Origin of the sequence: Streptomonospora mangrovi (assembly GCF_027604915.1) — a bacterium.
Taxonomy (GTDB): domain Bacteria; phylum Actinomycetota; class Actinomycetes; order Streptosporangiales; family Streptosporangiaceae; genus Streptomonospora; species Streptomonospora mangrovi.
The window spans coordinates 161680-271015 of sequence record NZ_JAJAQC010000004.1; the positions used below are offsets into that span (position 1 = coordinate 161680).

Sequence of the window (109336 nt, forward strand, 5' to 3'; positions counted from 1 at the left end):
GGCGGCCTGAGCGGAGGGGCGGGTGGGGAACAGGATGAGGCTGAGCAGGTGGGGACGGCGGCGGGGGTCCTCGGGGGCGCGAACGGTGCGCTGGGCGTGGCGGGTCAGCACGGCGCGCAGGTCGGCGGCGAGGTCGGCGGCCTCTTCCGGGGTGAGCGACAGGACGGCCTGGCGATAGCCGACGGAGTCGGCGAGGGGGTCGGCCCGGCCGGTGTCGAGGTAGGCGGAGAACTCGGCGAGCAGGGCGGCCATGGCGGCGGTGAAGCCGCGCCGGTGGTCTTCGGTGGTCATGCCGGCGGCGTCGTCGGCGTCGATGGCGGCGCGCTCGGGGCGCAGCCGGTAGGTGCGCTCGACCGCGCCGCGTACGCGCTGCTCGCCGGCCACCTCCAGCAGGCCGGCCTCGGCCAGGAGGGCGACGTGGCGGTAGACGGTGGTCTTGGGGACGTCGGGCAGGGCGGCGCTGATCTGGGCGGTGGTGCGGGTGCGGCCGACCGGCAGGGCGTGCACGATGCGCAGCCGGACGGGGTGCAGGAGGAGGTCGGTGGCGTCCACACCCCAACGTTCCCACATCTGGTACCGTTCCCAAAATTGGAACCAATGAAAGGACGCCCCGTGGACACCACCTCCTCCCCCCTCTCCCCCGCCGCACCGGCCGCGCTGAGCCCGCGCGCCGTGCGGCCGCTGCGCACCCTGGACCTGGACCCCGACGACTCCTTCGCCGACCTGGAGTGGCTGGGCGACGTGGTCGGCGGCGCGCGCGTGCTGGCCCTGGGCGAGACCGCCCACTACAACCGCGAGTCCTTCCAGTTGCGCCGGCGGCTGCTGGCCTACCTGGTGCGCCGCCACGGGTTCACCGCCTACGCCATGGAGACCGGGTTCGCGGAGTCGGCCCGCGCCGACGCCTGGGTGCGCGGCGGCGCCGAGCCGCCGGCGCGGGTGCAGGCCGACGGGCTGACCTCGCTGATGGGGCTGTGGCGGCCGATGCGGGCGCACCTGGAGTGGATGCGCGCCCACAACGCCGGCGCGGCGCGCCCGGTGGGCTTCTACGGCATCGACCTGCCCGGCTCCCACGTCTCGCTCGTGCCGGGGTTGGCGGCCGTGGACGCCTACCTGGCCGAGGCCGATCCCGGGGCGGGTGTGGAGGCGGCCCTGCGGGCGGGCGCCGAAGCGGTGGCGGCGGCCTCCCCCTTCTCCGCGCCCGCCGCCATGGCCGCCTGGGCGCGACTGCCGGGCGCCGAGCGCGAGGCGCTGGTGGCGGGTGCGGCCGGGGTCGCGGAGCGGCTGCGCACGGGCCGCGAACGCTATGTCGGGCGCACGGGTGCGGCGGCCTTCGACCGGGCGCTGCGCGCCGCCGAGTCCACGGCCGCGCTGGCGCGGATGACGGCGGCGATGGCCGGCGGCGACCTGAACGCGGTGATGGAGGTGCGGGAGGAGGCGCTGGCCGCCACGGTGGAGTGGGTGCTGGAGCGCGAGGAGCGCGTGGTGGTGGCCGCCCACAACGGGCACGTGGGGCGCTGGCCGTGCGCGGTGCCCGGTGCCGCCCCCACCGACTCCATGGGGATGCGCCTGGCGCGGGCGCTGGGCACCGACTACCGGGTGGTGGGCGCCACCGCCGGGGCCGGGCACATGCTCAACGTCGGCGCCGACTTCGGTGAGGGCGTGCTCTTCGCGGGCATGGCCCCGCCCGCGCCGGGGAGTCTGGACGCGCTGATGGCCGCCTCGTGCGGCGGTTGGCCCGCCGGGGTGGACGTGCGGCGCCTGGAGGGGGCGGACGCCCAGGCGCTGGCGGCGGCGGCCGGGCAGCGTGCGGGCAACGGCGAGGAGTACACCGACGTGGCCGCTGCCGTGGCCTTCGACGCGCTGGTGCACCTGCCGCGGCTGAGCCCGGCCCAGGTTGACGCCGAGGCGCTGGCGTGGGTGCCGGAGGAGGTGCGGGTGCCGTTCACCCGGTGGCGCGAAAGTGTGGTTTCCACGAAATAGCGGCCTTTACGGCGTAGATTCACAAATCGGTCACACCGGACCGCGCGCGTCCGCGCCCGGGCGGATCAGGCCCGAGTCATAGGCCGCCACCACCGCCTGGGTGCGGTCGCGCACCCCCAGCTTGGCCAGGACGTTGGAGACGTGCGTCTTGACCGTCTCCACCCCCACCACCAGCGCCGCCGCGATCTCGGCGTTGGACATCCCCCGCGCCATCAGCCGCAGCGTGGCGCTCTCCCGCTCGGTCAGCGCCGGCACCCGGCCCGCCGGCCCCTCCCCCGCGCCCGGATCGGGCGCCAGCGCCTCGGCCAGCCGGCGGATGGCCGCCGGGAACAGCACCGAGTCGCCGCGGGCCACCAGCCGCACCGCGTCCAGGATGTCCTCGGGCCGGCTGCGCTTGAGCAGGAACCCGCTGGCCCCCGCCCGCAGCGCCCCGTACACGTAGTCGTCGTTCTCGAAGGTGGTCAGCACCACCACCGTGGGCGGGTCGTCCAACCGGCGCAGCAGCGCGCGGGTGGCCTCGATCCCGTCCAGGCCGGGCATGCGCACGTCCATCAGCACCACGTCGGGGCGGTGGCGCCGGGCCATGTCCACCACCCCCGCGCCGTCGGCCTCCTCGGCCACCACCTCCAGGTCGGGCTCGGCGGTGATGAGCGCGCGCAGCCCGGCGCGGACGAGGTCCTCGTCGTCGACCAGTGCGACCCGGATCATGCGGTGTCCTTCCAGGTGACGGCGGCGCGCAGCCGCCAGTGTCCGTCGGGCTCGGGACCGGCCGCCAGGGTGCCCCCCAGCAGCCGCAGCCGTTCGCGGGCGCCGCGCAGCCCCCGCCCGCCGCCCCGGCGCGGGGCGCGCGCACGCGGCGGCGCGGGGTTGGCGACCTCGGCCTCCAGGGCGCCCGGTGCCACGCGCAGCCGCAGGATGATGGGGCCGCCGACGCCACCGTGGCGCAGCGCGTTGGTGAGGGCCTCCTGGCAGACGCGGAACGCCTCGCGGGAGACGACGCCGGGCACCCGGGCCACCTCGCCCTCCACGGACGCCTCCAGGCGGGCGCCGGTGGCGCGGGTGGCCGCCAGCAGGCCCTCCAGGTCGCCCAGGTCGCGCTGGGGGGCGGTGCCGGCGCGCTCCTCGCGCAGCAGCCCCAGGACGTGGTCGAGGTCGGCGGTGGCGGTGCGGGCCTGGTCGGCGATGGCCTCCAGGGCCGAGCGGGCGAAGGCGGGGTCGGCGTCGATGACGCGGGCGGCGGCCCCGGCCTGGAGGGCCACCACCGACAGCGCGTGGCCGATGGAGTCGTGCAGCTCGCGGGCCAGCCGGTTGCGTTCGGCCAGGGCCTCCACGCGCTCCTGGGCGGCGGCCAGCCGCTCGGCGGGCGAGGGGCCCAGCAGCACCGGCGCCAGGCGCGCCATGCCCGCCCCCACCAGCGCCACCGCGTAGACAACCCCCGCCAGCAGCAGGGCGCCCACCAGCGGGGCCGCCAGCAGGCGCAGGCCGTGCACCGGGGGGCCGCCCAGCAGCCACACGGCCATGGGCATCACCTGCTCGGGGCGGGCGGCCAGCGGGGCCAGCGCCAGCCCGGCGGCCTCGGTGAGCCCGACCATGGTGCCCAGGCACACCGCGAAGCCGACGGTGAGGTGGGCCGCCAGCCACAGGCCGGTGCGCATGCGGGTGCGCCAGGTGGCGGGCTCGCCGGCCCGGTGGTCGGCCATGGGTCCGCCCAGCAGGGCGCGCGCCAGGTGGCCCTCCATCGTGCGCACCCCGGGGATCCAGGCGGTGGCCACCACGCCCGCCAGCGCCAGGGGGACGCCGCCCACCAGGGAGGGCGCGGCGGCCTCCTGGGCGTCCAGCAGCGCGGTGCCGCCGGTGAGCACCAGGGAGACCAGCACGGCGGCGGCCACCAGGTAGGGCAGCAGCACCACCCCGCCCAGGACGAGGTGGGCCCAGCGCGCGTAGGTCGCCGTGCTCAACAGGGGCGCGGCGATGCGCCGCAGCAGGTCCACGTCCTGATCCTGCCACGGCGGCGCGGCCGGCGGCCTCCCCCGGCCGGGGGAGGCCCGCTCCCCCGCCGCTCGCACCCGCGCGGTCGCGCCCGCACGCGCTTGTGCGGGTGCGGGTCGGCACCAGGAGTGGGGAGCCGATACCCTCGGTGGCCGTGACCGCCGAGCAGACACCCGCCCCCGCGCCCACCCGCACCGCCGGACTCGCCCACACGCTGCGCCGACGCCACATGGCGATGATCGCCATCGGCGGATCGGTGGGCGCCGGGCTGTTCATCGGATCGGGCGCGGTCATCAACGCCGCCGGACCCGCCGCGATCCTGTCCTACGCCCTCGCCGGAGCCCTGGTGCTGCTGACGCTGCGCGCCCTGGGCGAGATGGTGGTGGCCCGCCCCGCGGCCGGCTCCTTCTCCGACTACGCGCGCATGGCCCTGGGCCCGCGCGCCGGGTTCTGCATCGGGTGGCTGTACTGGTGGATGTACAGCGTGCTGGTGGCCGCCGAGGCGGTGGCCGGGGCCGCCACCCTGGCCGGGTGGGTGCCGCTGCCCGGCTGGCTGCTGTCGCTGGTGCTGCTGCTGGTGATGACCGGGGCCAACCTGGTCTCGGCGCGGGTCTTCGGGGAGACCGAGTCGGTGTTCTCGCTGATCAAGGTCGCCACCATCGTGGCCTTCCTGATCATGGGCGGGCTGTTCGCGCTGGGCCTGTGGCCCGGGGCGGGCGGGGCCACCGTGGACAACCTGTGGGTTCACGGCGGGTTCGCCCCCCACGGCTGGGGCGCGGTGCTGGCCGCCACCGTGGTGGTGCTGTTCTCCTTCGGCGGGGTGGAGATCGTGACGATCGCCGCCGGGGAGAGCGACGAGCCCGAGCGCAACGTCGCCCGCGCCGCCACCAACGTCCTGTGGCGCATCGCCCTGTTCTACGTGGCCTCCATCCTGGTGGTGGTGGCCGTGCTGCCCTGGAACGACGCCGAGGTGCTGGAGAGCCCGTTCGTGTCGGTGATGGAGCGGGTGGGGGTGCCCGGCGCGGCGCTGATCATGGAGATCGTGGTGTTCGTGGCCGTGCTCAGCGTCCTCAACGCCGCCCTCTACACGTCCTCGCGGATGCTGCACGTGCTCACCCGCCAGGGCGACGCCCCGCGCGGGCTGTCCTCGGTGGGCCGGCGCGGCGTGCCCACGCGGGCGATCCTGCTGGGCACCGCCGTGGGCTACGCCTCGGTCATCGGCAACTACCTGTGGCCCACCACCGTGTTCCCGTTCCTGGTGGCCTCCATCGGCGCGATCCTGCTGGTGCTGTTCATCACCATCGTGGCCTCCCAACTGGTGCTGGGGCGGCGGCTGCGCCGCCAGGAGCCCGAGCGGCTGACCTTCCGCATGTGGGGGTTCCCCTATGTGAGCTGGGCGGTGCTGGCCGGGCTGGTCTCGGTGATGGCGGCCATGGCCTACCTGCCCGAGCAGCGGCTGCCGCTGGCCGCCACCCTGGGGGCGCTGGCGGTGACGCTGGTGGCCTACGAGCTGCGCCGCCGCCTGGGCCGCACCCCGGTCACCCGCGAGCCGCTGGGCACCGGGGCGGCTCCCGACCGGGACGGCTCAACCGGAGGCGGTCCGGGCGGTCCCGCCCCGGCCGCCGGAGCCTGAGGCACCGGCGTCGGGCCCCGCAGCCGGGGCGGGCACGGCCCGCTGGGCGACGAACGCCCCGGCCACCACGATGACCGCCCCCAGCGCCTGTGGCGGGGTGAGCGCCTCGCCCAGCAGCAGCCAGGCCAGCACGATCGCGGTCACCACCTCCAGGTAGGCCACCGCGCCGGCCACCATCGGCGTCAGCCGGCGGATCGCCCCGACCCCGGTGGCGTAGGCCAGCGCGGTGGTCACCAGCGCCAGCCACACCACGCACGCCGCCGCCGGGACCTCGGCTCCGGCCACCTGCACGCCGCCCGCCAGGCGCTGCCAGGGCAGCGTCCAGGGCGCGGCGACGGCGCTGATGAGGACCGCGCCGATGAGCGCGCCGTAGGCCACCACCGCCATGGGGTCGACGTCGTCGCCGGCGGCGTCGCCCAGCAGGAAGTAGGCGGCCTGGCAGACCATCGCGCCCAGGGCCAGCAGCAGGCCCACCGCGTCCAGGCGCACCCCCGCCCACACCTCCAGCAGGCAGGACAGGCCGCCCACCGCCAGCACCACCCCGACCACGGCGGCGCGCGAGACGGGGCGGCGCCGCACGAACCGCACCCAGGCCAGCACCAGCACCGGCCCCAGGAACTCGATGAGCAGCGCCACCCCCACCGGGATGCGGTTGATGGCGGCGAAGTAGAACGCCTGCACCCCGGCCATGGGCAGGGCGCCGAAGGCCAGCAGCAGCGCGGGGTGGGTGCGCAGGACGCGGCGGTGGCGCACGGCCAGCGGCGCCAGCAGCACGGCGGCGCCGGCCACCCGCAGCCAGGTGACGTGGAGGGGGTCCAGGCCGGCCTCCAGCAGGGGGCGGGCCACCGGGCCCGAGCCGCCGAAGCACAGGGCGGAGGCCACCGCCAGGGCCAGGCCCGAGGCGCGGCGGCGCGGGTGCGCCTCACCCATGGCGGCGAGGGGACAGGACCGATGATCCGACCGGTGCGCCGGCCGGCGGGGGGAGCGGGGACATGGCCGAGAGCATAACGGCGGGGCGCTGGGCGCTTCCACGGCGGCCCGGGGTGCCCGCCTTGGGCGGGTGGGCGGTAGATTCAGCGGGCGTGCGACCTCGCGTTGAATGCGGCCCCCACCCTCCCGGGGTCGTCCCCATCCCCGACGACGGCCGGCGCCACCTGGGCCGGATGGAGACCGTGCTGCACCGCCAGTGGGCGGCCGGCACCCGACCCCACCCCACCGTCATCGGCCACATCGACGCCCTGGCCAACCTGCCCTTCCACATCGCCGACCGGGTGATCGACGAGGTGGAGGGCATCTACGTGGGCGAGGGCTCGGTGGTGGACCTGGACGGTTTGGGGCACCTGCGGGGGCGCCCCACCGACCCCGACGACCCCGCCTCGCGCACCTTCGACCGCTTCACCGGCATCTACCGCTACGGCGTGGTGGCCATCGGCGGGCGGCCCCACCAGTCGGTGTCGCTGGTGCTGCACGAGGTGGGCCACGTGCTGGACGTGGCCGACCGCATGATGTCGGAGACGCGGGAGTGGCGCGACCTGCACCGGGCGTGCCTGCCGCTGCTCAAGGCGGCCTACTGGCACAAGCGCGACGAGTGGTGGGCCGAGGCGTTCGCGCTGACCGCCGCGCACAAGGAGCACCTGCTGGTCTCGCACCTGGCCGGAGACGTCTCTCTGGCCTACGCTGTGATGGAGTACTTCGAGTACAACTACGGGGTGACACAGTGAGCGGCGTCTACGCCATCCGCTACCCGGACGGCACCATCCACGTCCCCGCGGCCTTCGCCGACCCCGCCGGCCCGGTGATCGCCTGCGGCATGGACGTGCTGTCCCCGGGCGATGCCGGCTACGACTTCTACGCCGCCCACGCCGTCTCGGCCGAGGAGTACGAGGAGCACCGCCGCGACGACCCCGCCGAGTCGGCGCGGCTGCGCGCGGAGTTCCGCAAGTGGTACGAGGCCCGGCACGGCCGCCGATCTGCCTGACGCGGCGAGTCGTCCCGTCCTTGCCCTCTCCCCCAGCCGGTCGCCCCGTTCCCGGGCGCCCGCAGCCGAGCGCAACCGGGCGAGCGCGGCCAGGGGTAGGCCTGTGGGGGGGCGGCGGCGGGCGAGTGGCACCCCAGGCGTTGCACCGCCCCGGGCACCCCGGCCGGTCGCCTCGCGCGCCGCGCCGTGCGGTGCGTAGGGTCGCGTCCATGGCCGACCACGCTGACACCAAGACCACCACCGGCATCGGGACGGGACAGGGCGCGGACGCGGCCCACGCCGAGCGCGAGCGCGCCTTCTACGACTCCCTGCCGCGCACCCGCAACGCCGCCGGGGCGCTGCTGACCACCGGCGAGGGCCGGGTGCTGCTGGTCAAGCCCACCTACAAGCCCGGGTGGTCGCTGCCGGGCGGGGTGGTGGAGCAGCAGGAGTCGCCGCTGGCGGCCTGCCGCCGCGAGTGCGCCGAGGAGCTGGGGTTCGTCCCCGCGCTGCGGGGACTGGTGTGCCTGGACTGGCTGCCGGGCGCGGGCCACCCCGACGGGCGGCCCGCGCTGATCCACGTCTTCGCCGGAGGGGTGGACGAGGCGGCGTTCGCGCGGGTGCGGCTGCCCGCCGAGGAACTGAGCGCGGTCATCCTGGCCGCCCCCGCCGAACTGCCCGACCTGCTGCCGCCGGGCCGCCTGCGCCGCGTGGAGGCCGCCCTGGCGGCCGGCGCCGCCGGAACCACCGCCTACCTGGAGGGCGGCCGGCCCGTTAGCTGGGGCTAGGACTCCGGGCGAAAGCGGGCTCGGCGGGTCAGGCGGGCGCCGCCGCGCCGCCCGGCGTCAACTGAGCGCCCATTCCTGCTGTGGGCGCCCCTCGGCGCACGTGGCCTGGACCACCTGGGCGCCGTTGGCGACGTCGGCGTTGAGGACCTCCAGACACTTGCCGCTGTGGCGGGCCACCAAGGCGAAGTAGCCGTTGGGGCGTTGGGCGAGCCGCCACTGCTGATTCATCCGGAAGCGGCCGGGCTGCTCCTCCACGCATTCCCACTGGTGGACGATGCCGCCTTCGGCGGTGCTGGCCTCCGCGACGTCCAGGCACTTGCCGCTGTGGCGGGCGCGGACGGTGTAGTAGCCGTCGGTTGTGGAGATGAAGTCCCACTCCTGGTTGGTCCGGTCGCTGTAGCAGTCCCACTGCTGCACCATGGCGCCGTTGTCCGGGCTCGCCGCCGCCACGTCCAGGCACTTGGCGGTGTGGTGGGTCGTGAGCCTGGCGTCGGTGAAGGGGGCGCGCAGCGGGGTGGTGGCGGCGTCTGCCTGAGCCGGGGCCGCCGACACAGCGGCCACCAACGCTCCGCCGAGGGCCAGAGCGCTGAGTGACGCGACGGCTTTTCGCCCTGATGTTTTCACGGGGGTTCTCCTCTGCCGTGCCGCCCCTGCTTGGTGGGGCGGCCCTGAGGAGATCCTTACTCGGAGTGCCGGATCTTGAACCGTCCGTGTCCATAGTTGGCCACAGAGGGTAATCGCGCCCCATGCCCGTTTTGCGTTGGAACGGTGGTCGTGCCTGGTCGGGGCGCTGGTGGGCGCGGGGCCCGCAACCGGCGGCGGATACGGCGCACTCCGGCCGTGGTTTTGGGGCGGGCTGGGTGAGGTCCAAGCCGCCGGCTGCTGCCGCACGGTGTCCGGCGCGGTGCTTCGCGGACGCGCGACACCGGCGGCGGCCGCGTCAGGGCGCGGCCGGGCCCTGCTCCTCGAAGCGGCGCAGATGGTGCTCCTTGTTGAACATCCGCGCGGCCTCCAGGGCCGAGGGCGTGCCCGCGTTCGGGTCGGCGCCGTGGTCGAGCAGGACCTCGACCACCGCGTCCTCGCCCTTGAACACCGCGCCCGCCAGCGGCGACTGCCCCCGGTCGTTGAGGCGGTCGACGTCGGCGCCGCGCTCGCACAACGCCGCCACGGCGGCCGCGTGGCCGTGGTAGGCGGCGAGCATGACCAGGGTGTCGCCCTTGTCGTTGGTCAGGTTGGGCGGCACGCCGGCGTCGAGGTAGGCGGCCAGCGCTTCGGTGTCGCCGCGGCGGGCCATGTCGAAGACGCGGGTGGCCAGTTCCACGACCTCGGGGTCCTCGGCCGGATCGGTGGGTGGTTGTGCTTCGCTCACGCCCTCCACCCTAGGGCGGGCGGGGCGCGGCACGCGCGGTGACGCACGGTAGGCGCCGCGCGGATGCGCCAACCGGGTGTGTCCGGCCCCGGCGGGTCCGCGACGGGCGGAGGTGGCGGTGCGCCGCGACGCCGCCACGGTGCGATACGTCACCCAGCGTGCCCGCTTTGCCCATTTGGCGACGAATGTCGCTATGGTGCTTCCTCAGTTCCGACCGGAGTGGCGATCCCGGGGAGACCCCGCGCGGGGCGGCCCCGCGCCGACCGGTCCCCGCGCTCGCGCGCGGCAGGGCCGGAACCGCGCGCCGCCGACTCCGCCGACACTGAGGAGAAGTTCGTGCGACATCTCGTGGGATTCCTCGTCGGCCTGATCCTGGCCCCGGTGGTCGCGCTGGGGACGGGCTGGGTCCTGCCCCGCTTCATCGACCTCGACGCCGACGGGCGGACCTTCGCCACCGCCGGCGGCCTGGTGGCGGTGGGCACGCTGGCGGTGGTGGCGCTGCTGGTGGGCCTGGCGCTGGCGCTGCCCCGGCTCACCCCGCTGCTGCCCGGCGTGGCCGGGCTCACCCTGGCCGGGCTGACCACCGCTCACCACCTGCGCCCCGACCTGGTGGAGCGGGTGCCCGCGCTGCCGGGACTGGAGGGGGCGGTGACGCTCCTGGAGCTGGGCGCCTACCTGCCGCTGGGACTGGCGCTGTTTTTGCCGATGCTGATCCCCTCGCGCTGGGCGGGCCGCGAGCGCCGCCCGGAGGTCACCGAGGAGGAGTACTTCGACGGCCTCTACGACGAGGACTACGAGGACCCCCAGCGCCCCCGGTGGGGTACCGCCCCCGACGCCGGCGGCCACCACCGGCGCGGCGCCGACGCCGGCTGAGGCGCGAGCGCGCCGCGCCGCCGATTTTCCCGCGCACCTTGGAATTGCGGGCGCGCGCCCCGGCCGCTTTTCCCGGGATTTTCCCGATGCCTTTCGTCGAACAATCCGACACGCGGCACCGGGCGTTTCCCCGGCATTTTTCCCGGAAGGCGTCCGCGGTTCGCGAAAAAAGGAGGGTTCCGCCGAGAATAGGCGCCGCACCCGTGGTTTGGCGCACATGGGCGCGGTAGGCGGCGATGCGCGCGGGTTGGGCCGCATTTCGCCGCCCGCCCGTGGGAGCGGGCGAGGACGGCCGTGGCGGCCGGGGCCCGGCCCGGACCAGCGGGCAGGGACGGGGTTTCGGCCACCCGCCGCCGAGGGCGTTCCCCTCCCCCCGCGCGGGACCCGCCGGCCCGGTCAGTGGCGGGGCCGCCGCCGCTCAGCGCGACCCGCCTGTTCCCCCAGTCCGGCCCCCCGAGACACCGGCCGCGCCGCACCGCCGCGTGAGCGGCGAGACTTCAGCGACTCCGGCGCGTCGTCCTCCAGCACGCCACCTCCGGCGGGCCGGGCGTGGCCAGCCGCACTACAGCCAGGTGGGGCCCCAGCCGCGGTTGTCCGACACCCCGGGGGGCAGGGGCGGGAGCAGGCCCGCGCCCGGCGGGCCGTCAGCGGAGGGGGTGCTCTCGGGGGCCGTGCTCGACTCTCCGGGGTCGGTCTGAGCGCCCGCAGCGGGCTGCTGGGCGGCCTGGGCCGCCAAGTCCGCCCCCGAGGTCGGGGCGGGCCGCTCCGGGCCGGTGCCGGCGTCCTCAGCCGCCTCGGCGCGCTCGGCGTCCTCGCGCCCCTCCTGGCCGCCGGTCCAGTCCTCGTGGGCGCCCGGCCACGGGGCCGGGCGGGCCACGGCCCGCGCCTGCGCCTCGGCCGGCGGCGCCTCCTCGGTGTGGGCCGCGCTCCCCCACGGGCGGGGGCCGGGCTCGCGCTGTTCGTGCCCGTCGGGCTCGGCGGCGGCGCGCGCCTCCCCCGCGTTGGAGCCTCCGCCCGGCCATTCGCCCCACTCGCCCCAGGCGAGGGGGGCGCCCTGGGCACCACCGGGCTCCTCGGCGGCGCGCGGCCCGGGGGCGGCGGCCTCGGCGCCGGACTCCCCCGGCCCGCTCAGCACGTCCCGGCCCTGGCCCTGGGCCTGCGACTGGTGCACCTGGTCCTGCCCCTGGTCCTCGCCGCGCTCGGGCGGCGGCCAGGCGCCGGCGAACGGGTTGGCGGCGGGCTCAGGCTCCGCGCGCTCGGCCGCGCCCGCCTCTCCCACTCCGCCCGCCTCGCCCGCCTCACGCCCAGGCGCGAGCGGGGCGCCCGCAGGTCCGGGATCGGCCCCGGGCGCGGAGGTCTGGCCGAAGGAGTCGGGGCCGGGCGCCCCGGCCGCCTCGGCGCCGCCGGGCGGCGTGGTCGGCGCGAACAGCCCGGCCCCCTCCGAAGCCACGTCGCCCTCGTCGTCCTTGTCGTCCTCGGCGGACATGGCCGCCTCCATCGACTGCCCCGGCACCGCGCGGCCCCACCAGCGCGCCGCCTCCTCGGCCGAGACCTCCTCCTCGACCTCCAGCCACCCGCGCACGTGGGGGTGGCGCCGCCCGGCGGTCCAGGAGCGCTCGTAGGGCTGGGGCTCCAGCACCAGCACGCGCTCGCCCTCCACGGTGGGGATGTCAGCGGGCACGCCCTCGTTCCACACCCACGATCCGTCCAGCGCCACCAGGTTCCACCAGCCCCGGACGACACGCGCCTCGGGGTCGGGCGCGGAGTCGCGGAAGGAGGCGGTCCAGCGGGGGTCGGGCCGCCGTCCGGGCAGGCCGCGCCCCTCGGGGCCGATCAGGGCGTCGGCCAGCAGGGTGTGCAGTTGGAAGTTGTCGCCGATGCCGTCGAAGAGCACGCGAAAGCCCCGGCCGGTGGCGCGGTCCAGCACCAGGGCCGAGGTCGCCTCGGACATGCGCAGCAGTTCGCGCACCTCGTCGAACTCCGGCAGGGCCGAGCGCAACTGGTTGGCGATGGCCACCAGTTCGGCGCGCAGGCCGGGGTCGGCGCGCACGGCGTTGCGCACCGACGCCTCGCTGAGCATGGTCTTGGCGGCCAGGCCGTGGCGGCGGATGGTCCACCAGCACAGCGTGGCCGTGGGGGCGGACTCCCCCAGCTCGGCGCTGACGCGCTCCTCGGCGGCCGAGGTGACCTCGTCGGGCTCGGGCGGGGGACCCGAGCCGGTGCGCTCCCAGGCGTAGAGGAAGACGGCGGCGCCCTGGCCCATGCTGCGCAGCAGCCGCACGACCTCGATGCCGCAGGAGCCGGGGTCGGTGCCCATCTCCACCAGCGCCCCGGCGACCACGGCCAGGTCGGCGGTGACCCCGGGGACGGTCTGGCCGCCGCCCAGGAAGGGGCCCAGCGCCTCCAGCGCCAGCTCGCGCTCCTCGGCCGGGACCTGGGAGGCCAGGTGGTAGACCTGGTGGACCGCTGCGGGGAACCGCTGCGGGTCGGTCGCGACCGAGGCGTCGATCAGCTCCTGGAACGCGGCGCGAAACTCATCGATCACGCACGCATCTTGACATATATCGGGCGTCGGCGCGTCACAGGCCCAACCGGGTCACCGCGTTGTCCTCCAGGGGGTTGGCGGTGCGGATGTAGCCGTGCACGGTCTGGGCGTTGCTCCAGCGGCCCTGGCGCATGATCTCGCGGTCGCCGGCGCCGCCCAGGGCGGCCTGGGTGGCGAACCCGGCGCGCAGGGAGTGGCCGCCGAAGTCGTCGGGGTCCAGGCCGGCGCGGCGGGCGTAGCGCTTGACGAGTTCGGCCACGGCCCGGCCCGACAGGGCGGTGTCCTTGAGGTGGCCGTGGCGGTCGACGGCGACGAACAGGGGGCGGGCGCCGCCGTCGGCCAGGTCGGTGCCGGTGTAGGTGTGGCAGCGGTGCAGGCCGGGTTCGCGGGCGGGGGCCGCCAGCAGGGCGCGCACGCCGGGGGTGCCGGCGTCGCGGTGGGCCTCGCGCACGTCGGCCCAGTCGGCGAAGGCGCACAGCGGGCAGGTGTGGGGGCGGCGCCCGCGCGGCAGGGCGACCCGGTCGGCGCGGCGCCCCTCCTGGTCGGTCTTGGTGGCGCCCAGGCGCACCAGCAGCAGCGGCTCGCCGGTTCGGTAGTCGGTCTCCAGGGTGACGTCGTCGTAGGTGAGGGCGGCCACCTCGCTGCGGCGCAGCGCTCCGGCGAACCCGGTGAGCAGGAGCGCGGCGTCGCGGCGCCGGGCGGCGCCGTGGGGATGCTCGGCGGCGGGCAGGTGGGCCAGCAGCTCCTCCAGGGTGGCCAGGAGCAGGGGGCGCTTGCGGCGGGGGGCGGCGCGGCGGCTGCGGCGGATGCCGCGCAGCGTCATGCGCACCACGTCGGAGCGGGTGGGCGAGGCCAGGCCCTGGGCGCCGTGGACGGCGGCGATGGCGGCGGCCTTGCGTTCCAGGGTGGAGGGGGCCAGCGCCCAGCGGCCGGGGTCGCGTGGGTGCACGGTCTCGGCGGCGGCGGCGAGGTAGACGGCGACGTCGACGGGGTCGGCGGGCAGGGCGCGGCGGCCCTCGGCGGCGCACCAGGCGCTGAAGGCGATCCAGTCGGAGCGGTAGGCGCGCAGCGTGTTGGCCGACTGGGCGGCGGAGAGGTAGCGGCCCAGGGCGGCGGCCTGGGTGTCGTCGAAGCGGCGGCGGACGTCGGCCAGCGCGCGCTCGTCGATGAGGACGCTGTGGGGGCCGGCGGCCAGGCGCCGCAGCACGGGGGCGGGGACGGCGGCGACCTCCCCGCCCGCCTCGCCCGCGTCACCGTCGGCATCGGCGGCATCGGCGGCGAAGGCCGCCACAGCGGCGGCCGGCGCGGCGCCGTCGCCACCCCCTGCGCCGTCAACGGCGTCGTCGGGGGCGCCGGGCGGGGCGCCCGCCGCCCGCGCGGCGGGCGCGGGGCCGCTGGGGGCCGGGGTGTCCTCATGGGTGCTCGGGGTCTCCACGGGCACCCATGATGGCCCATCGCGGCTCGCGGCCGTGGGCGGCGCGGCGCTACCGCCCGCCGGAGGGCGGCTCGGCGGTCAGCCCGGTGCGGACGGCGTCGAACAGTTCGGCCGGGGAGGCCAGCAGGAACAGCGGCACCGCCGAGACCACCAGGGCCGCTCCGAACAGCAGGGCCGCGATGCGGCGGCGCATCAGCACGGCGGCCGCCGCCCCCGCCAGGGGCACCCCCAGCGCGCACACCAGCAGCCCCAGCAGGTACCAGGCGGTGGCGCGCATGCCGGCGCCCGCGGCGGGTTCGCCCACCAGCGCGAACCCCTCGGCCAGGAAGAACACCAGGAACAGCGGGGACCCCAGCAGCCACACCGCCGCCAGGACGATCCACACCGCCACGGGCCAGCGGCGGCGGTCGTCCAGGACCACCGGGGTGCGGCTGACGCGGCGGCGCGGGGCGGCGGCGCCGTCCTCGGCCGGCGGCGCGGCCGGGGCCGCGCTGTCGGGGTCGCGGTCCTGGGTGGCGGCGGCCGGCGCGCCGGCCCGCGCCGGGGCGCGGCCGGCGGGGCGGCGCTTCCTCTTCTTGGGCGACACGGGTCCTCCGTGGGGCGGGTGATCGGGCTGGCCCCAACGTAGCGGCCGCGCGGAGGTGGCCGGGACTAACCGATGGCCAGGTGGATGGCGGCGACGTAGACGACCGGCCAGCCCAGCAGCGCCAGCGACCACAGGGCGGCGCGGCGGTCACCGGCGACGGTGGTGATGGCGGCGGCCAGCAGCGGCAGGCCCACCGAGACGCTGAAGCCCAGGGTGTACCACTCGGCCGCCGACTCGCTGCCGGCCGAGATGGCCCTGAGGTAGCCGACGGGCCCCAGCACCAGGCACAGGACGCCCAGCAGGCCGGCGGTGATCCGGACCCCCAGCGGGTGGCGGGTGTTGCGCGCCGATCGGTCTCCGTTCTCTATAGGCGTCAACGGGGGATCCTTCTCCCAACAGGACGGCCGCCGCCGGGGCGGCGGGCGGTGCGGACGGGGGGCGGGCACGTGGCGCCCCCGCGGGGCGCGGGCGGGCCGCGGTGCCTCCGCTCCGATTGTCGGGCATGTCGGGAGTGGTCGGCGCGGCCTCGGTGCCCTACCGACATCCAACTCCGCCCGCGCCCGATGATCAAGGGTTTGCCCGGGCGGGGCGGAGCGGTGTGGCGGGGATGACCCGCGCCGGCGGCCGGCGGGCGGCCGCGCCGGCCTCAGCGGTGGGCGGCGTGCTCGGCGGGCAGGGTGCCCGGGGCGGCCGGGAAGGTGTCGCGGCGCGGCAGGGTCAGCGCGCACACCGCCATCAGCGCGGGCAGGACCAGCGCCCACATGAACGCCGCGCCGTAGCCGCCGGCGGCCACGGCCACCGTGTTGAGCAGGGCCAGGCCGATCGCGCCGCCCAGTTGGGAGGAGGTGTTCTGCATGCCCCCGGCCAGGCCCTGCTCGTCGCGGGGCACCCCGGTGGTGGCGGCGATCAGGGAGGGCGCGTAGCTGAGGCCGCCGCTGACGCCCATGAGGACCACGCCGGGCAGCACATGGGTCCAGTAGGAGCCGCCCTCGGTGATGAACATGAGGGCGGCCAGGGAGCAGGCGGTGGCCGCGGCGGCGGCCAGGAACATGGTGCGCACGCCGACCTTGGCGGCCATGGCGCCCGAGCGGGTGGACAGCAGCACGATGACGGCGCTGGCCGGGATCAGCCCCAGCCCGGCCTGGGTGGCGCTCATGCCCAGTTCGTTTTGCATGTAGAAGCTGCTGAACCAGTTGACGGCGTGGACGGTGGGCACGCCCAGCACGGTGAACAGGTTGGCCACGCGCACGTAGGGGTTGGCCAGCAGGCCCAGGCGCACGATGGGCTGGCGCACGCGGCGCTCGACCACGACGAAGGCGGCGATGAGGCCGGCGCCGGCCACGGCGAAGAGCATGACGGTGAGGTCCACGCCGTCCTCGGCGGTGACGGCGGCGGTGACGATGGAGACCGCGCCGCAGGTCAGCAGCAGGGCGCCGCCGATGTCGATGCGGCCGGGGGCGCGGGCGGGGTCGCGCGGCAGCAGCCAGACCACCGCGACCAGCAGCACGATGGCGGCGGGGACGTTGATGAGGAACACCCAGCGCCACCCGGCGAGGTCGGCGACGACGCCGCCCAGCGCGCTGCCGGCCAGGGTGCCGGCGGTGCCCACCGCGCTCCAGATGCTCAACGCGCGGTTGCGGGCCAGGCCCTCGGGGTAGCGCGTGGTGACCATCGCGAAGGCGGCCGGGGAGGCGAAGGCGGCGCCCAGGCCCTGGGCGGCGCGGCCGGCGAAGAGCAGCGCGGGGGTGTCGGCCAGGCCGCACAGCAGCGAGGCGGCGGTAAATAGGGATAGGCCGGCAATGAGGGTGATGCGGTGACCGAAAAGGTCTCCGGTGCGGCCGCCGACCACCAGGAAGCCGCCGAAGGCCACCAAGTAGGCCGCACCCACCCACGGCAGATTCGCTTCGTCGACGCGCAAATCCGCGGCGATTGCGGGCAGGGCCGTGACCACGATCGCGTCGATCATGAGCAGGACTTGGACGAGGCAGAGCAGAGGCAAGAAGAAAAGGCGGCTCATGTTTCCGATAGTGCCGTCAATTGTTTCCAGGCGTCCAACACCATTCTTGGCACCATTCACGCGGTTGCGTTGTTAATCTCGGCACGTGTACTCCGACATTCATCCACGCCTGCTACGGACATTCGTCGCCGTTGCGGAGGAATTGCATTTCGGCCGGGCGGCCGGGCGCCTCTACGCGGCGCAGCAGTCCGTCAGCCGCGACATCAGACGCCTGGAGCGCGACCTGGGCGTGCACCTGTTCACCCGCAGCACCCGGGCGGTGGGGCTGACACCGGCCGGGGAGCGGCTGCTGCCGCGCGCCCGCCGGCTGCTGGCCCTGCACGACGAACTGGTGGCCGACGCCAGCGCCCAGCGCCGCCCGCTGCTGGTGGACATCAACAACCCGGGCGCCACCGCCGGCACGGTGCTCAACGAGGCCCGCCGCATGGCGCCCGAGGCCGAACTGATGGCGCGCTTCCACGGCGGGCTGACCGCCAGCGCCGAGGAGATCCTGGCCCACCGGCTGGATGTGGCCTTCGGCCGGGTCGCCGGGTTGGAGCCCCGCGTGCGCACCTGGCTGCGCCAGGTGCCGGTGCGCCTGGAGCCGCTGGGGCTGATGCTGGTGGAGGACCACCCGCTGGCCGGCTGCGAGCGCATCGCGCTGCCCGCCCTGGCCGGGCGCCACCGCGTCGACGCCATGATGGGCAGCCCCGAGACCGCCGAGTGGACCGACCTGGGCCGGCGGCTGCTGGCCGAGCGCGGCATCACCATGGCCCCGCCGCGCACCCGGCCCACCGGCGCCGAGGAGATGGCGCTGTACATCCGGCGCCACCGCGACCCGGTTCTGGTGAGCATGCAGCTACCGCCGGCGGCCGGCACGGTGGTACGCCCGCTGGTGGACCCGGTGCCGCTGAGCCTGGTCAGCATGGTCTTCGACAGCGCGCTGCGCCACCCGGGCCTGGACGCGCTGCTGCGGGCCGCCGAGAAGCTGGCCGCCGCCGAGGACTGGATGCGCCGCCCCGCCGGTGCCTGGCTGCCCGCCGAGGACGCCGCGCTGCTGCCCGAGTGAGGCCGCGCGCCTTTCGCCGCGCCCCCCTGAGCCCCCACCAGGGCCGCCGCAGCCCCACACGCCGTCCCCGTTCCGGTGGCGTGGCAGCGGCGCGCACGGCCCGCGCGGCGCCGTTTCCGTCAGCGCGGCCGCGGCCAGGGCCGCGCCCGCTCGCACAGGCCGGCGAACCCGGCCAGCACCCGCAGCTCGGCCACCGAGCGCGGCGCCGAGGCCGCCAGGTGGGGGGAGTACACCAGCACCGCCACGGTCTGGGCGCGCGAGAGCGCCACGTTGAGCCGGTTGCGCGAGAGCACGAAGTCCAGCCCCCGGGGGGCGTCCAGGGCGCTGGAGACGGTCATCGAGCAGATGACGGCCGGGGCCTCCTGGCCCTGGAAGCGGTCGACCGTGCCCACCCGCACCTCGCCCAGCCCGGCCGCCTCCAGCGCCTGGCGCAGCGCCCGCACCTGGAGGTTGTAGGGCGCCACCACCAGGATGTCCTCGCCGGTGATCTCGCGCGGGGCGGTGGCGCCGGGTTCGCGGTAGGAGCGGCCCACCAGGCCGGCGGCGGCGCCCACCACGGCGGCGACCTCCTCGGGGCTGTGGGTGGCGCGCCCGGTGTGGGCCACCGGCAGCGCGTAGAGGCCGGGCTCCACCCCCGACATGGCGCGTTCGGCGGCCACCGGGTGGGCGGTGAGGCGGCCCCGGTAGGACAGGTGGGACACCGGCGCGCACACCGCCGGGTGCATGCGGCGGGTCTGGTCCAGGAAGTAGCCCAGGGAGGGGTCGATGATCTCGGCGCCGCCGACCAGGTGCTCCAGCGCCGAGGAGGCCGCGCCGGGGGCGTGGGCGCCCTGCACCACCTGCGGGAGCTGCTGGGGGTCGCCCAGCAGCACCAAATCGCGGGCGGCGGCCGAGACGGCGAGGGTGTCGGCCAGCGCGAACTGCCCGGCCTCGTCGATGATGAGGACGTCCAGGGGGTCGGCGGTCATCGCCTCGTTGGCGAAGTTCCAGGCGGTGCCGCCCACGAGGTGGCCCCCGGGGCGGCCGGCGCGCCAGGCCGCCAGCTCCTTGGGGCTCTTGGGCTGGTCCCAGGGGGCCTTGGGGTCGGGCTTCTTGGCCGGGCGCTTGGCGCAGGGCAGGTCCCGGCCGGCGATGCGGGCCGCCTGCACGGCCGAGGCCAGCACGTTCTCCACGGCCTTGTGGCTGGTGGAGCACACGCCCACGGTGCGGCCGGCGGCCACCAGGTGGGTGATCAGCCGCGCGGCCAGGTAGGTCTTGCCCGCGCCGGGCGGCCCCTGCACCGCCAGGTAGGAGCCGTCCAGGGCGTCGACGGCGGCGATGGCGGCGGCCACCAGGTCGCCGCCGTGGTCGGCGGGGTCGGGCAGGGGCGCGCCGGTGCGGGTGCGCGGCGGGGTGCGGCGCAGCACGTCGATGCCGGCGGAGGCGGGCAGGTGGGGCAGGTCGGCCAGCGCGGCCTCGGCCAGCCCCCACAGGGCGGTGTCCTTGGGCGAGGAGCGCACGGGGGCGCCCGGCAGCACCGCCGCCGGCGCCCGCGCGTAGGTCTGGCCGGGCGCGGAGGTCTCGACCAGGGTGAGGCGGTCGGCGGAGGCGGTCTCGACCACGGCGTCGACGGTGTCGGCCTCCTGGCCGGGCGCGCCGGGGTAGAGCAGGCGCACGCCGTCGCCGGTGGTGAAGGGGTGGGGGCGGGCGGGGTCGGCGCGCAGCTCGATCTCGCGGCGCAGCTTGCGCTGGCGCCCGGTGGGCTCCTGCCAGTCGCCCACGCGCGCCCGCACCGGCACCAGGCAGTCGTTGTCGGCCTCCAACTCCTCCATGGGCGCCGAGACGCGGCGGAAGTAGTCCCACCAGGAGGGGTTCTCCTCGCGGCGGTAGTAGCCGGCCAGGGCCGCCAGCAGCGCGCGGGCCCGCTGGTCGGGGGTGCGCTCGGCGGGGTCCTCGGGCACGCCGGCCAGCAGCGGCTCGGTGAGGGCGCGCAGCCGCGCCTCCTGCTCCTCGCGGCGGCGCCGCCGCTCGGCGGCGGCCTCGTCGGCGTCCTCGGCGCTCAGCTCGCCCTGGGCGGCGGGGCGGGCGGTGATGCCGTGCTCGGTGCGCAGGCCCTCCAGCCAGGCGCGCAGCCGGGCGGTGGAGACGCAGTCGTCGCGGTTGTAGTCGGCGATGGCGCGCAGCACCTTGTCGGCGCGCTCGGACTCCCCGGCCTCGGCGGCCGACAGGTAGTCGGCGTAGGCGTCGATGCTGGAGGTGGCGGTGGTGACCTCGCCGGAGCGGCCGCCGCCCAGGTAGAGGGGTTCGAGGTACTTGATGGAGTAGGAGCGCTGGGAGACCCGCAGGCTCTTCTTGACGGCGGTGAACAGGTCGACCAGGCGGCGGTGGCGCAGGAGTTCGTCGACCTCGCTCTCACGGGTGGCGAAGGCGGCGGCCAGCAGCTTGAGCCGGTCGGCCTCATAGGAGGCGTAGTGGTAGACGTGGGCGCCGGGGTCGGCGTCGACGCGGGCGCACACGAAGTCCACGAACTCCTCGAAGGCGCGCTTCTCGGCGGCGCGGTCGTGGGCCCAGAAGGCGTGGAACTCCTCGGCGCCACCGTCGCCGTCGAGGGTGACCGCGCCGAACAGGTACTCCAGGCCGCGGCCGTCGGCGCCGTCGAAGTAGGGGTAGCCCTCCATGTCGAAGAACACGTCGCCGGGGCTGGGGGCGGGCAGCCCGGCCAGTCCTTCGGGGGCGTAGACCTCGGCGATGACGGTGCCCTGGGGGTCGGCGGCGGTGCGGGTGGCGTCCTGGCGCACCTGGAGCGCGGCCTGGTCGCGCAGCCGCCGGAAGGAGTGGCGCGGCATGGCGGGCGGGCGGTCGTCCTCGTCGGCGCAGGCCAGGGCGTCGATGGTGGCGATCCCCGACTCCGCCAGGCGGCGGGCCTGGTCGGTGCGCAGGCCGGCGACCAGGGACAGGTGGCGGGCCTCGGCGCGCCCGGCGGCGCACTGGGCGGCGTAGCCGCAGCCCTCGCAGGCCGGGCGGGGCTCGCCCCACAGGGGGTCGGGCAGGCGGGCCGGGTGGCGCAGCCGCTCCAGCAGGCGGGCGCGGACCCCGGCCAGGACGGGGGCGAACTCGGCGACGCGGTGGGTGTGGACGGCGCGGTCGCCGGTGAGCAGGTGCATGTGCTCGGGGGGTTCGGGGGCCAGGCGGGAGAGCGCGTCGGCGTAGGCGGTCAACTGGAGCACGGCCGAGGGGCCGGGGCGGCGGGCGAGCTTGGTGTCCCAGGGCTCGTATCCGGCGGGACCGGGGGTGCGGCGGGCGCCGGTGGCGGGGTCCACGGCGGTGCTGATGAGGAAGTCGGCGCGGCCGTGGAAGGAGATCCCCTCCTCCAGCGGCTCGTAGAAGCAGCCCTGGTAGACGACGGCGGCGCCGGCGCGCATGGCCTCGGCGGTGGCGCGGGCGGCTGCGCGCATGGCGTCGTGGGTGGGGGCGGGGTCGGGCACGGCCACGACGTCGTCGCCGAACAGGCCGCGCAGCCGCTCCAGTTCGGCCTGCTCGTGGGCGGCGCCGTGCTGGGCGATCAGGGGGTCGAGTTCGCTGGGCGCGGGCGCGCCGGGGAGGTCGCAGGCCAGGGCGTGGCGCAGGGCGCTGCGGTGCTCGCACTCCATGGAGTCCACGAGGTCGGTGGGCGAGACCACCAGTCCCGTCTCGTTGCGAAACACCCGCCTCACCTCTCCCCTGGGCCGACCTTCGCGCATTCTGCCACGCCCGACCCACAAGAAAGCCCGAGTCGCGCCCCGCGCGTCGCGGCGGCGCGCGGAGGGAGGGGTGAAGCGAAGGGAAAGGGAGGGGTGCGCGCGGCCGTGGCCCCCCCGGGCGGGCCCCGGCGGGGCCCGCGGTCTCGCTAGGGGAATGGGGGGGGGGCCGGGGGCGGGCCCCGCCGGGGCGGCCCCGGGGGGGCCCCGGCGGCCCGGTCGGAAGGGGGCCAGGGGCCGGCGGGCGGCCAGCAGGGCGGGGACCGGGGCTGTTCGGAGGCCGGGTCCGGGCGGTCACCGCCCCGTGCCACCGGTGAGGCCGAACGCCGTCGCCTAGCCGACGACCTGCCACTCGACGTCGACCACCCCGGCGCTGGCCGAGGCGATCTGCTCGAAGGAGGCGGTGGACAGGTCCAGGCAGCGGCCCTCGATGTAGGGGCCGCGGTCGTTGATGCGCACGGTCACCGACTTGCCGTTGGCGGGGTTGGTGACCTGGACCATGGTGTCCATCGGCAGGGTCTTGTGCGCGGCGGTCATGGCGCTGGGGTCGAACTGCTCGCCGCTGGCCGTGGGCTGGGGCTCGCTGTACATGGACGCCTCGCACGCGCCGCCCTCGCCGGTGGGGGTCAGCCCGGAGGTGCCGCCGCCGGAGTCGGCGGCGTCCTCGGCGGGCTCCTCCTCCTGCTGCTCCTGGCGGGGCTCGGTGGCGGTGCCGCTGAGGGGGCGCACGGCGTCCTGGGCCGCCTCCTCCCAGACCTGGGCGCGCCGGCGGCGCTCGTCGGCGGTGTCGGCGGCGTCGGAGGGCCGCGCGTCGGCGGTCTGGGCGGGCGGGGGTGTGGCGGCGCCGGCGGCGGTGCCGGTGTCGGATCCGGCGGCGAGCGCGGCGCCGGCCGTGGCGGCGGCGAGGAGTCCCGCGCCGGCGGCGGCGGTGACGAGGACGGTCCGGGTGCGTCGGGCGCGGGCGCGAACGGCCCGGCGTGAGGGCTGGGTGTGGCCCACTGGTGGCGGTCCTTTGAACGGGGACGGAGGGAGGCCGTGCCGGTGGCCGTCGGGGGGCGCGGCGGACGGCCGCGGGGGTGGGCACGGCGGGTGCCGCCCGGGGTGCCGGGGGCGGGGCGCCGGCCGGGGAGTGTGGGGGTGAGCCGCGGGTCGGCTCGCCGGCGCTGGATTGAGGCTAATCATCACGGCGGGGTCACGGAACCTCACGCCCGGGTTTTGTGCCATTTGTCACCCACCGGTGCGCGTGGCGCCACAGGCCGCCGCTCCGGTGCCCCGGCGGGGCGGGTTCCCGTTCCCGCCGGGGCACCGGAGCGGGTGGTCAGGCGCGGTGGTGGCGGCGCGGCGGGAGCCCCTCGGGGAACAGTTCGGCGGCCACGTCGTCCAGGTGGACCCCGCACAGGGCGGCCACCGTGGCCGACAGTTCGGGGTTGTTCAGGTGGCCCTCGACGGCGCGGATGACGCGCGGCAGCGCCTCGCGCACGTCGGCGCCCCGGCCGCGCACGGCGTAGAGCGCGGCGACGGCCGGGGTGCGCGACTGCCCGGCGGCGCAGTGCAGCAGCACCCGCTTGCCCTCGGCGCGCAGCGCCGCCACCGCCGCGGCGGCCTCCTCCAGCACGAAGGGCAGGTTGGGGTTGGCGCCGGGGTGGTCGGCCAGCCACACCTCGACGCGGTCGCGGGCGGGCAGGCCGGTGTGGGCGTCGCCGGGGCCGATGCGGTTGAGGGTCACCACGGCGTCGACGTCGGGGCGGGAGCGCAGGTAGGTGAGGTTGCCCAGGATGACGCCGGGGTCGTGGGGGTGGGGCGTGTGGAAGGGCAGGTAGATCGACTTGGACTCGCCGGTCTGGTAGCCGGAGTTCTCCGGCCAGAGGGCGGGGTCGCTGCCGCGCGCCATCACCACGCCCCGCACGACCAGGTCGTGGGGGGCGACGATGTCGGCCAGGCGGCGCTGGGCCTCCAGCGGCACACCCGAGGCGCCCCAACGGGCGCCCGCCAGCGCACCGGCGTACAGCGCGGCGACGTCGCCGCCCAGGGCGGCGGCGCGCCACACGGCGTCCACGAAGTGGCGGCAGGGGAAGGCGGCGGCGCGCAGGTCGAGGTCGGGCACGGGGGTCTCGGCCACCGCCCGCAGGGCGGCGCCCCGGGGGTCGCCGGGAACCGGTGCGGCGCTGTCCGGGGAGGGCGGCCGCCCCTGGGCGCAGGCCTCGCGCACAGCCCGCGCGAACGCGCGGTCGCGGGGGTCGGCCAGGGCGGTGCCGAGGTCGGCGGGGGCGTCGAGGCGGGTGATGGCCGCCCGGATCAGCCCGGCCAGGCGCGCGGCGCCGGAGTCGGTGGCGGCCCCGGCGGCGGGTCCGGGGCCGGCGGCAGCCGCGTCGGCGGCCGAGGCGTCGACCAGTTCGGTGACCAGCGCGGCCGGGGCGCCCACCAGGCACCCGGCCGCGCCCGCGCCGACCCACGCCCCGGCCGCGCGGTCGTGCCGGGGGTCGTCCTGGTGCCATGAAGAGGGGGGAAAGGACGGGACGGGCGGATGGGACGGGGTGTACGCGGCGGAGTCGCCAGAGGGTACGGACAGGGCGTCAGAGGGCATGCCACTCCCCATGTCGGGCGATAGCCGTCGGCCCGAGTATGCCTCCCGCCGCCATGATGAACCAGCGCCGCCCCCCGTAACGAAAGAGGCGCGGACCATGGCGTGGGGAGCCTGCCACCGCCCAGCCAGCCCAGTGGCGCGGGCGGCGGCGGGCACCGAGGGCAGGGGGCGGCTTCGGTCGGGCGGCCATCGGGGCCGACGCCCGGGGCTCGGCAGGCGGTCAACGTTCGCCTGCCTGCCCGATCGCGGCTGGATACGCGTCCGGGCGGGCCGGTGGGCGAGAACCGCGGTTTCGTCTGCTCACACGCGGTCGCCACGGGGGCGGCGGGGCGCCGGGTGCCGGGCGGAGTAGGCGGCCGGTGCGGGGCCGGATGGGCGTCCTCCCGCTCCCGCCTCCTCAGACGGCTACGCCGGCTATACGGCGGTGTGGACGCCGGCGTGGTACCTGGCGGCGCGGCCGGTGCGGGGCCGGATGGGCGTCCTCCCGCTCCCGCCTCCTCAGACGGCTACGCCGGCTATACGGCGGTGTGGACGCCGGCGTGGTACCTGGCGGCGACGATGTCGACCACCGCCGGGTCGGGGCACAGCGGAGCCGCCACGGTGTCGGCTCCGGCGTCCGACAGGCGCTGGTGGAACAGCCCGGGCGCCAGCAGCCAGGCGGCGACGGCGACGCGGGCGGCACCCTCGGCGCGCAGCCGCGCGACCGCCTCGGGGACCGAGGGGCGGGCCGTGGCGACGTAGGCCGCCGCCACCGGGGTGTCCAGGTGAGCGGCCAGCCGCGCGGCCGCCTCGGCGACCTCGGCGCGGGCGGCGGGGTCGGAGGAGCCGGCGGCGGCCAGCACCACCGCGTCGCCGGGCCGCCGACCCGACTGGCGCAGGCGGCGCGCGGCGGCGGTGATCAGCCGGTCGTCCCCGCCCAGGGCGGGGGTGAGGGGGGCGCCGGCACGGCCGACGCGCGCCAGTTGGCCGGGGATGTCCACGCGCACGTGGTAACCGGCCGCCAGGAACGCCGGGACGACGACGAGGGGGCCGTCCACGGCGGCGGCCGCCTCGCCCACGTCGGGGGCCAGTACGTCGGCGAACCCCAGCCGCACCGGTGCGCCGGTGCGGCGCGCGACGGCGCGCGCCAGGGCGCGTGCGGCGGCGGTGCCGCGCGGGTCGCGGGTGCCGTGCACGGCCAGCAGCAGCGTGGGCGCCGTACCGGCGCCGCCGGGGCCGGGTGCGGGCGCGGCCGCCGACGCGCCCACCCGCCGGGCGGCGGTCTGCGCCTCCGGCGGTGGCGGGACGCTCTGCGCGCCGGATGCCAGGAGCGCGGCGTGCGCCCCCGCCCTCGAAGCCGCCCCCGGCGGCAGCACAGCGGCCCCGGCCCCCGAGGGCCGGACGGCGGTGGCCGGGGCTCCCGGCCGACCGGCCCCCGCGTCCGCCGGGTGGGCGGCGGGCCTCGGCCCGGCACCCGCCGCTGCGGCGGTCTCGGTGCGGACCTCGGTGGGGATTTCGGTAGGGGTCCCGGTGCCGGCCTCGGTGCGGGGCCGGGTGCGCTGGGCGGTGGCGGCCATCAGTCTCCTTCGGGCGGGCAGTCGCCGCTGTCCAGGGCCAGGCGGTAGCCGCGCTTGACGACCGTCTGGATGATCTTGGGGTCGCCCAGCGCGGTGCGCAGCCGGGCCACGGCGGTCTCCACCGCGTGGGCGTCGGCGTCGCCGCCCAGCGAGGCCAGCAGGTCGGCGCGGTCGCGGACCTGGCCGGGCCGCCGCGCCAGTTCGCGCAGCACCCGCATCAGCGCGGGCGAGACCGGGCGCACCGCGCCGTCCACCAGGACGGCGTGGCCGCGCAGCCGCAGCCGGTGCCCGGCCACCGGCAGGCTGGGGAAGCGCCCGGGCAGCTCCTCGGCCAGCCGCTTGACCAGCGCGCCGATGCGGGCGCGCCCCGGCCACACGGTGGGCACGTCGTGGGCCATCAGCGGGCGCGCGGTGACCGGCCCCACGCACATGGCCAGGGCGTCGCGGGTCAGCGCCCGCACCAGCGCCTCGCGCACCCCGATCGCCTCGGCGCGGTCCAGCAGCCCGGCGGCGGCCGGGGCGCTGGTGAAGGTGACCGCGTCCACGCCGCCGCCGGTGATGTCGTCGATGAGCCGGTCCAGCGCCGCGACGTCGTCGGGCAGCGTCCACCGGTAGACGGGGACCTCCACGACCTCCGCGCCCGCCAGGCGCAGCGCCGCGCAGAAGTCGGGCAGCGGCTCGCCGTGCAACTGCACCGCCACGCGCAGCCCCTCCACCCCGGTGGCCAGCAGGTAGTCCAAAACCTCGGCGGAGGACTCCGAGGGCGGCGACCACTCCTCGGTGAGCCCGGCGGCGCGGATGGCGCCCTTGGCCTTGGGCCCGCGCGCCAGCAGGCGGGAGCCGTGCATGGCCGCCAGCAGCGGTTCGGCCGTGCCCCACGTCTCGCACGCCTCCACCCACCCGCGGAACCCGATGCCGGTGGTGGCCACCACCACGTCGGCGGGCCGGCGGATCAGCTCGCGCGAGGCGGCGGCCAGGCGCTGGTCGTCGCTGAGCGGCACGATGCGCAGCGCCGGCGCGCACACCACCTCCGCCCCCTTGCGGCGCAGCATGGCGGCGAGTTCGTCGGCGCGGCGGGCGGCGGTGACGGCCACGGTGAAGCCGGCCAGCGGGGCGACCGTGGCGGCGGGCTCGCCGCGGGTGTCGGGCCGCGCCGGGGCCGGCACGGCGCGCTGGGCGCCGCCGCCGGCCGCGGACAGGGTCGAAGGCGTCGCGCTCATGTGGTGGCCTCATCCGGTTGGGTGCTGACGTCGATGACGCCGTCGCGCACGCGCACGGCGTAGGTGGGCAGCCGCACGGCCCCATCGTCCAGGCAGTGCCCGGTGCGCAGGGAGAACACCTGCTTGAGCATGGGTGAGGCGACGGTGGGCTCCCCGGCCCGGTCGCCGACGATGCCGCGGGAGATCACCGCGGCGCCGCTGAAGGGGTCGATGTTGCCCACGGCGTAGAGCACGTCGTCGTGCGTGCGGAACACGGCGACCTGTCCTCCGTCGGGCAGCAGGACGGCGATTCCGCGCTCCGGGGTGAGCCTATCCCAGCGGCATGCGGCGACCCACGGCAGCGCGGTGCGGACGGGCAGGGTTGGGGTGCTCATGGCGGGCGACCTCCGGGTTCGACGGTTTCGCGGCGCGCGGTGCGCCGGTGATCGGGAGTCGGCGGCGGCGGGTCAGCGCGGTCCGGAGCCCGCCGGGGCGGGCATGCCCAGCGGCACGGGGCCGGCGGGCACCGGCTGCTCGCGCTCGACCGCGAAGGAGATGGTGGGGTCGGGCGCCTCGGGCGCGTTGGCGAAGGACACGAACCGGGCGAGCTTGTCGGGGTCCTCCAGCACGCCGCGCCACTCGTCGGCGTAGCCGGCGACGTGGCGGGCCATGGCCGCCTCCAGCTCCTCGGCGACGCCCAGGCTGTCCTCGACCACCACGGCGCGCAGGTGGTCCAGTCCGCCCTCCAGGTTCTCGATCCAGGTGGAGGTGCGCTGGAGGCGGTCGGCGGTGCGGATGTAGAACATCAGGAACCGGTCGATGTAGCGGATGAGGGTGTCGTCGTCGAGGTCGGAGGCCAGCAGTTCGGCGTGGCGGGGGGTGAACCCGCCGTTGCCGCCGACGTAGAGGTTCCAGCCGTGCTCGGTGGCGATGACGCCGAAGTCCTTGCCGCGCGCCTCGGCGCACTCGCGGGCGCAGCCCGAGACGGCCGACTTCAGCTTGTGGGGCGAGCGCAGCCCGCGGTAGCGCGTCTCCAGGCGGATGGCCATGCCCACCGAGTCCTGCACGCCGTAGCGGCACCAGGTGCTGCCCACGCACGACTTCACGGTGCGCAGCGCCTTGCCGTAGGCGTGGCCGGACTCGAACCCGGCCTCCACCAGGCGCGCCCAGATGGCGGGCAACTGCTCCACGCGGGCGCCCAGCAGGTCGATGCGCTGGGCGCCGGTGATCTTGGTGTAGAGGCCGAACTCCCGGGCGACCTCGCCGATGACGATGAGCTTTTCGGGGGTGATCTCGCCGCCGGGTACCCGCGGCACCACCGAGTAGGTGCCGTTGCGCTGGATGTTGGCGAGGAAGTGGTCGTTGGTGTCCTGGAGGGCGGCCTGCTCGCCGTCGAGGATGTGGCCGCCGCCCAGGGAGGCCAGGATGGAGGCCACGGCGGGCTTGCAGATGTCGCAGCCGCGGCCGCTGCCGTGGCGGGCGACCAGCTCGGAGAAGGTGGCGATCCCGGTGGCCAGGACGATCTCCACCAGTTCGGCGCGAGAGTGGGCGAAGTGCTCGCACAGCGCGGTGGACTGCTCGATGCCGGAGTCGGCGAGCAGGTTCTTGAGCATGGGCACGCACGAGCCGCAACTGGTGCCGGCGCGGGTGCACGCCTTGATCGCCGGGATGTCGGTGCCGCCCTCGGCGATGGCGGCGCGCACGGCGCCCTTGGTGACGGCGTTGCAGGAGCACACCTGGGCGTCGTCGGGCAGCGCGCCCACGCCGATCCCGCCGCCGGCGCCGCGCTCGGGGGCGATCAGCTCCAGGGGGTCGCCGGGCAGTTCGCGCCCGACCAGGGGGCGCAGGCCGGCGTAGGCGGAGGCGTCGCCCACCAGCACGCCGCCCAGTAGCGTGGTGGCGTCGTCGGAGACCACGAGCTTGGCGTAGCGGCGGCCGGGGGCGTCGTTGAGGACGACCTCCAGGGCGCCCTCGGTGGTGCCGTGGGCGTCGCCGAAGCTGGCCACGTCCACGCCCAGCAGCTTGAGCTTGGTGGAGGTGTCGGCGCCGGTGAAGGTGGCGGCGCCGCCGGCCAGGCGGTCGGCGACCACCTCGGCCATGGCGTTGCCGGGGGCGATGAGGCCGTAGACGGTGCCGCCGGCGCTGGCGCACTCGCCCACGGCGTAGACGGCGGGGTCGCTGGTGCGGCAGGCGGCGTCGACGGCGACGCCGCCGCGCGGCCCCAGCTCCAGGCCGGCGGCCCGCGCCAGCTCGTCGCGGGGGCGCACGCCCACCGAGAACACCACGACGCCGGCGTCCACGGCACGCTGGTCGGCGCCCTCGCCCAGCAGGACGCGCAGACCCGCCCCGCCGGGGCCGGGTTCGATGGCGGTGAGGGCGGCGGCGGTGTGGGCGGTGACCCCGGTGTCGGCGATGAGGCGGCCCAGCACGGCGCCGCCGCCCTCGTCGACCTGGCGGGGCATCAGCCAGGGCGCCATCTCCACGACGTGGGGGCGCAGGCCCAGCAGGCGCAGCGCGTTGGCGGCCTCCAGGCCCAGCAGGCCGCCGCCGATGACCACGCCGTCGGCGCCGGCGCCTGCGGCGGTGGCGGCGCGGGCGGTGGCGGTGATGTGCTCCAGGTCCTCGATGGTGCGGTAGACGTGGCAGCCGGGCAGGTCGCGGCCGGGCACGGGGGGCACGAAGGCGGTGGAGCCGGTGGCCAGGACCAGGGCGTCGTAGCCGATGACGGCGCCCGAGGCGGTGGTGACGGCGCGGGCGGCGCGGTCCAGGGCGGTGGCGGGCTCGCCCAGCCGCAGCTCCACGCCGGGGTGGGCGCTCAGGTCGGGCAGGCGCAGGTCCTCCTCGCCGGCGCCGTCGAAGTAGGAGGACAGCGCGACCCGGTCGTAGGCCGGGCGGGGCTCCTCCCCCAGCACGACGATGTGCCACTCGCCGGCGGTGTCGCGGCTGCGGACGGCCTCCACGAGGCGGTGGCCGACCATGCCGTTTCCGATGACCACGAGCTGTCTCATGCCGGGTGCCTCTCCTCGCTCACGTGCGGGGCGCCAAGCGCCGGCGGCGGGGCCGGGCGGTGCGGGGCACCGCCGGGGCGGCCGCCGACGCGCTTTTCAGGCAACCCGGGACGTGTTTCGCACCCGTCAGCCGTCGGTGAAGGTGGTGTTTCGTTTCCCTGTCATCGCAGGTGAAAGCCGCGTGAGCGGGGGGTTCGGGGGCCGGGCGCGGGTGCGAAACCGCCGGTGGGGCGGGTGGCAGGCGGCGCGGCGGCCGCGCGCAGGGGGCCGAGCCTAGCCGCGCCGGCGCCCCGCGCGGGGCGCGGGCGCGGCGGGTGTGTCAGGTCGGGGGATGGAGGTTGTGCGCGGGCGGCGCCGGGCGCTGCCGTCCGCCGCCGGGCGCACCCCGCGCGCGGCACGCGGGGCGGGTGTGCGGCGGGGTCGGGACGCACCCGCCCCGGCCCCGCCCCGGCCCCGCCGCGCACCCGCCCCGCTCAGGCGCCCCCGGTCGGGGGGCGGTGCCTCCCCCTCAGGCGCCCACCGCGTCCAGGAAGTCGTCCAGCCGCAGCGGGACGCGGCGCACCCGCACCCCGGTGGCGTGGTAGGCGGCGTTGGCCACCGCCGCGGCCGTGCCCACGATCCCGATCTCGCCGATGCCCTTGGCGCCCAGCGGGTTGACCAGGGGGTCGTGCTCGTCGATCCAGTGCGCCTGGATGTCGGCGACGTCGGCGTTGGCCGCGATGTGGTACTCGGCGAAGTCGGCGTTGACGACGTGGCCGAAGCGCGCGTCCAGCACGCTCTCCTCGTGCAGCGCCATCGACAGCCCCATGGTCATGCCGCCGACGAACTGGGAGCGGGCGGTGCGCGCGTTGACGATGCGCCCGGCGGCGAACACGCCCAGCAGGCGCGGCACGCGGATCTCGCCGGTGTCGGTGTTGACGCGGACCTCGGCGAACTGGGCGCCGTAGGCGTGCATGGCGTAGTCGTCGCGGTGGGCCACTTCGGGCAGGTCGGCCGCCGCCTCGGCGCCGGGCGCGGGGTCATCGCCGTGGAGGCGGCGGAAGGCGGTGGCGGCGGCGTGGACGGTGGAGCCCCACGACATCATGCCGGTGGAGCCGCCGGCCAGCGACGCCAGGGGCAGCGCGCTGTCGCCCAGGCGCACCTCCACGTGCTCCAGCGGCACGCCCAGCACGTCGGCGGCGACCTGGGTGAGCGCGGTCCAGGCGCCGGTGCCGATGTCGGCGGCGGCCAGCGACACCACGTAGCGGCCGTCGCCGGCGTGGCGCACCAGCGCGCGCGAGCCGCCCACCGGCGGCACCACCGGGTAGAACGACGCCGCCACCCCGGTGCCCACCAGCCACTCCCCCTCGCGGCGGGCGCCCGGCTCGGCGGGGCGGTCGGCCCAGCCGAAGCGGTCGGCCCCCTCGCGCAGGCAGGCGATGAGGTTGCGGGTGGAGAACGGCTTGCCGGTGGCGGGGTCGCGCTCGGGCTCGTTGCGCACCCGCGCCTCGATGGGGTCCAGCCCGCAGGCGACCGCCAGCTCGTCCATGGCGACCTCGGGGCCGAACATGCCGGGGCACTCCCCCGGCGCGCGCATCCAGGTGGGCACGGGGACGTCCAGGCGGGCGGCGCGGTGGCCCATGCGCCGGTTGGGCGCGGCGTACATCGACTTGGCGGGGCCGGCGGCCTCCTCGATGAAGTCGCCCAGGCGCGCGCTCTGCACGGTGGCCGTGACGTCGATGCCCGACAGCCGCCCCTGGGCGTCGGCGCGCAGCCGCACCCGCTGCACGGTGGGGCTGCGGTAGCCCACCAGGCTGAACATCTGGCGGCGGGTGGCGGCCAGCTTGACCGAGCGGTGCGGCACGGCGCGGGCGCCCAGCACCGCCAGCACGGTGGGGGCGTGCAGGGGGCCCTTGGAGCCGAACCCGCCGCCGACGTAGGGCGCGACGACGCGGACGCGGCCCTGCTCCAGGCCCAGCAGCTCGGCCACGGTCTCGCGGACCATGTGGGCGCCCTGGGTGGACTCGTGCAGGGTGATGGCCTCGCCGTCCCAGCGGGCCATGGTGGAGTGGGGCTCCATGGGGTTGTTGTGCTGCATGGGGGTGGTGTAGGTCTGGTCGACCACCACCTCCCCCTCGGCGGCCTTGACGTCGCCCTGGCGGTGGTCCTCCTTGGGGGTGGCCAGGTCGGTGCGCCCGGCGGAGAACTCCGCGTCGTGGGGCAACTGCTCGTAGGTGAGGGTGACCAGCGCGGCGGCGTGCTGGGCGGCCTCGAAGGTCTCGGCGACCACCGCGGCCACCGGCTGGCCCCGGTAGTGGACCTCCGCCGACTGGAGCACGTGCAGTTCGCCGGGCTGCTGGAGGCCGGGCAGTTCGGCGTCGGTGCGCAGCCGGGGGGCGTTGCCGTGCCACAGCACCGCCAGGACGCCCTCGGCGGCCTCGGCGGCGGCGGTGTCCACGGCGGCCACGCGCCCCCGGGCGATGGTGGCCTGCACGGGCGCCAGGTAGGCGGCGTCGGCGGCGCGGTACTCGTAGGCGTAGGCCGCGGTGCCGGCGACCTTGGCGGGTCCCTCGACGCGGCGGGGGCCGGCGCCGATGGCGCCGGTGCGGGCGGCGGGCCGTTCGCTGGTGGTGCTCACCGCTGCTCCTCTCCGTGGCCGCCGGGTCCGCCGTGTCCGTCGCCGCCGCGCGCCTCGGCGTGGACCTGGCGCAGGGTGGCGGTGATGGCGGAGCGGGCCAGGGCGACCTTGAACGTGTTGCCCGGCAGGGGGCGGGCCTCGGCGAGTTCGGCCCGGGCCGCCGCGGCGAAGCGCTCCTCGGTGGCGGGGCCGTCGCGCAGCGCCTCCTCGGCGCGCAGCGCCCGCCACGGCTTGTGGGCGACCCCGCCCAGGGCGATGCGGACGTCGGAGACGCTGCCGTCGGCGCCCAGCGACATGGCCGCGGCCACCGACACCAGCGCGAAGGCGAAGGAGGCGCGGTCGCGGACCTTGCGGTAGCGGGCGTGGACGGCCATGGGCATGTCGGGCAGTTCCACGGCGGTGATGAGGTCGCCGTGGTTGAGGACGGTGTCGTGCTCGGGCGCCTCGCCGGGCAGGCGGTGCAGCCGGGCGATGGGCACGCGCCGCTCGGTGGCGGCGTCCTGCACCACCACCTGGGCGTCCAGCGCGGTCAGCGCCACCGCCATGTCGGAGGGGTGGACGGCCACGCAGTCGGGTGAGGCGCCCAGGATGGCGTGGTAGCGCTGGTAGCCCTCCAGGGCCGAGCAGCCCGTGCCGGGTTCGCGCTTGTTGCAGGGGGTGCTGGTGTCCTGGAAGTACACGCACCGGGTGCGCTGGAGCAGGTTGCCGGCGGTGGTGGCGAGGTTGCGCAACTGGCCCGAGGCGCCGGAGAGCAGCGCCTGGGACAGCACCGGGTAGCGGCGGCGGATGAGGGGGTGGGCGGCCAGGTCGCTGTTGCGGACGTTGGCGCCGATGCGCACGCCGCCCTCGGGCAGCGCCTCGACCTCGTCCATGGGCAGGTGGGTGATGTCGACCAGCACCTCGGGGGCGGCCACGCCCAGCTTCATGTGGTCGACCAGGTTGGTGCCCCCGCCCAGGAACGCGGCGGCGGGGTTGTCGGCGACCATGGCGGCGGCTCCGGCGGCGTCCTCGGCGCGGCGGTAGTCGAACGGGTTCATCGCCGGCCTCCCTCCCGCGCGGGGCGCGGTATGCCCGAGGCGGCCGCGGCGTGGGTGCGGCGGGCGGCGTCGCCGATGGCCGAGACGATCCCGGCGTAGGCGCCGCAGCGGCACAGGTTGCCGCTCATGCGTTCGCGGATCTCGGTGTCGTCCAGTTCGGCCACGGCGCCCTCGGCGGAGGCGCGCGGCGGGGTGGCGGCGCTGGGCCAGCCGGCGGCTGCCTCGTCGAGCATGCCCACGGCCGAGCAGATCTGGCCGGGGGTGCAGTAGCCGCACTGGAAGGCGTCGTGGTCCATGAACGCCTCCTGCATGGGGTGCAGGTCGCCGCCCTCGGCCAGCCCGGCGGCGGTGACCACCTCGGCGCCGTCGCCGGCCACGGCCAGCACCAGGCAGGTCACGACGCGGCGGCCGTTGAGCAGGACGGTGCAGGATCCGCACTGGCCGTGGTCGCACCCCTTCTTGGGTGCGGTGACGCCCAGGTCCTCCCGCAGCGCGTCGAGCAGGGTGGTGCGGGTGTCCACCCGCAACTGGTGTCTGCGTCCGTCGACGGTCAAGGTGATGTCGGCATGCATGGGCTCTGTCCCGTTTCCGCGCGGCGTGGTCACCGTGGTCCCATGACCGAGCGGCGCGGCGGTAAACGCGCCGCACCGCCGCCGGCGCCGGGAGGGGCGGCGCGGCGGCGGGGTGGTGCGCGGCGGCCCGCGGGGGCGGCGGGCGGGGCGTGCGGCGCGGTGCGGCCGGCTCAGGTGGCGGCGATGGGCTCCCGGCCGTTCCAGCCCGACAGCAGGGTGTCGACGTCGCGGATGCAGCCGCCGCAGCCGGTGGTGGCGCGGGTGGCCCGGGCCATGGCGTCGCGGGTGCGGGCGCCGTCGAGCCAGGCGGCCTCCATGTCGTCGCGGCTGACGGCGTTGCAGCGGCACACCAGCGGCGCGGGGCCGGGCTGCCCGGCGGGCGCCTCGGGCTGGGCGCGGCCCATCAGCAGGGCCAGGCGGTCGCCGGGCACCGGGGTGTCGCCGTCGTAGAGCTGGGCGATGGCCGAGGCGGACTCGGGCAGCCCCAGCAGGACCGCCCCCACCACGCGTTCGGCGCGCACCGACAGCTTGGCGTAGCGGCCGCCGTGGGGGTCGGCGACGGTGACGGTCTCTGCGGTGTCGTCGGCCTCGGGGTCGCCCATGGCGGTCAGCTCGATGCCCTCGGCCTTGAGGCGGGTGACGGGCCGCGCGCCGGTGTAGCGGGCCTCCAGCCGGGTGCCGGTGAGCCGGTCGGCCAGCACGGCGGCCTGCTCCCAGCCCGGCTGCACCAGGCCGCCCCCGCCGCCGGGGTGCTGGGCGCAGTCGCCGATGGCGTGCACGCGGGGGTCGCTGGTGGTGAGCGTGTCGTCGACCAGGACGCCCCGGTCCACCTCGATGCCGGCGGCCTGGGCCAGTTCGGTGTTGGCGCGCACCCCGGCGGTGACCACGAGCGCGTCGCCGGCCAGCAGCCGGCCGTCGTCCAGTTCCAGCCCGGTGCCGGGGATCCAGCGCGCGGCCACCCGCCAGGAGTGCACCGCCACCCCCAGCCGGGTGTAGTGGCGGGCCAGGATCTGGGCGGCGGCCTGGTCGATCTGGCGGCGCATGATCCAGGGGGCCGACTCCACCACCGACACCCGCATGCCGCGCTCGGTCAGCGCGCGGGCGGCCTCCAGCCCCAGCACGCCCCCGCCCAGCACCACGACCGGGCCGCCGGGGCGGGCCAGGGCCGCCAGGCGGCGGCAGTCGGCCAGGTCCCGCAGCGCGGTGACGCCGGCCTCGGGGGCGCCGTCGGGCGCCGACAGGCCGGGGATGGGCGGGAACGCGGCGCGGGCGCCGGTGGCCAGGACCAGTTCGTCGTAGTCCAGGGCGGTGCCGTCGTCCAGGCGCACCCGGCGCCGCCCGGTGTCCAGCCGGACGGCGGCCGCCCCGGTGCGCACGCTGACCGCGCCGGTCTCGGGCACCGGCAGGCGGATGTCCTCGGGCGCGTAGCGCCCGGCCAGCACGCCGGGCAGCAGGACGCGGTTGTAGGCGGGCTCGGTCTCCTCGCCCACGACGCTGACCCGCAGGCGCTCGCCCCGGGGGTCGCGGCGGGCGACCTCCTCGGCGAAGCGGGCCCCGGTCATGCCGTTGCCGATCACCACGACGTGGCGCGCGGTGTCCGTGTCAGTGACCATGGCGTGTCGGCGCGCGGCCGGGCGGTGGTGGTGCCCGGGTGCGCGCGCCGCCTCCCTTCGTTGCCGCTTGCTGCGTTGGGTTGCCTGCTGTGGGGTGCCTGCTGGGGGACGTGGGCGAAGCGCCCGCGCGACTACCGCGGCGGCGCGGGCGCGCGGGTCAGCCGTGCGGGGGCGCCGCGCGGGCCGGCTCGGCTGCGGCGCCCGGGGCGTCCGGGGGCCCGGCGGGTTCCAGCCGCACGGCGCTGACCTTGAACTCGGGCATGCGGCTGGTGGGGTCCAGCGCCGGGTTGGTGAGGTTGTTGGCGGCCTGCTCCCCGGCGAAGTGGAAGGGCAGGAACACGGTGTCGGGGCGGGCGTGCTCGGTGAGGCGCACCCGGGCCAGGGCCGCGCCCCGGCGCGATACCACGCGGGCCAGGGCGCCCTCGGCCAGGCCGCTGCGGGCGCCGGTGTCGGGGTGGACCTCCACGAACGCCTCGGGCTGGGCGCCGGCGAGTTCGCGGATGCGGCGGGTCTGGGCGCCGGACTGGTAGTGGCCCATCACACGCCCGGTGGTGGCCAGCAGCGGGTACTCGGCGTCGACGGCCTCGGCGGGGGGCCGGTGGCCCACGGGGGCGAAGCGGGCGCGCCCGTCGGGGTGGGCGAAGGAGTCCAGGAACAGGCGCGGGGTGGTGGCATGGGCGTCGGGCACCGGCCAGAACACCTCCTCGCCGGCCTCCAGGCGCTCCAGGCTGACCCCGGAGTAGTCGGCGGCGCCGCCGGCCGAGGCCGCGCCCAGTTCGGCCAGCACCCGCGCGGGGTCGGCGGGGAAGCGCTCGGCGGGCTGGCCCAGCCGCCGGGCCAGGCCGCTGATGACCTCCAGGTCGGTGCGCACGCCGGGCGGCGGGGCGAGCAGGGCCCGCCGGCGCAGGAGGCGGCCCTCCAGGTTGGTCATGGTGCCCTCCTCCTCGGCCCACTGGGCGACGGGCAGGACCACGTCGCCCAGGGCGGCGGTTTCGGACAGCACGAAGTCGGCGGTGACCAGCAGGTCCAGGCCGGCCAGCCGGTTTCGGACGCGTTGGGCGTCGGGCGCCGAGACCACCGGGTTGGACCCGAACACCAGCAGCGCGCGCGGCCCGCCGGGGCCGCCGAGCGCGTCGAGGAGCTCGAAGGCGCTGCGGCCGGGGCCGGGCAGGGTGGCGGGGTCCACGCCCCACACGCCGGCCACGTGGGCGCGGGCGGCGGGGTCGTCGATGCGGCGGTAGCCGGGCAGCTGGTCGGCCTTCTGGCCGTGCTCGCGCCCGCCCTGGCCGTTGCCCTGGCCGGTGATGCAGCCGTAGCCCGACCCCTCGCGGCCGGGCAGCCCCAGCGCCAGGGCCAGGTTGATCCACGCCGAGACGGTGTCGGTGCCCTTGGCGTGCTGCTCGGTGCCGCGCCCGGTGAGGACGTAGGCGCCCGAGGCGGCGGCCAGGGCGCGGGCGGCGGCGCGGATATGCTCGGCGGGCACGCCGGTGACCTGCTCGGTCTGCTCGGGCCACCAGGCGGCGGCGTGCCGCCAGGCGTCCTCGAACCCGGTGGTGCGCGCGGCGACGTACTCGGTGTCCACCAGCCCCTGGGCGCGCACGGCGTGCAGCAGGCCCAGGGCCAGCGCCAGGTCGGTGCCCGGGCGCGGCGCCAGGTGCATGCCGCCGTTCTTGAGCGCCTGCTCGGCCGTGGCGGTGCGCCGGGGGTCGACCACGATGAGGCGGGGCGCGGCCAGGTGGCGCATCATCGGCGGCATGGTCTCGGCGGGGTTGGCGCCGGCCAGCAGCACCACCTCGGCCCCGGCCAGGTCGGGCAGCGGGAAGGGCAGGCCCCGGTCCAGGCCGAAGGCGCGGTTGCCGGCGGCGGCCGCCGAGGACATGCAGAACCGGCCGTTGTAGTCGATCTGAGAGGTGCCCAGCGCCACGCGGGCGAACTTGCCCAGCAGGTAGCTCTTCTCGTTGGTCAGCCCGCCGCTGCCGAAGACCGCGACCGCGTCGGGGCCGTGGCGCTCGCGCAGCGCGGTGAGCCGCTGGGCGACGTGGTCCAGCGCGGTGTCCCAGTCGACCTCGGTGAAGTCGCCGCGGCGGGTCCGCAGCAGCGGCGCGGTGAGGCGCTGGGGCGAGGCCAGCAGCTCCGCCGAGGTCCACCCCTTGCGGCACAGGCCCCCGCGGTTGGTGGGGAAGGGCGCGGGCCGGGCGGCCGGCGCCTGGCCGGGCGCGGCCTCCACGAACATCGCGCACTGCAACGCGCAGTAGGGGCAGTGGGTGGCCCGGCTCATGGCGCCACCGGTTCGTCGGCGCCGGCGGCGGCCGCGCGCGGCGCGGCCGGGGCGCGGGCGGCCGGGGCGCGCAGGTAGACCCGGTGGACCACCACCAGGCAGACCAGGTAGAACACCCCGAAGGCGATGTAGGCGGGGGTGGCGCCGCCGAAGCTGAGGAAGGACTGGCGGAACACCAGGTTGATGGCGACCCCGCCCAGGGCGCCCACCGCGCCCACCAGGCCCAGCACGGCGCCGGCCACCCGCTTGGTGTGGGCCAGCACCTCCTCGCGGGGCGCGCCGGCGGCGATGCGGTTCTGCGCCTCGGCGGCGTAGATGGCCGGGATCATCTTGTAGGTGGAGCCGTTGCCGATCCCGGCGAGCACGAACAGCACCGCGAAGGCGACCGTGAACAGCGGCAGCGACTCCCGGAAGCTGGCGAGCACGATCACGGCGATGCCGCCGGCCATGGCCGCGAAGTTCCACAGCGTCACCCGCGCGCCGCCGAACCGGTCGGCCAGGCGCCCGCCCACCGGGCGGATCAGCGAGCCCAGCAGCGGGCCCAGGAAGGTGAGCGCGGCGGCCTCCAGCGGGGTGCGGCCGAACTGGTTCTGGAGCAGCAGGCCGAAGGCGAAGGAGAACCCGATGAAGGAGCCGAAGGTGCCGATGTAGAGGAACGACATGATCCAGAAGTGGCGGTCGCGCGCGGCGGCCACCTGCGCGCCGACGTCGGCGCGCGCCCCCACCAGGTTGTCCATGCGGGTCCAGGCGATCACCGAGGCCAGCAGCAGCAGCGGCACGTACAGCGCGGCCAGCAGGTAGCCCTGGCCGACGCCGAAGGCGGCGATCACGCCCAGGCCGGCCAGTTGGACGACGGCCACGCCGATGTTGCCGCCGCCGGCGTTGAGGCCCAGCGCCCACCCCTTGTGGCGCTCGGGGAAGAACGCGTTGATGTTGGACATGGAGGAGGAGAAGTTGCCGCCGCCCAGCCCGGCGGTGGCGGCCAGCGCCAGGAACAGCCAGAAGGGGGTGTCGGGGCGCTGGATGAGCACGACGGCGATCAGCGTGGGCACCAGCAGCGCCCCCGCTGAGAACAGGGTCCAGTTGCGGCCGCCGAACTTGGGCACGGCCAGGGTGTAGGGCACCCGCAGGACCGCGCCGACCAGGGTGACCACCGACACCAGCAGGAACTTCTGCTCGGGGGTGTAGTCGAACCCGGTCTCGGGCGTCATGAACAGGGTGAGCACCGACCAGATGCTCCACACGGAGAAGCCCAGGTGCTCGGCGAAGATCGACGCCCACAGGTTGCGGTTGGCGATCCTGCGCCCGGAGGCGGCCCAGAAGCCGGTGTCCTCAGGGTCCCAGTCGGCGATCCAGCGTCCGCGGGGGCGGTGCGGTGTCGGCGTGTGCGGTGAGGTCACGACCCGGCCTTCCTCGATCGAGGGCGACTCATGGAACGAACGCCAACGACGTTAGGTAGCCGGGGTTGCCAGAGCGTATCGTGCGGTAACACCCGCGAAACGGAGACCTCACGGCGGCGCCGGGCGCGCGGTGAGGTCCAGGTGGGGGCGGGTGCGGACCAGGGGCGGCGCGGCGGCGGGCCGGGGCGGCGCCGGAGCGGATTCCGCCGCGCGCGGGCGCCGCCGCGGCCGACCTGGTGGCCGGGTCGGGTCCGCAGCGGCGCGGCGGGTCAGCGCGCGGCGGCGGCGCGCCCGGCCGCGCGGCGGCGCGGGAGCACCCCGTGGCGCGGCGCGAACAGGTAGGCCAGGGCGAACACCGCCGCCTGGGCGACCACCACGGTGCCGCCGGTGGCGATGTCGGCGTAGAAGCTGACGTAGGTGCCCACCACCGAGGCGCCCACCGACACCGCCACGGCGATGGCCAGCATCCGCTCGAACCGGTCGGTGAGCAGGTAGGCGGTGGAGCCGGGGATCACCAGCATGGCCACCACCAGGATGATGCCCACGGCCTGGAGCGCGATGACCACGGTGACCGACAGCAGGCCCAGCAGCAGCGCCTCCAGGCGGCGGGGACTGAGCCCGATGGCGTGGGCGTGGACGGGGTCGAAGGCGTAGAGGGTGAGGTCGCGGTGCTTGAGCAGCACCACGGCCGTGGTCAGCGCCGCCATCACCAGCACCTGGGCGATCTCGCCGTCGGAGACCCCCAGCACGTTGCCGAAGAGGATGTGCATCAGGTCGGTCTCGGAGGGGACGCGGGAGATGAGCACCACCCCCACCGCGAACATCGCGGTGAACACGATGCCGATGGCGGCGTCCTCCTTGACGCGGGAGGTGCGGTTGACCACCCCGATGAGGGCCACCGACCCCGCGCCGAAGACGAGCGCGCCCAGGGCGAAGGGCAGCCCCAGCAGGTAGGACAGCACCACGCCGGGCAGCACGGCGTGGGAGACGGCGTCGCCCAGCAGCGACCAGCCGGTCAGCGTCATCCAGCACGACAGCAGCGCGCACACGGCGCCGGCCACGGCGCTGACCAGCAGCGCGCGCACCATGAAGTCGAACTGCAAGGGCACGGTGACCCACTCGATCAGACCGGACACGGCGCGCTCCTCGGGGTCGGGGCGGATGCGGCGGGGGGTGCGGGGGCGGGCGCGCCGCCCGGGACGCAGGGGGCGGCGGGACCGTGCGGTGGGCGGACGCGGGTGCGGGGGCGGACGCGGGTGCGGCGGCTCACGCGGCGCAGCCCTCGTCGGCGGGGGCGGGCGCGGGGCCGGCCCCGAAGGCCGACATCAGCCGCTCGGGCGACAGCACCTCCTGGGGGCTGCCGTGGGCGACCACGCGGCGCTGGAGCAGCACCGCCTCGTCGCACCACCGCGGCACCCCGGCCAGGTCGTGGGTGGAGACCAGCAGGGTGTGGCCCTCGTCGCGCATGGCGGTGAGCACCTCGATGATGGTGGCCTCGGAGGGCCGGTCCACCCCGGCGAAGGGCTCGTCCAGCAGGAACACCTGGGCGCCCTGGGCGATCCCGCGCGCCACGAACGCCCGCTTGCGCTGCCCGCCGGAGAGCGCGCCGATCTGGCGGTGGGCGAGGTCGGCCAGGCCGGTGCGCTCCAGGGCCGCCTCGACGGCCTCGCGGTCGGCGCGGCGCGGCCGGCGCAGCGGACCCATGCGGCCGTAGCGGCCCATCATCACCACGTCGATCACCCGCACCGGGAACGCCCAGTCGACCTGCTCGGACTGGGGCACATAGCCCAGCAGGCCCGCGCGGCGGGCGGCGGCGGGGCCGCGGCCCAGCACGCGCACGGTGCCGCGCGCGGCCGGGTTCAGGCCCAGGACGGTGCGCAGCAGGGTGGACTTGCCCGAGCCGTTGGTGCCCAGCAGGGCGCACAGCCGGCCCTGGGCCAGGGTCAGGTGGACGTCGTCGAGGGCCAGGACGTCGCCGTAGCGCACGGTGGCGCCCTCGACCTCCACGGCCGGCGGCGGGGGCGCGGGCTGCGGGCCCGGCTGCGGTGCGGGGGCGCTGCTCACAGGGTCTCCTCTCGGGTGAGGCCGTCGGTGATGGCCGCGGCGTCGTGGCGCAGCAGGTCCAGGTAGGTGGGCACGGGGCCGTCGGGACCCGACAGGGAGTCGACGTAGAGCGGGCGGCCCAGCCGCGCGCCGGTCTCGGCGGCGACCTGGCGCTGGGCGCCGTCGTTGACGGTGCTCTCGCAGAACACGGCGGGCACGTCGCGGGCGGAGACGAACTCCACCACGGAGGCGATCTGCTGGGGGGTGCCCTCGCTGTCGGCGTTGACCGGCCACAGGTAGCGCTCGCTCAGGCCGGCGTCGCGCGCCAGGTAGGAGAACGCGCCCTCGCAGGTGACCAGCGCCCGCCGCTGGGGCGGCACCCGCTCCAGGTCGGCGCGCAGGTCGGCGCCGATGGCGCGGATCTCCTCCTTGTAGTCGGCGGCGTTGGCGGCGTAGTCGCGGGCGTGGGCGGGGTCGAGGTCGCTGAGGGCGGCCGCGATGTTGTCGACGTAGACGAGGGCGTTGTCGGGCGACATCCAGGCATGGGGGTTGGGCGCGCCCCGGTCGGCGCCGGCGGTGATGGGGATGGTCTCCACGCCCTCGCTCAGGGTGGCGGTGGGGGCCTCGACGCGCTCGCTGAACTGCGCCAGCCAGCCCTCCAGTCCCAGGCCGTTGTCCAGCAGCAGGTCGGCGCCCGCGCCCCGGACGAGGTCGCTGGGGGTGGGCTCGTAGGTGTGGATCTCGGCGCCGGGGCGGGTGACAGACTCCACGCGCACGTGGTCGCCCGCGACGTTGCGTGTCATGTCGGCCAGCACGGTGAAGGTGGTCAGGACGGCGGGGCGGCCGTCGTCGTGGACGCCGTCGGGACCGGCGCAGGCACCCGCCGCCAGGAGGACGGCGACCCCGGCCAGCGCGACGGCGTACCGAGTTGAAGGTCGGCGATCTCTCAAGTTCGGCACGCCTAACTACTACCATAGGCGGACCGATCAACACATGGCGGGACAGTGCGGCCGTACTGTCGTGCCGTCACTGCGGACTCCGCCGCACCCACTGCCCCGCGCCGCGGGCCTCGAACGCGTCCCGCGTCCGGTCTGCGGGCGGACGGCGATCGGACCGCGAGGCGGACGGCCGGCGTGAACGGCGCAGCGGCGCCGGCGGCGCGTGCCCGCCACCCAGGAAACCGGGCATACAAGAGAAAGGGGCGCCGCGCGCAGGGCGGGTCGCAGAGTATGAACAGGGGCGAAACGCAAAAAAGCGCCGCTGCCGGCGCGGACGACATGCGGCTTCCGTTCACCGGCCCCCGCACCGGGCCGTCCTGAGGGCGACGGGACCACGGCCGCCGCCCCGTCGCCACCCCGGCCATGCGCCCCGGGGACCGATGACCGCGTGCCCTGGCCGGCGGCCGCCGGCCAGGGCATGTCACGAGCTTGGGATTGCCACCTTGCGCCCCGGACCGGTCAGGGGGCCTCGCCCTCCACGGCGGCGGCGAGGTCGGCGGTGTAGTCCTCCAGCACCCAGGGCAGGGTGAGCGGGTTGGGGGTGGAGATGGCCATGGCGGTGGCGGGGTCGTCGTAGGCGACGTAGCGGTTCTCGCGCACGGCGTCGATCTGCTGGAACACGGGGTTGTCCTCCAGCCGCTCGCGCTCCTCGGGCGTGTTGTACCACATCACCAGCACGTCGGCGTCGATGTCCTCGGCCTTCTCCATGCTTAGCGTGCCGTAGAACTGGCCGTCCCGGACGTTGATGTCCTCGAGGAAGCCCGCCGACGTGAAGCCGAGCTGCTCCATGAGGACCGAGCGGGCGTCCTGCTCGACGTAGAAGCCGAACTCATTGGAGTCGGGCACCACCGAGCCCACCGCGAAGGTGGCCTCGGCGAACTCCGGGTGCTCGGCGGCGGCGTCCTCGACGCGGGCGGCGGTCTCCTCGGCGAGCTGCTGGGCCTCCTCCTCCATGCCCACGGCCCTGCCGATGGCCAGGGTCTGGTCCTGCCAGTCGGTCATCCAGGGCTGGTCGAGGTAGGGCACGGTGGCGGCGACCTCGGAGAGCTGCTCGTACTCCGACTCCTCCATGCCCGACTGCACGCCCAGGATGAGGTCGGGGGCGAGGTTGGCGACCTGCTCGGCGGAGATGCCGTCGTCGGTGTTGATCAGCTCGGGCTTCTCGGCGTCCAGCTCCTCCAGCTTCTCCAGGTCCCAGGGGAGGTAGCCGTCCTTGTCGCCGGCGTAGGTGGAGGCCGTCATGCCCACGGGGACGATCCCCAGCTCCAGCAGGGTGGCCTCGTCGGACCAGCCGACGGTGACGATGCGCTCGGGCTTCTCCGTGATCTCGGTGGAGCCGTAGGCGTGCTCGATGGTGACCGGGGTCCAGTCGCCGCCGGAGGCGCCGTCCTCGGTGTCGGCGGGGGCGCCGCAGCCGGCGGCGGTGAGCGCCACGGCGGCCGTCAGGGCGAGGCGCGTGGTCAGGGCCGGGGCCCGGAGGGGCGAGCGCATGGGTGGGCGTACCTCTTCTGATCAGGAATGACAACCGCCGCTTCTGCGGCAAGGCAAGGCTACCCTAACCACAGTGGGGCCACGGCGCCACCCCCGCCCCCCCTTCTCCCCTGCCGTTCCCGTGGGCGGTCCCAGCGGCCCGGACGGCCCCGGCGGCCCGGCCCGCCCGCGCGGGTCCGAGCCCGGGGGACGGATGTCCGGGCCTCAGCGCAGCGAGGGGTGGCCGCCGGTGTCGGAGCGCGAGCGGCGCGGCGGGGCGGCCGGCGGGACCGCGCGCGCCACCCGGGCGCAGGCGTCCTCCCAGGCGCGCAGCCGCGCCGGCGCGGTGGTGCCGCAGCCGCGCACGAACGCCAGGACGTTGACCGGGGTGGGCTCGGCCTCGCCCCGCAGCAGGTTGCGCAGGGTGCTGTGGGAGCGCGGGCGGTGCTTGAGGGGGTCGACGCCGGCGGGCGGCGCCGCGCTGAGCCGCTCCATCGCGCGGAAGGAGGGCCGCCCGGCGGAGATCCGCAGCAGCCGCAGCGCCTCGATCAGCTCCTCGCGGGTGCGCACCGCGCGGGGGTCGGCGGCGGGGTAGGCGCCCACGCCGTCCAGCTCCTCCCACTCCTCGCCCTCGGGCGGGGCGGGTTCGCGGGTGCGCTCGCGGCGGGCGCGGCGGCCGCGCCGGCGGGCGTCCTCGGCGGGGGCGTGGCGGGGCGGGCGGCCGGAGGCGGCGGGGTCCTCGCGCCCGGGGGCGAACTCGCCGTGCAGCCCGCCGCTGTAGAGCAGCAGCGCGGCCGCCAGCTCCCAGCCGTGGCCGGTGCGGGCCAGGGCGGTGTCGAGCGCGGCGGCGTCGTCGCCCACCAGCGCCGCCACCACGTCGTCGGGCACGCCCAGGCGCGCGGCGGCCGGGCGCACCTGGTGCTCCTCGACCGAGGAGGTGCCCAGGACGATGAAGACCATGGCCCCCAGCCGCTGCTGGGCGCTGTAGCGCGGCAGCGGATAGACCTGGTCGAGGATCTGGCAGATGACCGTGGGCGATCCGCCCCAGACGTCGCCCGCCATGCGCTACGGCCGCGCGGTGCGGCGGGCGCCGGCGGCGCGGCGGACGGCTCCCCGAATACCGCCGCCCGCGAGGGGCGGGGGCTCCGCAGCGGCGGGGGCCGGGCCGCTGGGGGTCACTCGGGGTCCAGATCGCATCGGGGCTCCATTCGGGTCTTCCAACGTTTTCTCGGACACGCCGAATCGGCGTGCACGAAACCGGGAGCGGGACGGTCCGCCGCCGCCGTGGGGCTGCCGGCCGCCTCGTCGAAGAGCTTGCAGAGCACTATGCCACTTCGGGGGTGCGCGTGACGCCTTCGCTGGGGCCCGAATTGTCACCGCGCGGCCCTCTCGCGAGGCCCGAGCCTCCGACCTGCGGCTTTATGGCCGGTCGAACGCGGGCGAAGGCCCACGGGAAATGTCATTTCGCTGTGGGCTTCATGATTCACGTGCATTTGTGTTTTACGCCGGAGGCGCGGGCCGCGCGGCGGCGCCCTTTCGCGGTCCCGGCCATTGGCGCGCCGCCCGGCAAAGGCGGGGGCCGACACGGGCGCTCGGCCTCTGGCGGCGCCGGCCCGCGCCGTCGGCGGCGGCGCACCGGCTCCCGCAACCGGTCGCGGCGGGCGCGCGCCCGTCGCCCGGCGGCGCGGGCCGGCGCCGCCAACCCCCTACGCGAAAACGCCGCCGGGCCGCCGAATCGCCCCCGCGCCTCCCCGCCGCGCGGCGCTCCGGTGCGATCCGGCCGGTTTACCTGTGCGTTGACCGCAAACGGCCAGTTCACCCCCTTGCCGGGAAATGCTGGAGCCATAAGGCTGCGTTTACCAGAAATTCACAATTGACAAATACGTCACACCAGCAAAAACACCGACATTCAGGACAACGGATCATGATCGAACACTTCGCCTACGGGTGGTCCACCCCCGCGATCTCCTACACCGTCTCCTTCGTCGGCTCGCTGGTGGGCCTCCAGGCCGCCGCCCGGGCCCGGAACGCCGCCGGCGGCTCCCGCCTGGCCTGGGTGGGGCTGGGCGCGGTCTGCCTGGGCGCCGCCGCGATCTGGGCCATGCACTTCATCGCCATGATGGGGTTCTCCGTCCACGCCACCGCGCTGCGCTACGACGTCCCCCTCACCGTCCTCAGCGGGGTCATCGCCATCGCCGTGGTGGCCGCGGGCCTGCTGCTGACCGTGGCGCGCCCCGGCTGGGCCGGCGTGCTCAGCGGCGGCGCCGTGATGGGCGGCGGGGTGGTGGCCATGCACTACGTGGGCATGGCCGCCGTCCAGATGCACGCCGAGACCGCCTACGACCCGCTCTACGTCGCCGCCTCGGCCGTGCTCGCCGTGGCCGCCTCCACCGCGGCGCTGCTGCTGGCCACCCGCCTGCGCGGCACCTGGGCGCTGGTGGGCGCCGCCCTGGTGATGGCCGGCGCGTTCTCCTCGATGCACTACACCGCCATGCTCGGCACCAGCGTGCACCACCTGCCCGAGGACCCCTTCGCCGAGCCGCCCGTGGGCGCCACCATGATGGACTTCTTCCTGCCGATGTTCGTGGGCCTGGGCTTGCTGCTGATGATCGTCTCGCTGATACTGATGCTCTCCCCCGGCGACGGCCCCGAGGACCGCCCCCGGAACCGCCGCGCCGCACCCTCCCCCGCCCCGGACCCGGTGTTCACCAAGAGGACCTGAATGACCCACGCCGCCCTGCGCCGCGCCCTGGACGACGCGGGCGGCGTCAACCCCTTCTTCGCGGTGCCCGACGCCCCCGACCTGCAAGAGTGGGCCCCGCTGCCCGACCTGTGGCGCCGCCCCGACCGCCTGGCCGCCGAGGTCCACGCCGTGCGCGTCCGCCTGGCGGCGGGCCGGCCCCTGGCGGTCGTGGAGGTCCGTGTCGCGGCCTCCCTGCTGTTCCAGAGCCTGGCCTCGCGGCTGCTGTCGCCCGCCGCGGCCACCGCGCTGTCCCACGGCCTGCTGGCCCCGCCCCATGCCCTGCGCTGGCGCCCGGCCCACCCCGCCGGGCTCGCCCTGGCCCTGGATCCCGGCGCCCGGCCCGAGGAGCTGGGCCGGCCCCGCCCGCAGGCCGCCGCCGAGGCGCTGGCCCGCCACGTGGTGGCCGGCGCCCTCGTCCCGGCCGCCGACGCGTTGCGCGCCCAGGTCCGCCTGGCGCCCCGGCTGCTCTACGGCAACGCCGCGTCCTCGCTGGCCGGTACCGTGCTGGCGCTGGCCGGTGCCCGCCCCCGCCTGGCCGGCGACGCCCTCGCGCTGGGCCGCGCCCTGCTGGCCCGCCCGCCGCTGGCCGGCCTGGGCTCCTTCACCGCCACCGCCGCGAGCGCCACCGCGTTCACCCGCACCACCTGCTGCCTGTACTACCGGCTGCCCGGCGGCGGCTACTGCGGCGACTGCGCGGTGGCGGCCCGCCGCTCTTAACCCTTCGCGACCGACCGGTTGCCTATCGCATTAACCCCGGCGGGGTACATGGCGTGCGGGCCGGCGCCCACAGCGCGCCGGCGGCGGCTCCCACGGCGAAAGGGCACGGCAGTGGTGAACGACGACGGCGCCGGTCTGCGGATCGGCCCCGATGACTGGCGCTATCCCACGCTTCGGCGCGGATACAACCCCCGCTGGACGGCCGACCCCCTCTACGTCCGGCTGGTGGCCACCCCCCAGGAGGCGGTGCGGGCGCTGGAGGCCGCCGTCAACGAACCGCCGGTGGGCGAGCGCTCGCGCGTCACCGTGCGCTCGGGCGGCCACTGCTACGAGGACTTCGTGTCCTCGCCCGACGTCCGCGCCATCATCGACGTCGGCCTGATGCACGGGATCTACTGGGACCCCGCCCGCCAGGCGGTGTGCGTGGAGGCCGGGGCCAGCAACGGGGACATCGGCGAGAAGCTCACCAAGAAGCTGGGCTTCCTGCTGCCGGGCGGCTCGTGCGCCACCGTGGGCGTGGGCGGCCACATCACCGGCGGCGGCTACGGCCTGTTCTCCCGCCAGCACGGCCTGACCGTGGACTACCTCGACGCCGTGGAGGTGGCGGTGGTGCGCCGGCGCGCCGCCGACGGCCGGCTGGCGGTCGACCTGGTCACCGCCTCGCGCGCGGACCAGGGGGAGCTGGGCGACCTGTGGTGGGCCCACACCGGCGGCGGGGGCGGCAACTTCGGCATGGTCACCCGCTTCTGGTTCAAGAACCTGCCCCAGGCGCCCTCGGGCGCGCTGCGCCTGGAGGCCGGCTGGGACTGGTCGGCCATGGACTACGCCTCGTTCAAGCGGCTCGTCGACAACTTCGGCGCGTTCTTCCGCGACCACCAGGACGACGAGCGCTACGGCCCGCTGTTCGGCATCCTGCTGCTGACGCCCAACACCTCCCGCCAGATCGGCCTGATCGCCCAGATCGACGCCACCCTGCCCGACGCCCGCGCGCGGCTGCTGGAGTTCGTCCACGCCCTGGACAGCGGCGTCGGCGCCGAGCTGGGCGACCGCGCCGAGGCCCACGGCGAGCACCCGCTGCTCACCGGGTCCAAGGACCCGGTGCACGTGGACATCACCGACCTGACCACCATGCCGCTGCTCAGCAACGACCAGGCGGGCAAGTACAAGTCGTGCTACATGCGCACGCCGCTGACCGAGCACCACATCCACGCGGCCTGGCAGGGGCTGACCCGGCCGCCCGCCGAGGTGCGTGACGCGGTGGTGCAGATCGACTCCTACGGCGGGGCCGTCAACCGGATCGCGCCCGAGGCCACCGCCGTGGCCCAGCGCGACTCCGTCCTCAAGCTCCAGCACCAGGTGTACTGGCCCAGCGGCACCGACCCCGAGCCGCGGCTGAAGTGGATCCGCGAGCTGTACCGGGCCATGTACGGCGACTCCCAGGGGCGGCCGGGGGTGCCGGTGCCCGACGAGGTCACCGACGGCTGCTACATCAGCTACCCCGACGTCGACCTGAGCGACCCGGCGTGGAACCGGTCGAACGTGCCGTGGTCGACGCTGTACTACAAGCAGCACTACGCCCGCCTGCGGCGGGTGAAGCGGACCTGGGACCCGTTCAACGTGTTCCGCCACCGCCAGTCGGTGGAGCCCTAGCCAGGCCACCCGGCGGGCTTCGCCGGCCCGCGCGCGCCGCGGGCGCCCCCCCCCCCCCGCGGGGGGGGGGGGGGGGGGGGGCGGGGGGGGGGGGGGGGGGGGGGGGGAGGCGGTTCTCGCCCAACTCCTCCTCGATGGGGTTGACCGGGCCGGTCTCGCGCGAGGAGGCCGCCGTGCCCCGCGGCGGGTTGCGCTGCTGGTAACGCTCGGTCTCCGAGCGGCGCTGCCCGCCCAGCTCGCCCTGGGGCACCGCGCGCAGCACCTCGTTGGGCTCGTTGTAGTCGGCCGGGGGCATGGCTTGCAGGGCGCTGAGCAGCGACCGGTCGGCGCCCTGGTCCTGGGCGTACTCCACGATCCGGTCCTTGCCCACGGGGAAGTCGAGCCCGGACAGGATCTGGCGGAGTCCCTCGACGTCGTGCAGCACGGCCATGGCATCGCTCCTTTCCACCGCGTGGCCCCGGCGCCGCCGAGCGGTGTCGGCGCTGGTGGGCGCGCGGATCGGCGCCGCCGGGCGTGTGCGAGGGCGACTACCCGGCGCACCGGCGGGCCATGCGCGCCGCGCCCGGCGGGGGCGGCGCGGAGCGGCGCGGGGGTGGTGCGGGCGGCGCGGCCCCGGCCGGCTCCCGCGGTCAGCCGGCCCCGTGGGGCGGGTGGGGCTCGGCGCCCGGGGCGATCCACAGGGCCTCGGCCGCCTGGAGCCCCAGCGCCTGGTCGCGCTGGTCGCCGGGGGCGCCCACGCGCACCATCAGCGACCCGCCGAAGGGCTGGCGGCCCACCAGTTCCACGCGCATCCCGATCCCGATGCGCTCCTCGGCCAGGTAGCGCAGCAGGTCGGGATCGGAGTCGTTGACGCGCACGATGACCCCCACGGTGCCGGGTTCGGCGTCCGACAGCAGCCGGGTCTCGCGCTCGACCACGCGGCCGTCGCGGGTGGGGATGGGGTCGCCGTGGGGGTCGACCACGGGGTCGCCCAGGTAGGCGGCGATGCGGTCGACGAAGCGGTCGGAGACCACGTGCTCCAGGATCTCGGCCTCGTCGTGGACCTCGTCCCAGGAGTAGCCCAGGGCCTCCACCAGGTAGGTCTCCAGCAGCCGGTGGCGGCGCAGCACCGCCAGGGCGGCCTTGTCGCCGGTCTCGGTGAGGCGGACGTCGCCGTAGCGGCGGTGCTCCACCAGCCCCAGTTCGCCCAGCTTGCGCAGCATGCCCGAGACCGAGGAGTTGGACACCGCCAGCCGCTCGGCCATGGCGGAGATGGTCACCCGGCCCGAACCGCGCTCCTGGAGGTCGTAGATGACCTTGACGTAGTCCTCGACCGAGGTGGACGGCCGCTCCCCTGGGTTGCCCATGCCCGCTACGGTATCGCGCCCCACCGGACCCGGGCGCGGGCCGGCGCGGGCGCCCGGCGCCGCGCCCGAAACCACGGGGGTTTGCGGTCGGGGACTCCGGTGACCGAAACCCCCGGCGGTCTTTTACCAGGTCACGGTTTTGCCCGTGATTATGAGTGCGCTAGAATTCGTACAGAAGTTCGATTTCGGCCTGTCTTCCCCGGGGGCGCCGCCCGTGCTCCCTCCGGCCGCGGCATTCGGGGGGAAGCCATGGCCACACCGCTCACCGCCACACCCGCGCGCACCCGGCCCGGCGCCGCCGCGCCGACGGGGGGCCGCACGCGATGACCGCGCCCGCCGACCCCTTCGTCCACCTGGACGTGGTCTCCTCGGCCTCGATGCGCCACGGCGCCAGCCCGCCCGCCGCCCTGGTGGAGCGCGCGGCCGAACTGGGCATGGACATGCTCGCCCTCACCGACCGCGACGGCGTCTACGGCGCCGTCAAGCACGTGCGCGCCTGCCAGGCCGCCGGGATCCGCCCCCTGCTGGGCGCCAGCCTGGCCGTGGCCGCCCCCGAGGGCGGCCGCGTCACCCTGCTGGCCCGGGGCGCCCGCGGCTGGGCCTCCCTGTGCCGCCTGGTCAGCGCCGCCCACGCCCACGGCGAGCGGGGGGTGCCCGCCCTGTCGCGCACCGCCCTGGCCGACCACGCCGAAGGGCTGGTGGTGCTGCTGGGGCCCGACTCCGACGTGGCGCGCGCCGCCGCCCAGGGCCACCTGGAGGGCGCCCGCCGCCGCCTGGAGCGCTGGCGCGAGGTCGCCGAGACCGCCGTCGAACTGGTCGACCACTACGGCCCCGGCCAGCACCGAAACGCCGCCGCCCTGCTGCACCTGGCCACCGAGACCCGCACGCTGGCCGTGCTGGGCAACGCGGTGCGCTACGCCCGCCCCGGGGAGTCGGAGGTGGTGCGCGTGCTGGACGAGGCCCGCCGCTGGCTGCCCGGCGGCGCGCCGCCGACCGCCCCCGACACCGGCGAGGCCCACCTCAAGGGCACCGCCGAGATGGCCGCGGTCGCCGAGCGGATCTGCGGCCCCGACCCGGCCGCCGCGCGCCGGCTGCTGGCCCACACCCGCGCCCTGGCCGCCTCCTGCGCCCTGGACCCCGGCGCCGACCTGGGCATGGACCGCCACCACCTGCCCGAGGTCCCCGGCGCGCGCGACCGGCTGTGGCTGGCCTGCCGGGAGGGCATGGACCGGCTGGGGATGGCGCGCGACGCCCGCGCCCGCTCCCGGCTGGCCCACGAACTCGACATCATCGAGCGCAAGGGGTTCTCCGCCTACTTCCTCACCGTCGCCGACATCGCCCGCCGCATCCGCGCCGCGGGCATCCGCTGCTCCATCCGCGGCTCGGGCGCCGGCAGCCTGGTCAACCACCTCATCGGCATCTCGGCGGTGGACCCCCTGGCCCACGGCCTGCTGATGGAGCGGTTCCTCACCCACAGCCGCACCGGCCTGCCCGACATCGACCTGGACGTGGAGTCGGCGCGCCGCCTGGACGCCTACCAGGTGGTCATGGACGCCTACCCCAACGCCGCGTGCGTGTCGATGATGGAGACCTACCGCGCCCGCAGCGCCATCCGCGACGCCGGCGCGGTGATGGGCGTGCCGCCCCACGAGATCGACGTGCTGGCCAAGGCGTTCCCCCACATCCGCGCCCGCCAGATCCGCACGGCCTGCGCCGACCTGCCCGAACTGCGCTCGATCGGGGTGGGCGGCGCCCAGGTGGAGACGCTGTTCCGGCTGGCCGAGCGGCTGGACGGGCTGCCCCGCCACATCGCCATGCACCCCTGCGGGATCGTGGTGTCGGACTCCTCGCTGCGCGACCGCGCCCCCCTGGAGCCCAGCCGTGTGGGCTTTGACATGGTCCAGTACGACAAGGACGACGTCGAGGAGATGGGCCTGATCAAGCTCGACGTCATCGGGGTACGCATGCAGTCGGCCATGACCCACGCCCTGGCCGAGATCGAGCGGGTGGAGGGCGAGCGCCTCGACCTGGACGCGCTGCCCGCCGACGACCCCGCCACCTACGCCATGATCCGCTCCTCGGCCACCCTGGGCTGCTTCCAGATCGAGTCGCCCGGCCAGCGCGAACTGGTCTCGCGGCTGCGCCCGGCCCACATGGGCGACCTCATCGCCGACATCTCCCTGTTCCGCCCCGGCCCGGTCAACAGCGACATGATCACCCCCTTCATCGCCGCGCGCGGCGGCGGCGACCGCGCCCTGGACCTGCCCACCCCCGTGCTGGCCGAGGTCCTGGACCCCACCGGCGGAGTGGTCATCTTCCACGAGCAGGTCATCGGGGTGCTGCACGCCATGACCGGCTGCGGGCTGGACCAGGCCGAGGCGATGCGCCGCCAACTGGGCACCGAGGAGGGCCGCGAGGAGGTGCGGCGGCGCTTCACCGCCATGGCCGGCGACTGCGGCCACGACGACGCCGTGGTGGAGCGGGTCTGGCAGGTGCTGGCCTCCTTCGGCGCGTTCGGGTTCTGCAAGGCCCACGCCGCGGCCTTCGCGCTGCCCACCTACCAGTCGGCCTGGCTCAAGCGCCACCACCCCGCCGCCTTCTACGCCGGGGTGCTCACCCACGACCCGGGCATGTACCCGCGCCGGGTCGTCATCGGCGACGCCCGCCGCTTCGGCGTGCCGGTGCTGGGCGTGGACGTCAACCGCTCGGCGGCGGGGTGGCGGGTGGAGCCCACCGACCACGGGGTGCTGGGGATCCGCGCCGGGCTGGCCGACGTCAAGGGCATCACCGAGGCCGAGGTGGCGGCGCTGGTGGCCGGGCAGCCCTACGTCTCCCTCAGCGACGCCGCCCGCCGCGCCCGGCCCTCCCGCGACGTGCTGGACCGGCTGGTGCAGGTGGGCGCCTTCGACTCCCTCTACGACATCGGCACCGACCCCGAGGCCCCCACCCGGCGCGACCTGCTGCTGCGGGCGGGCGCGCTGGAGCGGGCGGGGCGGCGCGCGCTGGGCGGGGGGCAGTTGCCCATGGCCCTGGAGGCGGTGGAGGCCCCGCCCGAGGAGGGGCTGGCGGCGATGACGCCGGTGGAGGAGGTGCAGGCCGAACTGGAGGTGCTGGGCTATGACGCCTCCCGCCACCTGCTGGACTGCCACGCCGAACTGGTCGCGGCGCTGGAGGCCGGCTGCGGCGCGGTGCGCGCCCGCGACCTGGCGCGGGTGCCGGCCGGCACCGAGGTGCTGGTGCTGGGGGTGAAGGTGGCCACCCAGACCCCGGCGGTGCGCTCGGGCCAGCGCATCGTCTTCGCCACGCTGGACGACGCCACCGGGCTGGTGGACCTGACGTTCTTCGAGTCGGTGCAGGACCGCTGCGCGGCCACCGTGTTCGGCTCCTGGCTGCTGGCGGTGCGCGGGCGGGTGCGCCGGGCGGGGTCGGGGCTGGCCACCGTCAACGCCACCCACGCCTGGGACCTGGAGGAGCTGGCGCGGACCTACCACGAGGCCGGCCCCGAGGGGGCGGGGGCGCTGCGCCGCCGCCTGGCCGAGGACCCCGCGCGCGCCCGGCTCAGCGGTGTCGGCGGGCGGCGCATCCGCTACGCCAGCGGCTATGAGCTGTCCACCTACGCCGACATCTCCCCGGCCGGCGCCGCGGGCGCCCCGCGCCGGCTCTGGCACGCCAGCCCCGGCAGCGCGGGGCGGTGAGGGCCGGTGGAGGGGCGGCGGGCGGGCGCGGGTTAGAGTGCGCGCTTGGCGGGGCGGCCGGCCCCGGCCCGGCCGCGCGGCCGCCCCCACACGCCAAGGACGGACCGGTTGTTCACTCTGGCCCACATCAGCGACCTGCACGTGGACGGCGGCGAACGCGCCCGCGGGCGGGTGCGCGCCGTCATGTCCTACCTCGACGGGTTCGCCGGCGCCCTGGACGCGGTGGTGGCCACCGGCGACCTCACCGACCACGGCACACCCCAGGAGTTGGCGGAGGTCCGGGGGCTGCTGGCGGGCCGGCTGCCGGTGCTGACCTGCCCGGGCAACCACGACGTGCCCCCGCAGGGCCGCGCCGCCTACCGGCGGGTGCTGGGCGGCGGGGGTGGGGGTCCGGTCGCGCAGGAGGCGGTCGGGGAGGCGCCGCTCAACGCGGTGCACCGCACCGGGCGCGGCACGGTGGTGCTGGTGGACTCCACCCTGCCCGGCGAGGGCGGGGGCCGCCTGGCGCCGGTGACGCTTGCGTGGCTGGAGGCGGTCCTGGCCGAGCAGGCCGAGGGGCCGGTGGTGCTGGCCCTGCATCACCCGCCGGTGCCGCTGCACATGCCCGCCGTGGACGGCATCGGGCTGGCCAACGCCGCCGACCTGGCCGCGCTGGTGGAGCGCCACCCCCGGGTGGCGGCGCTGCTGTGCGGGCACGCACACACCCCGGCGGCCACCATGTTCGCGGGCCGGCCGCTGCTGGCGGCCCCGGCCGCGGTGTGGACGGCGCCGCTGCCCTGGGAGGACGCCGAGCGGGTGTATGGGGCCCACCCGCCGATGGTGGCCTTCCACGTGGTGGGCGACGACGGACGGGTGACCTCGCACTTCCGGGTGGTGCCCGAGCCGGCCCCGGCCGCGGGGTAGGCGCACCGGCCGCGGGGTAGGCGCGCCGGACGGGCGACGGTGCGGCCGCGGGGGTGGGCTCAGCGCTCCAGCAGCTCCTTGAGCGCCGCCAGCCGCTGCCGCCAGTAGGTCTTCATCCGGGCGGCGGCCGCGGAGTCCGCCAGCTTCTCGTGCTGGAGCCCCACGCGGGTGCGGTCGGGGGCCTGGGCGGTGAGGTAGGCGGCCACCAGGGTGCCGTCAGCCGTCCAGTCGGCGCGGAAGGAGGTGGGCGCGGTGGCGGTGCGCACGGCCAGTTCGGCGTCGGGCAGCCAGGCGCCGCGCAGGTCGGGGTCGGCGAAGGCGGCGAAGACGCGTTCGGCGGGGGCGGCCACGGTCTTGGAGGCGCTGGCCGAGAACCGGCCGTCGGCCCGCTGCCCGGGGGCGCGCAGCCCGCGCGCCTGCTGGTAGGCGACGGTGATGTGCTGGGCCCACCAGCCGGGGAGGCCGTGCTCGCCGGTGAGGTGGCGGGCGGTCTCGGTGTGGGTGCACCGGGCGGCGCCCCAGGCGTCCAGCGCGGCGAACCAGTCGGCCAGCGGGCGCCCGGTGCGCCGCAGCACCGATTCCTCGGCCCCCGCGGAGGGGCGCACCGGCGCGGGCGCGCCGGAGGAGTCGGACGGGTCGGCTGGGCCGGAGGCGGGGCCGGGCCCGCCGGGCGGTCGCGCGGCCATGGCGCCTCCCTTGTCACCGCTGGGCCACCCAGGCTAGTGGCGCCGCGCTGACCTGCGCAACGGCGCCGCCGGAGGGGCGGCGGGGGCGCACCCGGCGCCCCGGATGCGCCCTCCTCTAGGCGCCGGTGGCGCGGGCGGTGGCGATGGCGGCGTTGACGGCCTCGGGGGCCAGCACCCGGTCCAGGACCATGGCGGCGGCGCCGCGCAGGCCGGCCTGGTCGCCGGCGGCGTTGGGCACGATGCGCAACTGGCGGGTGGCCAGCGCGGTGGAGCGCTGGAAGACGACCTCGCGCACCCCGGCCACCAGGTGGTCGTAGGCGCCGCCCAGCAGCCCGCCCAGCACCACCACCTCGGGGTTGAGCAGGTTGACCGCGCCCGCCAGGACCTCGCCCAGGCGGCGCCCGGCCCCGCGCACCAGCCGCACCGCCTCGGGGTCGCCGTCCTGGGCCAGCGCGGCGAGGTCGGCCAGGCCTCCCAGCGGCCGCCCGGCGCGCGCCATGGCCCCCAGCAGCGCGTGCCCGCCGGCCACCGCCTCCAGGCAGTCGGTGTTGCCGCAGCGGCAGGGGGTGCCCGCGCCGTCGCGGACGGGGATGTGGCCCAGCTCCCCGGCGGCGCCCAGGGAGCCGCGCAGCAGCGCGCCGCCGGCCACGATGCCGGCGCCGATGCCGGTGGAGACCTTCACGAAGACCAAGTCGTCGACGTCGGCGTGGTGGGTGCGGTGGGCGCCCAGCGCCATCACGTTGACGTCGTTGTCCAGCAGGACGGGGGCGGGGAAGCGCTCGGCCACCAGGGGGCGGATCTCGATGCCGCCCCAGGTGGCCAGCACCGGCGGGGTCTCGGCGCGCCCGGTGGCGAACTCCACGGTGCCGGGCACCCCGACACCGGTGCCGCGCACGTCGGCCGCGCCGCGCCCGCAGGCGGCCAGCAGCTTGGCCCAGGCGTCCAGCAGCCAGGGCAGGGCGGCGTGGGGGCCGTGCTCGACCTCAGGGGAGCCGGAGTCCTGCGCCAGCACGCGCCCGGCCAGGTCGCACACGGCGACCTGGCTGGTGGAGATGCCCAGCGTCGCGGCGAGCACGACCCCGCCGGCGGCGTTGAACTCCAGCCGCCCGGGCGGGCGCCCGCCGCTGGAGGGCGCGGCCTGGCCTTCGGTGACCAGTCCCAAGCGCATCAGCTCGCCCACGCGCAGGGCCACCGCCGGGCGCGACAGGCCGGTGAGGCGGCCGATGTCGGCGCGGGTGGCGGCCCGGCCGTCGCGGACCAGCCGCAGGACGTGGCCGCTGGAGACGGCTGCGGCCGAGGTGGGCTTGGGCATGGCCCATTGAAGCACGTTCGTCGGTAGTGGGGCGCGCGTGGACGGGGCCTGTGCACTGCGGAAGCATCAAAGTCGCGTACTTTTGTCATGAAAAGTTCAGAAGTTACGCTTGTCACGTCGCCGAAGTTCCGGTTATGTTGCCGGAAGCTCACAAACCCCGAGGTCGGACCGCCCCCGCGGCGCCCGGCCTCGGCGCCACCCGGCCCTGACCCCGCCGGACACCGCCGTCCCACCCCCCGCACCCCGCCGCATCCGCCCGCCGCCTCTGGAGTCCGCGCCCATGCCCGCCACCGCGCCGCCCCCGCCGCCGGCGGGCGGGCACCCGGCGCCGCGCGGCGCACCGCCCTCCGCCTTCGGCCGCACCGCCGCACCCCCCACCCGCACCGCAGCCGCCCGCGCGAGCGCCGCAGCGCCCGCGCCCCGCGCCCGGCACCCAGAGGAGCCTTCGCCATGACACCCCACCCCCGCGTCGCCGAGGTCACCCGGCGCATCGCCGACCGCAGCGCCGACACCCGCGCCGCCTACCTGGAGCGCGTCCGCGCCGCGACGGCCCAGGGGCCCGCCCGCGCCGCCCTGGGCTGCACCAACCTCGCCCACGGGTTCGCCGCCTGCTCGGCGGCCGACAAGCGCGACCTGGGCGCCTCGGCCAAGCCCAACATCGCCATCGTCTCGGCCTACAACGACATGCTCTCGGCCCACCAGCCGCTGGAGACCTACCCGGCCCTGCTCAAGCGCGCCGTGGGCCAGGCCGGCGGCGTCGCCCAGTTCGCCGGCGGGGTGCCCGCCATGTGCGACGGCATCACCCAGGGCCGGGCGGGCATGGAACTGTCGCTGTTCAGCCGCGACGTGATCGCCATGGCCACCGCGGTGGCGCTGTCCCACGACATGTTCGACGGCGCGCTCATGCTGGGGGTGTGCGACAAGATCGTGCCCGGCCTGCTCATCGGCGCCCTGTCCTTCGGGCACCTGCCGGTGGCCTTCGTCCCCGCCGGACCCATGCCCTCGGGTCTGCCCAACAACGACAAGGCGCGCATCCGCCAACTCTTCGCCGAGGGCAAGGCCGACCGCACCCAGCTCCTGCAAGCCGAGTCGGCCGCCTACCACGCCCCGGGCACCTGCACCTTCTATGGCACCGCCAACTCCAACCAGATGCTCATGGAGGTCATGGGCCTGCACCTGCCCGGCGCCAGCTTCGAGGCGCCCGGCACCCCGCTGCGCGAGGCGCTGACCGCCGCCGCCGGGCGCACCGTCACCGGGCTCACCGCCCTGGGGGAACACCACACCCCCATCGGCGAGGTCGTCGACGAGCGGGCCGTCACCAACGCGGTGGTGGCGCTGCTGGCCACCGGCGGCTCCACCAACCACACCCTGCACCTGGTGGCCGTCGCCGCCGCCGCGGGCATCGAGCTGACCTGGGACGACTTCGCCGCGCTGTCGGAGGTCGTGCCGCTGCTGACCCGCATGTACCCCAACGGCGCCGCCGACGTGAACCAGTTCCACGCCGCCGGGGGCATGGCCTACCTCATCGGCCAACTCCTGGACAGCGGCCTGCTGCACGAGGACGTCGCCACCGTGGCCGGCCCCGGCCTGGCCCGCTACCGCCGGCGCCCCCGCCTCACCGAGGACGGCCTGGTCTGGGGCGACGAACCCAAGGAGAGCGCCGACACCACCGTGCTGCGCGGCGCCGACGACCCCTTCAGCCCTGACGGCGGGCTGCGGATGGTGGCGGGCAACCTGGGCCGGGCGGTGGTGAAGGTCTCGGCGGTGGCGCCCGAGCGCCACGTCATCGAGGCCCCCGCCCGCGTCTTCGACAGCCAGGCCCAACTCCAGGAGGCGTTCGCCGCCGGCGAACTGGAGGGCGACTTCGTGGCCGTGGTCCGCTTCCAGGGGCCCCGCGCCAACGGCATGCCCGAACTCCACAAGCTCACCCCGCCGCTGGGCGTCCTCCAGGACCGGGGCCACCGCGTCGCCCTGGTCACCGACGGGCGCATGTCGGGGGCATCGGGCAAGGTGCCCGCCGCCATCCACGTCTCCCCCGAAGCCGCCGCCGGCGGCCCCCTGGCCCGGGTGCGCGACGGCGACCCGGTGCGCCTGGACGCCGCCGCCGGCACTTTGGAGGTGCTGGCCGACCTGGACTCCCGCCCGGCCGCCGCGCCGCCCGGCGGCTCCGGCGCCGGCACCGGGCGCGAGCTGTTCGCCGCCTTCCGCGCGGCGGTGGGACCCGCCGAGCAGGGCGCCGGCGTCTTCGGGGCGCTGCGGTGACCGCCGCCCGCCTCGCCCCGCCCTCCCCCGAGCGCCCCTGGCTCGTCGCCGACATCGGCGGCACCAACGCCCGCTTCGGCCTGCTGGAGGCCCCCGGCGCCCGCCCCGCGCGGGTGGCGCGCCTGGAGGGCGCCGACCACCCCGACCTGGCCGCCGCCGCCACCGCCTACCTGACCGGCGCCCGGGCGGCGGGCCCTCCGGCGGCCGCCTGCGTGGCGGTGGCCGGCCCCGTCACCGGCGACCGCGTCAAGCTCACCAACTCCGCCTGGGACTTCTCGGTGGACCACACCCGCCGCCGGCTCGGCATGGACCACCTGGAGGTCGTCAACGACTTCGCCGCGCTGGCCATGGCGCTGCCCCGCCTGGAGGAGGGCGACGTGGTGCCCCTGGGCGGTCCGCCGCCCCGCGCCGAGGACCCCAAGGCCGTGCTGGGGCCGGGCACCGGACTGGGCGTGGCCGGGCTGGTGCCCGTGCCCGGCGGCGGCTGGGTGCCGGTCTCAGGCGAGGGCGGCCACGTCGACGTCCCCGCCGCCACCCCCCGCGAGACGGCGGTGGTGGAGCTGCTGCGCGCCGAGCGGGCGACCGTCACCGCCGAGGACCTGCTGAGCGGGCCGGGCCTGGCCCGGCTGCACGGCGCCCTGGCGCGGCTGCGCGGGCTGCCCGACCCCCGCCGCACCGCCGCCCAGATCTGCGCCGACCGCCGGGACCCGCTGTGCGCGGAGACCCTGGAGGTCTTCTGCGACCTGCTGGGCGGGTTCGCCGGCAACGCCGCCCTGACCCTGGGGGCGACCGGCGGCGTGTACCTGGGCGGTGGCATCCTGCCTCGTATCACCGCGCTGGTGCGGGCGAGCGGGCTGCGCCGCCGCTTCGAGGAGAAGCCGCCGATGACCGACTACCTCAAGGGCATCGCCACCTGCCTGATCGTGGCGCCCGACCCGGCCCTGCTCGGCGCGGCCGCCCGCCTGGAGCAGTGCCTGGACTCAACCGCCAAGGAGACGCCCGATGACCCCGCGCAGCAGTGAGGACCTCTTCGCCCTGGCCCCGGTGATCCCGGTGGTGGTGCTGGAATCGGCGGACGCGGCGGTGCCGCTGGCGCGCGCCCTGGTGGCCGGCGGGCTGGCCGCCATCGAGGTGACGCTGCGCACCGAGGCGGCCCTGGAGGGCATCGAGCGCATCGCGGCCGAGGTGCCCGGGGCCGTGGTGGGCGCCGGCACCGTGACCTCGCCCGAGCAGGTGCGCGCGGCGGCCGAGGCGGGCGCGGCCTTCCTGGTCTCCCCGGGCTGCACCCCGCGCCTGCTGGCGGCCATGCGCGACAGCGGCCTGCCGGCCCTGCCGGGGGTGGCCACCGCGTCTGAGGCGCTGGCGCTGCTGGAGGAGGGGGTGAGCGCGATGAAGTTCTTCCCCGCCGAGGCGGCGGGCGGGCGCGCCTACCTGAAGTCCCTCTCCGGCCCGCTGCCCCAGGTGCGGTTCTGCCCCACGGGCGGTATCACCCCGCAGTCGGCGCCCGACTACCTGGCCCTGCCCAACGTGGGCTGCGTGGGCGGCACCTGGCTCACCCCGCCCGACGCGGTGGCGGGCGGCGACTGGCCCCGCGTGGAGGAGTTGGCCCGGGCGGCGGCCTCCCTGCGCCCGAAGGGCTGAGCCGCCCCCGGGCGGGCGCCCGGGGGCGGTGGCGGGGTGGCGGCGGGGCACCGGGGTGGGCCAGGAGTCCGGGCACGCCACCGCTGCGGGGCCACCGCCCCGCCGTTCCCGCCCGCCCACACCACCGGCGGCCGTCGCCGCCCCGCCCCCCACCGACCACCGGCAGGCGGACCGCCCACCCCACCACTCCCCGCCCGCCCGGCCCACCGGCCACCGGCTGGCAGCCGGCGCCGTCACCGGTTCAGGCAGACTCCGCGGCCGGGGACGGGGACGGGGACGTGGGGGCGGGAGCCAGGGCCGACAGCGGCACGCCCGCCTTCAGCAGCATCTCGGCGTACTCCTCCTCGAGGTCGGAGTCCAGCACGATCGCGCCGCCCGCCCCCGCGGTGAGGCGGCCGCCGTGGCGCACGGCGGTGCGGATGACGACACTGAGGTCGGCCGTGCCCTGGTGGGAGAAGTAGCCCAGCGCGCCGGAGTAGACGCCGCGCGCCGAGCCCTCCAGCGCGTCGATGATCTCCATGGTGCGCTCCTTGGGCGCACCCGTCATCGACCCCGCCGGAAAGCAGGCGCGCACCGCCTCCACCGGGTGGACGCCGCCGCTCAACCGGCCCCGCACGGTGGACACGAGCTGGTGCACGGTGCCGTGGGACTCGGTGTACATGAACGCCGGTACCTCGACGCTGCCCACCCGGCACACCCGCGCCAGGTCGTTGCGCAGCAGGTCGACGATCATCAGGTTCTCGGCGCGGGTCTTGGCGCCGGTGCGCAGCGCTTGGGCCAGGCGGGCGTCGACGGCGGGGTCGGGGTGGCGGGGCGCGGTGCCCTTGATGGGGCGGCTCTCGGCGCGCCCGTCGGGGCCGATGCGCAGGAACCGCTCGGGTGAGGCGCTGAAGACGGCGGTGGCGCCCAGCCGCAGCAGCGCGGCGTAGGGCGCGGGGGCCGAGCGGCGCAGCCGCCGGTAGAAGGCCAGGTCGTCCTCTTGGGGCGCGGGCGCGCGCAGCCGGTTGGTCAGGCAGATCTCATAGCTTTCGCCCAGGGCGAGCAGGTCCAGGCACTCCTTGATGTCGGCCAGGTAGCCACAGTGCCCGCGCTCCAGCAGCGGCTCCCACCGGGCGGCGGGGGCGCCCGCGTGCGGCGCGGGGTGGGGGGCGGGTGGGGGCGCGGGCTCGGCGGGCAGGCGGGCCAGGCGCGCGGCGGTGGCCGCCGCCCACTCCTCGGCGCCCGGACCCGAGGCCACGGCGTAGGTGCGGCCCCCGGTGCGGTCCACGGCGACGAACCGGTCGCAGCGCAGCCACACCGCGTCGGCGGTGTCGGCGCGGTGGGCGGCGCGCCCGCCGCAGTCGGCCTTGACCTCATAACCCAGGTAGCCCACGTAGCCGCCGGTGAAGTCGAAGGGCAGGCCGGAGGCCGGGCGCGGCCGGTCGGGCAGGCGGCGGCGCAGCGCGTCGAAGACGGTGCCCGGTTCGCGCCGCTCGCGGGCGCCGGGGCGGGCCACGCGCACGGCGCCCTCGCCGACGCGGTAGGTCAGCACCTCGCCGCGCGGTCCCCCGGCGTCGCCCAGGAAGGAGAACCGACCGGTGGCGCCCAGCCTGCCGCTGTCCAGCCAGAAGGCGTGGTCGGAGCCGGCGTAGAGGAGGCCGAAGGCGGCTTCGCCGGCCACGGCCCGGGGCAGGGTGCGCACGGCCAGGTCCTCGCCTCCGAGGAGCACGGGGCCGGGCGCGGCGACCGATGCGGGGCCGGGCGCGGCCGGGCGCGCCCAAAGTGCCGAGCGGGCCTCCCCGGCCGTACCGCCCGGCGTCGGACCAGACGGCGGGCCGGGCGCCGGGCCGGAAGGCACCGGCGCGGGCGACGCCGGGCCGATCCTCAGGGGCGGCGCCAGGTCGGGTGTCGGGCCGGGTGCGGCATGGCCGAGCCGGGAGGCGCGCGCCTCCCGCGCCAGGGCGGCGAAGTTGGCGACCAGGTCGCGGCCGTGCTCGGAGGCAACGGACTCGGGGTGGAACTGCACGCCCCAGCGCGGCAGCGCGCGGTGGCGCAGCGCCATCACCACCCCGTCCTCGGCCCAGGCCAGCGCCTCCAGGTGGGCGGGCAGCGGCGCGGCCACGGCGAGAGAGTGGTAGCGCACCGCCGTGAACCCGGGCACCAGCCCGGCGAACAGCCCGGTGCCGGTGTGGGTGACGGTGGTGAGGTGGCCGTGGCGGGGCACCGGCGCGGCCGCCACCACCGCACCGGCCAGGTGGGCGATGGCCTGGTGGCCCAGGCACACCCCCAGCACGGGCAGCCGCGCGCCCGCCAGCAGGCGCGGCAAGGCGCCCAGGTCGCGGGGGTTGTGGGGGCGGCCGGGGCCGGGCGAGACCACCAGGGCGTCGAAGTCCGCCAGGTCCAGGCCGGGCAGCCGCGCGTCGTCGTTGGCGAGCACGCGCGGCGCCTGCCGGGTGACCCCGGCGACGAGGTGGGCCAGGTTGTGGGTGTAGGAGTCGTGGTTGTCGACGAGCAGGACCCGCATCACGGCTCCCTCGGGCGGCGGTGGGGCGCCCCCAAGGCTACGGGCACCGATTGTTCACCGTTCCGAGGGGTTGGCGCACTTGTGGCGGGGGAACACGGTGGGGCGTCGGCGTGTGGCCGCCTGCGGCCATGTCGGCGACGCCGCCTGGCGCGGCCCGGCGCGGGTGCCGCCGCACCCGAACCACCGCCTCCACCTGCGCCGATGTCGGACCGCCGCGCCGCGCTCGACCGGCTCGCCGCCGGCGGAGGCGGACCGCTCGCGGCGCCGCTCCTCCCCCTCCCCCGGGTTTCGGTCGTCCTCAAACGCGGGGCCGAAACCGGTGGAGAACGCGTACCGGCGCGCGACCTGAGACACTGGCCCGGCCGCGCCCCGCCGTCGCTTCGCGCCACGGCAGCCACCATCACCCGGCGCGGCCATCGGAAAGGACCCATGCCCCCGTCCACGCACCTCTTCGGCCACATCATGGCCCTGCTGCACGCGACCCCTGACGCGGTCATCGCCGTCGCCGCCGACGGCACCGCCCGGGTCTGCCCGCGCGGCGAGGTCGCCCTCGGCGAGCACGCCGTCTACTCCCGCGACCTCATGCTCTCCGAGGGCCTGGTGTTCACCCCGGCCGCCCTGGAGGAGGTCGCCGCCCGCATCACCGCCCAACTCGGCGAGTGGGACCTGGTGGCCTGACCCCGCCCCCTCCCTCCTTTCCTCCCCGGCCCCCCGGGCGCGCGCCGGGCACCCGCCCCGATTGCCCCGCCTCTCACCGGGTAGGAGTCGGCGACGTCTGTGCCCCGAGCGCGAGGAGAACGCCGAAATGTCCCCACTGCTGGACCTGCACGGCCAGGCCGTCTCCGAGTTCGACCAGCGCGTGCGCGCCATCCAGGCCACCCAGTGGGCCGACCCCACGCCCTGCACCGACTGGGACGTCCACGACCTGGTCAACCACATCACCGGCGAGCAACTGTGGGTGCCCTACCTGCTGGCCGGCGGCGACACCGCCGGCGCCGGCGACCGGTTCGAGGGCGACATGCTGGGCGACGAGCCCGTGGCCACCTGGGAGGTCGCCTCACGGGAGGCGCGCGCCAACTGGCTCCAGCCCGGCACCCTGGACCGCACCGTCCACCTGTCCTTCGGCGACGTGCCCGGCGAGGTCTACCTGTGGCAGATGACCTTCGACCTCACCGTGCACGCCTGGGACCTGGCCCGCGCGATCGGCGCCGAGGAGAAGCTCGACCCCGGCCTGGTCGAGGCCGTCCTGGACTGGACCCGCCGCCAGGACTTCGGCGCGACCTCGATGTTCGCCGCCCCCGTGCCGGTCGGCGAGGACGCCGACGCCCAGACCCGCCTGCTGGCCCTGACCGGCCGCCGCGCCTGACCCGTCCCCGCGCCCTGGCTCCGGGTGCGGCCACGGGGCACCGGGGTGAGGCGAGGCCCTTGATGACCGCCCGGCGGGGCGATGGCCAAGCTCCCGACGAGGCACCGAGGGCAGCGGAGGGGTCGGGGTGCGGCCATCGGCCCTTGGGGCGGATGGCCGAGGTAGTGACGGGGTGGCAACGGCGGTGGGCTGCCCGGTGACCGCCCGCTCGGACCACCGGTTCGCCGTCGCCGCCCCGTTGCTCACGCCACCGCCGCCGCCCACCGCCGCCGTGAAAGCCGGGTGTGCCGGGGTAGGCTGCGCGGCATGGGTGACCGTGACTCCTCCCGGCCTGCCGCGGCAGAGGTCCGGCTGCGCACCGCACGCCTCATCCTGCGGCCCTGGCGACCCGAGGACCGCGAGCCCTTCGCCCGCCTCAACGCCGACCCCCGGGTGATGGAGCACTTCCCCGCGCCCCTCACCCGCGCCCAGTCCGACGCGCTGGCCGATCGCATCGAGGCGCGCATGGCCGCCGAAGGGTTCGGGCTGTGGGCGGTGGAGGTCGCCGCCACCGGCGCCTTCATCGGCTTCACCGGCCTGTCCCGCCCCGCCTTCACCGCCCACTTCACCCCGGCCGTGGAGGTCGGCTGGCGCCTGGCCCACCACGCCTGGGGCCAGGGCTGTGCCACCGAGGCCGCGACCGCCGCCGTGCACCACGGCTTCACCCGCGCCGGGCTCGGTGAGATCGTGTCCTTCACCGCCGTGGACAACCTCCGCTCCCAGGCCGTCATGCGCCGCCTGGGCATGACCCGCGACCCCGCCGACGACTTCGACCACCCCGACCTGCCCCCCGGCCACCGCCTGCGGCGCCACGTCCTGTACCGGCTGCGCCCCCACCAGGCGCCCCCGTTGGCTGCCGCCACCGCCCAGGGCGGCTAGGCTCACCAGTCGTGCGAATCGAGATCCGGCAGACACCCTGGGACGACGCCGCCGGGGCGCGCCTGCGGGCCGACCAGGAGCGCGAGACCCTGGAGCGCTACGGCGCCGACCTGGAGGCCGGGGCCAAGCCCTCCTCCGACAGCGTCGCGCTGTTCCTCACCGCCCACCACGCCGACACCGGCGAGGCCATCGGCTGCGGCGCCCTGCGCCGCATCGACGACACCGCCTTTGAGATCAAGCGCATGTACGTGGTCCCCCAGTGGCGCGGCCGCCGCATCGGCGGGCTGCTGCTGCACGCCCTGGAGGAGGCCGGGCGCGAGCGCGGCGCCACGGTCGTCCGCCTGGAGACCGGCCCCCTCCAGCCCGAGGCCATCCGCCTCTACGAGCGCTGCGGCTACCGCGAGATCCCCCAGTTCGGCCCCTACGTCGGCGCCCCGGCCAGCGTGTGCTTCGAGCGCCGCCTGACCGCCCCGGCCGGCACCGCACCCCAGGGCGACACCCCGGTGGGCTCCGCCCGCGCCGACACGGCACCGGCCGGTAGCGCCCCCGCCTGACACCCGCGCCCCGCCCCGGCGAACCCCAAGCCCGAGGCCCGAAGCCCCGAGCCTCCGAGTCCCCCGAGCCCCCGGCGACCAAGGAGCCCGCGCGTGCACAACCTGGTGTGGTACGCCAGCTACGGCGCCAACATGTCCCGCGACCGCTTCGACTGCTACCTGGCCGGGGGCGTCCCGCCGGGCGGCAGCCGCGCCAACCCCGGCTGCAGCGACACCCGCCCCCCGCGCGACGTGCGGCGCGTCTGGCTGCCCGGCGGCATCTACTTCGCCCTGGCCTCGCCCATGTGGGGCGGCGGGCTGGCGATGCTGGACCCCGGCCTGCCCGGAGCCGCGCCCGCCCGGGCCTACCTGGTCACCGCCGGGCAGTTCGCCGACATCGCCGCCCAGGAGATGTACCGCGACCCGGGCGACCCGCCCGACCTGCGCGCCCTGGCCCCCGGGGAGCGGCTGCGGCTGGGGCCGGGCCGCTACGAGACCCTGCTGCGGCTGGGCGACATCGAGGGCCGCCCCGCCTTCACCTTCACCGCCCACTGGTCCCAGGCCGACGTGGCGCCCGCCGCGCCCGCGGCCGCCTACCTGGCGGTGATCGGCGCGGGCCTGCTCGCCGCCCACGGGTGGAGCCCCGCGCGGGCGGGCGCCTACCTGGCCGGGCGCCCCGGCGCCGCGGAGGCCTGGGCGGGCGCCCGGGTGGCCGCGCTGCTGGGCGCGCGCTGAGGGCGCGGCCCCCGCACCGACCGCCGCCGGGGGGGGGCGGTGGGGGGGCCGCGCCGCGTCAGACGGGGTCGACCTTGAACGGGTCGTGCTCGGCGAGCAGCTTGTCCAGGCGGGCCTGCTCGACCCGGCTGGAGACGGTGGTCTCCTCGTGGCGGTCGCGCACGCACTTGGCGAGGGTGAACGCCGAGGTGACCACGTAGAGGACGCCCAGGGCCAGGAACGCGCGCATCCAGGCGTCCACGGGCAGGAACACGATGCCCGCCGACACCGCGATCCCCGAGATCCCGAAGGACAGCGCCGACTGGAGGAAGAAGGCCGAGGTGGTGGCGGGCCGGACCGGTGTGGTGCTCATGGCACCATGCTGGTCCGCGCCCGGCCCGCGCACCCGAGTACGCGTACTCAAATTCCGTACTCACACCCCGCCCCGCACGGGCGGTGCGGGTGGGTGCGCCCCGACCCGCACCGCGCGGGCCGGGGCGCACCCCTCACACCCGCAGGACCTCGCCGGCGGCCTCGGCCAGGGAGTGCGCCAGCAGCCGGGAGTAGGTGGCGGTCAGGTGGTGGCTGTCGCGGTAGACCAGCACGTTGCCGATCACCGGCGGGCAGGTGCCGCCCACGCAGAACTCGTCGGTGAGGTCGACCAGGGTGACGTCGGCGTCGGTCTCCTCGGCGGCGATCACCTGGGGGTCGTCCTCGGCGAACGCCTCGGCCTGGGTGTTGGCGCACTCCCCGGGCGCGCGGGTGTGGCGCGCCACGCACTCGGGCAGGCGGGGCCGCGACTTGGGGGTGTCGCGGATGACCACCAGTTCGCTGCCGGCCTCCTCCAGCGGCTCCCACAGGCTCGCCATGCCCGCCGCGATCTCGGCGCGGTCCTGGCTCTTGGACTCCGCGCCCGAGAGGTCGGCCATCGTGCTGGAGCTGGTGAACACCAGGTCGGGGCGCAGCTCGCCGGTCAGCTCCCGCACCACGGCGTCGTTGTACTCCACGCACTCGGTGTAGTCGCGGTTCTTGTCCGACAGCCACAGGGTGGCCGAGGTGAACCCGCAGGAGGACTTGGTGAAGGTGTGCACCCGCCACCCGCGCTCGTGGGCCAGGCGCTGGAGCGCCGGCACCCAGTGCGCGGCGTGGGAGTCGCCCACCACCGCCACCGTGGTGTCGGCGTCCTCGGGGCCGTAGACGCAGGGGTTCAGCGCGACCTCGGGCACCGACGCCTGGCAGCCGTCGCCGTAGACCGAGGGCAGGTCGTCGGCCGCGGTCACCGGCGAGGGGTAGGTGGGCTCCTCGGGCGAGCCCTCGGGTTCGGAGGTGGCCAGCGCCGAGGGCCCCACGTGCACCACCGGGTCGAACCGCACACTGCGCAGCCCCTCGAACCGGGCGTACTGGCCGGCCGCGATCAGCCCCACGGCCAGCGCCGAGACCACCGCGAACACCGCCGCCGAACGCCCGGTGCGCAGCAGCCCGAACCGGCGCACCGGATCCTCCACGGCGACCTTGGTGGCCCAGGCCAGCAGGAAGGAGGCCACCACCACCAGGGCGCCGTAGAGCGGGGTGAGGGTGTCGGCGTCGGTCATGCTGATGGTGAACACGATCAGCGGCCAGTGCCACAGGTACAGGGCATAGGAGATGTCGCCCACGAACCGGGCCGGCGCGGTGGACAGCAGCTCATAGGAGGAGAACCGCCCGTTGTGCCCGGCGGCGATCACCGCGGCCGCCCCCAGCACCGGCAGCGCCGCCGCCCACCCCGGAAACGCGGTCTCGTCGCTGTAGTACCAGGCGGCGGCGCCGATGGCCGCCAGGCCCGCCCAGCCCAGGACCCACCGCAGCGCCGCGGGGACCTCGCGGCGGCTGAGCACCACCGCCAGCACACCGCCCACCGCCAGCTCCCACATGCGGGTCTGGGGCAGGAAGTACGCCTGCTGAGGGCTGTCGGGGGTCAGCACCACCGAGTAGGCGACGGAGGCCGCCAGCACCGCGGCCGCGCCCCCCAGCACCCACCACGTGCTGCGCCGCCGGCGCGGCAGGGCCGCCCAGCCCACGAACAGCAGCGGCCACACCAGGTAGAACTGCTCCTCCACCGCCAGCGACCAGAAGTGCTGCACCGGGCTGGCCGCGGTCTCGGCCGCCAGGTAGTCCACCGCCTGGTCGGCCAGGAACAGGTTCTCCACGTAGAAGGCGCTCGCCGCCAACTGCATCGCGGTGTCCAGCAGCCGCGGCGAGGGCAGCAGCACGAACGACAGCGCGCCGGTGACGGCCAGCACCAGCCCGGCCGCCGGGAGGATGCGCCGGATCCGGCGCACGTAGAACCCGGCCAGGGACACCCGGCCGGTCTCGCGCGCCTCGCGCAGCAGCAGGGTGGTGATCAGGAAGCCGGAGATCACGAAGAACACGTCGACGCCGACGTAGCCGCCGGGCAGCAGGTCGTGGTCGACGTGGTAGATCAGCACCAGCAGCACCGCCACCGCGCGCAGCCCCTGCACCTCGGGCAGGAACCGGCGCGCGGCCGCGGGAGCCGCCGACGGGGACGGGGGACGGTGGAGTGCGGAACGGGTGTCTATGGTCACGGGCGCATTTCCGTACGGGGCCACGGGGTCACCGAGGGTCACAGGTTCACCGGATGCGAAACCGCCCGGTGCGACGCGGCGGCGACACACCCGACGATCCCACCATGGTGGCGTGATCTCCTCGTTACAAACAAGTCGTTGCACCGAAATTCCTGTGAATTCTCTCAGGGAGGCCCGCAAAGCGCATCCCCCGCGCACATTCGGAGCCCGACGCGCCGCCCCGCCGCCCGAAATTCTCGCGATATGAGATGCCAATACCAATCAATGAGACAACACGGTAGGTTGCCCCCATGGCAGCACACCAGTGGAACCCCCACCTCTACGACACCCGCCACGCCTTCGTCGCCGCCTACGGCACCGACCTCATCACCGACCTGGACCCCCGCCCCGGCGAACGCGTCCTGGACGCCGGCTGCGGCACCGGCGACCTCACCGACGCCCTGCGCGCCACCGGCGCCCACGTCGTCGGCGTCGACGCCAGCCCCGACATGGTCCAGCGCGCCCGCGACCGCTTCCCCGACCTCGACCTGCGCGTGGCCGACCTGCGCACCCTCCACCTCGCCGACGCCGACTTCGACGCCGTCTTCAGCAACGCCACCCTCCACTGGATCCCCGAGGCCCCGGCCGCCGCCACCGCCCTGGCCGCCGCCCTGCGACCCGGCGGGCGCCTGGCCGCCGAGTTCGGCGGCCAGGGCAACGTCGCCGCCATCGACACCGCCGCCCGCGCCCTGCGCGCCGAACAGAACCTGCCGCCCGCCGCCCAGCCCTGGTACTTCCCCGACATCGCCGAGTACTCCGCCGTCCTGGCCGCCGCCGGCCTCACCGTCACCGGCGCCTGGCTGTTCGACCGCCCCACCCGCCTGGAAGGCGACGACGGCCTCGCCGCCTGGGTGCGCATGTTCGGCTCCCACCTCATCGACGGCGTCCCCCACCCCGACGCCTTCCTGGCCCACCTCGCCGACCGCCTGCGCCCCCGCCTCCACCACAGCGGCTCCTGGTGGGCCGACTACCGCCGCCTGCGCGTCACCGCCGCCAAACCCGCCGCCTGACCCCCGCGTGTCAAGGGCGCACCGGCCCCACCTTCCGGCCACCGCCGGACACCCGCCCCCGCCCAAAACCCGCCCCGCCCACCCGCACCGGCCCTAGGGTGGGGTCCATGGTGTGGCAGCGCGACGTCGATCTGGTCATCCCTCTCTGGCAAGGCGCCGACGACCTCCGCGTCGCCGCCGGCGCCGCCGAACTCGCCCGCCTGGTCCCCACCAGCACCGGCCGCCTCCACGTCGCCGTCCCCGACGCCCCCCGCCACACCCGCGAGGGCATCCGCAACCTCGACTCCGTCGCCGACACCCTCCACCGCACCCGCGACCGCCTCGCCCACCGCGACCCCCACCGCGTCCTCACCCTCGGCGGCGACTGCGCCTGCGACATCCCCGCCGTCCAGCACCTCGCCGCCCGCCACCCCGGCCTCACCCTCTACTGGGTCGACGCCCACGCCGACCTCAACACCCCCCGCACCTCCCCCAGCGGCACCGCCCACGGCATGGGCCTGCGCGCCCTGCTCGGCGAGGGCCACCCCGACATGACCGGCGCCCCCGCCCGCCCCGCCCTCACCCCCGCCCAGGTCGTCCTCGTGGGCACCCGCGACCTCGACCCGCCCGAACGCGACCACATCACCGCCCACCGCATCGCCCACCACCACCCCGGCGACCTCGCCCGCCACCCCCACGCCCCCACCGCCGGCCGCCCCGCCGGCTCACCCGCCTACATCCACCTCGACCTCGACGTCTGCGACCCCGCCGACCTGCCCGCCGTCGGCGTCCCCGCCCCCGGCGGCCCCCGCCCCCACCACGTCGCCCAGACCCTGGCCGCCATCACCGCCCACCACGACGTCGTGGGCGTGGCCGTCTGCGAGTACGCCCCCGTCCTCGAACACGACCAGCGCCACGTCACCGCCCTGCTCGCCGCCCTGGACCTCACCGCCCCCGCCTGAGCCCCGCACCCCGCCCGATCAGCCCCTATGCTGCGGGGATGGACCTGATGATCGTGTGCCAAGCCTGCCAGGGCAGCGGCCTGCGGGTCACCGTCGTCGGCTACGGCGGCAGCGACCTCACCGGCGAGATGGTCGTGCCCCGCCGCTGCCGCGAATGCGACGGCGCGGGCCGCGTCCGCACCAGCGGCTGGACCAGCCGCCCCGACCCCGCCGACGACCCCCCGCCCCCCGACACCCCCTGACCCTGGGGCCTAGTCCAGCCGCAGCCACCCCGTCCGCACCCGCCAGTGCCGCCCCGACCGCAGGTGCGCAACCACCGCCCGCTCCAGCCGCGTCCGCTGCGGCACCGCCTCCACCTCCACCCGCGGCCGCCAGAACACGAACCGGAACACGTCGGCGTCACCCGACACCTCCCGCTCCTCCTCCACCAGCGTGAACCGCCGCTGGAACGCCACGATGTTGGAGGACTCCGGCAGGTACTCCGCCAACTGCGGGTCCAGCAGCCACGACGAGCACGACGCCAACGGGTAGTCCACCCCCAAGTGCGCGCGGAAGAACCCCCGCGCCCGCCCCAGCGACTCCCCCACCCGCGCCGCGTCCAGCCGACCCATCACCGGGATGTGCAGCCGCAGCACCGGCGCCCCCCACGCCCACTCCGGCCCCCGCCGCGCCGCCTCCTCACGCGGATACCACGCCACCGGCCCCTCCGCACCCGCCCGGTTCGGCTCGTACTGCAACCGCCCCAACTCATAGAGCCCGCCGCGGAAGTGCAGCGCCATCCACGTCGACGTCTCCAACCCCAGCCGCCCGTACATGGTGCGCGTCTGGGCCACATGCCGCCCGGTGTCGGCCACCGTCGCCGCCGACACCTCCTCCGGCACCCCGTGTGCCGCGTGATGGGCCCGCAGCAGCGGCACCGCCGCCGCCAGCGCCACCAGCACCGCGCACCGCACCCGCACGTCCGCCGCCTCCACCAGCACCGGCCAGTCGCGCCACTCCCGCCGCCCCCGCGCCAGGTCGTCGGCCAACCGGGCATACATCCGCTCCACCACCCACAGCAGCTCCACCGGCCACCCCGCGTCCGGCCACGCCGCCACCAGCTCCTCGGCATCACCCGGCGCCAGCCCCAGCGGCGCCACCGCCGCCCGCGCCCGCTCCGGCGGCGCCACCGGCACCCCGCCCTCGGGCAGCGGCAGGTCCGCGGCCTCCTCCAGCCACACCCGAACCGCCTCGCCCAACCCGAACCGTCGTGTCACCGCAGCAGCGTCCATGCCCCCATCCTGGCGACCCCGCCGCACCGCCGCCACACCACCCCCGCACCCCGTGAGACCTGCGTCGCCCGCTCCAGAGGCGACCATCACACACAGGGACATACTCTGGTACGAGACCGCACAACCCGCCCGACCACCGGACAAGGGGACCACCACCGATGCCCGACCCGGCGCAGCACGTCCGCGACTGGCTGGCCGCCTACGACAGCCCCACCGCCGCCGTAGCCCACCTGCTGTGCGAGCGCCACCCCCGCGACCGCGTCGCCCTCACCGAGATCGGCCCCGACCTCGACTCCCGCGACCTCACCTACGGCGAACTCGCCGACCGCTCCGCCGCGCTCGCCGCCGGCATGGCCGCCGCGGGCATCGGCCGCGGCGACCACGTGGCCACCCTCCTGGACAAAGGCACCGACCTCGCCGTCACCGCCCTGGCCGTCTGGCGCCTGGGCGCCGTCCACGTCCCCCTCCTCACCGCCTTCGCCCCCACCGCCATCGCCCACCGCCTCGCCCACCCCGCCGCCAAACTCGTGGTCTGCGACGACGACCAGCGCGCCAAACTCGAGTCCGCCCCCGGCCGCCTCATCGCCACCACCGGCCCCACCGCCCACCCCGGCGACCACACCCTGGAGTCCCTCACCGCCCTGGGCGCCGGCGCACCGCCCCCGCGCCCCGCCGCCGTCGGCGGCAGCGCACCCTTCCTCCTCCTGCACACCTCCGGCGCCGCCGGCGGCGCCCGCGCCATCCCCGTCCCCGTACGCGCCCTGGCCGCCTTCCACGCCTACCACCACTACGGCCTCGACGTGGACGCCGACGACGTCTACTGGAACACCGCCGACCCCAGCGGCACCTACGGCCTCTACCACGGCCTCATCTCACCCCTGCTCGCCGGCCACCGCACCCTGCACCTGCGCGCCGGCTTCGACCCCGAACTCACCCTCGACGTGCTGGCCACCTACGAGGTCACCAACCTCGCCGCCTCACCCACCGTCTACCGCACCCTGCGCGCCACCCTGAAGACCATGCCGCCCGAGATCGCCGTACGCCGCCTCTCCAGCGCCGGCGAACCCCTCAGCGCCGACGTCGTCGACTGGGCCGCCGACGCCTTCGGTGTCGCCGTGCGCGACCACTACGGCCAGACCGAACTGGGCATGTGCGTGGGCCACCCCAACCACCCCGGCCTCACCGACGAACCCGCCCCCGACTCCCTGGGCATCGCCCTGCCCGGCTGGACGGTCACCGTGCTGGAGCCCGTCGCCGACGAGGAGGCGCCCCCCGGCGCCTTCGGCCGCATCGCCGTCGACACCAAGGCCAGCCCCCTCATGTGGTTCACCGGCTACGCCGACGCCCCCACCGCCACCGCCGCGCGGTTCACCCCCGACGGCCGCTGGTACCTCACCGGCGACACCGGCACCCGCGACCGCCAGGAGCGGCTGTACTTCGCCTCCCGCGACGACGACGCCATCCTCACCTCCGGCTACCGCATCGGCCCCTTCGACGTGGAGTCGGCCCTGCTGGAGCACCCGGCCGTGGCCGAGGCCGCCGTCTACGGCGTGCCCGACGACCTGCACGGTCAACTGGTGGCCGCCACCGTGGTGCTGCACGAGGGGCTTGAGGGCGACGACCGGCTCGCCGAGGAGCTGCGCGAAACCGTGCGCACCCGCTTCGCCGCGCACGCCTACCCCCGCCGCATCACCTTCGCCGACCACCTGCCGCGCAGCCCCTCGGGCAAGATCCGCCGCACCCGCCTGGCCCCGCCGCCGCCCCGCGCCTGAGCCCCGGCGCACCGGGCGCGGACCGTGGCCGCGAACTGGCCCGGCGGGCCGCGGGCGGCGTACCGTGTGGGGCCGGCCGGTCAGGCGGAGCGGTCAGCTCCGGGGCAGCGCCTCGGCCGCCAGCGCGTCGATCCGCGCGGCCATGTCCAGGTCGGCCCGGGTGATCCCGCCGGCGGCGTGGGTCGTCTGGTGGAAGGTGACCGTGGTGTAGCGGATGTCGATGTCGGGGTGGTGGTCGACCTCCTCGGCGGCGCGGGCCACGGCGGTGACCAGGTGGATGCCGCTGATGAAGTCGGGCATCTCCACACTGCGCCGCAGCGCCCCCGCCTCGCGGTCCCACTCCCAGCCCTCCAGGCCCGCCAGGCCCTCGGTGATCTGCTCCTCGCTCAGCAGCGCCATCGCCACATCTCCTCACCTTGGTGTGCGGTCTCGCGTTGGCCGTCCTACCGCACCGCAGCGCGCGCCAACCGCGCTGGGGCGCGCCGGTGTGCCGCGCGGCGGCGCTCGGGAAGGATGACCGCATGGCGGAGTCCTTTATGCCCGGCGGCTCGCAAAGCGGAGTGGTCCGCGTCGGCGACGCGGTCCACCGCCCCCCGGGCGCCCGCGGCGCCTTCGCGCGCGCTCCTTCGGCTGCTGGAGGACAGGGGCTGGCCCGGCGCTCCCCGGTACCGGGGGATGGACGGTCGCGGGCGCGACGTCCTGGCCTTCGTGCCCGGCCACGTCGCGTGGGATGAGACGAGCGCCTTTACGCCGTAGATTCCTTATGTCCGATCAGCCGAGGCGGTGGCCAAGGATCCAACGGGGCACCGGAGCGGGGCGGAGACCCCGCCGGCATCACCTCGCCGGCAACGGCTACGCCTGGTCGTCGGGGTCCATCGGGACTCCGCCCGGCGGGTAGTCGTCCTCGTCCAGCTCCACCGACGGCACGTCGCTGCCGCTGGGCGACACCGACGGCCCGCCCGGCGACGGGGTGGGCAGGGGCTGGTCGCCGTCCTCATCGGGGGTGGTCCCCTCCCCCGTGGGCGTGGGCGCCTCGGTGGGCGGCTGGGATCCGGGGGTGAAGGAGGGCGGCGGGTCCGGGGACTGCCCGGCCCTCGGCGCCACGGTCTGCAAGAGCAGGAACAGCACCACCATCAGCACGCCGAACAGCAGCAGCACCAGCAGCAGGGCCGCCACCACGGTCCAGTTGGGGTGCGCCGCCGCGGCCGCCCCCGGCGGGGAGCGCCGCAGCCCCACGGCCCGCGACCACACCGAGCCCGCCGGCCGGCCCCCGCGCCCGGCCCAGTAGGGCGCATAGGCCGGGGCCGCCTCGGCCCCACCGCCCGCACCGCCCTTACCGGCGGCACCGAGCCCGCCCGCCGCCCCGGCCCCCGCTATGCCCACCGGCGCCAGGAACGCCTCCGCGCCGCTGCCCTGCCCCTCCCGCACGGCCACCCACACCGCCGCCGTGCCCGTCAGGTTGGACCCGGCCACCCGGGGGGCGCCGGGCACGCCCGCGCCCTTGCGCACCGCCGCGCGGAAGCGGTCGCGCGCCGCCGGGTCGGCCGCCGCGCCCGCGCTGAGCATGGCCACGGTGACCCCGCGCCCGCGCGCGTCGCTCCCCCGGTAGACGACCCCCTCGGCACGGGAGCTGACCCGCTCGCTCAGCCGGAACGGCCCGAGCTGGCGCGGATCCTCCTCTGCCAGCGGCACGGCGAAGCCCTCCTCGCGCTTGTCGCAACATCCACACCAATGCCCCGACACGACCGGTTCCTCACGGCGCGAACGGGTAGCATCGCCGGTGCGTGACCATCAACGTACCCGGCGGCGGAGCACAGGCGTATCCCGCCGCCCGCGGAAAGGCGGGAGACATGCCGGACACCGATGCCGCTGCCGGGCACGACGACGGCCCCGAGCCGCGCCGGCGCGGGGCGGCGGAGTCCACCGGCGAGCCCACCCGGCTGCTGCGCGCCGCCCTCCAGGAGGTCTCCACCGTCATCGTCGGCCAGGACCAGATGGTCGAACGCACCATGGTCGCGCTCATCGCCCGCGGCCACTGCCTGCTCGAAGGCGTCCCCGGCATCGCCAAGACCCTGGCGGTGTCCACCCTGGCCAAGGTCACCGGCGGCTCCTTCTCCCGCGTGCAGTTCACCCCCGACCTCGTGCCCTCCGACATCGTGGGCACCCGCATCTACCGCCCCTCCGCCGAGCGGTTCGACGTCGAACTGGGTCCCGTCTTCGCCAACTTCGTGCTGGCCGACGAGATCAACCGCGCCCCCGCCAAGGTCCAGTCGGCACTGCTGGAGGTCATGGCCGAAAAGCAGGTCTCCCTGGGCGGCACCACCTACCCCCTGCCCGACCCCTTCGTCGTCATCGCCACCCAGAACCCCGTGGAGTCCGAGGGCGTCTACCCTCTGCCCGAGGCCCAGCGCGACCGGTTCCTGATGAAGGTCGTGGTGCCCCACCCGCGCGCGCACGAGGAGATGGAGATCCTGCGCCGCATGAGCACCAGCCCGCCCGAACCCCACCAGGTCCTCGACCCCGTCACCCTGCTGGAGTTGCAGCGCGACGCCGAGCGGGTCCACGTCCACCAGCTCATCGCCGACTACGTCGTGCGCCTGGTCATGGCCACCCGCGAACCCGAGAACTACGGCGTGCCCGAACTCCGCCGCGTCCTGGAGGTCGGCGCCAGCCCCCGCGCCACCCTGGGCCTGGTCGCCGCCGCCCGCGCGCTGGCCCTCATCCGCGGCCGCGACTACGTCCTGCCCGAGGACGTCCGCGTGCTGGCCCGCGACATCGTGGCCCACCGCCTCGTGCTCACCTTCGACGCCCTGGCCGACGGCGTCACCACCACCCAGATCGTCGACCGGGTGCTTGCCACCGTCCCCCCGCCCCGCGTCATCTGGGACGACCCGCCCGGCGGCGACCCCGCCGCCGTGGCCGCCCGGTAGGCACCCGCCATGGCCGAGCGCTACGTCGCACCGGGCTTCGACCCCCGCATGCACGCCGCCCTGCACCGCCTGGACCTGCGCGTCATCCGCCGACTGGAGGGCCTGCTGCACGGCGAGCACCTGGGGTTGCGCGCCGGCCCCGGCAGCGAACCCGCCGAGGCCCGCATGTACCAGCCCGGCGAGGACGACGTCCGCATGATGGACTGGTCGGTCACCGCCCGCACCACCCACCCCCACGTGCGCGACCTGGTCGCCGACCGCGAACTGGAGAGCTGGACCCTGCTGGACCTCTCGGCCAGCATGGACTTCGGCACCGTCCGCGAGCAAAAGCGCGAGATCGCCATCGGCGCCCTGGCCGCCGTCACCGTCCTCACCCAGCGCGTGGGCGACCGCTTCGGCGCGCACTTCCTGCACCGGGGCCGGCTGCGCCGCTGGCCCGCCCGCTCGGGCAAGGCCGCCCTGATGGCGCTGCTGTCCACCGTGGCCGCCGCGCCCCCCAGCGGCCCCGCGCCGCCCGGCGGCGCCACCCTCGCCGACGCCGTGGACGACCTCGCCCGCGCGCGCGGGCGGCGCGGCCTGCGCGTGGTCATCTCCGACTTCCTCGACACCCCGCCCGACTCCGGCCCCGCCGCGCCCGCCACCTGGGAGCGGCCGCTGCGCAGCCTGGCCGGACGCCACCAGGTCCTGGCGGTGGAGATCCTGGACCCCCGCGAACTCGACCTGCCCGACATAGGATTGGTCACGATGGAGGATCCCGAGACCGGGCGCACCCGCGAGGTCCGCCTCACCCCCAGGGTGCGGGCGGACTACCGCCAGGCGGCCCAGGCCCAGCGCGCCGCCGTGCGCGCCGGACTGCGCCGCTGCGGCGTGCCCCACCTGGTGCTGCGCACCGACCGCGACTGGGTCGTCGACATGGCCCGGTTCGTGATCGAGCAGCGCCGCACCGCCCACCGCCTGGCCCGCCACACACCGGCGGTGCCGCGCTGAAGCGATCCCGCGGGGGGCGCGCCGCCGCGGCCCCCGCCGCCCGACCGCACCCGCGCGCCGCGCGGCAGGACCCACGCAGGCAGGCAGAAAGGACGACCGGGTGACCTTCCTCTCCGCTGGATGGCTGTGGCTGCTTGTGGTCCTGGCCGCCCTCGTCGCCGTCTACGTGCTGCTCCAGTACCGCCGCCGCGAGTACACGCTGCGCTTCACCAACCTCGCCCTGCTGGACCGGGTCGCCCCCGCGCGGCCCGGCTGGTGGCGCCACCTCAGCTCGGCCCTGTTCTTCCTCACCGTCGCGGTGCTGATCGGCGCCATGGCGCGCCCGGCCATGCCGGTGGAGGTCCCGCGCGAACGCGCCACCATCATGGTCGCCATCGACGTGTCGCCCTCCATGGCCGCCAACGACGTCGACCCCAACCGCCTCACCGCCGCCAAGGAGTCCGCCCGCGGGTTCGTGGAGTCCCTGCCCGACCGGTTCAACGTGGGCCTGGTCGTGTTCTCGGCCACCGCCAGCGTGGTCTCCTCCCCCACCCAGGACCACCAGGCGGTCACCGACTCCATCGAGAACCTCCAGATGACCCCGGGCACCGCCATCGGCGAGGGCGTGTTCACCTCGCTCCAGGCCATCAGCTCCTTCGACGAGGAGGCCGGCGAGGACCCCCCGCCCTCGGCCATCGTGCTGCTCTCCGACGGCGAGAACACCAGCGGCCGGCCCATCACCTCGGCCAGCCGCGCCGCCGCCGACATGGGCGTGCCCGTCTCCACCATCGCCTTCGGCACCGGCGCCGCCATCATCGAGATCAACGGCGAACCCGTCGAGGCCGACATCGACAAGGACGCCCTGGAGCGCCTGGCCCAGGACACCGACGGCTACTTCTACGAGGCCGAGTCCGAGGCCGAGCTGACCGAGGTCTACGACGACATCGGCTCCTCCCTGGGCAGCGAGACCGTCGACCGCGAGATCGTCACCCACTTCGTGGGCATCGCCCTGCTGCTGGCCGGCGCCACCGCCGTGGCCGCCCTCGCCTTCGGCCAGCGGGTGCCCTGACCCCGACCCGCCCGCCTCCTCGGCCCGCGCGATGGCCTCATCCGGCCACCCGGGAGCCTGGCCGCCGCGCGCGCCCTCCAACCTGGCGCACCCCCCGCGAGGGTGCGCGCCGGGGCCGCGGCCCGCCGGCCGCTCCACCGCCAACGGACGGCCCCAACCGCGTTTCCCCAGCTCGCCGAGTATCGTGGGGATGTTTGCCCCCAAGTCGGGATACACGGAAAAGGACCCATGCCCGCTACAGCCCCCGCCCCCGAGGCCATCTTCTTCGACCTCGACGACACCCTGCTCGACGACCGCGCCGCCAGCTCGGCCGGGCTGCGCACCCTCATGGAACTCCTGGGCCACCCCGACTTCGGCGCCGCGCGCCGCCTCTGGGACGTCCAGACCGACATCTCCTTCGGCGCCTACATCGCCGGCCGGCTCACCCTGGCCGAGCAGCGCCGCGAACGCGTGCGCGCCCTCGCCGTCCAGGCCGGCCACTCCCACATCGCCGACGCCGCCTGCGACGACCTCTACCAGCGCTACCTGGCCGCCCACCGCTCCGCCTGGGCGCCCTTCCGCGACGTCGCCCCCGTGCTCAACGACCTGGCCGGCAACGGCGTGCGCCTGGCCGTGGTCACCAACGGCATCGAGCAGTTGCAGACCGACAAGCTCGCCCGGCTGGGCATCGCCGACTACTTCAGCGCGGTCGTGTGCGCCGACACCGTCGGCGCCGGCAAGCCCGACCCCCGCATCTTCCACGTCGCCTGCCAGCGCGTGGGCGTGCCCCCCGCGCGCACCTGGCACGTGGGCGACCAGGTCCGCGCCGACGCCCTGGGCGCCATCGCCGCCGGCCTGCACCCCCTGCTCATCGACCGCCACGACGGCGGCGAGGCCGCCGCCCCCCACGACATCACCGTGGTCACCGGCCTGGACGAGGTCCGCAACCTGGCACGCGCCGCCCACACCGCCGCCGCCCGCCCCGCCGGCCCGGTCCTGTGATGGCCGCCCCCGCCGCGCCGCGCACGGCCCGCCGCGTCACCGCCCACCTGCTGTGGACCGACCCCCAGGGCCGCGCCGTGCTGCCGCCCTCGCCTGACGACCCCGACGCCCCGCCGCACGGCGGCGAGACCCTGCCCGGCGGCCGCGTCCGCTACGGCGAGGACCCCGCCCAGGTCGCCCGCACCGCCGCAGGCGCACCCCCCGGCACCCCGCTCACCCCGCGCGACGTGCGCACCGAACTGACCCTGCTGCACAGCGCCGAGGGTCCCCTGGAGCTGCACACCGACCGCCTCTACTACACCGCGCCCCTGGCCGCCTGCCCCGCGCCCCCCACCGGGCGGCGCGTGCCCCTGCGCGCCGCCGCGGCCCTGCCCGCGCTCCCCGCCCCCGCCGACCTGGTCGAGGAGGAGCCCGCGCGCCCCGGCCGCTCCCTGCGCCGCCTGGCCGCCTACGGCGTGGTCACCGACCCCGCCGGGCGGCTGCTGCTCAGCCTGATCGCCCCCGGGTTCCCCGGCGAGAACACCTGGCACCTGCCCGGCGGCGGCGTGGACCACGGCGAGAACCCCCGCGCGGCGCTGCGCCGCGAGATCGCCGAGGAGACCGACCAGGACGCCGGCGTGGGCGCCCTCATCACCATCACCCACCACAGCAGCGACCGCCCGCCCGACCCCCGCACGCCCACCACCCAGACCTACGCGGTGTGGACGTTCTTCCACGCCCACGTCGCCGACCCAGGCACGCCCCGCGTCACCGAGGTCGAGGGCTCCACCGCCGACTGCGCCTGGTTCACCACCGAGGAGCTGGCCGACCTGCCCCTGTCGCGCACCGCGCAGGAGGGGCTGGCCGCCATCGCCGCCGGCGCGGGCCTGCGCGGCTGAGACCGCCGCGCCGCCGCCGGCGCGCACTCCCCCGCCGCCGGCCGCGCGGCCGGCGGCGGCGCCGCCCAGGCGGCTCCGCTCAGGAGCGCAGCCCCGGCAGCACCCGGCGCACCCACCACAGGCCCGCGCCCAGCGCCAGCACACCCACCCCGGCCATCACCGAGTTCAGCGGCAGGCTGAACGCCAGCACCACGCACCCGGCCAGCCCCACCACCGGCACCAGCAGCGGCGGCCGGTTCTCATCGGGCCCCAGGCGCAGCGCCGAGGCGTTGGCGATCGCGTAGTAGGCCAGCACCCCGAACGCCGAGAACCCGATCGCGTCGCCCAGGTCGGCAGCCAGCACCAGCACGCACACCGCCGCACCCACCGCCAACTCGGCCCGGTGGGGCACCCCGAAGCGCTCGTGCACCCCCGCCAGGAAACGCGGCAGGTGGCCGTCGGCCGCCATCGCCGCCACCGTGCGCGACACCCCCAGGATCAGCGCCAGCAGCGCCCCCAGGCTCGCCGCCGCCGCACCGGCGGTCACCGCCGGCACCAACTGCGGCCACCCGGCCGCCACCACGGTGTCGGCCAGCGGAGCGGCGCTGGCCGCCAGCCCCTCCCGACCCAGCACCGTCAGCACCGAGGCGCCCACCAGCAGGTACACCACGAACACCCCGGCCAGCGCCAGACCGATCGCCCGCGGGATGGTGGTGGAGGGGTCGCGCACCTCGCCCCCCAGCGTGGCGATCCGCGCATAGCCCGCGAACGCGAAGAACAGCATGCCCGCCGCGCCCAGCAGCCCGAAGAACCCCGGCCACTGGGTGGTGACGTCCAGATGGCGGGGATCGGCCTCGCTGCCGCCCAGGGCCACCGCCACCACCGCGGCCAGCACCGCCAGCACCAGCGCCAGCAGCACCCGCGCCACCACGGTGGACTTGCGCAGCCCCGTGTAGTTCACCGCGGTCAGGCACACCACCGCGCCCACCGCCAGCGGCCGGCTCCACTCCGGCGCCACGTAGGCGGCGAAGGTCAGGGCCATCACCGCGCACGAGGCGGTCTTGCCCACCGTGAACGCCCAGCCCGCCAGGTAGCCCCACATCTCGCCCAGGCGCTCGCGCCCGTAGACGTAGGTGCCCCCCGACTCGGGGTGGCGCGCGGCCAGGCGCGCCGAGGAGGTGGCGTTGCAGTAGGCGACCACGGCGGCGATCAGCAGCGCCACCAGCAGCCAGGCCCCCGCCTCCTCGGCGGCCGGGGCGAACACCGCGAAGACCCCGGCGCCGACCATGGCCGACGCCCCCAGGGTGACGGCATCGGCGGTACCCAGCACCCGGGAGGGGCGGGCCTGCGATCCTGAAGAGGTGGTCATAGTGCCTGAGTCTGCCCCAGCATGATCACGCCTCAGTGAACACCGGCGTGACCCTGTGCGACCACATCCGGCCGGATCGCACCGCCCCGCCGTGCCGGCGGGCGCGGGCGGACCCCGCGCCCGCCCGCGCGGCGTGGGGATTCGCACACCCCGCGCTCACACGCTCCACGGCACCCCCGTGTGCTCGTCGATGTCCTCGGCCGCGACCTGCCGCAACTGCCGCGACAGGTCGGCCAGTGCCCGAGAGACGGCGAGTTCGTCGCCGATCTCGGGCACGTCGGCGTCGGCGGGGTGCTTGCGCGCCATGCCGTGGCCGCGCAGCCCCGGACCGTCGTCGGCCACCAGGCCGACCTCGGCCAGGGTGCGGGCGGCATCGCCCTCGCTCTCCTCCGACAACACAACGTCGATGTTCCACCGCTTCGTGGTGTGCATCGCACCCACCTCCAGCGTCGCGGGCCGGCCGGGCTCAGCGCCCGGCCGCCTCCCGTTCGATATGGGCGTCGGGTCCGGGATAGACCAGCGTCTCGGTGCCGGAGGCGTTGTCCAGCCAGCGGACCCGGTAGGGCGGCGCGCCCTGCCCGCCGCGCACCTCGGTGACCACACCGGTGCGGCGGTGGGCGTCGTCGCGCCGCGCCTCGACCACGAGCCGGTCGCCGACACGTGCTCTCATGGCGACTCCCCTCGCGAACGCGTGGGCGCCGAAGGCGGGGCCGCGGCGCCCGGTCCTCACATCTGGGGGCTACCCACCATCCTCCGCCTCACCACCGGCGAATTCAAGCAGGTCAGGCGGCTTTGCGGGGACGCGGACACGGGGGCCGGCCGCCGCCGGGCGCGGACCGCCGGCCCCTCCGCTCCCGCACGCGCGGGAGCGCTACTCCACACCGGCGCTGAGGGTGCGCCCGCCGTCGAGGGTGATGGTCTGGCCGGTGACCCAGGAGGCGTCGTCGGAGGCCAGGTAGGCGATGGCCGCCGCCACGTCCTCGGGCTCGCCCAGCCGGCCCAGCGGGTACCCGGCCGCGACCTTCTCCTCGTCCTCGGCGAACAGGGCGGTGGCGAACCGCGTCTTGACCACGGCCGGCGCCACGGCGTTGACCCGCACGCGCGCCCCGGCCAGCTCGTAGGCCAACTGCTGGGTGAGGTTGATCATCGCGGCCTTGCTGGCGCCGTAGATCCCGATCCCCGGCGAGGGGTGCTGGCCGGCCAGCGAGGCGACGTTGACGACCGCGCCGCCGTGCTCGGCCATCCACGCGCGGTGCACCGCGCCCACCCACGCGGCGGCGGCGATCACGTTGACCTCGAAGATCTTGGCCATGGCGGCCGGCTCGACGTTGACGATCGCGTCGAAGACGGGGTTGGTGCCGGTGTTGTTGACCAGGACGTCGATGCGGCCGAACTCCGCCATGGTGCGCTCCACGACCGCCGCCCGGTGCTCGGCGTCGTGCGCCTTGCCCGCGACGCCCAGCGCCGCCTTGGCGCCGCCCAGCTCCTCCACCGCCTTCTCCAGGGGCTCGGGCTTGCGGCCGGTGACGACCACCCTGCCGCCCTCCTGCACGATGCGCTGCGCGGTGGCCAGCCCGATCCCCCGGCTGGCACCGGTGATGATGGCGACCCTGCCGTCGAAACGTCCCACGAGGCTGCGTCCTTTCGGTCATGACTGCGTTGCCTCACCTTACCGACCGGTCGGATTGTGATGTGGGCCGCCCCGCGCCGGGACGCCGCTCCGCCGCGTCCGCGCCCCGCTCGCGGCGCGGCGCACGGCGCCGCGTCGGCCCTGGTAACGTTCGCGGCTGGATTCCACCCGGCGGGCGGGGACGGCCCGCCGCCACCGAACGGAGGAGGCCGTGCCGGAACGCGACGGCGGCCCGCGCGACGACGCGCCCGCAGGCCCCCAGCACTACTTCAGCGCCGACCCCGGCGTGGCGAGCCGGCCGGCCGGCGTCGACCTGGTGCTGCCCGACCTGCACCTGCGCCTGGCCACCGACCGGGGCGTGTTCTCCGCCGAGCGGGTGGACCTGGGCACCCGGGTGCTGCTGGAGTCGGTGCCCCCGCCGCCGGCGCGCGGCCGGCTGCTGGACCTGGGCTGCGGCTACGGCCCCATCGCCCTGGCCATGGCCGCCCGAGCGCCCGGCGCGAGCGTGCTGGGGGTGGACGTCAACACGCGCGCGGTGGACCTGGCGCGGGGCAACGCCGCGAGCAACCACCTTGACAACGTAGATTTCCAAGTGGTGGCGGCCGACGGCACCCCCGCCTCCGCGGCCGGCGCCGCCGCCCTGGCCGGCCCCTTCGACGCGCTGTGGTCCAACCCGCCCATCCGCGTCGGCAAGGACGCGCTGCACGCCCTGCTGCGCACCTGGCTGGGCCGCCTGGCGCCGGGCGCCCAGGCCCACCTGGTGGTGCAGCGCAACCTGGGCGCCGACTCCCTGCACCGGTGGCTGGAGGAGTCCGGGCTGCCCACCGAGCGCGCGGCCTCGCGCGCCGGCTTCCGCGTGCTGCGGGTGACCGCCCCGGCCTGACCCCCTCCCTCGCCCCCTCAAGGGCGCCGGCGCCGCCCGCCCGCCGCCCGGCCCCTCCCCCGCCGCGCCGGGCCGAGGGGGAGCCTTCCGGGCCGCCGGCGCCGGACGGTATCGTGGTGGCGGGCCGATCCGGCCCCCCGACCCGACCGGACACGAGGAACACACCGCAGGTGAGCACGCAACTGCGCCCCACCGACGTCAAACGACTCAACCGCCAGTGGCGCAGGCGCACCGAGGGCCGCGTCTCCCTGATCGTGGAGTCGGTGACCCAGCCCTTCAACCTGGGCTCGATCCTGCGCACGTGTGCCGCCTTCGGCGTCGAGACCGTGTGGCTGGCCGGCAACTCCGTGGACCCCACCCACCCCCAGGTCGGCAAGACCGCGCTGGGCACCGACCAGAAGCTGCGGTGGGAGAAGCTGCGCGGCGCCGCCGAGGCGGTCGCCGCCGCCCGCGCCGACGGCTACCGGGTGGTCGCCGTGGAGCTGGCCGACACCGCGCTGCCCCTGCACGAGGCCCCGCTGGAGGGCGACGTCTGCCTGGCCGTGGGCGCCGAGGACCACGGCTGCTCCCCGGCGCTGCTCAACGGCGCCGACGCGCTGGCCTACATCCCCCAGATCGGCCGGGTGGGCTCGCTCAACGTCGCGGTGGCCACGGCCATCGCCGTGGCCGAGACCCGCGCCCGCGAATGGCGCCGCCCCGTTGCGGCCGCCGAACCCGCCGAAAACACCGCCGCCGCGCCCGCCTCCGAGGCCGCCCGACCGCGCTGACCTCCCCTCGCGCGCCCCCACTGCGGGCGCGCCCGGCCCTTGGGGCCGCCCCCGGCGATCACCTTCCGATCGCAGGGTTCAACCCGGCGCCGCCCGGGAATTTTTCCAGCTCCACGTTCGTCAGCACCCTAGACACGAGATGAGAGAGGATACGTGGACCCGTCCCGAAGTACCGGCAGCGTCCTGACCACCGGACGCGCCTCCGAACCCGACGAGCCGCCATCACCAGGTAGCGTGCGCACCGAGTTTCCCCGCTCCGAGGCGGTGCGCGCGACATGAGCGTCGTCCTCAACATCCTTCTCGGAGCACTGGTGATCCTGGCGATCACCGCGGCGACCGGCTACTTCGTCGCCCAGGAGTTCGGCTACATGGCGGTGGACCGCTCCCGCCTGAAGGCCCGCGCCGCCCAGGGCGACTCCGGCGCCCGGCGCGCACTCGCGATCACCAACCGCACCTCGTTCATGCTCTCGGGCGCCCAGCTCGGCATCACCGTCACCGGTCTGCTGGTCGGTTACGTGGCCGAGCCCATGATGGGCGAGGGCGTGGGCGAACTGCTGGGCTGGGCCGGCGTCCCGGCCGGCACCGGGCTGGCGGTGGGCACCGTGTTCGCGCTGCTGTTCTCCACCGTGGTGCAGATGGTCTTCGGTGAGCTGTTCCCCAAGAACCTCGCCATCGCCCGTCCCGAACCCGTCGCGCGCTGGCTGGCCCTGTCCACCGGCGTGTACCTGCGGGTGTTCGGCTGGCTGATCTGGCTGTTCGACCAGGCGGCGATCCTGCTGCTGCGGGCGGTGCGCATCCAACCCGTGGAGGACGTCCAGCACGCGGCCACCCCGCGCGACCTGGAGCACATCGTGGAGGAGTCCCGCGAGAGCGGCGACCTGCCCGCGGAGCTGTCCACGCTGCTGGACCGCACGCTGGACTTCCACGACCGCACCGCCGAGCACGCGATGATCCCGCGCCCGCAGGTCTCCACCGTGGAGGCCGGCGAACCGGTGAGCCGGGTGGTGGAGCTGATGGCCTCGGGCCACTCCCGCTTCCCGGTGCTGGGCGACGGCGTGGACGACATCGTCGGCGTCATCTGCCTGCGCGACGTGCTGGCACTGGGCGACCGCGACCTGGACTCCGTGCCGGTGTCCGACGTCGCGCGCCGCGCCGTGCTCGTGCCCGGGTCGCTGCCGCTGCCCGGCGTGCTGGAGCAGTTGCGCGCCTCCGACGAGGAGTTCGCCTGCGTGGTGGACGAGTACGGCGGCCTGGCCGGCGTCATCACCACCGAGGACATCGCCGAGGAGCTGGTGGGCGAGATCGCCGACGAGCACGACCCCGAGGACGCCGGCGAGGCGCGCGTGGGCGAGGACGGCAGTTGGCTGCTGCCCGGCGCGCTGCACGTGGACGAGGTCGAGCGGCTCATCGGCCACGACCTGCCCTCCGGCGACTTCGAGACGATCGGCGGCCTGGTCATCAGCGAGCTGCGGCGGCTGCCCGAGGTCGGCGACAGCGTGCGCGTGGAGCTGCCGCGCCATCCCGGCGCCGGCGACGACGAGCCGCTGCGCGCCATCGACCTGGGCGTGCGCACGGTCGACCGGCACGTGCCCGAGACCGTGCGGCTGGAGCTGCGCGAGACGCCGGCCCACCAGGGCGCCGGCAAGGACAGCGGGGTGAACGCATGAGCGACCTGAACCCCGTGTGGGCCATGGTCATCACGGTGACCATCATCGGCCTGAGCGCGTTCTTCGTGGCCATCGAGTTCGCGCTGGTGGCGGCGCGCCGCTACCGGCTGGAGGAGGCCGCCGAGACCAGCCTGTCGGCGCGCGCGGCGCTGAAGAGCTCGCGCGACCTGTCGCTGCTGCTGGCCGGCTCGCAGCTTGGCATCACGCTGTGCACGCTGGCGCTGGGCGCCATCACCAAGCCGGCCGTGGAGCACATGCTGGAGCCGCTGTTCGCGGGGCTGCCCGAGGCGGTCTCCCACGTGGCGGCGTTCATCGTGGCGCTGGTCCTGGTCACCTTCGTCCACCTGGTGGTGGGCGAGATGGCGCCCAAGTCCTGGGCGATCTCCCACCCCGAGCGCTCGGCGACGCTGCTGGCGTTGCCGATGCGCGGGTTCATGTGGCTGACCCGCCCGGCGCTGGTGGTGCTCAACGGGCTGGCCAACTGGTCGCTGCACCGGGTGGGCGTGCAGGCGGTCGACGAGGTCGCCGGCGGCCACGGCCCCGACGACCTGCGGGAGCTGGTGGACCACTCGGCCAAGGCCGGCGCCCTGGACGAGGACCGCCGCGACCAGTTGGCCACCGCGCTGGAGGTCAACTCCCGCCCACTGCGGGAGATCACCACGCCGCGCGAGGAGCTGGCGGCCGTGGCGCCCTCGGCGTCGCTGGAGGAGGTCAAGCGGGTCTCGCGCGAGTCGGGGCACCTGCGGTTGGTGGTCTGCGAGGGCCCCGACCCGGTGGGTGTGCTGCACGTGCGCGACGCGCTGACCAGCCCGCCCGAGACCACCGCCGCCGACCTGATGCGGCCGGTGCTCACCCTGGAGGGCGACACCCCCATCTACGCCGCGCTGGGGATCATGCGGGAGAGCCGCACGCACCTGGCGCTGGTGGAGGAGGGCGGTGAGCTGGCGGGGCTGGTGACCATGCAGGACATGCTGGACCGCCTGCTGGTGATCGACTCCGCCGCCTGAGGCGTCCGCCTCACGGCACAGGCGCGGAGCCGGGAGCGAAGGGGCGCCCGGCGTTGGCAGCGGGCGCGGTGACCGGCCGGGGCGCGGTGATGAGCCGAGGGCGCGCCGCGCGGCCGCAGGGTAGGGGGATGACCGGGGGGGCGGGCGGCACCGCTGCGGGAGGCCGGACCCGGCCACCCGGTCCGCCCGGGGGGAATCACTCCGCTGGGCGGGCTGTTCTGCATTGCTGCACCATCGCCCGCGCGCCGGCCGCCCGCGGGCGTTTCGTGGTGTGCGCGGCGCGCGCCGCGGCGCGGGGCGGCCGGAGCACACGACGAGTGAAGGACGGGCACGTGGCCAAGACACGCGAGGCGGACCGGTTGTGGGCGGTGGCGCTGGCCGCCGCGATGTGGGGCACCTCGGCGCTGATGCGCGAACCGCTGGCGCGGGAGCTGCCCGCGGCCACCATCGTTTTCTACGAGCACGTCGTCATCGCGCTGCTCCTGCTGCCCTGGATCGTGCCGGCGGTGCGGGCGCTGGCCAAGGCCGGTCCGGTGGTGGTCGCCTCGGTCGTGGTGATCGGCGCGGGGTCCTCGGCGCTGGCCACGACCCTGTTCACCATGGCGTTCACGGCGGGCGACCCCATCACCCCGCAGGTGCTGCAAAAGCTCCAACCGGTGTTCGCGATCGTGCTGGCCCTGGCCCTGCTCGGGGAGCGGCTGGCGCCCCGGTTCGCCCTGTTCGCCGCGCCCGCGCTGGTGGGCGCGTGGTTCCTGGCCTTCCCCGACCCCTTCGCGGTGAGCGTGAGCGACGCCCAGGGCGCGGCCCTGGCGGTGGGCGCCGCGCTGCTGTGGGCGGCGGGCACGGTACTGGGCCGGCTGGCCGGGGCGCGGCTGACGTTCATGCACGTCACGGCCCTGCGGTTCGCCATCGGGCTGCCGGCCGCGCTCGTGATCGCGCTGGCGTCGGGGTCTTCCCTGGCGATCAGCGCGGGGCAGGTGCCCGGGATCGTGCTGCTGGCGCTCATCCCCGGCCTGGCCGCGCTGACGCTGTACTACTGGGGGCTGCGCCGCACCGCCGCCTCGCGCGCCACCCTGGGCGAGCTGGCGTTCCCGCTGGTCTCGGCCCTGGTGGGCGTGGCGCTGCTGGACGCCCAGCTCACCTGGGGCCAGTGGGCGGGCGGCGCCGTGGTGCTCGCGGCGGTCACGGCGCTGACGCTGGACCGCTCCGGTCCGCGCCCCTCGGGGGTGGAGGCGCCCGCCGAGCCGCCCGTGGTCGGGGCGGCCGGGCGGTAGCGACCGAGCGGTGGCGGCCCCGAGCCGCCGCCGCGCGCCCGTGATGCGCGGCGCCCGGGGCGGGGGCCGCGCGGGTTGCGGGAAATGTGGCGCTTCCCGGCTCAGGCGGTGGCCAGGGAGGCGGTGAGGGCGGCGAGGAAGGACTCCCGCACGGCGGGGTCGCAGTGCGCCGCCTCCAGCACCCGCTTCTCGCGGTCGGCGTCGGGGCCGGCCTCGTGGTCGGTGCCGGGCTCGGCGGCCACCGGCATGGAGGAGGCGCCGTCCCAGCCGGGCATGGCGGGGTAGGTGACGTCGATGACCACGCGCCGGCCGTCCAGGGCGAGGGTGAGGTAGCGGTGCACGTCCCACAGCCCGTCCTCGGGCAGGACCCGCGCGGCCGGCTCGCCGAACAGCTCCCGGGCGCGGTCGCGCGGGCAGTGGTGCACGCGGTGGACCAGGCGCGGCTCGGTGTGCGGCCAGCGGCGGCGCAGCGCCGCCGCGAGCAGGGCGTGCTTGGTGGCGCCGGTGCCGCGCCACTCGGCGAGGGTGCCCTCGGCGGTGCGCACGCTGGGCGCGCCGAAGGGGATGCGGTGGACGGCGTCGACCACGTCGGCCAGGGAGGCGGCGGCGGGCAGGCCGGCCCGCGCGATAAGGGGGTCGAACATGGCCGCCAGGGTAACCAACCGCGGGCCGGCGCCGACAGCCCGTGACCGCCGGCGTTCGCGGCCGCTCCCCCCTGCTGTGCCGGTCGGCCCGCGCGCCGGCGGTCACGCGGTCGCGGCGGTGGGGAGCGAAGCCGGATCGGGGGGTGAGCCGGGTCGGGTCGGTCCGCGCCGCGAAACGCGGCCGGCCGGGGTGCCCCGAGGGGCGCCCCGGCCGGCGGCGGCGGAGGTCAGCCCGCGATGGCGTTGAGGGTGACCTCGATGTTGCCGCGGGTGGCGCGGGAGTAGGGGCAGACCTGGTGGGCGGTCTCGACCAGCTTCTGGACCTCCTCCTGGGACTTGCCCGGGACGGTGACGTTCAGCTCGACGGCCAGGCTCAGGCCGTCCTCGACGCTGCCGATGCTCACCTTGGAGTCGATGGTGGAGCCCTCCAGGCTCACGCCGGACTCGCGGGCGACCTTCTTCAGCGCGCCGTGGAAGCAGGCGGCGTAGCCGACCGCGAAGAGCTGCTCGGGGTTGGTGCCGGGGCCGTCGTCGCCGCCCAGGCCCTTGGGCACCGACAGCTCGACGTCGAGCCGGCCGTCACCGGTGCGGCCGTGGCCCTTGCGGCCCTCGCCGTCGACGGTGGCCTCGGCGGTGTACATGACCTTCATGGGGGTCTCCTTCTGGTGTCTGCTGCTGGGACGGATGTGCCGCTGGGCGCGGCCCGCCGGGGTCAGCGGTCCGCTCCCGCCGGCTCCGGCCCGCCGGCCGTGCGCCGCGCCCGGAGTGCGGCCGTTGCGGCGCCGGCGGAGCCGGTGAGGCGATCGAGGGCGGTGCGCAGTTCGGCGGCCTCGGCCGCGGTCATCCCCGTGGCGGCCAGGACCCGGCCGGGTACCCCGCGGACCCGCGCGCGCAGCGCGGTGCCCTCGGGGGTGGCGCTGACGAGCACCACCCGGTCGTCGGCCGCCTCGCGGCGGCGCCGCACCAGGCCGGCCTCCTCCATGCGGCGCAGCAGCGGTGACAGCGTGCCCGAGTCCAGCCGCAGCGCCGCGCCCAGCTCCTTGACCGACAGCGTGCCGCGCTCCCACAGCACCAGCAGCACCAGGTACTGCGGGTAGGTGAGGCCGACCTCGGCCAGCAGTTCGCGGTAGAGCCCGGTGAGGGCGCGCGAGGCGGCGTAGACGGCGAAGCAGAGCTGGCGGTCGTGGCGGAGGGCGTCGGCGGTGTCCGCGCCGGTGGGCTCGGCGGTATCGGCTGGGTCGGCCATGGGAAGCTCGGTCCTTCCTCGATCGTGGTGAATGTAGCACAACCGAGTTGCGCACAACCTAACTGGGGCGAGGAAGACGGGAACGCGCACGTGAACCCGATGGTGGGCGTGGCCGACGAGACGGCGGCGGGCGGCCCGGGCGGGCGGCGAAAGCGCCCCTGGCCGGTCCGCCCTATCCCTCCGCGCGGCTCTGGGCGCGGCGCAGTTTCAGGGCGATGTCGCGCAGGGCGCGCAGTTCCTCAGGTGTCAGCGCGGTGCCGACGTAGTCGTGGATGGCGGCGGCGTGGGCGCGGCCGACCCGGCGCAGGACCTCGCGGCCGCGCTCGGTGAGCCCGACCACGATGCCGCGCCGGTCGGTGGGGTCGCCCGCGCGCGAGACCAGCCCGCTCTCGGCCATGCGCTCCACCAGGCGGCTGATACTGGGCTGGGTGAGCAGCACGTGCTCGCTGAGGTCGCGCAGGCGGGTGCCCTTGGGGCAGCGCGAGAGGGTGAACAGGACGTCGTACTCGCGCATGGTGACCTCCCACCCGCGAAAGTCGTCCTGGAATCGGCGCATCAGCGCGATCTGGGCGCGCGCCATCGCCTCCCACGCCTCCTCGGCGAGTTTGTCCCTGGCCATTGCCTCCGCCTTTCCACCCCCCGGCCGCCGCCCGGGTCCGCGGACCGGCGGCGGGTGCACCCCATGATTCCACCGGCGCGCCCGCGCTCGGACGCCTTCGGCGGACTCACCGCACCCGGGGAATGAAAACGCTTGTCGATTGTTGTAGGAGGTCCGCGGCCCCGCGCCGCGGACCGCGACACCTTCAAGGAGCAGTCCATGCGCACCGGAATCCACCCCGAATACCGCACCGTCGTCTTCCGCGACAAGGCGGGCGAGACCGCTTTCCTGACCCGTTCCACCCGCACCTCCACCGAGACCGTGGAGTGGGAGGACGGCCGCACCTACCCGGTGGTCGACGTCGAGATCTCCAGCGCGAGCCACCCGTTCTACACAGGCCGGGGCCGCGTGGTCGACACCGCGGGCCGGGTCGAGCAGTTCCGCCGCCGCTACGGCCGCGGCTGATGCCGCCAACGCCGTCGGTGCCGCTGCGGCCGCCGGCGCCCCGCGCGGCATCGGCTCCCACGCCGCGCGGCGCCGGGTCCCGCCCTCGGCGCCGCCACTCAGGCCCGGGCGCGTCCGCCGCGCCCGGGCCTCACAGTGCCTTGCGCCGCTGGAGCCAGTGGAACGCCGCCCAGCCCGGCAGCACCGGCAGCCAGAACGTCAGCAGCCGGTAGAGCAGCACGGCGGGCAGCCCCACGCTGGCGGGCACGCCCGCGACCGTGGTCAGGCCGCCCAGCAGCGCGGCCTCCACCGCGCCCAGGCCGCCGGGCGTCGGCGCCGCCGACCCGATCGCGTTGCCCGCCAGGAACACCACGGCCAGCGCGGCGATGTCGGCCCGCCCGCCGAAGGCGGCCACCGAGAACCCCAGGCACATGACGAACCCCACCGTCAGCAGCAGCGTGCCGCCCACCCCCATGACCAGCCGGCGCGGGTGCTGGAGCAGGTCCAGCAACTGGGGCAGGGTGCCCTGGAAGTAGGGCCGGGCGCGGTCCAGGACCGCCCGGCGCAGCCGCGGCAGCAGCAGGACCAGCGCCACCGCCACCGACAGGGCCGCGGTGACGACGATGACGGTGGGCGAGGGCGAGAAGTCGGCCAGGTAGGCGGTGCCGGTGAAGTACGCGCACACCAGCAGCAGCGGCACGTGCAGGATGAGCCCGACCGCCTGCGAGAGCCCCACCGCCGAGATCGCCAGGCCGGGTGAGGCGCCCATCTGCGCCACATAGCGGCTGTTGATCGCCAGCGACCCCAGGCCGGCCGGTGCCGCGATGCGCACGAACGAGCCGGCGTACTGCACCAGCACCGTGGTCCACAGGCCCAGGCGGATCGGCACGAAGCCCATGAGCGCCATGGCGGCGGCGACCATGCACAGCGTCGAGGCGCCGAAGGCGGCGGCGGTCCAGCCCAGGTCCGCGTCGGAGATGGTCGACAGGTCCACGCCAGCCAACTGGTAGGCCAGCGCCACGCCCACGGCGGTGGCCACCACCACGCTGACCACGGTGCGCGGCCGCATGCGCTCCAGCCGGGCCGGGCGCGCGGGCGCCTCGGGCACGGCCCCGGTGATGCGCCCGCGCAGCGCGCCCAGCACCTCGCGGTGGGCGCGCAGCCGGCGGCGCAGCGCGAAGGGCATGCCGGCGGCCTGGAGGAACGGCAGGGCCGCGGCCACCGTCTCGCGGCCCAGGACCCGGATGGCGGAGTCCACCGCGCGCTCCTCCCCCACGCGCAGCGCCAGCACGGTCAGCAGCGCCGCGACGTCCAGCGACGCCTTCAGCGGCGCGGCGGCCACGGTGCCGGTGGCCATGCCGGTGAACACCACGCGCCCGTCCAGCCGCCGGCCCACGGTGTCGCCGTTGACGCTGCCGTGGGTGATGCGGTGGCGGTGCAGCAGGTCGAGTTCGGCGAAGACCGCGTCCAGGACGGAGTCGGTCAGCTCGGCGGTGTCAGTCTCGTCCAGGGTGCGCACCCGCATGTGCTCGGTGACCAGGGCGACCGTGCCCAGGCCGAGTTCGCCGATGGCCAGCACGCGCGGTGCGGCGGCCCCGGCGGTGCGCGCGGCGTAGTCCATCAGCGCGGCGTGCTCGACGCGGCGCTGCACGCCCAGCAGGACCGAGGGCGCCGCCGGGCCGCGCAGCATGACCGCGCCCAGCAGCCGCTGCCACAGGCCCGTGGTGTCGTCGGCGCGGATGAGCACGACGTCGAGGCGGCGCTGGACGGTGTCGACGGCGAAGCGCTGGTTGCCGTCGGCGTCGGCGCCCACGGGGTGCAGGCCCAGCGGCTCCCAGCCGAACCGGCGCAGTTCGCGGATCAGCCGCCCGGTGGCGGGCACGGGCCGGCTGAGCCCCACGGCGTAGGAGGCCACCGAGGCGCACGTCCAGCCGGCCAGCACGGTCAGCACCAGGGCCAGGGGCGTGGTGACCCCGGCCAGCAGGACCGAGGCCGAGGTGGCGGCGATCCCGGCCCACATGGCGGCGCGCACCCGGGGCAGGTGGCCCAGCGGCAGCGCGCGGACGTAGGCGATGGCGCCGGCGAGGTAGGCGTGCAGGGGGCTGGTGAAGACGCTGCTGGACTCGGGCGCCAGCAGCACGTCGGGCAGTGCGCCGGGGGCGGCCATGGCCTGGAGCGTGACGTTCACCGCGCCGGTGAGGCCGTAGCCGAACGCGGCGGCCGTCAGCGCGCGCACGATCTGGCGGAACTCCTGGCGCAGCAGCCGCTCCACGGCGGTGACTCCGATCAGCACGACGACGGTCATGTTGGCCACACCGGCGATCAGTGCCAGCAGCGAGGGGGGCAGCAGGGTGCGCAGCTCGGCCGGCGCGGGGGCGGTGTCGCCGTCGGTGGTGGCGCGGACGACGAACAGCACGCCCGTGATGGCGAGCGCGCCGGCGAACGCCACCAGCAGGTCGACCGGCCGCCGCGCCGTCGGCCGCAGCTCCGCCAGCCGCTCGTCGCCCCGGGGCGCGCCGTCTCCTCCTGGTTTCACGCTCATAAGACTGCCCGACCCGCCGCACTGCTCGCGTTAGGCCCCCCATGGCGTGTCCGGCGGTCCGGGGAGGGGCAGCGGGAGGTGCCGGGAGGTGGGTGGACGGGGTGGCCGGAAGCGGCGCGGGCCAGTAGTGTTACCCGTGGGTAGTGCCGCAGACCCCCTCCTTGCGGCACTACCCCGTTCTCGTTCGCGGCCCGGTGGCGGGCGGCACGGCCGCGCGCCGCCTCGCCCGCGCCGGCACCGGTCGAGCCCCGGCCGCGTTGGGTGCGGCGGGATCGGGGTAGCGGGCCTTCACACCGCCTTGGCGGCTCGCGGACCGGCCGGCGCGGCACCTCGGACCTCCTGCGGCGCCGGCCGCCCCGCCCCCGCCCGGCTCGGCTCAGCCCGGATCAGCCCCTCACAGGAAGCTGACCCCCTGGGCCAGCGGCAGTTCGGTGGAGTAGTTGACCGTGTTGGTGGCCCGGCGCATGTAGGCGCGCCAGGCGTCGGAGCCGGACTCCCGGCCGCCGCCGGTGGCCTTCTCGCCGCCGAACGCCCCGCCGATCTCGGCGCCGGAGGTGCCGATGTTGACGTTGACGATCCCGCAGTCGGACCCGGCGGCCGACATGAACAGCTCCGCCTCGCGCTGGTCGCGGGTGAAGATCGAGCTGGACAGCCCCTGGGGCACGCCGTTGTGGACGGCCAGCGCCTCCTCCAGGGTGCGGTAGGTCAGCACGTAGAGGATCGGCGCGAACGTCTCCTGGCGCACGATGTCGCTCTGGCGCGGCATGGACACCACGGCCGGCTCCACGTAGTAGGCGTCGGGCGCCTCCTTCTCCAGGCAGCGGGCGCCGCCGCCCAGCACCGTGCCGCCCTCGGCGGTGGCCTGGTCCAGCGCCTGGGCCATGGCACGGTAGGCGCCCTCGCCGATCAGCGGCCCCACCAGGGTGGTGTCGTCGAAGGGGTCGCCGATGCGGGAGCGCAGCCGGGCGTAGGTCTCGACCACGCGGTCGGTGACGGCCTCGGCCACGTCCTCGTGCACGATCAGCCGCCGCAGGGTGGTGCAGCGCTGCCCGGCGGTGCCGGCCGCGCCGAAGACCACGCCGCGCACGGCGAGGTCGAGGTCGGCCGAGGGCGCCACCACGGCGGCGTTGTTGCCGCCCAGCTCCAGCAGGCAGCGGCCCAGGCGGGCGGCCACCCGCGGGGCGACCTCGCGGCCCATGCGCACCGAGCCGGTGGCGCTGAGCAGGGCCACGCGGGGGTCGTCGACCAGCAGGGCGCCGGTGTCGCGCCCGCCCACGACCACGTGGTGGACGTCGGCGGGCGCGCCGACGTCGGCCGCCGCGCGCGCGAGCAGGGCGTGGCAGGCCAGCGCGGTGAGCGGGGTCAGCTCCGAGGGCTTCCACACCACGGTGTCGCCGCAGACCAGCGCCACGGCGGTGTTCCACGCCCACACCGCGACGGGGAAGTTGAAGGCGGTGACCACCCCGACCACGCCCAACGGGTGCCAGGTCTCCATGAGCCGGTGGCCGGGCCGTTCGGAGGCCATGGTGCGGCCGTAGAGCTGGCGGGACAGTCCCACCGCGAAGTCGCAGATGTCGATCATCTCCTGGACCTCGCCGGCGGCCTCGGAGCGGATCTTGCCCGCCTCGACGGTGACGATGTCGGCGAGGTCGCCCTTGTGCTCGCGCAGCAGCTCGCCCAGGCGGCGCACCAGTTGGCCGCGCGCGGGCGCGGGGGTGTCGCGCCAGGCGGTGCGGAAGCAGGCGTCGGCGGCGCCGATCGCGCGCTCCACGTCGGCGGGGTCGCTGACGGCGACGTCGAACAGGGCCTCGCCGGTGATGGGCGTGCGGGCGGGGTGGCCGGTGCCGGTGACCTCGGTCAGGTGGTCGACGCCGCAGCGCTGGAGCGCGGAGGTGGCGCGTTCGAGGACGTGGTCGGTGCTGGGGAGCGCGGGCATGGCGTGTCGGGCCTCTTCCGTGTCGTCCCCTCGCCGTCGAGGGGCGGCCGTGCGGGTAGGTCACTCGTTCCCGTGCGGCTCGCCCGTTAATCGCCCGCCGGGCGCCGGCGGCGGACGGCGCGGGGCGCCGGATGTGGGAGGCTGTCGAACCGTACGCCACGCGCGATTCCGTCGCAGGCGGGGCGTACGGTGACGACTTCGACAACCACCGGCGTCTGCGCTATACCCGGAAGGAGGAGCGGCGTTCTCCTCGGCCGAGGGCCGGGGCGGGGCACGCCGCCACGCACATGAAGGCCACTGCCAGCACCGTCGAGGAGTCCCGCACCGCGTCCGCGGCGCCGCAGGCGATCCTGCGCCGCTCGGGGTTCGCCGCGGCGGCTCCCCTGTTCGCCGCCGACCTCGCGTCGGCGCGCGGCGTGGACGATGCCGAGCAGATCGTGGCCGCCCACGGCCGCCGGCTGTGGACCGAGGCGGTGCGCCAGGCCGGCGCGGTCGCCGACGACCGCCACCTGTACTGGGCGCGGCTGACGCTGAGCGCCCGGCTGCGCGCCTGGCAGCCCGACTTCCCGCTGCCCGAGTCCGACCGGGCCGCGCTGTCGGACCGCCTGGAGCGCGCCTCACGGGGCCACGACGACCTCGTGTTCCCGCCCGACGACCGGCTGCTGCGGGTGATCGTCACCGGGTTCGACCCCTGCGGCCTCGACACCGACCTGCGGCGCTCCAACCCCTCCGGCGCGGCCGCGCTGACCCTGCACGGCGCCGGGTTCGAGGCGCGCGGGCGCCCGGCGGCGGTGCGCACCGCGCTGTTCCCGGTGCGCTGGCGGGACCTGTCGGCGGGCATGGTCGAGCGTGTGCTGGGTCCGCATTACTCCCCCGGCCCCGGCGCGGCGCCGGCGGACGCGGTGATCACCGTGGGCCAGGGGGAGACCGGGCGCTTCGAACTGGCGGCCTACTACGCGGGCTGGCGCGACGACTCCGCCGACAACGAGGGGGTGCGCGCGCCGGGGCCGGTGCCGCTGCCGCGCGCCGAGCCGGGCGCGGATCCGGCGCCGGCGTGGACGGAGTCCACCCTGCCGCGCGCGGCGATCCTGGAGCACGCGGCGGTCCTGGACCCTGCGGCGGGCGGGCGCTTCCCGGTGCGCGAGGCCGCCGAGGTCACCGAGATCGCCCCCGGAGAGTCCGCGCCCCGCACGCACCCGGGCGGCCCGGTCGCGGGCTCGGCGGCGCGGGGCGGGTCGTGCGGCGCCGGGTTCTCCAACGAGGTGGCCTACCGCAACACGCTGCTGCGCGACGCCTCGGGCCGGGCGGTGACCGCCGGGCACGTCCTCACCCCCGCGCTGGAGGTGGACGCCGCCGACCCCGAGGCCCTGAGCGGCCCGGCCTTCGAACGCGACCGCGCCGACATCGTGGCGCAACTGCGCGCGATCATCGAGGCGGCCCTGGCGGGGTGACGGGCGCGCACGTCCCGTGCGCCGTCACCACCCCGGCCGCCCGCGCCGAATGCCGGTGACCGCGCGCCCGACCCCGCGCCCCCGACCGGCTGACCGGCGTCGGTGCGGCGTCGGTGTGAACGTGAAGGGGGGCCGAAAAGAGCCGCCCCCGACCCGTGCGGGTCAGGGGCGGCTCTGCCGGCCCAGGGCGGCCGGCCGCGTGCGGTCGGCCGGCTCAGTAGGCCGAGAACGCGGCGAAGCCGTAGAGCACCCAGTAGGCGATGCCGACGACGACGCTGACGCCGAAGAGGATCCAGGCGATCAGCGAGCAGGTGCGCGCGGTGGAGGGGTTGGTGTTCAGGTTCACCACGGCGACGATGCCAAGGATGATCCCGATGATCCCGAAGGGCCAGCACAGGCACAGGCCGACGACGTTGGCGATCAGCGCGCCGATGGCGCTGCCCTGGCTCGCCGGCGGCTGGCCGCTGCCGCCCATGCCGGGCGGGGGCGGCGGCGGGGGCGGGCCGTAGCCGCCGGTTCCGCCTCCACCGGGACCGTAGGGTCCGCCCGGCGGCGGACCGGGGGGCGGGGGCGGCGGCGGGGGTCCCCATCCGGGTCCCTGCGGCGGGTGGCCCCCTGGCGGCCCGTAACTCATCTGCGATTCCTCCCCGTAGGAGCCCATGGAGGCTGCTGGGTACGTGTGGGATGTCCGAACGATGCTGCCAGATGTGATGTGCCGGGGACGGCCCCGGTTCCCACTGTTCGGGGAGTTGTTACCGATTCGGGTCACAGCGGCGCGGCCCGCCTCACCCTTGGTCAGCCCTCGTCTGGTCAGCCCTCGTCTGGTCAGCCCTCGTCCTCCAGGATGCCGTCGACCAGGTCGCCCAGCACCCGGGCCCGCTCCTCGTCGGTGAGGTTGGCCAGTTCCGCCAGCGCCCCGGCGGTCTCGACGCGGTCGCCCGCGCGGCCCTCCACCACGCACAGCCGCACCACCTCGCGCGTGGCGATGTCGAGGAACCGCAGTTCGTCGGGCGGCGCGAGGTCGTAGAGGGTCACCGGGTAGCGGGAGTGGCGGTTGCGCCACTGCTCGGCGCGCTTGAGGACGAAACCGTGCAGCAAAGAGTCCAGCACCGCGCTGTCGCCCAGCGCGTCGGCGTCGCCCTGGGCGCGGCACTCGGCGCAGTTGGCCAGCTCCGCCTTGAGCAGCCGGCGCGCCCCCGGGTGCGCCACGTGCTCGGCGTTGAGCTTGCTGGGGTGTCGGTGCGCCATGGCCCCAGCCTAGCCAGCCCTGAGGGCCGCGCCCGGCCGGGCCGCCGCGCACCGCGCGACTTGCGATAATGGCGCCGACCCCGCCACCGTGCCGACCCCTTCCGGAGTGACCATGCGGCTCATCCTCGCCGACGACTCGATCCTGCTGCGCGAGGGCCTGGTGCGGCTGCTGGAGGAGGAGGGCCACGAGGTCGCCGCCGCCGTAGGCGACGCCGAGGCGCTGCTGGCGGCGGTGGCCGCCGACAAGCCCGACGTGGCGGTGGTGGACGTGCGCATGCCGCCCACCCACACCGACGAGGGCCTGCGCGCCGCCCTGCGCCTGCGCGAGTCCCACCCCGACGTGGGCGTGCTGGTGCTGTCGCAGTACGTGGAGCAGGGCTACGCCGCCGAACTGCTGGCCGGGCGCGGCGAGGGCGTGGGCTACCTGCTCAAGGACCGGGTCTCGGAGGTCGAGGAGTTCCTGGAGGCCCTGGAGCGGGTGCACGCCGGGGGCACCGCGATCGACCCCGAGGTGGTGCGCCGGCTGCTGGCGCGCACCACGCGCGCCGACCCGCTGGCCCGGCTCACCGAGCGGGAGCGCAGCGTGCTGGAGCACATGGCGCAGGGGTTCGCCAACGCCTCGATCGCCAAGCGGCTGCACGTGTCGCAGAGCGCCGTGGAGAAGCACATCTCCTCGATCTTCGACAAGCTGGAGCTGTCCCACTCCTCCGGATACAGCCCCCGCGTCCTCGCCGTGCTGCGGTATCTGGGCGGCTGAGGCGGCCCGCCGAGGTTCGAATCACGTCGATCGGGCATCGCATCCCCGTCATCCCCGGGTAGCCACCCGGCGAAAGACGAGAAAGGTGCCCCAATGACCAAGAACATCTTCGTCCTCGGTCTGGACGAGATGAACCGCGAGACCCTCGGCAGCATCCCGGGATCGGAGGACTACCGGTTCCATCCGCTGCTCACCAAGGAGCGGCTCCAGGGGACGGAGGATCTCGACCTGGGCGAGGTGGTGGCCGAGGCGCGGGCGCAGCTCGACGCGTTCGACGGCTCGGTCGACGCCATCATCGGCTACTGGGACTTCCCCGTCAGCACGCTGGTGCCGGTGCTGTGCGCCGAGCGGGGGCTGCCCGCCGCCCCGCTGGAGGCCGTGGTCAAGTGCGAGCACAAGTACTGGAGCCGGCTGGAGCAGGCCGAGGTCATCGACGAGATCCCCGGCTTCGCCGAGATCCCGTTCGACTCCGAGCGCCCGCCCGAGCACCTGAGCTACCCGATGTGGCTGAAGCCGGTGAAGTCGTTCTCCTCCGAGCTGGCGTTCCGGGTGACCGACGACGCGGAGTTCCGCGACGCGCTGGCCCAGATCGAGGAGGGCGCCGGCCGGGTGGGCGAGCCCTTCGAGTGGGTGCTGGAGAAGGTCGAGATGCCCGAGGCCGTGGCCAAGGCCGGCGGCGTGGCGTGCCTGGCCGAGGAGGAGTGCTCGGGCCGCCAGCTCACGGTGGAGGGGTTCGTCTACGGCGGCCGGCCCCACGTCTACGGGGTGGTGGACTCCCACAACTACCCCGACACCGCGAGCTTCCTGCGCTACCAGTACCCCTCCGACCTGCCGGGCCCGGTGATCGAGCAGGTCACCGAGGTGTCGGAGAAGGTGGTCACCCGTCTGGGGCTGGACAACTGCACGTTCAACATCGAGTACTTCCACGATCCCGACACCGGCCGCACCTGCCTGCTGGAGGTCAACCCCCGGCACTCCCAGTCCCACGCGCGGCTGCTGGAGTTCGTGGACGGCTACCCCAACCACGCCTACGTGGTGGAGTTGGCGCTGGGGCGCGAGCCGCACCTGCGCGAGGGCGGCGGCCAGCACAACGCCGGCGCCAAGTGGTTCCTGCGGCGGTTCTCCGACGGGATCGTGCGCACCGCGCCCGACGCCGACGACGTGGCCCGCATGAGCGAGGACATCCCCGGCACTGCCGCCAACATCCTGGTGGAGCCGGGCACGCGGCTGTCGGACCTGCCCGACCAGGACAGCTACAGCTACTGCCTGGCCGAAATCTTCACCGGCGCCAACGACACCGAGGGGCTGAAGAACACCTACGAGCTGTGCCTGGCCCGGCTCCCGTTCGAGATCGAGGACGTCGACGACGTCGAGGACGGAGACCACCGCTGAGCTGACCAGCGTCCGACGCGAGAAGGGAGACGCCCTGCATGCGCACCGTCACAGCGCTGCCCTACAAGATCATCGAGGAGCAGGGGATCTTCATCCCCATGTCCGACGGGGTCCGCCTGGCCGCCCGCGTCTGGCGGCCCGACACCGACGAGCCGGTGCCGGCGGTATTGGAGTTCATCCCCTACCGGCAGCGCGACCTGACCGCCCAGCGGGACTCCACGATCCACCCCTACCAGGCCGGCCACGGCTACGCCAGCGTGCGCGTCGACCTGCGCGGCAGCGGCGACTCCGAGGGGGTGCTCCAGGACGAGTACCTGGAGCGGGAGCTGCGCGACGCCGAGGAGATCCTGGCGTGGCTGGCCGACCAGCCCTGGTGCTCGGGCCGGACCGGCATGATGGGCATCTCGTGGGGCGGGTTCAACGCCCTCCAGGTGGCCGCCCGCCGGCCGGAGAGCCTGGGCGCGATCGTGACGCTGTGCTCCACCGACGACCGCTACGCCGACGACGTGCACTACATGGGCGGCTGCCTGCTGGGCGACAACCTGTCGTGGGCCTCGACCATGTTCGCCTACACCTCCTGCCCGCCCGACCCGGCGGTGGTGGGCGACCGCTGGCGCGAGATGTGGCGCGAGCGGCTGAAGCACAGCGGGCTGTGGCTGGACACCTGGCTGCGCCACCAGCGGCGCGACGACTACTGGCGGCACGGGTCGGTGTGTGAGGACCTGTCGGCGATCCGCACGCCGGTCCTGGCGGTCAGCGGGTGGGCCGACGGCTACTCCAACGCCGTGTTCCGGCTGATGGAGGGGCTGGACGTGCCGCGCCTGGGGCTGATCGGCCCGTGGTCGCACAAGTACCCGCACCTGGGCGTGCCGGGTCCGGCGATCGGGTTCATGCAGCAGTGCGTGCGCTGGTGGGACCGCTGGCTCAAGGACGTCGACAACGACGTGATGGACGAGCCCACGCTGCGCATCTGGATGCAGGAGAGCGTGCCGCCCTCCACCGCCTACGCCGAGCGGCCCGGCCGGTGGGTGGGCGAGGACTCCTGGCCCTCGCCGCGCGTGCTGGAGCACCGCCGCCCCCTGGCGCTGCACCGCATCGCCGCGCCCGGCGAGGAGGTCGAGCACGACATCGCCACGGTGCAGTCGCCGCTGACGGTCGGGCAGTTCGCGGGCAAGTGGTGCTCCTACAACGCCCCGCCGGACCTGCCCTACGACCAGCGGGAGGACGACGGCGGCTCGGTGGTGTTCGACAGCGAGGTGCTGACCGAGCGGCTGGAGATCCTGGGCGCGCCCGTGGTCAACCTGGAGTTCACGGTGGACCAGCCGGTGGCGATGGCCAGTGTGCGGCTGTCGGACGTGGCGCCCGACGGCAAGGCCACCCGGGTGACCTACGGGCTGCTCAACCTCACCCACGCCAAGGGCCACGACTGCCCCGAGGAGCTGGTGCCCGGCGAGCGCTACCGGGTGGCGATCCCGATGAACGGCGTGGCCCAGGTGTTCCCGCCGGGGCACAAGCTGCGGGTGTCGGTGTCGACCTCCTACTGGCCGCTGGCCTGGCCGCCGCCCGAACCGGTGGTGCTGACGGTGCTGCTGGAGGGCGGCACCGACCTGGTGCTGCCCGTGCGGCCCAACGACACGCCCGACGACGTCGCGCCCGACCCCTTCGGCGAGGCCGAGGGCACTCCGCCGCTGGAGACCGAGCACGTGGCGCCCGGTGACGAGCAGTGGCTGGTGGAGCGCGACCTGGTGGGCTACCGCTCGGCGCTGAAGGTGGTCAAGGACCTGGGCACGGTGCGGTTCGAGGACATCGACCTGGAGGTCACCCGGCGCAGCGAGGAGGTGTACACCTCCGAGGGCGACGACTTCTCCTCGCCGTGCGGCAGCACCGAGTGGCTGATGCGGTTCCGGCGGGGCGACTGGGTGGTCGAGACGGTGACCAAGACGGTGCTGACCTCCACGCCCGAGGAGTTCCGGATCAACGCCACGCTGGACGCGTTCGAGGGCGAGGCCCGGGTGGCGGCGCGGTCGTGGAACACGGTGGTGCCGCGCGACCACGTGTAGGGCACCGCGCGCGGCGGGACGCTCCGGGCGGCCCGGTCCGGGCCGGCCGGAGCGTCCCGGTCGGTTGAGGGGCCGCCGCGGGCGGCCGGCTGCCGGCGTGTCCGGCCGGGCGTCAGGCGGGGCGGTCGATCTGGGCGTGGTAGGTCAGCCGGGTGCGCTCGGTGTGCTCGCTCATGAGGCGGGCGGCCTCGGCCTGGTCGCCCTCGGCGATGGCGTCGATGATCCCGGCGTGCTCGTGCCAGGAGGCCATGCCGCGCGAGCGGGCGATGGGCGCGTAGTACCAGCGGACGCGGCGGTCGACCTGGGCGGCCAGTTCGGCGAGCACGCGGTTGCCCGACGCCTCGATGACGCCCCGGTGGAAGTCGGCGTTGGCGGTGACGACGCGGTCGACGTCGCCGGCCTCCACGGCCGCCACGCCCGCCCGCCACAGGTCGCGCAGGTGGGCGGTGCGGTCGGGGTGGGGCTGGCGGGCGGCCAGGCGCGCGGACTCGGTCTCCAGCACCGAGCGCACGGCCAGGAGCTGGTCGGCCTCGCTCTCGGTGGGGGTGTGCACGAAGGCGCCGTAGCCGGGGCGGAGGTCGACCCAGCCTTCGTTGCTCAGCCGCTGGAGGGCCTCGCGCACCGGCTGGCGCGACACCCCCAACTGCTCGGCCAGCTCGCTTTCGACCAGGTGGCGGCCGGGCGGGAACTCCCGGGTGATGATCAGGTTGAGGATGGTCTCGTAGACGGCCTCGCGCAGCGGCACCGGACGCTGCACCCGCCCGCCCAGCGCGGCCTTCAACGGCTGTGTGGTCATGGCGCCGCTCCTGCTCGTCGTACGCGTCGGTGGATGGTGTAGACAGTCTACGAAATCCCGAGCACCTCTACACGGAAACCGGCCCGGCCGCGCACCGGAGGGCGATCGCGAGCCCGCGGACGGCTCGCCGACCCGCGATCGCACCGGGCGCACCGGCGGTGCGCCGGACCGGCCGCGGGCACCCAGGGCACCCGCTGCCGCACCCCGCGCGGGGCGGGGAACCCCGGCCCGGCCGCGGTGTCCGGCCCCGCGGCGGCGGAGGGCGCACGGCAGAGGGCGCGTACGGCACCGAGAAGAACTCGGGATGTTGCCGTTCCTCCGCATTCGCACGTTCCTTTTCCGCCGCCGCCCCCTCGAACACCGCAGACACTCAGCATACTGTATACAAAATCGTTCCGCCCAGCGAACGGAGCCCATCATGAGAATCGCCATCCTCGGCGCGGGCGCCATCGGCGCCTACGCCGGAGCGGCCCTGCACCGCGGCGGGGCCGAGGTCCACCTCATCGCCCGCGGCGCCCACCTGGAGGCCCTGCGCGCCGAGGGCGTGCGCGTGCTCAGCCCCCGCGGCGACTTCACCGCCCGCCCCAACGCCACCGCCGACCCCCGCGAGGTCGGCCCGGTCGACATCGTCTTCCTGGGGCTCAAGGCCCAGCACTACGCCTCCTGCGGCCCGATGCTGCGCCCGCTGATGGGGCCGGGCACCGGCGTGGTCGCCGCGCAGAACGGGATCCCCTGGTGGTACTTCCACGGGGTGGACGGCCCCTTCGCCGGGCGGCGGGTGGAGACCGTGGACCCCGGCGGCGCGGTCAGCCGGGCCATCCCCGTCGAGCGCGCCATCGGCTGCGTGGTCTACGCCGCCACCGAGATCGCCGCGCCCGGTGTCATCCACCACCTGGAGGGCACCCGGTTCTCCATCGGCGAGCCCGACGGCTCGGACTCCGCGCGCTGCCGCGACTTCGCCGAGGCGATGCGGGCCGGCGGCCTCAAGTGCCCGGTGGAGCCCGACCTGCGCGAGGACATCTGGGTCAAGCTGATGGGCAACATCACCTTCAACCCGCTCAGCGCGCTGACCCGCTCGACCATGGCGCAGATCTGCCGCGACCGCTCCACCCGCGAACTGGCGCTGACGATGATGCGCGAGACGCTGGAGGTGGCCGGGCGGCTGGGCGTGCGCACCGACGTCTCGGTGGAGCGCCGCCTGGCCGGGGCCGAGCGCGCCGGCGACCACCGCACCTCCACCCTGCACGACGTCGAGCGCGGCCGGCCCATGGAGCTGGACGTCCTGCTCACCGCCGTCATCGAACTGGCCGACCTGACCGGCGCCGAGGTGCCCACCCTGCGCACGGTCGACGCCATCGCCCGGCTGCTCAACGCCCGCCTGCTGGACGGCAGCGTGGCCGCCGGACTCGACGCCGCCCGCACCGCGCCCGCCACGGCGGCCTGAGCGGCGACCCGCCCCGACCCGGGCGCCGACTCCCCCGCAGCACCCTGCCCCGCCGCGCACCCGTCCGGCCGCGCCCTTGCCCGCCGCCGCGACGGCGCATACTGTAGACAATATTGAGCAATCTCGGGTAGTGCAGAATCAGCAGCACCGCGTAGTGCGGCGCTCTCCCAGCGTTTCCCCGCGCGGCTGACGAACCGCAGTGGCCATGAGACCCCAAGCGAGGCCGACACCATGCGATCGAAGGACCATCCGCCCGGCAGCTACGAACGGCTCACCCGGCCCCTGGTGCGGGAGAACGGCGAACTCCGCCCCGCCTCGTGGGACGAGGCGCTCGACCGCGCCGCCGCCGGCTTCTCCGCCGCCGTCGACACCCACGGCCCCAACGCGTTCGGGATGCTCTCCTGCGCCCGGGCCACCAACGAGATGAACTTCATGGCCCAGAAGTTCACCCGCGTCGTCATGGGCACCAACAACGTCGACTCCTGCAACCGCACCTGCCACGCCCCGAGCGTGGCCGGGCTGGCGGCGGCCTTCGGCTCGGGCGGGGGCACCTCCTCCTACGCCGAGGTCGAGGACACCGACCTGATCGTGGTGTGGGGCGGCAACCCCCGCTTCGCGCACCCGATCTTCTTCCAGCACGTCCTCAAGGGCGTGCACCGGGGCGCCCGGCTGTTCGTGGTGGACCCCCGCCGGACCTCCTCGGCGCAGTGGGCCGACCGCTGGCTGGGCCTCAACGTGGGCACCGACATCCCGCTGGCCCACGCCATCGGCCGCGAGATCATCCACGCCGGCCTGGCCAACGACACCTTCATCCGCCGCGGCACCACCGGCTTCGAGGAGTACCGCGAACTGGTGGAGCCCTGGACCCTGGCGGCGGCCGAGGCCGAGACCGGGGTGCCCGCCGAGGCCATCCGCGAACTGGCGCACGCCTACGCCACCGCCGAGCGCGCCCAGCTGTGCTGGACGCTGGGCATCACCGAGCACCACAACGCCACCGACAACGTCAAGGCGCTCATCAACCTGTCGCTGCTCACCGGGCACGTGGGCCGCCACGGCTCGGGCCTGCAACCGCTGCGCGGGCAGAACAACGTGCAGGGCGGCGGCGACATGGGCGCCATCCCCGACCGGCTGGCCGGGTTCCAGGACATCCTCGACCCCCAGGTGCGGGCGCGCTTCGAGGCCGCCTGGGACACCACCATCCAGCCGAGCAAGGGCCGCACCCTGACCCAGATGTTCGAGGCGATGGACGAGGGCGAACTGAAGGCCCTCTACGTCATCGGCGAGAACCCGGTGCAGTCCGAGCCCGAGACCCACACCACCACCCGCCGGCTCGGGCGGCTGGACCACCTGGTGGTGCAGGACATCTTCCTGACCCGCACGGCCGAACTGGCCGACGTGGTGCTGCCCGCCAGCGCCTCGTGGTGCGAGTCCGACGGCACCTTCACCAACAGCGAGCGGCGCGTGCAACTGGTCCGCAAGGCGCTGGACCCGCCGCCCGGCGCGCGCGACGACATCGAGATCCTGTGCGACCTGGCCGAGCGGCTGGGCCACCCCTGGCGCCGGCCCAGCGCCGAGGAGGTGTGGGACGAACTGCGCTCGCTCTCGCCCATCCACCGCGGCATGAGCTACGAGCGGCTGGCGCGGTTGCAGGGCATCCAGTGGCCGTGCTACTCCGAGGACAGCCTGGAGCCGACCTACCTGCACGCCCGCCTGTGGTCGGAGGACCCCGAGGAGCGCGGCCGGCCGGCCCCGTTCGGGATCGTGGGCCACTCGCCGCCGGTGGACCTGCTGGACGACGACTACCCGTTCCGGCTCACCACCGGCCGGCGCCTGGACGACTACAACACCGGCGTGCAGACCAGCGGCTTCTCCTCCCCGCTGCGGCGGGGCGAGACCCTGGACATCTCCCCCGAGGACGCCGCGCGCCTGGGCCTGGCCGAGGGCGAGATCGTGCGGGTGTCCTCGCGGCGCGGCTCGGTGCTGGTGCCGGTGGCGATCAGCACCGCGATGCGGGAGGGGCTGGTCTTCATGACCTTCCACTTCCCCGACCAGGTCGACACCCAACTGCTCACCATCGACGCCACCGACCCGGTCGCCGGCACCGCCGAGTACAAGGCCGCCGCCGTGCGCATCGAGAAGGTGGACGAGGCCGAGCGCTCCGCCGCCGGCGCGGCGCCGGTGTCGGTGCACGCCGCCCCCTGACCGGCCCGGAGGCCGCCGCCGGGTCCGCCCGGCGGCGGCCGGCGCGGTCCCGCGCCGCGGGCAGGCCGCGCGGGACCGCGCACCGTGCCGGAGGTGTGCGGCCGGTGCCGTAACCCCCCAGTCCCGCCGCGACCGGCGGCCGGAGCCGCACGGTTCCGGCCGCGCCTTCGGGTGCGCTGTTCGCCACCCGGCACCCGAGGGCGCGGTCGCGGACGCGCGGCGGTGGGTGGCCGGGGACGCCCGACGTCCCGGCCACCCACC

93 protein-coding genes (1 of these 93 cut by a window edge) are annotated in these 109336 nt (G+C 76.0%); 41 read left to right on the forward strand and 52 right to left on the reverse strand.

Annotation, left to right across the window (positions count from 1 at the left end; translation table 11 throughout):
• Nucleotides 1–552: the 5' portion of a helix-turn-helix domain-containing protein gene (locus tag LG943_RS03615; protein WP_270070715.1), read on the reverse strand. It extends 81 nt beyond the left edge of the window; 552 of the gene's 633 nt are visible here — the first part of the coding sequence; it begins with the start codon at nt 550–552; its stop codon lies beyond the left edge, outside the window.
• Between the two features lie 60 nt (nt 553–612).
• Here LG943_RS03615 and LG943_RS03620 point away from each other — a divergent pair, with 60 nt between their 5' ends.
• Entirely contained in the window at nt 613–1980 is a 1368-nt protein-coding gene (locus LG943_RS03620; protein WP_270070716.1) for an erythromycin esterase family protein, read from the forward strand.
• Between the two features lie 30 nt (nt 1981–2010).
• Here the strand turns inward: LG943_RS03620 and LG943_RS03625 are convergent, their stop codons facing one another.
• Together LG943_RS03625 and LG943_RS03630 are read right to left on the reverse strand one after the other, a co-directional pair.
• Nucleotides 2011–2688 (reverse strand): response regulator, encoded by a 678-nt coding sequence (locus tag LG943_RS03625; protein ID WP_270070717.1) that lies wholly within the window; start codon nt 2686–2688, stop codon nt 2011–2013.
• Complete coding sequence (locus LG943_RS03630) at nt 2685–3971, reverse strand: sensor histidine kinase (RefSeq protein ID WP_270070718.1); 1287 nt, start codon at nt 3969–3971, stop codon at nt 2685–2687. Before LG943_RS03630 ends, LG943_RS03625 begins: the two co-directional genes overlap by 4 nt.
• Before the next feature lie 227 nt (nt 3972–4198).
• Here LG943_RS03630 and LG943_RS03635 point away from each other — a divergent pair, with 227 nt between their 5' ends.
• Nucleotides 4199–5602 (forward strand): amino acid permease, encoded by a 1404-nt coding sequence (locus LG943_RS03635; protein WP_270070809.1) that lies wholly within the window; start codon nt 4199–4201, stop codon nt 5600–5602.
• Here the strand turns inward: LG943_RS03635 and LG943_RS03640 are convergent.
• On the reverse strand, nt 5555–6532 hold the full coding sequence (locus LG943_RS03640; protein ID WP_270070719.1) for an EamA family transporter: 978 nt from the start codon (nt 6530–6532) through the stop codon (nt 5555–5557). The genes LG943_RS03635 and LG943_RS03640 overlap by 48 nt on opposite strands.
• A gap of 152 nt (nt 6533–6684) precedes the next feature.
• Here LG943_RS03640 and LG943_RS03645 point away from each other — a divergent pair, with 152 nt between their 5' ends.
• The 3 genes from LG943_RS03645 to LG943_RS03655 all read left to right on the forward strand — a co-directional run bounded on the left by LG943_RS03645 (nt 6685) and on the right by LG943_RS03655 (nt 8347).
• Complete coding sequence (locus LG943_RS03645) at nt 6685–7323, forward strand: anthrax toxin lethal factor-related metalloendopeptidase (protein WP_179766026.1); 639 nt, start codon at nt 6685–6687, stop codon at nt 7321–7323.
• Complete coding sequence (locus tag LG943_RS03650; RefSeq protein WP_270070720.1) at nt 7320–7580, forward strand: hypothetical protein; 261 nt, start codon at nt 7320–7322, stop codon at nt 7578–7580. The genes LG943_RS03645 and LG943_RS03650 overlap by 4 nt, the downstream gene beginning before the upstream one ends.
• A 209-nt stretch (nt 7581–7789) precedes the next feature.
• Nucleotides 7790–8347 (forward strand): NUDIX domain-containing protein, encoded by a 558-nt coding sequence (locus LG943_RS03655; RefSeq protein WP_270070721.1) that lies wholly within the window; start codon nt 7790–7792, stop codon nt 8345–8347.
• A gap of 57 nt (nt 8348–8404) precedes the next feature.
• On the opposite strand, the gene LG943_RS03660 is transcribed toward LG943_RS03655, so the two are convergent.
• Together LG943_RS03660 and LG943_RS03665 are read right to left on the reverse strand one after the other, a co-directional pair.
• Nucleotides 8405–8908 carry an RICIN domain-containing protein gene (locus LG943_RS03660; protein WP_270070722.1) on the reverse strand — a complete coding sequence of 168 codons (504 nt, stop codon included), beginning with the start codon at nt 8906–8908 and terminating at the stop codon, nt 8405–8407.
• A 379-nt stretch (nt 8909–9287) separates the two neighbouring features.
• Complete coding sequence (locus LG943_RS03665; RefSeq protein WP_408648537.1) at nt 9288–9641, reverse strand: ankyrin repeat domain-containing protein; 354 nt, start codon at nt 9639–9641, stop codon at nt 9288–9290.
• 411 nt (nt 9642–10052) lie between these two features.
• Here LG943_RS03665 and LG943_RS03670 point away from each other — a divergent pair, with 411 nt between their 5' ends.
• Nucleotides 10053–10589: a hypothetical protein gene (locus LG943_RS03670; RefSeq protein WP_270070724.1), complete on the forward strand. Its 537-nt coding sequence runs from the start codon at nt 10053–10055 to the stop codon at nt 10587–10589.
• A gap of 562 nt (nt 10590–11151) precedes the next feature.
• Here LG943_RS03670 and LG943_RS03675 read toward each other — a convergent pair.
• The 5 genes from LG943_RS03675 to LG943_RS03695 form a co-directional block, all read right to left on the reverse strand.
• Nucleotides 11152–13134: a hypothetical protein gene (locus tag LG943_RS03675; protein WP_270070725.1), complete on the reverse strand. Its 1983-nt coding sequence runs from the start codon at nt 13132–13134 to the stop codon at nt 11152–11154.
• Nucleotides 13135–13168: 34 nt separating this feature from the next.
• Nucleotides 13169–14341: a site-specific integrase gene (locus tag LG943_RS03680; RefSeq protein ID WP_270070810.1), complete on the reverse strand. Its 1173-nt coding sequence runs from the start codon at nt 14339–14341 to the stop codon at nt 13169–13171.
• Between the two features lie 277 nt (nt 14342–14618).
• Entirely contained in the window at nt 14619–15155 is a 537-nt protein-coding gene (locus tag LG943_RS03685; RefSeq protein ID WP_270070726.1) for a hypothetical protein, read from the reverse strand.
• A gap of 65 nt (nt 15156–15220) precedes the next feature.
• Complete coding sequence (locus LG943_RS03690; protein WP_270070727.1) at nt 15221–15532, reverse strand: hypothetical protein; 312 nt, start codon at nt 15530–15532, stop codon at nt 15221–15223.
• Nucleotides 15533–15801: 269 nt separating this feature from the next.
• Nucleotides 15802–17172, reverse strand: a complete 1371-nt coding sequence (locus tag LG943_RS03695; protein WP_270070728.1) for an MFS transporter — start codon at nt 17170–17172, stop codon at nt 15802–15804.
• A gap of 142 nt (nt 17173–17314) precedes the next feature.
• On the opposite strand from LG943_RS03695, the gene LG943_RS03700 reads away from it, so the two are divergent.
• The gene (locus tag LG943_RS03700; RefSeq protein WP_408648535.1) at nt 17315–18220 is read left to right on the forward strand and encodes a LysR family transcriptional regulator; all 906 of its coding nucleotides are present in this window, start codon (nt 17315–17317) and stop codon (nt 18218–18220) included.
• A 119-nt stretch (nt 18221–18339) separates the two neighbouring features.
• Here the strand turns inward: LG943_RS03700 and LG943_RS03705 are convergent, their stop codons facing one another.
• The 18 genes from LG943_RS03705 to LG943_RS03790 all read right to left on the reverse strand — a co-directional run bounded on the left by LG943_RS03705 (nt 18340) and on the right by LG943_RS03790 (nt 45373).
• Nucleotides 18340–21903 carry a TM0106 family RecB-like putative nuclease gene (locus tag LG943_RS03705; RefSeq protein ID WP_270070730.1) on the reverse strand — a complete coding sequence of 1188 codons (3564 nt, stop codon included), beginning with the start codon at nt 21901–21903 and terminating at the stop codon, nt 18340–18342.
• Nucleotides 21904–22269: 366 nt separating this feature from the next.
• Complete coding sequence (locus tag LG943_RS03710; RefSeq protein ID WP_270070731.1) at nt 22270–22935, reverse strand: septal ring lytic transglycosylase RlpA family protein; 666 nt, start codon at nt 22933–22935, stop codon at nt 22270–22272.
• A 319-nt stretch (nt 22936–23254) separates the two neighbouring features.
• Complete coding sequence (locus LG943_RS03715) at nt 23255–24520, reverse strand: dual specificity protein phosphatase family protein (RefSeq protein WP_270070732.1); 1266 nt, start codon at nt 24518–24520, stop codon at nt 23255–23257.
• Between the two features lie 515 nt (nt 24521–25035).
• Nucleotides 25036–25767 carry a sirohydrochlorin chelatase gene (locus tag LG943_RS03720; RefSeq protein WP_270070811.1) on the reverse strand — a complete coding sequence of 244 codons (732 nt, stop codon included), beginning with the start codon at nt 25765–25767 and terminating at the stop codon, nt 25036–25038.
• Between the two features lie 308 nt (nt 25768–26075).
• A complete protein-coding gene (locus tag LG943_RS03725; RefSeq protein ID WP_270070733.1) occupies nt 26076–27296 on the reverse strand; it encodes a uroporphyrinogen-III synthase in 1221 nt (406 codons plus the stop codon).
• Nucleotides 27293–27670, reverse strand: a complete 378-nt coding sequence (nirD, locus tag LG943_RS03730) for a nitrite reductase small subunit NirD (RefSeq protein ID WP_270070734.1) — start codon at nt 27668–27670, stop codon at nt 27293–27295. Before nirD ends, LG943_RS03725 begins: the two co-directional genes overlap by 4 nt.
• 72 nt (nt 27671–27742) lie before the next feature.
• Entirely contained in the window at nt 27743–30283 is a 2541-nt protein-coding gene (gene nirB, locus LG943_RS03735) for a nitrite reductase large subunit NirB (RefSeq protein ID WP_270070735.1), read from the reverse strand.
• A gap of 508 nt (nt 30284–30791) precedes the next feature.
• Entirely contained in the window at nt 30792–32900 is a 2109-nt protein-coding gene (locus LG943_RS03740) for a xanthine dehydrogenase family protein molybdopterin-binding subunit (protein ID WP_270070736.1), read from the reverse strand.
• Nucleotides 32897–33937, reverse strand: coding sequence for an FAD binding domain-containing protein (locus LG943_RS03745; RefSeq protein WP_270070737.1), 1041 nt, complete (start codon nt 33935–33937; stop codon nt 32897–32899). The genes LG943_RS03740 and LG943_RS03745 overlap by 4 nt, the downstream gene beginning before the upstream one ends.
• On the reverse strand, nt 33934–34509 hold the full coding sequence (locus tag LG943_RS03750; protein ID WP_270070738.1) for a (2Fe-2S)-binding protein: 576 nt from the start codon (nt 34507–34509) through the stop codon (nt 33934–33936). The genes LG943_RS03745 and LG943_RS03750 overlap by 4 nt, the downstream gene beginning before the upstream one ends.
• A gap of 170 nt (nt 34510–34679) precedes the next feature.
• On the reverse strand, nt 34680–36122 hold the full coding sequence (locus LG943_RS03755) for an FAD-dependent oxidoreductase (RefSeq protein ID WP_270070739.1): 1443 nt from the start codon (nt 36120–36122) through the stop codon (nt 34680–34682).
• Nucleotides 36123–36279: 157 nt separating this feature from the next.
• A complete protein-coding gene (locus LG943_RS03760) occupies nt 36280–38400 on the reverse strand; it encodes a molybdopterin oxidoreductase family protein (RefSeq protein ID WP_270070740.1) in 2121 nt (706 codons plus the stop codon).
• Nucleotides 38397–39800: an MFS transporter gene (locus LG943_RS03765; RefSeq protein WP_270070741.1), complete on the reverse strand. Its 1404-nt coding sequence runs from the start codon at nt 39798–39800 to the stop codon at nt 38397–38399. Before LG943_RS03765 ends, LG943_RS03760 begins: the two co-directional genes overlap by 4 nt.
• A gap of 269 nt (nt 39801–40069) precedes the next feature.
• A complete protein-coding gene (locus tag LG943_RS03770; RefSeq protein ID WP_270070812.1) occupies nt 40070–40888 on the reverse strand; it encodes a metal ABC transporter permease in 819 nt (272 codons plus the stop codon).
• A 178-nt stretch (nt 40889–41066) separates the two neighbouring features.
• Complete coding sequence (locus LG943_RS03775) at nt 41067–41864, reverse strand: metal ABC transporter ATP-binding protein (protein ID WP_270070742.1); 798 nt, start codon at nt 41862–41864, stop codon at nt 41067–41069.
• Nucleotides 41861–42802: a metal ABC transporter substrate-binding protein gene (locus LG943_RS03780; RefSeq protein WP_270070743.1), complete on the reverse strand. Its 942-nt coding sequence runs from the start codon at nt 42800–42802 to the stop codon at nt 41861–41863. Before LG943_RS03780 ends, LG943_RS03775 begins: the two co-directional genes overlap by 4 nt.
• A gap of 498 nt (nt 42803–43300) precedes the next feature.
• Nucleotides 43301–44332, reverse strand: coding sequence for an iron-siderophore ABC transporter substrate-binding protein (locus LG943_RS03785; RefSeq protein WP_270070744.1), 1032 nt, complete (start codon nt 44330–44332; stop codon nt 43301–43303).
• 204 nt (nt 44333–44536) lie between these two features.
• Nucleotides 44537–45373, reverse strand: coding sequence for a hypothetical protein (locus LG943_RS03790; RefSeq protein ID WP_270070745.1), 837 nt, complete (start codon nt 45371–45373; stop codon nt 44537–44539).
• An 862-nt stretch (nt 45374–46235) separates the two neighbouring features.
• Here LG943_RS03790 and LG943_RS03795 point away from each other — a divergent pair.
• From LG943_RS03795 to LG943_RS03805, 3 genes are all read left to right on the forward strand, one after another.
• Nucleotides 46236–47033, forward strand: a complete 798-nt coding sequence (locus LG943_RS03795) for an MHYT domain-containing protein (RefSeq protein ID WP_270070746.1) — start codon at nt 46236–46238, stop codon at nt 47031–47033.
• Entirely contained in the window at nt 47034–47771 is a 738-nt protein-coding gene (locus LG943_RS03800) for a (2Fe-2S)-binding protein (RefSeq protein ID WP_270070747.1), read from the forward strand.
• A gap of 111 nt (nt 47772–47882) precedes the next feature.
• Nucleotides 47883–49421, forward strand: a complete 1539-nt coding sequence (locus LG943_RS03805; protein WP_270070748.1) for an FAD-dependent oxidoreductase — start codon at nt 47883–47885, stop codon at nt 49419–49421.
• Here the strand turns inward: LG943_RS03805 and LG943_RS03810 are convergent.
• Both LG943_RS03810 and LG943_RS03815 read right to left on the reverse strand, forming a co-directional pair.
• The gene (locus LG943_RS03810) at nt 49384–49851 is read right to left on the reverse strand and encodes a DUF2795 domain-containing protein (RefSeq protein ID WP_270070813.1); all 468 of its coding nucleotides are present in this window, start codon (nt 49849–49851) and stop codon (nt 49384–49386) included. The two genes, LG943_RS03805 and LG943_RS03810, sit on opposite strands and share 38 nt — an antisense overlap.
• A gap of 199 nt (nt 49852–50050) precedes the next feature.
• Nucleotides 50051–50767: a metal-dependent transcriptional regulator gene (locus tag LG943_RS03815; protein ID WP_270070749.1), complete on the reverse strand. Its 717-nt coding sequence runs from the start codon at nt 50765–50767 to the stop codon at nt 50051–50053.
• Nucleotides 50768–51090: 323 nt separating this feature from the next.
• Between LG943_RS03815 and LG943_RS03820 the strand changes: the two genes are divergently transcribed.
• Nucleotides 51091–54462, forward strand: a complete 3372-nt coding sequence (locus LG943_RS03820) for a DNA polymerase III subunit alpha (protein WP_270070750.1) — start codon at nt 51091–51093, stop codon at nt 54460–54462.
• Between the two features lie 108 nt (nt 54463–54570).
• Nucleotides 54571–55365 carry a metallophosphoesterase gene (locus LG943_RS03825; RefSeq protein ID WP_270070751.1) on the forward strand — a complete coding sequence of 265 codons (795 nt, stop codon included), beginning with the start codon at nt 54571–54573 and terminating at the stop codon, nt 55363–55365.
• A 59-nt stretch (nt 55366–55424) separates the two neighbouring features.
• On the opposite strand, the gene LG943_RS03830 is transcribed toward LG943_RS03825, so the two are convergent.
• Both LG943_RS03830 and LG943_RS03835 read right to left on the reverse strand, forming a co-directional pair.
• Nucleotides 55425–56051: a DUF4287 domain-containing protein gene (locus LG943_RS03830; protein WP_270070752.1), complete on the reverse strand. Its 627-nt coding sequence runs from the start codon at nt 56049–56051 to the stop codon at nt 55425–55427.
• A 115-nt stretch (nt 56052–56166) separates the two neighbouring features.
• Nucleotides 56167–57363, reverse strand: a complete 1197-nt coding sequence (locus tag LG943_RS03835; protein WP_270070753.1) for an ROK family transcriptional regulator — start codon at nt 57361–57363, stop codon at nt 56167–56169.
• A gap of 450 nt (nt 57364–57813) precedes the next feature.
• Here LG943_RS03835 and edd point away from each other — a divergent pair, with 450 nt between their 5' ends.
• Genes edd through eda form a run of 3 tightly spaced genes read left to right on the forward strand, consistent with a single transcriptional unit; the run spans nt 57814 to nt 61266 of the window.
• Nucleotides 57814–59625: a phosphogluconate dehydratase gene (gene edd / locus LG943_RS03840; protein ID WP_270070754.1), complete on the forward strand. Its 1812-nt coding sequence runs from the start codon at nt 57814–57816 to the stop codon at nt 59623–59625.
• Nucleotides 59622–60647, forward strand: a complete 1026-nt coding sequence (glk, locus tag LG943_RS03845) for a glucokinase (protein ID WP_270070755.1) — start codon at nt 59622–59624, stop codon at nt 60645–60647. Before edd ends, glk begins: the two co-directional genes overlap by 4 nt.
• A complete protein-coding gene (gene eda / locus LG943_RS03850) occupies nt 60628–61266 on the forward strand; it encodes a bifunctional 4-hydroxy-2-oxoglutarate aldolase/2-dehydro-3-deoxy-phosphogluconate aldolase (RefSeq protein ID WP_270070756.1) in 639 nt (212 codons plus the stop codon). The genes glk and eda overlap by 20 nt, the downstream gene beginning before the upstream one ends.
• Nucleotides 61267–61507: 241 nt before the next feature.
• On the opposite strand, the gene LG943_RS03855 is transcribed toward eda, so the two are convergent.
• Nucleotides 61508–63769, reverse strand: coding sequence for a chorismate-binding protein (locus LG943_RS03855; protein WP_270070757.1), 2262 nt, complete (start codon nt 63767–63769; stop codon nt 61508–61510).
• Nucleotides 63770–64198: 429 nt separating this feature from the next.
• Between LG943_RS03855 and LG943_RS03860 the strand changes: the two genes are divergently transcribed.
• From LG943_RS03860 to LG943_RS03880, 5 genes are all read left to right on the forward strand, one after another.
• A complete protein-coding gene (locus tag LG943_RS03860; protein WP_270070758.1) occupies nt 64199–64447 on the forward strand; it encodes a hypothetical protein in 249 nt (82 codons plus the stop codon).
• A gap of 127 nt (nt 64448–64574) precedes the next feature.
• The gene (locus tag LG943_RS03865) at nt 64575–65135 is read left to right on the forward strand and encodes a TIGR03086 family metal-binding protein (protein WP_270070759.1); all 561 of its coding nucleotides are present in this window, start codon (nt 64575–64577) and stop codon (nt 65133–65135) included.
• A 306-nt stretch (nt 65136–65441) separates the two neighbouring features.
• Entirely contained in the window at nt 65442–66053 is a 612-nt protein-coding gene (locus LG943_RS03870) for a GNAT family N-acetyltransferase (RefSeq protein WP_270070760.1), read from the forward strand.
• A gap of 11 nt (nt 66054–66064) precedes the next feature.
• Nucleotides 66065–66607, forward strand: coding sequence for a GNAT family N-acetyltransferase (locus LG943_RS03875; protein ID WP_333486321.1), 543 nt, complete (start codon nt 66065–66067; stop codon nt 66605–66607).
• 93 nt (nt 66608–66700) lie between these two features.
• Nucleotides 66701–67321 carry a histone deacetylase gene (locus LG943_RS03880; protein WP_333486322.1) on the forward strand — a complete coding sequence of 207 codons (621 nt, stop codon included), beginning with the start codon at nt 66701–66703 and terminating at the stop codon, nt 67319–67321.
• 58 nt (nt 67322–67379) lie between these two features.
• Here the strand turns inward: LG943_RS03880 and LG943_RS03885 are convergent, their stop codons facing one another.
• The gene (locus tag LG943_RS03885; protein ID WP_270070761.1) at nt 67380–67673 is read right to left on the reverse strand and encodes a YiaA/YiaB family inner membrane protein; all 294 of its coding nucleotides are present in this window, start codon (nt 67671–67673) and stop codon (nt 67380–67382) included.
• A gap of 133 nt (nt 67674–67806) precedes the next feature.
• Complete coding sequence (locus tag LG943_RS03890) at nt 67807–69882, reverse strand: acyltransferase family protein (protein ID WP_270070762.1); 2076 nt, start codon at nt 69880–69882, stop codon at nt 67807–67809.
• Between the two features lie 290 nt (nt 69883–70172).
• On the opposite strand from LG943_RS03890, the gene LG943_RS03895 reads away from it, so the two are divergent.
• The 3 genes from LG943_RS03895 to LG943_RS03905 all read left to right on the forward strand — a co-directional run bounded on the left by LG943_RS03895 (nt 70173) and on the right by LG943_RS03905 (nt 72114).
• Complete coding sequence (locus tag LG943_RS03895; RefSeq protein ID WP_270070763.1) at nt 70173–70931, forward strand: class I SAM-dependent methyltransferase; 759 nt, start codon at nt 70173–70175, stop codon at nt 70929–70931.
• A gap of 107 nt (nt 70932–71038) precedes the next feature.
• Nucleotides 71039–71872, forward strand: a complete 834-nt coding sequence (locus tag LG943_RS03900; protein WP_270070764.1) for an arginase family protein — start codon at nt 71039–71041, stop codon at nt 71870–71872.
• A gap of 38 nt (nt 71873–71910) precedes the next feature.
• The gene (locus tag LG943_RS03905; RefSeq protein WP_270070765.1) at nt 71911–72114 is read left to right on the forward strand and encodes a hypothetical protein; all 204 of its coding nucleotides are present in this window, start codon (nt 71911–71913) and stop codon (nt 72112–72114) included.
• A gap of 9 nt (nt 72115–72123) precedes the next feature.
• Here the strand turns inward: LG943_RS03905 and LG943_RS03910 are convergent, their stop codons facing one another.
• On the reverse strand, nt 72124–73143 hold the full coding sequence (locus LG943_RS03910; RefSeq protein ID WP_270070766.1) for an acyltransferase domain-containing protein: 1020 nt from the start codon (nt 73141–73143) through the stop codon (nt 72124–72126).
• A 158-nt stretch (nt 73144–73301) separates the two neighbouring features.
• Here LG943_RS03910 and LG943_RS03915 point away from each other — a divergent pair, with 158 nt between their 5' ends.
• Nucleotides 73302–74915, forward strand: coding sequence for an AMP-binding protein (locus LG943_RS03915; RefSeq protein ID WP_270070767.1), 1614 nt, complete (start codon nt 73302–73304; stop codon nt 74913–74915).
• Between the two features lie 93 nt (nt 74916–75008).
• Here the strand turns inward: LG943_RS03915 and LG943_RS03920 are convergent, their stop codons facing one another.
• Together LG943_RS03920 and LG943_RS03925 are read right to left on the reverse strand one after the other, a co-directional pair.
• The gene (locus tag LG943_RS03920) at nt 75009–75314 is read right to left on the reverse strand and encodes a 4a-hydroxytetrahydrobiopterin dehydratase (RefSeq protein ID WP_270070768.1); all 306 of its coding nucleotides are present in this window, start codon (nt 75312–75314) and stop codon (nt 75009–75011) included.
• Nucleotides 75315–75767: 453 nt separating this feature from the next.
• Nucleotides 75768–76607: a hypothetical protein gene (locus LG943_RS03925; protein WP_270070769.1), complete on the reverse strand. Its 840-nt coding sequence runs from the start codon at nt 76605–76607 to the stop codon at nt 75768–75770.
• A gap of 158 nt (nt 76608–76765) precedes the next feature.
• On the opposite strand from LG943_RS03925, the gene LG943_RS03930 reads away from it, so the two are divergent.
• From LG943_RS03930 to LG943_RS03950, 5 genes are all read left to right on the forward strand, one after another.
• On the forward strand, nt 76766–77845 hold the full coding sequence (locus tag LG943_RS03930) for an AAA family ATPase (protein WP_270070770.1): 1080 nt from the start codon (nt 76766–76768) through the stop codon (nt 77843–77845).
• A 9-nt stretch (nt 77846–77854) separates the two neighbouring features.
• The gene (locus tag LG943_RS03935) at nt 77855–78832 is read left to right on the forward strand and encodes a DUF58 domain-containing protein (protein WP_270070771.1); all 978 of its coding nucleotides are present in this window, start codon (nt 77855–77857) and stop codon (nt 78830–78832) included.
• 100 nt (nt 78833–78932) lie between these two features.
• Nucleotides 78933–79880: a VWA domain-containing protein gene (locus LG943_RS03940; protein ID WP_270070772.1), complete on the forward strand. Its 948-nt coding sequence runs from the start codon at nt 78933–78935 to the stop codon at nt 79878–79880.
• A gap of 228 nt (nt 79881–80108) precedes the next feature.
• Nucleotides 80109–80861, forward strand: coding sequence for an HAD family hydrolase (locus LG943_RS03945; RefSeq protein ID WP_270070773.1), 753 nt, complete (start codon nt 80109–80111; stop codon nt 80859–80861).
• The gene (locus LG943_RS03950) at nt 80861–81739 is read left to right on the forward strand and encodes an NUDIX hydrolase (RefSeq protein WP_270070774.1); all 879 of its coding nucleotides are present in this window, start codon (nt 80861–80863) and stop codon (nt 81737–81739) included. The genes LG943_RS03945 and LG943_RS03950 overlap by 1 nt, the downstream gene beginning before the upstream one ends.
• Before the next feature lie 79 nt (nt 81740–81818).
• On the opposite strand, the gene LG943_RS03955 is transcribed toward LG943_RS03950, so the two are convergent.
• From LG943_RS03955 to LG943_RS03970, 4 genes are all read right to left on the reverse strand, one after another.
• On the reverse strand, nt 81819–83087 hold the full coding sequence (locus LG943_RS03955; protein WP_270070775.1) for an APC family permease: 1269 nt from the start codon (nt 83085–83087) through the stop codon (nt 81819–81821).
• A 156-nt stretch (nt 83088–83243) separates the two neighbouring features.
• Nucleotides 83244–83519 carry a DUF1876 domain-containing protein gene (locus LG943_RS27815; RefSeq protein ID WP_270070776.1) on the reverse strand — a complete coding sequence of 92 codons (276 nt, stop codon included), beginning with the start codon at nt 83517–83519 and terminating at the stop codon, nt 83244–83246.
• A 34-nt stretch (nt 83520–83553) separates the two neighbouring features.
• A complete protein-coding gene (locus LG943_RS27820; protein WP_270070777.1) occupies nt 83554–83757 on the reverse strand; it encodes a DUF1918 domain-containing protein in 204 nt (67 codons plus the stop codon).
• A 201-nt stretch (nt 83758–83958) separates the two neighbouring features.
• Nucleotides 83959–84717, reverse strand: coding sequence for an SDR family oxidoreductase (locus LG943_RS03970; protein WP_270070778.1), 759 nt, complete (start codon nt 84715–84717; stop codon nt 83959–83961).
• Nucleotides 84718–84928: 211 nt separating this feature from the next.
• Here LG943_RS03970 and LG943_RS03975 point away from each other — a divergent pair, with 211 nt between their 5' ends.
• The 5 genes from LG943_RS03975 to LG943_RS03995 all read left to right on the forward strand — a co-directional run bounded on the left by LG943_RS03975 (nt 84929) and on the right by LG943_RS03995 (nt 90315).
• Nucleotides 84929–85600, forward strand: a complete 672-nt coding sequence (locus LG943_RS03975) for a class I SAM-dependent methyltransferase (RefSeq protein ID WP_270070779.1) — start codon at nt 84929–84931, stop codon at nt 85598–85600.
• A 170-nt stretch (nt 85601–85770) separates the two neighbouring features.
• Entirely contained in the window at nt 85771–86367 is a 597-nt protein-coding gene (locus LG943_RS03980; protein WP_270070780.1) for a TrmH family RNA methyltransferase, read from the forward strand.
• Nucleotides 86368–86642: 275 nt separating this feature from the next.
• Complete coding sequence (locus LG943_RS03985; RefSeq protein ID WP_270070781.1) at nt 86643–88034, forward strand: hemolysin family protein; 1392 nt, start codon at nt 86643–86645, stop codon at nt 88032–88034.
• The gene (locus LG943_RS03990) at nt 88031–89041 is read left to right on the forward strand and encodes a hemolysin family protein (protein WP_270070782.1); all 1011 of its coding nucleotides are present in this window, start codon (nt 88031–88033) and stop codon (nt 89039–89041) included. Before LG943_RS03985 ends, LG943_RS03990 begins: the two co-directional genes overlap by 4 nt.
• Before the next feature lie 332 nt (nt 89042–89373).
• The gene (locus tag LG943_RS03995) at nt 89374–90315 is read left to right on the forward strand and encodes a DMT family transporter (RefSeq protein WP_270070783.1); all 942 of its coding nucleotides are present in this window, start codon (nt 89374–89376) and stop codon (nt 90313–90315) included.
• A gap of 101 nt (nt 90316–90416) precedes the next feature.
• Here the strand turns inward: LG943_RS03995 and LG943_RS04000 are convergent, their stop codons facing one another.
• The 4 genes from LG943_RS04000 to LG943_RS04015 all read right to left on the reverse strand — a co-directional run bounded on the left by LG943_RS04000 (nt 90417) and on the right by LG943_RS04015 (nt 92824).
• Nucleotides 90417–90959 (reverse strand): hypothetical protein, encoded by a 543-nt coding sequence (locus LG943_RS04000; RefSeq protein ID WP_270070784.1) that lies wholly within the window; start codon nt 90957–90959, stop codon nt 90417–90419.
• Between the two features lie 227 nt (nt 90960–91186).
• Nucleotides 91187–91609 (reverse strand): organic hydroperoxide resistance protein, encoded by a 423-nt coding sequence (locus LG943_RS04005; RefSeq protein WP_270070785.1) that lies wholly within the window; start codon nt 91607–91609, stop codon nt 91187–91189.
• Between the two features lie 62 nt (nt 91610–91671).
• The gene (locus LG943_RS04010; RefSeq protein ID WP_270070786.1) at nt 91672–92205 is read right to left on the reverse strand and encodes a MarR family winged helix-turn-helix transcriptional regulator; all 534 of its coding nucleotides are present in this window, start codon (nt 92203–92205) and stop codon (nt 91672–91674) included.
• Nucleotides 92206–92377: 172 nt separating this feature from the next.
• Nucleotides 92378–92824 (reverse strand): MarR family winged helix-turn-helix transcriptional regulator, encoded by a 447-nt coding sequence (locus LG943_RS04015; protein WP_270070787.1) that lies wholly within the window; start codon nt 92822–92824, stop codon nt 92378–92380.
• A gap of 198 nt (nt 92825–93022) precedes the next feature.
• Here LG943_RS04015 and LG943_RS04020 point away from each other — a divergent pair, with 198 nt between their 5' ends.
• A complete protein-coding gene (locus LG943_RS04020) occupies nt 93023–93268 on the forward strand; it encodes a type B 50S ribosomal protein L31 (RefSeq protein WP_270070788.1) in 246 nt (81 codons plus the stop codon).
• Nucleotides 93269–93398: 130 nt separating this feature from the next.
• Here the strand turns inward: LG943_RS04020 and LG943_RS04025 are convergent, their stop codons facing one another.
• Both LG943_RS04025 and amaB read right to left on the reverse strand, forming a co-directional pair.
• Nucleotides 93399–95783 carry a lysylphosphatidylglycerol synthase transmembrane domain-containing protein gene (locus tag LG943_RS04025; RefSeq protein WP_270070789.1) on the reverse strand — a complete coding sequence of 795 codons (2385 nt, stop codon included), beginning with the start codon at nt 95781–95783 and terminating at the stop codon, nt 93399–93401.
• 400 nt (nt 95784–96183) lie between these two features.
• On the reverse strand, nt 96184–97725 hold the full coding sequence (gene amaB, locus LG943_RS04030; protein WP_270070790.1) for an L-piperidine-6-carboxylate dehydrogenase: 1542 nt from the start codon (nt 97723–97725) through the stop codon (nt 96184–96186).
• Nucleotides 97726–98012: 287 nt separating this feature from the next.
• Between amaB and LG943_RS04035 the strand changes: the two genes are divergently transcribed.
• Nucleotides 98013–99176, forward strand: a complete 1164-nt coding sequence (locus LG943_RS04035; protein WP_270070791.1) for a pyroglutamyl peptidase — start codon at nt 98013–98015, stop codon at nt 99174–99176.
• A gap of 214 nt (nt 99177–99390) precedes the next feature.
• On the opposite strand, the gene LG943_RS04040 is transcribed toward LG943_RS04035, so the two are convergent.
• Nucleotides 99391–99651 (reverse strand): hypothetical protein, encoded by a 261-nt coding sequence (locus LG943_RS04040; protein ID WP_270070792.1) that lies wholly within the window; start codon nt 99649–99651, stop codon nt 99391–99393.
• Between the two features lie 350 nt (nt 99652–100001).
• Complete coding sequence (locus LG943_RS04045; protein ID WP_270070793.1) at nt 100002–100424, reverse strand: hypothetical protein; 423 nt, start codon at nt 100422–100424, stop codon at nt 100002–100004.
• A 112-nt stretch (nt 100425–100536) separates the two neighbouring features.
• Between LG943_RS04045 and LG943_RS04050 the strand changes: the two genes are divergently transcribed.
• The 3 genes from LG943_RS04050 (at nt 100537) to LG943_RS04060 (ending at nt 104633) form a co-directional block, all read left to right on the forward strand.
• Nucleotides 100537–101181, forward strand: a complete 645-nt coding sequence (locus tag LG943_RS04050; RefSeq protein ID WP_270070794.1) for a response regulator transcription factor — start codon at nt 100537–100539, stop codon at nt 101179–101181.
• Between the two features lie 93 nt (nt 101182–101274).
• On the forward strand, nt 101275–102573 hold the full coding sequence (locus LG943_RS04055; RefSeq protein WP_270070795.1) for an ATP-grasp domain-containing protein: 1299 nt from the start codon (nt 101275–101277) through the stop codon (nt 102571–102573).
• Between the two features lie 38 nt (nt 102574–102611).
• Nucleotides 102612–104633 carry a CocE/NonD family hydrolase gene (locus LG943_RS04060; protein WP_270070796.1) on the forward strand — a complete coding sequence of 674 codons (2022 nt, stop codon included), beginning with the start codon at nt 102612–102614 and terminating at the stop codon, nt 104631–104633.
• 112 nt (nt 104634–104745) lie between these two features.
• On the opposite strand, the gene LG943_RS04065 is transcribed toward LG943_RS04060, so the two are convergent.
• Complete coding sequence (locus LG943_RS04065; RefSeq protein ID WP_270070797.1) at nt 104746–105429, reverse strand: GntR family transcriptional regulator; 684 nt, start codon at nt 105427–105429, stop codon at nt 104746–104748.
• Nucleotides 105430–105847: 418 nt separating this feature from the next.
• Between LG943_RS04065 and LG943_RS04070 the strand changes: the two genes are divergently transcribed.
• Together LG943_RS04070 and LG943_RS04075 are read left to right on the forward strand one after the other, a co-directional pair.
• Nucleotides 105848–106873, forward strand: a complete 1026-nt coding sequence (locus LG943_RS04070) for a 2-dehydropantoate 2-reductase (RefSeq protein ID WP_270070798.1) — start codon at nt 105848–105850, stop codon at nt 106871–106873.
• A gap of 231 nt (nt 106874–107104) precedes the next feature.
• On the forward strand, nt 107105–109075 hold the full coding sequence (locus LG943_RS04075) for a molybdopterin oxidoreductase family protein (protein ID WP_270070799.1): 1971 nt from the start codon (nt 107105–107107) through the stop codon (nt 109073–109075).
• Nucleotides 109076–109336 lie beyond the last annotated feature (261 nt).

Excerpts from the sequence above, each read along its gene's own strand:
- LG943_RS04045 (WP_270070793.1), bottom strand. The coding sequence starts at position 100,424 with ATGGCGCACCGACACCCCAGCAAGCTCAACGCCGAGCACGTGGCGCAC.
- LG943_RS04065 (WP_270070797.1), bottom strand. The coding sequence starts at position 105,429 with ATGACCACACAGCCGTTGAAGGCCGCGCTGGGCGGGCGGGTGCAGCGT.
- LG943_RS03785 (WP_270070744.1), bottom strand. The coding sequence starts at position 44,332 with ATGCGCTCGCCCCTCCGGGCCCCGGCCCTGACCACGCGCCTCGCCCTG.
- LG943_RS27815 (WP_270070776.1), bottom strand. The coding sequence starts at position 83,519 with ATGCACACCACGAAGCGGTGGAACATCGACGTTGTGTTGTCGGAGGAG.
- LG943_RS03920 (WP_270070768.1), bottom strand. The coding sequence starts at position 75,314 with ATGGCGCTGCTGAGCGAGGAGCAGATCACCGAGGGCCTGGCGGGCCTG.
- LG943_RS03885 (WP_270070761.1), bottom strand. The coding sequence starts at position 67,673 with ATGAGCACCACACCGGTCCGGCCCGCCACCACCTCGGCCTTCTTCCTC.
- LG943_RS03950 (WP_270070774.1), top strand. The coding sequence starts at position 80,861 with ATGGCCGCCCCCGCCGCGCCGCGCACGGCCCGCCGCGTCACCGCCCAC.
- LG943_RS04000 (WP_270070784.1), bottom strand. The coding sequence starts at position 90,959 with ATGTTCGACCCCCTTATCGCGCGGGCCGGCCTGCCCGCCGCCGCCTCC.
- LG943_RS03820 (WP_270070750.1), top strand. The coding sequence starts at position 51,091 with ATGACCGCGCCCGCCGACCCCTTCGTCCACCTGGACGTGGTCTCCTCG.
- LG943_RS04020 (WP_270070788.1), top strand. The coding sequence starts at position 93,023 with ATGCGCACCGGAATCCACCCCGAATACCGCACCGTCGTCTTCCGCGAC.
- LG943_RS04005 (WP_270070785.1), bottom strand. The coding sequence starts at position 91,609 with ATGAAGGTCATGTACACCGCCGAGGCCACCGTCGACGGCGAGGGCCGC.
- LG943_RS03715 (WP_270070732.1), bottom strand. The coding sequence starts at position 24,520 with ATGCCCTCTGACGCCCTGTCCGTACCCTCTGGCGACTCCGCCGCGTAC.
- LG943_RS03665 (WP_408648537.1), bottom strand. The coding sequence starts at position 9,641 with ATGGCCCGCCGCGGCGACACCGAAGCGCTGGCCGCCTACCTCGACGCC.
- LG943_RS03800 (WP_270070747.1), top strand. The coding sequence starts at position 47,034 with ATGACCCACGCCGCCCTGCGCCGCGCCCTGGACGACGCGGGCGGCGTC.
- edd (WP_270070754.1), top strand. The coding sequence starts at position 57,814 with ATGACACCCCACCCCCGCGTCGCCGAGGTCACCCGGCGCATCGCCGAC.
- LG943_RS03815 (WP_270070749.1), bottom strand. The coding sequence starts at position 50,767 with ATGGGCAACCCAGGGGAGCGGCCGTCCACCTCGGTCGAGGACTACGTC.
- LG943_RS03935 (WP_270070771.1), top strand. The coding sequence starts at position 77,855 with ATGGCCGAGCGCTACGTCGCACCGGGCTTCGACCCCCGCATGCACGCC.
- LG943_RS04035 (WP_270070791.1), top strand. The coding sequence starts at position 98,013 with ATGAAGGCCACTGCCAGCACCGTCGAGGAGTCCCGCACCGCGTCCGCG.
- LG943_RS03725 (WP_270070733.1), bottom strand. The coding sequence starts at position 27,296 with ATGAGCGCGACGCCTTCGACCCTGTCCGCGGCCGGCGGCGGCGCCCAG.
- LG943_RS03695 (WP_270070728.1), bottom strand. The coding sequence starts at position 17,172 with ATGAGCCGCCTTTTCTTCTTGCCTCTGCTCTGCCTCGTCCAAGTCCTG.
- LG943_RS03795 (WP_270070746.1), top strand. The coding sequence starts at position 46,236 with ATGATCGAACACTTCGCCTACGGGTGGTCCACCCCCGCGATCTCCTAC.
- LG943_RS03895 (WP_270070763.1), top strand. The coding sequence starts at position 70,173 with ATGGCAGCACACCAGTGGAACCCCCACCTCTACGACACCCGCCACGCC.
- nirB (WP_270070735.1), bottom strand. The coding sequence starts at position 30,283 with ATGAGACAGCTCGTGGTCATCGGAAACGGCATGGTCGGCCACCGCCTC.
- amaB (WP_270070790.1), bottom strand. The coding sequence starts at position 97,725 with ATGCCCGCGCTCCCCAGCACCGACCACGTCCTCGAACGCGCCACCTCC.
- LG943_RS03810 (WP_270070813.1), bottom strand. The coding sequence starts at position 49,851 with ATGGCCGTGCTGCACGACGTCGAGGGACTCCGCCAGATCCTGTCCGGG.
- LG943_RS03855 (WP_270070757.1), bottom strand. The coding sequence starts at position 63,769 with ATGCGGGTCCTGCTCGTCGACAACCACGACTCCTACACCCACAACCTG.
- LG943_RS03900 (WP_270070764.1), top strand. The coding sequence starts at position 71,039 with ATGGTGTGGCAGCGCGACGTCGATCTGGTCATCCCTCTCTGGCAAGGC.
- LG943_RS04070 (WP_270070798.1), top strand. The coding sequence starts at position 105,848 with ATGAGAATCGCCATCCTCGGCGCGGGCGCCATCGGCGCCTACGCCGGA.
- LG943_RS03945 (WP_270070773.1), top strand. The coding sequence starts at position 80,109 with ATGCCCGCTACAGCCCCCGCCCCCGAGGCCATCTTCTTCGACCTCGAC.
- LG943_RS03930 (WP_270070770.1), top strand. The coding sequence starts at position 76,766 with ATGCCGGACACCGATGCCGCTGCCGGGCACGACGACGGCCCCGAGCCG.
- nirD (WP_270070734.1), bottom strand. The coding sequence starts at position 27,670 with ATGAGCACCCCAACCCTGCCCGTCCGCACCGCGCTGCCGTGGGTCGCC.
- LG943_RS03860 (WP_270070758.1), top strand. The coding sequence starts at position 64,199 with ATGCCCCCGTCCACGCACCTCTTCGGCCACATCATGGCCCTGCTGCAC.
- LG943_RS04075 (WP_270070799.1), top strand. The coding sequence starts at position 107,105 with ATGCGATCGAAGGACCATCCGCCCGGCAGCTACGAACGGCTCACCCGG.
- LG943_RS03640 (WP_270070719.1), bottom strand. The coding sequence starts at position 6,532 with ATGGGTGAGGCGCACCCGCGCCGCCGCGCCTCGGGCCTGGCCCTGGCG.
- LG943_RS03745 (WP_270070737.1), bottom strand. The coding sequence starts at position 33,937 with ATGAACCCGTTCGACTACCGCCGCGCCGAGGACGCCGCCGGAGCCGCC.
- LG943_RS03990 (WP_270070782.1), top strand. The coding sequence starts at position 88,031 with ATGAGCGACCTGAACCCCGTGTGGGCCATGGTCATCACGGTGACCATC.
- LG943_RS03655 (WP_270070721.1), top strand. The coding sequence starts at position 7,790 with ATGGCCGACCACGCTGACACCAAGACCACCACCGGCATCGGGACGGGA.
- LG943_RS27820 (WP_270070777.1), bottom strand. The coding sequence starts at position 83,757 with ATGAGAGCACGTGTCGGCGACCGGCTCGTGGTCGAGGCGCGGCGCGAC.
- LG943_RS03750 (WP_270070738.1), bottom strand. The coding sequence starts at position 34,509 with ATGCATGCCGACATCACCTTGACCGTCGACGGACGCAGACACCAGTTG.
- LG943_RS03905 (WP_270070765.1), top strand. The coding sequence starts at position 71,911 with ATGGACCTGATGATCGTGTGCCAAGCCTGCCAGGGCAGCGGCCTGCGG.
- LG943_RS04010 (WP_270070786.1), bottom strand. The coding sequence starts at position 92,205 with ATGGCCGACCCAGCCGATACCGCCGAGCCCACCGGCGCGGACACCGCC.
- LG943_RS04050 (WP_270070794.1), top strand. The coding sequence starts at position 100,537 with ATGCGGCTCATCCTCGCCGACGACTCGATCCTGCTGCGCGAGGGCCTG.
- LG943_RS03790 (WP_270070745.1), bottom strand. The coding sequence starts at position 45,373 with ATGGCGGGCGACGTCTGGGGCGGATCGCCCACGGTCATCTGCCAGATC.
- LG943_RS03635 (WP_270070809.1), top strand. The coding sequence starts at position 4,199 with ATGGCGATGATCGCCATCGGCGGATCGGTGGGCGCCGGGCTGTTCATC.
- LG943_RS03915 (WP_270070767.1), top strand. The coding sequence starts at position 73,302 with ATGCCCGACCCGGCGCAGCACGTCCGCGACTGGCTGGCCGCCTACGAC.
- LG943_RS04040 (WP_270070792.1), bottom strand. The coding sequence starts at position 99,651 with ATGGGCGGCAGCGGCCAGCCGCCGGCGAGCCAGGGCAGCGCCATCGGC.
- LG943_RS03760 (WP_270070740.1), bottom strand. The coding sequence starts at position 38,400 with ATGAGCCGGGCCACCCACTGCCCCTACTGCGCGTTGCAGTGCGCGATG.
- LG943_RS04060 (WP_270070796.1), top strand. The coding sequence starts at position 102,612 with ATGCGCACCGTCACAGCGCTGCCCTACAAGATCATCGAGGAGCAGGGG.
- LG943_RS03870 (WP_270070760.1), top strand. The coding sequence starts at position 65,442 with ATGGGTGACCGTGACTCCTCCCGGCCTGCCGCGGCAGAGGTCCGGCTG.
- LG943_RS03625 (WP_270070717.1), bottom strand. The coding sequence starts at position 2,688 with ATGATCCGGGTCGCACTGGTCGACGACGAGGACCTCGTCCGCGCCGGG.
- LG943_RS04055 (WP_270070795.1), top strand. The coding sequence starts at position 101,275 with ATGACCAAGAACATCTTCGTCCTCGGTCTGGACGAGATGAACCGCGAG.
- LG943_RS03910 (WP_270070766.1), bottom strand. The coding sequence starts at position 73,143 with ATGGACGCTGCTGCGGTGACACGACGGTTCGGGTTGGGCGAGGCGGTT.
- LG943_RS04015 (WP_270070787.1), bottom strand. The coding sequence starts at position 92,824 with ATGGCCAGGGACAAACTCGCCGAGGAGGCGTGGGAGGCGATGGCGCGC.
- LG943_RS03770 (WP_270070812.1), bottom strand. The coding sequence starts at position 40,888 with ATGGTGCGCGCGCTGCTGGTCAGCGCCGTGGCCGGCGCCGTGTGCGCG.
- LG943_RS03955 (WP_270070775.1), bottom strand. The coding sequence starts at position 83,087 with ATGACCACCTCTTCAGGATCGCAGGCCCGCCCCTCCCGGGTGCTGGGT.
- LG943_RS03830 (WP_270070752.1), bottom strand. The coding sequence starts at position 56,051 with ATGGCCGCGCGACCGCCCGGCGGGCCCGGCCCCGCCTCCGGCCCAGCC.
- LG943_RS03865 (WP_270070759.1), top strand. The coding sequence starts at position 64,575 with ATGTCCCCACTGCTGGACCTGCACGGCCAGGCCGTCTCCGAGTTCGAC.
- LG943_RS03835 (WP_270070753.1), bottom strand. The coding sequence starts at position 57,363 with ATGCCCAAGCCCACCTCGGCCGCAGCCGTCTCCAGCGGCCACGTCCTG.
- eda (WP_270070756.1), top strand. The coding sequence starts at position 60,628 with ATGACCCCGCGCAGCAGTGAGGACCTCTTCGCCCTGGCCCCGGTGATC.
- LG943_RS03985 (WP_270070781.1), top strand. The coding sequence starts at position 86,643 with ATGAGCGTCGTCCTCAACATCCTTCTCGGAGCACTGGTGATCCTGGCG.
- LG943_RS03755 (WP_270070739.1), bottom strand. The coding sequence starts at position 36,122 with ATGGTCACTGACACGGACACCGCGCGCCACGTCGTGGTGATCGGCAAC.